This window comes from Neisseria sp. P0021.S007, from assembly GCF_051956855.1.
The window spans coordinates 1-112,346 of the sequence record NZ_JBQCXA010000003.1 but is presented as its reverse complement, the minus strand read 5'-3'; the positions used below and the strand labels follow the sequence as shown (position 1 = coordinate 112,346).

The following is a 112,346-nucleotide window of genomic DNA, read 5'->3' as shown; positions in this document are numbered from 1 at the left end:
CAGCGTAATCACATTGACCACGCCGTTTTTATCGGTTTTGCCGGAGAAGCCTTGAGGCTCGCGGTGGTCATGGGTTGATTCCAAGTCCATTTCCGCCAAAGTGTCCGAGCTGGCGGTAACGGTGGCTTTAACCAAAGGCTCGCCTTTGTACAGGACTTTGACCGGCAAAATACCGCCGGCTTTGACTTCGTTCGGATTTTTCAGCGGAACCAGTTCCAGCTCTTGGCCGATAGGGCGGGTCAATACAGCTTCATCAACTGCGCCGTTGCCCACTTGGACAAAGCTCTTGCCGAACATTTGCGATTGTTCGCAATAGGTGGCACCGGCCAGCTGTTTCAAGGTTTGCTGTTTCCAGCCGTCTTGGTTTTTCGACCAGAAAGTCGGTTGGTAGGTCGCGCTGACCCAGTAGGAGCCTGCGGGCAGGGCGGCTTTGGAAACGTATTGATAGTTTTCGCCCTTATTCACCAAATCAACGGTTTTCTTTGAGCTGTCGGTCAATTGCAGCGGTTTGAAAATATGCACGCGGTCGTCGGCGATTTTTTCGACATTGGGGAAGTCATGGCTGTAACCCAAATCCGCATGCAGGATTTGGCCGGCAGGCTGATGTGTCGGTGCGGCCACCCAAACATCGTGTGCCTGTGCCACTGCGCCCAATCCCAGCAATCCTAAAAGCATCCATTGTTTCATAGTTTCTACACTCCATCTTTCGATTATTGAATAAAACGCCTAATGATTCGGCGAATACGAACGGTACTCTTTTTTATTAACTTTGTAAATAATATGGTTTAGATTTTATAGTTATAAATAATTATTTTTTGATTTCAGACGGCCTCGGTTTATATAACCAAAACTGATAAACCCAAAAGCAAACATTATTTCCCGTTTGCCTCCGATCCCGATAAAGTATCGCCATACTTTTAATAGGAGCCGACCATGAATATCCGTACCCTTTCTTTTGCCGCATTGACCGCCGCGCTGGCGTTGAGTGCCTGCTCTCCCAAAAACGAACAATCTGCCGACAATGCCGCTTCCGCAGGCAAGGGCGGTAATGTGAAGCTGTTGAACGTCTCTTATGATGTCGCACGAGATTTTTATAAAGAATACAATCCTTTGTTTGTTAAAGAATATGCTGCGAAAAACGGCGGTGCAACGGTTGAAGTCCAACAGTCGCACGGCGGCTCCAGCAAGCAGGCTTTGGCTGTCGCCAATGGTTTGGCTGCCGATGTGGTGACCATGAACCAGACTTCCGATATCGAGCTTTTGGTGAAAAAAGGTTTGGTCAAAGCCGATTGGAACACCCGTCTGCCGGACAATGCCGTGCCTTATACCAGTAACGTCGTTTTCTTGGTACGCAAAGGCAATCCAAAACACATCCAAGACTGGGGCGATTTGGCCAAAGACGGCGTGCAAATCGTTTTGGCGAACCCGAAAACCACCGGCAACGGCCGCTACGCCTTTTTGGGTGCGTACGGTTATGGTTTGAAAGTGAATAACGGCGATGAAGGCAAAACCAAAGATTTTGTGGCCGCATTGCTGAAAAACACGCCTGTATTTGAAAACGGCGGTCGCGCGGCAACGACGACCTTCAGTCAACGCAATATCGGCGATGTCTTGGTTACCTTTGAAAATGAGGCCAACTACGTCAGCAAAAAGCTGACCCAAGACCAGTTTGAAATCGTTTATCCGAGCTACACCATTCTTTCCGAAGCACCGGTTGCCGTCGTGGACAGCGTAGTCGACAAAAAAGGCACACGCTCCGCTGCCGAAGCCTATCTGCAAAACCTCTGGAGCGAACCGGCTCAAGAGTTGGCCGCCAATCTTTATCTGCGTCCGCGCAATGCCGAAGTATTGGCGAAACACAAAGCCGATTTCCCTGAGATTGAGACGTTTAATCCGAATGAGAAATTTGGCCCGTGGGAAGAAATCATGAAAAAATTCTTTGCCGACGGCGGATTGTTTGACCAGCTTTCCAGTAAAAAATAAGGCTTAAACATAGAGGCCGTCTGAAACTTCAGACGGCCTTTTGTTACAATAAGCCTTTTTCTTATCCACCTTTTCCCATGTCCCAACGCAAAATCATCCATATCGATATGGACGCATTCTACGCTTCGGTAGAACTACACGAGCAGCCGCACCTGAAAGGGCTGCCTGTCGTTGTGGCGTGGGACGGTACGCGGTCGGTCATTTGTGCCGCTTCTTATGAGGCGCGCAAATTCGGTTTGCACTCAGCCATGTCGGTGGCAACGGCGAAAAGGCTGTGTCCGCAGGCGGTGTTTGTGCAGCCTCATTTCGATTTGTACCGTCAAGTGTCGGCGCAGATTCATGCCGTGTTTCGGCGTTATACCGATTTGATCGAGCCTTTGTCTTTGGACGAAGCCTATTTGGATGTTACCCAAAATTTTGAAAATATCCCGTACGCCAGCGAAGTGGCCAAACGTATTCGTGCTGAAATTTTTGAAGAAACCGGTTTGACAGCCTCCGCGGGTATCGCGCCCAATAAGTTTTTGGCCAAAATCGCTTCTGACTGGCGCAAACCGAACGGGCAGTTTGTGCTGCCGCCGCAAAAAATCATGGCGTTTTTGGAGAGCCTGCCGTTGGGTAAGATTCCCGGTGTCGGCAAAGTTACACTGAAAAAGATGAATGCCCTCGGTATGCAAACCGCCGGCGATTTGCGCCGTTTTGAGCGCGGCGAACTTTTAAACCATTTCGGCCGCTACGGCTACCGCCTTTACGATTTGGCACGCGGTATCGACGAGCGGCCGGTCAAAGCCGAACGCGAACGCCTGCAAATCTCAACCGAAATCACCTTACCCGAAGATTTGTCTTTGGCGCAGGCTTCAAGCCATTTGCCGCACCTCGCCGAAGACCTCTGGCGGCAAATCGAACGCAAAAACGTCGAAGCCAAAGGCGTTACCCTCAAACTCAAAACCCACGATTTCCGCATTATCACGCGTTCGCTGACGTATTCTTCCGTCCTTCCCGATAGCGCCTCGCTGCTTCAGGCAGCGCATACTTTGCTGCAACGCATACCTCCGCAACGTGAAGACGCCTTCCGCCTGATCGGTATCGGCGTGAGCCATTTGCTGCCGAAAAACCAGCAGCAGACGCTTTGGTTATAAAGAAATAGAAAAGCATTCTTTCCGTTTGAAGATAGGGCGCTGGACAATATTGTTCCATAACCATATCGGCAGCCGTTTCAACAGGCCGTCTGAAAATTATTAGGAACAACCAGCCATGTCTTTATTCCGCCCACAACTCTGGAAAATCCCCGAAATCAGCGATGCCGAACGCCGCCAACTGCCTGAGTTGGCAGCCGCTTTGGAGCACCGTTTGCAAGACATTGCCGCACGCTATCCGCAAGCCGTCTTCGCATCCAGCCTTGCGGTTGAGGATATGGTCATTACCGATGCCGTGTGCCGTCTGAAACTGCCCATCCGCATCATCACGCTAAATACGGGCAAACTCAATCCCGAAACCGCCTCGCTGATTGCCGAAACCAATGCGCGTTATCAAACCGAATTGGAAGTGTTTTATCCCAATCGACAAACCGCCGCCGAATTTGAAGCGGAGTTTGGTACGACCGCGATGTACGACAGTGTCGAGTTGCGCCGCCGTTGCTGCCATATCCGCAAAATTGAACCGCTCAACCGCGCTTTGCACAACGCGCCTGCATGGCTGACCGGACAACGCCGCAGCCAGTCCGAAACGCGCAGCGAATTGAATTTTGAAGAGCTGGATACAGGCCGCAACATCGCCAAATTCAATCCTATTTTCGATTGGGAAGAGCAGGATGTTTGGGCATATGCGCACGAGCACCAAGTTCCGCTTAATGCGCTGTATCATCAAGGCTATCCCAGCATTGGGTGCGAACCCTGCACGCGTCCAGTCAAGCTGGGCGAAAATATCCGCGCCGGGCGATGGTGGTGGGAAAGCAAAGACAGTAAGGAATGCGGTTTGCACAAATAATCAAAGGCCGTCTGAAAACGTTTCAGACGGCCTTTTTGACGGTTTAACAAGATGATTTATCAAGTATTTGCTTTTCGTTCAACAAAAGTGGAAAGCAGGGCGGTATCGATGTCCCATTTCCAGATGCCTTGATCCGAGCCGTCCATGCCGCGCAGGAAGAGGTAGCGGATGGCGATTTGGGGCAAGGGCTTGCCGCGCAGGGCATAGTAGCGCGCGATGGCAACGGCGTAGATCAGGGCTTGCAGGTAGTAGTGATGATGCGCCACAGCTTCGTTCATCGCCTGTTGCGTGTAGGCGCTTGCATCGTTGCCCAAATGGTTGGATTTGTAGTCGATTAAAACGACATTGCTGTCTGAATCTTGGCAAACCATATCAATAAAGCCGTTTAAATAGCCTTGCAAATCATGGAAATCAAGCAGTTGCGCGGCTTGGACGCATTCGGGCGGCAGGTTTGCTTCGCTTGAGGCAAACCAACGGCGCAAGTCGTCCAGTTTGAAATCGTCCATGTACAGGGTGAACCCCATTTCGGGCAGGCGTCGGGTCGTCGGAATCTGTGACAGGCTCTCGTTGATTAAAGGCGTAAGGCGGCAGGTATCGAGCATGGTGATTACCGTCGGCAGCCATTTGTCTTCAAAGCTATGGCGTTGCAAAACTTCGGCAATCATTTCGGATTGGCTCTCGGCAGAGGCGGCGAAATCGAGTTTTTCCAGCATTTCATGCAAACATACGCCGGCATTGGTGCCGCGGGGGAAATGGTGGATATCGAGGCCGTCTGAAAGTGGGGGCGGCAGGTTTTCAGACGGCATGGCACGGTCTGCGCTTTCTGCCGGATCGATGGCAGGTTGCAAAGGCTCGTGTTGTTCGTCGGTTGACTTGGTGTGCCGGCTCAAACCGGTAAAGCTGGTGTGGCGGATAAAGTCAAAATCGCGGCGTTTAATGCTATGTGCGCTAAAAGCTTGGTCTTGCTGGCGGCTGTATTGATAGACGGTTTCCGGCGGGGCTTCTTCCGTGAAGGCAAACTCCGTATTTTCAGGCGCGTTTTTGATAAAGCGTTGCCAGTTGGTTTTAAGCATTTCTACAACGTCTGTCGCGCTTTTATAGCTTTGGCTGACGCTCTCGCGGCCGGCATCCGACAAACCTTCGAGCAGATAGGCAAAAGGATTGTTTGGCGTACAGTTTTTGTTGGCGGCGGCGTAGATATTGAGCTGTTCTTCGGCGCGGGTAAGGGCGACATAAAGTAGGCGTAAATCTTCTGCCGTCTTTTCGTCGGCAAGATGGCTTAGTTCTGCTTCCGAGGTTTGCGATTTTGCCAGTAGCTCGGTTTCGTGGCTTTCAGTATGCAGGATTTTCCAGTTTTCTTTGGAATTGTCTTTGGTATCCCACGCGAAGGGGCAGTACACCAAAGGATATTGCAAACCTTTCGACGCGTGCATGGTAACGATTTTGACCAGTTTTTCGTCGCTTTCAAGACGGATGGTTTGCGCGTCTGATGGGAAATGGCCGCTGCGTGCACGGCTGATTTGTTCGTTCAGCCATTTATGCAGGGCGGCAGGGTTGCGGCTTTGACTGTCTTCTTCGGCCAAAAGCTCCAGAATTTGGTAGTAGTTGGTCAGGCTGCGCTCGTTGCCGCCTTTGAGCAGGCGTGTTTCGATGTCATGTAGGGCGGCAAACTGCTGCACGGCGGCAAAAATGCCGCCTTTCCGCCATTTTTCCATGGCTTGGGCAGATGACTCTAGCCATTTCAGCAGCTGGTGTTCGTTATGGTTGAGTTCGTAAATCTCTTTGGCGGTATAGCCGAATAAAACGCCGGTCAAGACAAAGCGCAGCCAGTCGGTTTGCCTTGGGTTGAGCCAAAAGCCGATCAGCGCGGACAGCGAATCTGCCTCGGCGGAATCGAAAACGGACTGGCGCGACAGCAACACGCTTTGGATACGGCGCTGTTTCAGTTTACCGGCAATCATCGCCGCTTCGTTGTTGGTGCGCACCAAAACCGCAATATCGCCGGACTCCAGCGCGCGGCCTTTGAAGTTCAGACGGCCTTCGGCTGCTTCATTGAGCGCAAAGGCAATTTCATCGGCGCAATATTCGGCGGCACGGCCACGCAAAATCTCTTTGTTGGTCTGATCGTCCGTGTTGAGCCAGCGTACTTGGATGGCGGGACGGTGTGGCGACAGCCGGCTTTCGGCGCGGCTGGCGGAGACATCGCTGTAATCGATATTTTCCAAGACGAAGGGGTGTTTTTTTTGTTTGAACAAGGCGCTGATGCCGTTAATCAGCTTGGCATGGCTGCGGTAGTTGACGGCGAGGGTGTAATGCCTGTCCGCATCTTGCGCAGCTTGCAGATAGGCGTAAATGTCCGCACCGCGAAAGCTGTAAATCGCCTGCTTGGGGTCGCCAACGAGAAACAGCGGGCAGCCTTGTTCGATAAAAATTTGGCGGAAAATTTCGTATTGCAGCGGGTCGGTATCTTGGAATTCGTCAATCAGCGCGATTTCCCAGTTTGCCGCCGCCGCTTTTGCCAACGCGTTGCCGTGTTCATTGGTGGTCAATGCCTGATGGACGTCCAGCAGCAAATCGTCAAACACGCGCTCGCGGCGTGATTTTTTTTGTTCGGCAATGGACTGATTGATGTGGGAAAGGAGGTCGAGTTGCAGGCGGATGAAGACCGCTTCTTCCGCGCTTTCCATTGCCTGCAAATCACGACCGAGATTGGCCAAGGCTTGCAGCTGAATAATTTCCGGCATATCGGCATCGGTTTTATATTCTTTTTTCAGTTTGCTGTTGAGCGTGTCGATACTGAAGAGGCTTAATTTTTCTAGCGTTTGTTTGCTCAGGCGGGGCAGACGGTTGGATTCGGCGTTTGTTTTTAAATCGGTAAAAACATTTTCAAAGGTTTTTCTTTTGTAGGTTTGGCCGTTAAGTTTGGGAAAAATTGCCCAAAATGCTTTTTCCAAGTCTTCCAACTGAGCGCAAACTTTTTGCCATGTTTCTTGAAGGTTGGCTTGGGCTTCTTTCAAATCGCCTTCAGACCGTCTGAATTTCAGATAGGGGCGGCCGGTATAGCTTTTGATTTCGGCAAGCATTTCTTCGGGCGTGCATTTCCGGTCAAAAACCAATTGTGCCAATGTGGCATCGGTTGCCACTTTCTGCCGCCAAAAGTCTTGTGCAGGAATCAGCAGCCTCTCGCGCGAGTCGTCCGACAGCTCGACATCCAAAGGTGCGCCGCACAAAAACGCGTAATCGCGCAAGACGCGCTGACAGAAGCCGTGGATGGTGTAAATAGAGGAGTTGTCAAACTGGCTCAGCGCGGCTTTGAGGCGGAGAATCAGGCGATGGCAGCTTTCTTGTCCGTCTTGCTCGCCTAAAGCCAAAGGAATCAAGCGATTGAGAAAGTCATCGGGGGATTTTTTCTCTTTTTCGTAATATTTGTTCAGGCCGTCTGAAATATGTTCCGGCTCGCCGCCCAAAGTTTGGATTTCGTTCAAAACCTGCAACACTTCGTCCAAACGTGCGCGCAAACGGGTTTTCAGTTCTGCCGTCGCCGCTTTGGTAAAGGTAACGACCAGAATTTTCTCGATGTCTTTTTTTTCTAAAACAATCAGTCGGGTAAAGAGCGCGGCAATGCCGTAGGTTTTACCCGTACCGGCAGAAGCTTCGATAAGGTTGGTGCCGTCGATGGAAAGTGTGAGCGCGTCAAAAGGAAGGGCGGAAGACATGGTAGGAACGGAATAATATTAGCGAGGCATTATCATAACAGAGATAGTGTGTTGTTTTGCATTGATGATAAAAATGCCGTCTGAAAACTTTCTGTTTTCAGACGGCATGTCTTAATGGCTATTAAATGACTTCAATAGCGCATCTTAGTAGCGCAAACGGCGTTTGGCGTAGCTTGGTTGGCGAGGACGATAGGTATAACGGTTCGCCGCAGGAGCTTTACTGTCGTCATAGTAGTACGCAACATTATTACCGTTGATGGTCGTATTGTTGACGCTCAAACCGGTTGGAGAGCCGGTAGTAATAACAACATTGTCGCTTTGGATGGTGTTTGCCGTATTGGTTACGTTGGCTTCGTTTTTACCTTTGGCGTTGATGCCGCCGTTTGGTTTGCCTGAAGCGTAGCTGCCGTTGACATTGATGGTCAGATTTTTTTCGTTAACGCTGCTGATCGCGCCGGAAGTATTGACTTTGTTGCCTTCTACTTCAACGGAGTTGTTGGATACCAAGTTGGTACCGTGCAGGTTGACGTCGCCGTTGTTGGCATTGATTTTAATCTCATTGCCGGCCGCTACATTCGCGCCTGCGGCGGTAGAAGAAGCGTTATCGGTTTTGTTGACGCCGACAGAGCCGTTGACGTGAGGAACGGCAACACCGGTTTCAACATTGATTGTCGCGCCAGCGCCGATACCGACATTAACAGCTGTACCTTGGTTGGAGGCAGTATTGGCTGACTCGGTGAAGGTTACGCCGTTGCCTGCGGTAATGTTGACGTTGTTGTTGGCGGTAATGTTGGATGCGATTTCAGCAGAGTCTTTGGCGTTGATGACAACATTGGTCGCATTCATATCGCCTTTGACGGCGGTAGATTCTTTTTTGTTTTCATCAGCGTAGTTGACGTTCAGGTTGGCATTCACATCAACGTTTGAACCATCTTTGGTGTATGCGCCGACAGTCAAAGAAGCGCCGCCTTGTTTACTGCTGCTGTTGCTGGTGTTGTGGGCGGCAGTGTTGTGGTATGAACCTGCATCAATGTTAATCGCACCGGTCACATCGTATTTTGTACCTTCATCAGACACTTTGTCATTTGCCAAAACGATGGCATTGCCTGCGTTGATGGTGGTTACGGTTGCAGTGGATTCATTGTGGGTCGAGGAGTTGCCTTGACCTTGTGCAGTGATTTCACCGCCGATGCCTTTGTTGGTACTGATGCCGGCAGAAACGACCAAACCGCCGCCGTTTTGTTTCACATCGGATTTTGCACCGCTGTGTGCCGCTGCATGGGTAACGTTTTTGGCAGCTTCAACCACATTGCCGGTCGCATTAATCACTGTACCTTCTTGATTAATATTGCCGTTTGCAGTGATGGTGGCGTTGCCGCCGGTGTTGATGTTGGATACATGAGATGTATTCGTTACGGTAGTTGCATCTGTTTTGGTGCTGGTAATGCCGACAGATACGCCGACGCCTGCAACGTTATTTTTTTCGTATGCAGTAGCAGATACGCCCAAATCAGTTACGCGTCCGGATTCGGTCACAGTGTTGCTGCCTTTGGATGCAACAACATTGACGTCATTGGCTGCGGAAATGTTGACAGATTCTTCGCCGTTGACTTGGCTACCGCTGACGGTAACGTTTGAGTTGGAAGACAACTGGGTGTTTTTACCGGTCAAAATGCTGCCGTTCAGGCCGACAGAGTGGGTGTCGGTGTGGGTATCGGTGAATTTAATACCGGCTTTGGCAGTCACGCTGCCGTTTTCTTTATTGGTTTCGGTGCCAGAGTAGCCTTTGATGGAATACTCGTTGACCTGTTTGTTTTCTACCGCTTTGGCAGCATCAATGGTCAAATCGCCTGCGGAAGAAAGTTGCAGTTTTTGTGCCGCAAACAATGCAGAACCGATCACATTGATGTCTTTGTTGGAAACAACGGTCAGGTCGGCATTGGAAACCAAGGTAGAACCGGTTACTTTTTCAATGCTGCTGTTGCTGCTGGTTTTAGAGGTAGTGATATTGAAAATCGTACCTTTACGCGCGCTTTGTGCGGAAGTATCGGTGCTGGTGGCGTTTTTAATATCGACATTGCCTGCTTTGGAGCTGACGAATGTACCGGCTTGGCCTTCAACGGTACTGCCGTAAACGTTGACGCCGTTTTTTGCACCCAAAACTATGTTTGAGTTGGCAGTAATGCTGCTGCCGTGCAGGTTTTCGGTACGGTTGTTTTGAACTTGGCTTTCACCGCCGAACAGGCCGCCCCAGTATTTTTTCTGGTCGTCGAGGCTGTTGGTGTTGATGGTGGTTTGAGTACCCAAGTTGATGTTGTTGACATCGGTAACGACATTGCCGTTTGCCGCAATGCTTGCGCCGTAAGTGCTCAAATCGCCTTCGGAAATCAAACCGATATCACCGGCTGCGGAGATTTTGGTTTGATGGGCGGTAGAGTTTTTGGAAGATTTTGTAGCGATACCGGTTTTCAGGGCAGCAGTTTCATTTTTGAAGCTGACATAAGTCGAGCTGCTGTCGGTTTCGCTGTTGCTGCTTAATACGATTCCTTGTTGGGCGGCAATGCGTGCATCAGCAGCCGAGTTCAGTTCGGTCGCATCCAATTGAACTTTGCCGGTGGTGGCAATATTGACAGAACCGGCATTGATTTTGGTTTGATGCAGGCTTTCGTCAGCAGAGGAGCTCAGGTTGTTGTTGTACCAAAGGCCTTTGCTTTGAGTGTGGTCGGATTCTGTACGGTTGGTGGTTTTTACCGCGTTAGAATTGATATTGCCTGTGGCAGAAGCAGTCAGCGCGCCGGCATTGATGTTGGCTGCGCTCAGGTTGAGGCTGCCGCTATTGTTCAAAGTCAATGACTCGGATGCATTGATATTGCTGGCGGTAAAGGTTTCCGTTTTGTTGCGGTCCGAACGGAAGTGCTGAACATTTTGCGCCTCTTTGCCGCTGGAAGATTTGTTGGCAGAATGGCTGGTAACCGTGCCTTTGATGTCGGTATCGCGGGCAAACAATTCCATTTGTGCGCCGGTCAGATTGGCGGACTGGATGCTCAGGTTGCCTTTGCTGTCGATATTCAGGTAGCGGGTACCGGTAATGGCGGCATTTTGAATGTTTTGTTTGGCGCGTTTGTCGGTCGCGTGGATGCGGATGGTACCGGCGCGCATACTGCCGAAAATATGACCGTCAAGCACCGGCGCATTTGAAGCAGCGTCCAATGCTTCGATTTGTGCGGTTTTGTAGTCGAAGTTGCTTTTGCCTGAAGAAACATTGATGGCGTCGGCGGCATTAACGTTGGCTGATTTGCCGACAACCACTTGCGGCGCGAGCAGGTCAACCACGCGGTTGCCGCTCAAATTGCCGTTTACTTGCAGTTGTTTGCCATTGTCGCTGATATTGAAAGATTTCAACGCGCCGTCTGAAACGGTTGGCGTACCGACAACCAAGGATGCGCGGTTGGCATTCAGGATACTGCCGCCGTTGTGGGTAATGCCGTTAGGGTTTGCCAAAACATAGTCTGCGGCAATACCGAAGATCTCTTGCTGACCCAAGATCAGGGAAGGGTTTTTGCTGACCACTTCATTCAAGATCACAGATGCGGCCTGACCTTGGAAGTTTTTGTTGGCAGACAGGTTTCCGGCCAGTTGGGATTTACCGGCAGACAGGGCGTTATTCAAAACGGCACCGTGTTGGGAAACGTTGTACTTGTTATATTGGTTGTGAGAAAGACCTTGAGCCGTCGGTGCGGCAATGTTGACGATGTCAACATTGTGTTGCTGCTGTACCGAAGTTTGGCCGATGGCTTCGATATTGGCGGCTACCGCTGCATTTCCCAGGAATGCAAAGCACACGGCGACAGTTACTTTGCCGGAAGCTGAGAGCTTAGGCTGATATAAAGTGTCGATTTTCATGGATTTTAATCCTTATTTATCGTGATGGAGATTGAATCAGAAATCCCATATCGGGTATTGGATTTCTGTTGAGGAAATTTTTGAATGTATTAACATTGTTATGAATTTTTTTACAATCATACCACCAGTATGGCCTTGTGTGCACTATTTCAAATGCAAATAAAAACCGCCCATCTCATTGATATTAATGGAAAATTAATAACGGTAAGATAGGCGGTTTATATATTGGATAAAAGGATATATATTTACATAACTTTAAAATGGAATGCGTAAAGAAACAGTCACATGATCCTGTTTTTCGCTGTTTGATTGGTTGGGCATGCGCGCAAAACCTTTGCCGTAGTCGGCAGAAAGCTGCCATTTGTCCGCCTTGCCCAAATTCAAACCTGCCACTAAGCCCATGGCACGTTGCGAACCTTCGTTATTGTTTTTGGCAACGCCGATGTCTGCGCCCAGATAAGGCTCGATATAGATGCCGTGGGGCGTATTGCGGCGGAAATAAACGGTATTGCTCAACAAGACTGCGCTGTTTGCGCTCAAAGAAGTTGAACGGAAACCGCGTACATTTTGATAACCGACGATGTCCATTTCTTTGGCGGCAAACAAATCATGCGGGCTATATTGGGCGTCTATTTGGTGATGGTTGCGCACGATCCATTTACCCAATGGACGGTTTTGAATCAAATTGCTCTGCAAGGATACAGAGGTATAACGCTTGTCGAATGGCGTGTGTTCGGTATTTTTCGCAAATCCTTGTTCCACGCCGATATTGTTGAGCCAAATGCCGTTTGGCAGGATGGCTGTATGCGATAGGCCGACTTGTGTCGAATAGACTTCCGGGCTTTGCAATTCCAGTTTGCTGTCGGCAAATTTTGCAGTCTGTTTCACATAATCGATGCCGATATAGGCGGAGGTAATATGTTTTTGACTGCGTGAGAATACGCGGTCTGCTTTGATTCCTGCCGCTTTGGATTGGGAGCGGTAGGCATAACGTGTTACGCTGGGCGTTAAGATGCTTTGCGATTGCGACGCGGCGGCGTAAGTGCTGAATGTCCATGCACCATAAGGAACTTGATAGAACATACTGCCGCCGCGACTGTAATGGCTGTCGTGGTTGTTTAGATTGGTATAGCCGTTTAGATAAAGGGAGTCGCTCAATCCCAACGGGCTGCCGACATTCAGGCTGCCGCGCAGTGTCGTGGTATTGGGTTTGTTGCCTTTATTGTCAATGGTGACGCTGCCGCCCCAATGTTTTTCGGCATCGTTGTTGAGTTGGATTGAGGCGGTGCCGTCATCATGCGGATAAACATCGATGCTGACGTTGTTGCCAGCAACATGGTTTGCCTGTTCGATACCTTGGTCGAGGTATTGAATGTTCAGCGGTTTGCCTTGATGATTGGGGAAGAGGGTGTCGACGTTGACTGTACGGGAGCCGCCGGTAATCTCACGGATTTTGCCTTCGATGACTGCTAATTTCAAAACACGCTCAGGCGTGGTTTCAAATTTGATTTGCGTGTGCGGATAGCCTTGAGCGATATATTCGGCAACGATATCCCGGTTCAGTTGGTTGATGTTGTTTTGATTGATGCATTTGGGGAGCTTGGCTTCAATCTTTTTGGAATCGATGAGCGTAATGCCGGAAAGTTCGATACCGGTGTAATCCAAACATTCGGTATTGTTTTCAGACGGCACCTCTTGTGCAACCGTGTCGTTATCTTGTTTTTTCTGTAAATCCCATGCCGACTGCTCGCGTTTTTGGATTTCGACCGAATGAATCTGATCGAGATTGTCGCGGAAGTCTTTGTCGAATTGGTTGGGTACGTTTTTATCGATTTGATTAAGCGGATTCGGTGTATTGGCCGCATAGGCGTTTAGCGCGGAGAGAATCAATACGGGCAGGGGAAGAAGGCGGGATTTGTACATGGTGTCGTAATTTTATAGGGATAATAATTGGGTTTATTTTATCGAAAATAGCTGCTTGGGGCGTATCGGTTTTTATCCTTGTCTGCAATCAGGGTTTATTAAGCAACAATGGGATAAATTTTTATGATAATACCATAAAAATATTAAGGGAATTTAAATAACAAAAACCTGCCTTTGAAAAAGCAGGTTTTTTCAGACGGCCTGTGAGCCGTTAAAGATTTTGCAAACGCTCGACAGAAGGCGCGTAGTAGTAAGCACCTGATACGGCTTTAGACAAATATTTCAGCAGTAAGTCGGTTTTGCCGTCTGCATCGCCGAACATATTGAGCAGCTGAACTTCAATATTGTGCAGCGTGTTGCAATAGGAAGTGAACATCAAACCATGTTCGCCGCTGATTTTGCCGAAGGGCAGGCTGCGGCGGACAATTTTCAAGTCAACGCCGTTTTCTTTGACATTGACGCGGCCGAGATGGGAGTCGGGCAGGCGCACGTCTTCGTTGAATTCATCATTGGTTTCTTTGCTGCGGCCTACGCTGGCTTCTTGTTCGGCAGTAGGGACGGCATCCCATTTTTTTAAATCGTGCAGGTATTTTTGCAGCAAAACATAGCTGCCGCCGGTATCGGGCTTGCCTTCGGGAATAATGGCGACATTGCGCACATTGTCATCGCCCTGCGGATTTTCCGTACCATCGACAAAACCGTCCAAGCCGCGGTCTTCATACAGGCGCAGGCCGTGTTCTTCAGTGGATACGCGGATGCTGTCGCCGAATGCGCCTAAAACAGATTGAGCTAAGGCATAGGCGGCTTTTTGCTCGGTGGCTTGAATGTGGATATAGAGATCGTGTTGGGTGGAGGGGGCGAGGCCGTTGCCCAATTCAGGAAAAGGTTTGATTTCGCTGCCTTCGTCAGTATGGCCGAACGATTGCCATGCGCGGCTGCCAAAGGCAATGGTCAAACCCAAAATATCATTTGGAAAACGGGTTTTCAGTTTGGCCAAGGATTCCAAAGAAAGGCGGCAGGCAGATTTGATGTCTTCGTTGCGGCCGTCTGAAATGTCTGCTTCGATAAAAATACCGGCTTGTGCGTGATCAGGAATAATAGCTGATTGAGGGTGGCTCATGATGATTCCTTTCAAAATATTATGGGTTTTTACGCGGGAGATTATACACTGAAAGTTTCAGACGGCCTAAAATCTGCCTTTTGATTTTTTTAGGGTCGGAAAGTCATGTTTGGTAAGATGTTTTTTGTGAGCGTCATTCTGTTGCAAGTGTTTACATTCGGGCTTGGGCGTTCACTGCAATGGCTGTTTGCGCCTTGGATTGGCAAAGTTGGCAGACGTTGGCTAATGGGTATTTCCTATTTCATTACAAACGGCTTGTTGATCGGCTTGCTGCTGGAGTTGGGGCATATGATGTTCCGCGTGGTGGCGTTTTGGATGGTAATCTTGCTGTTTGTGATGTATGCCGCGTTGGTGACATTTATCCTGTATCTTTTGCTGCGCCGTTTTGTGGCACGCCAACCGCTTTCTCGAAGCCTGCGGCTGTTTGCGCCTTTGTTTGTGGCCGGTTTGCTCGGTTTGGGGATGTATAACGCCTATACGCCCGTGGTCCGCCATCAGACTGTATTCATCAATAAGAAAATGGATAAGCCGCTGCGTATCGGCGTGGCCAGCGATTTGCACTTGGGGATTTTGTTTGGCGCGCGTCAATTGGACAAGTTGACGGACATCATGAAGCGGGAAAAAGTCGACATAGTGTTGCTGCCGGGCGATTTGATGGACGATACCGTCGATGCCTACCTTAAAGAAAACATGAAACCACATTTGCAGAAGCTGACTGCGCCGATGGGCGTTTATGCCACTTTGGGCAATCATGACTGGTTCCGCGATCAGAAGCGTATCAAACATGAATTGGAAGCTGCAGGCTTGACGGTTTTGGCCAATCAGGTTTTGGAAGTGAATGGTGTGTTGCTGGTAGGGCGGAGCGATGATTTGGATCGCAAGCGTCCTAGTGCGGAGCAGCTTTTAGAAGGTCAAAATACCCGATTACCGGTTTTATTGATGGACCACCGTCCTACTTCAATCGAAACCCATGCCCGGCTGCCGATTGATGTGCAGGTCTCCGGCCATGTCCACAACGGCCAAGTTGCACCTGCCAACCTTATCGTCCGTACGCTTTATCGTCTTGCTTACGGTTATGAGGCGATCGGCAACGGCCATTTCTTCACCACTTCGGGCTACGGCTTCTGGGGCATTCCCTTGCGTTTGGGTTCGCAATCAGAAGTGTGGGTTATTGACATCAAGTCAAAGCATTGAAATAGAAATATAAACTTCAGGCCGTCTGAATTTCAGACGGCCTTTTTTATGAAAATTGGGAAAAAATATTGAAATTGGATTATAATCGATGTTAATAAAATCAGCCACCGATATGAGTGGCATCATAACTAGGGAACTCACTATGGGCATTATTAGTCTTGCACTTATCTTCGTATCAATCGCCGCCGTCTTATTGTATTTCAAACAACAGTTGAAAGACCGCAAAAAAGACTGTCGCGAATCCTTTGTCTCTTTGCGCATTGCGCTCGACTGCCGACATCAGGCCGTCCGTCATGTATTGGATGCATACAGCAAACATCTGCAAGAGCAGGGCATTGCATCGGATCGAAACGTTCAGCAGATGTGTGCCGAAGTCGAAACTGCATTGGCGCAAACTGCCAAAACATTTTCCGAGTCCAAAATCAAACATCTGTGTGAAGCCGAAACAGCATTGAATCATGCGTTGAAAAAATTGCAAACTGCCGTCAACGGTCTTTTGAAACAGTATCCTGATGAGCAATTGGCGGGTTTGATGGAAATGCTGGATGCAGCAGAAGCGGAAGTTGCATCAGCACGCCGTACTTACAACCGCAGAGCCGGAAGTTACAACCATCATTTAAACAAGCTGCCCAACCGCCTTGTCGCCAAGCCATTAGGCTTTGACAAGCAGGCAGGATTGGTTCGTTTCACGGAAAATCAAACGCAACGCATGAGCAGCAATATGTTAGCTTAAAAATTAAGCAGTTTGCTGAATAAGTGATACACAAAAGGCCGTCTGAAATATTAATTTCAGACGGCCTTTTGTTTACTGTTAATGAAAAATACTTAGGCTTTGGCCAATTTATTGGGCAAAGCGGATCAGGCTGTCGGCAAGCTTATCGGCTGCAGTTTCGTAACCTTGTGCAGAGAAGTGAACGCCGTCTTTGGCTGCCAAGCCTTGAGCCATCCAGCTTTTCATGCTGCATGCGCCCCCCATTGCATCTTGCCAAGACCAGAACATGATTTTTTCGTCACGGGCAACGCGTTGCTGCATTTGTTGTACTTCGCTGAGCAAGACCGGACGGTTGCCGCAGCTGCCGTAGGCGGTTTTCAAAGATTCCGGAGCGCCGAGGATCAGGATACCTGCGTTGGGCAGGGTGTTTTTGATTTGACGGATGTAATTGCGCCATGTCCGTTCGGTAGAGGAAATATCGAGATTGCCGGAAAAGGCTTCATTGGTACCGTAGGCAAGGATGATTAAATCGGCTTTGGTTTGTGCCAAATCTTCCCACATACCCGGCCGCCATTTTGACCATTGGGATAACTGCGCGCCGTTGATGCCCATGGCGGAAACGGTTACGCCGCGTCCGGGGCGTTCGATATTAATGAAACCGATTTGCCAAGGCATGCTGCTGCTGAGGGTCATCGGCAGGGAAGCGTTGGTATGCAACAGTTGCCAGCCGTTTTGTGTGGCAGGGATTTCGCGGCCGTTGACGGTCAGGGTTTGCTCTGACCAAACCGGTTTGCCGAAAATGGAGATTTGTTGCATATCCATGCTGCCGTCGGCTGCGCTTAAGGTAACGCTGCCGCCATCGGCGCGTGCTTCAATACCGCCGAAAGAAAAATCGCTGTATGATTTGCGGCTGCTGATGGTGTTCCAACCGCTGCCGTTGTAACGGACGGTTGCCATGCGCTGGCCTTTGACGGTGTTGGGATAAACCCAACCGATGCCGCCGTTGCCCCATTGTTGTTGTAAACGGCGGCGCAGGCGGTCGGTGAAATAGTCGCCGGCGGTGTGGGAGTCGCCGACTTGGATAATGCGGAATTTGCCGTCTGAAGTATGGTTGAGCTGTTGCAGTTTGTTCAGCCAGGCAGGGTGGTTGGAGCCGTAGTTGCTTAACAGGCCGTCATTGGTTGCGCAGGCGGTAATAGGGAGTGCGAGAAGCGTGAGGAGTAAGGTTTTATTAAATTTCATGGTTGTGTATCGTGTGTAAAATTAATTTTTTCCATAATTTTTCCGGCCAATAGTTTTTGGCCTTCTGCGGAAAAGTGAATGCCGTCCTTGCTGCGGTAACGGATGATTTTTCCATCTACTTTGACAGAGTCGGCATATTCTTCTGCGCCATTGCTCAACAGTTTGTCGGTAGGCAACCAAATGGCTTGAGGCGACACCGTACCCGACAGGATTTTGTCGAGGTAGCGCATCTGTTCATTGAGCTTGGCTTTTTTCATGTAAGGAATGCCCAGCCAAATGACTTGGACATCATGTGCGGAGGCTGCATCAAGAATACGGCGGACGCGGTTGAGGTATTCTGCCTCCCATTCGGGGGAGGCGAATTTCAGGTATTTTTTACCCATCGGGAAATCCCAAGGGTCGTTTGGGCCTAAGAATACAACCAAAACGCGGATATCGGGTTCTTTTTGCAAAGTTTGTTCGATGGTTTTCGGCCAGTCGAAGAAATTGGGGTAGGACAAACCGGTACTTTGTTTACTGAGGTTGACCGATTGTACGCCATATTCTTGCTTGAGGTGTTTTTGTACGAAAGGTGCAACGCCCTGCATCAGCGAGTCGCCGGCAAAGAAAACTTTGTTGCCTTTTTTCAATACAACCTGCGTTGCCGACTGATCAGCCTGATTGCTTGGCTCGCTGGCTGTGGTATCTGTATTGTTAGTCGCATCGGAAGCAGCAGAGTCTTTTTGATTGTCGGATACTTCAATGTTTTCCGTATTTTCAGACGGCCTTGTTGCTTCAATGCCAGAGTCTTCCGAAGCCAAAGCGTCTTCCGTTTCCAGTGAAGCTTTCAGGCCGTCTGAAAATTCGTAGGCTTTTTGTTGCCAATCCGCACCGATACGCCACCAAGCGTATTCGGATAAAGGCTCAAGCGGACTGTTCTCATGATAGGTCTGCTGCCAATAGGCATTGATGGAGTTTTGGGCAAACCACGTCAGCGCAACCGCACTGAGCAGAATAGAAACAAACAGGGAGATAAAGCGTTTCATGTTCTGCTCCTTAGAAGTTGGCGTAAATAAAGCCGGGAATGCCGGACGGGGCGAAGATGATAATTAGGGCGAGGATAAGCGTGATGGGAATAAACCACAGCCATGCAGGCAGTTTGTCCAAGCCTTTTACCGATGCTTCAAATAAGCGAAGCAAATACGGGTACAGCGAAAGCATCATCGCAAATGTACCCAGCAACATGAGGTCGGTCGGCAGAGGCGCGTTCCAACCTTTGTCATTGGCAAATAATGCGCTGAACAGCATTTCCGTATCGGCAAGCGTTGCGCTGTTGAACACGACAAAAGCGAAACAAACGAAATGGAAGGTAAACAGCCAGGCGAGCGGTTTGCCGATTTTCAGACGGCCTAAGGCATTGCGGCCGACGATTTTGTCGCCGCAGTTAAGGAATACCAAAGCCGCACCGTGCAGCGCGCCCCAAATCAAAAAGCTCCAGCCGTAGCCATGCCAAATGCCGGAAAGCAACATGGCAATCATCAGATTGAGTTGGGTACGTCCGAAGCCTTTTTTGCTGCCGCCCAAAGGAATATAGATATAGTCGCGAATCCAAGTGGACAGGCTGATGTGCCATCTGTCCCAGAAGTCGCGGATGTTGATGGCGCGAAGCGGCGCGGCAAAGTTTTTCGGCAGCTGGAAGCCGAGCAGCATGGCCAAGCCGATGACTAAATCCGAGTAGCCGGAAAAGTCGAAAAAGAGTTGGAAGGTGTAGCCATAAATCGCAGACAACACGCCCCAGCCGTCGAACTGGGCCGGATTTTCAAAAACAGGCGATACCCAGCCTTCTGCCAATACGCCGGCAAGCCACCACTTTTTGGCAATGCCCAATACAATCAGGCCGACCGCCAAAGCCGGATAAATCAGCTGGCGTGCTTGTTTGGTGCGGATTTGCGCCAATGCGCCCGCTTGTTCGCCGTCTATGCTTTTAAAAGCGGCCGCACGGATAATCGGGCCGGATGTGATGGTGGGGAAGAAGCTCAGATGCAGTAGGAGCTCGTGCCATTCAAAACGGTCTCCTTTAGGCTTGCGGTAGCAATACACTAAGTAAGCCAGCGATTGGAAAGTGTAATAAGACAAGCCCAAGGGCAAAAGGATATCGATGACGGCGCTTTGCCCCGTATATTGCTGAATAATCGGGCGGAAAAAGTCGAAATATTTGAAGAAACACAAAACAGTCAATGCCGCCGAAATACCGCAACCCAGCCAAAATTTGCGGATATTCTCGTTTTCAGAAAACATCAGTACGCTGACCAGGTAAACCACAGACGAGTAAACCAAAATCAGCGCGGCAAAAATAGGGTCGATACGGTAAAGCCAGCCTAGCCCGGCAACCAAAAGTAAAACGTTTTGAACTTGCGGCAAACGCGCAAATGCCCAGTACAAGGGCAAAAATACGATAAAGAATACCGCAAACTCAATAGACAGCAACGGCATGACAATTCCTTGATGTGTTTAAACTTTCAAACTTTTCGATTGATTGTTATTTTTTGGCGTTAAGTTTGGCACGGATGACTTCGACTACCGCAGGTAAAATCGAAATCACGATGATTGCCGCCATGACTAAGCCCAGATTGTTTTTGACGACGGGGATATTGGCGAAGAAGTAGCCTGCATAGGAAAACGACAATACCCACAACACCGCGCCGATAATGTTGTAACGGATAAACGTCGCGTAGTGCATATCGCCCATACCGGCGACAAATGGCGCAAACGTCCGCACAATTGGCACAAAGCGGGCAATGATGATGGTTTTGCCGCCGTGTTTTTCATAGAACGCATGGGTTTTTTCCAAATACGAACGGCGGAAAATTTTGGAATCAGGATTGGCAAACAGTTTTTGTCCAAAATATTTGCCAATCATAAAGTTGGCCGCATCGCCTAGAATGGCGGCCGCTAAGAGCAGCAATACCATGACGTGGATGTTCATGCCGCCGATGGCCGCAATACCGCCGGCAGCAAACAGCAGCGAGTCGCCGGGCAAAAATGGCGTTACGACCAAACCGGTTTCGCAGAAAATCACAACAAACAAAATCGCGTAAATCCACGGGCCGTATTGGGAGGAAAGGTGGACAAGGTGTTGGTCGATATGGAGGATGAAATCAATAAGGGTAGAAATCACTAGGGTTCCCCAAATAAAAAGGCCGTCTGAAAAAGAACAGACAAATGTTTCGGCGAGAAGTTCGACATTGTAAAACCAAAGCGGAATAAAACCAATGCCGTAAGCGCGTCAAGATATGTTTAGAAGTGCAGATATGTTGCAGGTATAGGCTTCAGACGGCCTTTATCCTTGATGGTGGACGGCAAAACAACGTAAAATAAAGCCGATTTCAACCTAACCGGTGCGCCTTTGTGAACCAGCTCATCTTCGATTTTGCCAGCCATGATTATCCCGGCTTCGACAAATTTTTGGGAACAGAAAATGCCGAGCTGGTGTATGTGTTGCAGCACAAACATGGGCAATGTATCTATGTTTGGGGCGAAGAGGGCGCAGGTAAAAGCCATCTCTTGCAGGCATGGGTCGCACAGGCGCTCGATGCCGGACGAAATGCCCTCTATATTGATGCCGCCGCCACGCCGCTGACAGAAGCCGCATTGGATGCGGAATATCTTGCCATTGACCAAATCGAAAAGCTTAATAATGAAGAACAGGCTTTACTGTTTGCCATATTCAACCGCTTCCGCAACAGCGGCAAAGGCTTTTTGCTTTTGAGTTCCGAATATACGCCGCAGCAACTCGTTATCCGCGAAGACCTGCGCACACGCATGGCGTATTGCTTGGTTTACGAAGTCAAACCGCTGACCGACCGGGAAAAAATCGATGCGCTCGTCAGCATGGCTGCCGCCCGTCAGGTAACCATCGATCCGGAAATCTTCGAATACCTGCTGAACCATTGGCGGCGCGATATGGACAGCCTGATGCAAATGCTCGATACCCTCGACAACTACGCCGTTATGATGGGCAAGCGCATTACTTTGCCGCTTTTGCGCCAGCTTTTAAAACAACAGGAAACCCAATGAAAAACCTTGCCATTTTCGACCTCGACAATACCTTGATCAATACCGATTCGGATCACTCCTGGCCGCAATACCTGATTAAAAAAGGTATAGTCGATGCGGCTGAAACCGAGGCGCAAAATGAAAAGTTTTACCAAGACTATCAAAACGGTTGTCTTGATATCGATGCCTTCCTCAAATTCCATCTCGCGCCTTTAGCCCGTTTCAGCAAGGAGGAATTGGCTGAGTTTCATCGCGAGTTTATGGCCGAATATATTGTCCCGTATATTTCTCCGATGCAGCGTATGTTGGTGCAAAGCCATCAAATGGCGGGTGACGAAATGTTGGTTATTTCTTCGACCAACGAATTTATCATTACTCCAATCTGTCATCTTTTCGGCATTCACAACATTATCGGTACACAGCTTGAAATCGGCGAAGACGGCCGATATACCGGCAACTATGTCGGTACGCCCAGCCTGAAAGAAGGCAAAATTACCCGATTGAACCAATGGCTTGCCGAGCGTGGCGAGACATTTGAAAGCTACGGTAAAGTTTATTTTTACAGCGACTCCAAAAACGACTTGCCTTTGTTGCGTATTGTGGACGAACCTGTCGCCGTCAATCCGGATGCCGAGCTGGAAAAAGAAGCCAAAGCAAAAGGTTGGCCGATTTTGAATTTCAAATAACGACGAATCAGGCCGTCTGAAATATTTAACCTAATCACAACCCTAATAAGGACTAAAACATGAAAACGACTAAACTCCTCGCCTCAGCCCTGTTGTTTGCCGCTGTATTCGGTACTGCTCAAGCAGCCGATACCGAAACTCTGGAAGCCATGAAAGCGCAAAACGGCAGCGTTAAAACCGTTTTGATGGATGTCTTCACAACACCTGCCGGCGATGTTGACCGCGTAAATATCATTCAATCCAGCGGCAATCCTGAAATGGACGAACGCGCAGTGAAAAGCGTTTCCAAATATCCTTATCCGAAACGCAAAACCGCATCTAAATACCAACACACTGTTACTTTTGAAACCAATGTTGAAGTAATCAACAACTGATTCGGACGCAAGGCCGTCTGAAAAACAGAAGGCGTTTTGATTGGGAAATTCTCTGTCAAAACGCCGTTTTATTTTTTAAACAAGTATAACCAAAATTGCCGTAAAACCACACGCTCCGGTGCTATACTAAAACAAATAAACCGCTTCATCACACATCATGTCTCCCCGTCCAGTTACCATTACTTCCTACAATATGCACAAAGGCATGTCTGCGCTCAACCGCAAAGTGCAAGTCAACCGCATGGCTGACGCGCTGGGTGCATTGGGTTCGGATGTTTTGTTTTTACAAGAAGTCCAAGGACAACATCTCAACAGAAGCCGCCGTACCGACTTTCCCGATGCACCGCATTACGACATCATCGGCGACAGCCTCGATTATCATCGCAGCTACGGCAAAAATGCCGTCTATCCCAAACGACACCACGGCAACGCCATTCTCAGCCGCCTGCCGCTGAAAACGGAAAACAACCTCAACATCAGCGTTAATAAACTCGAACAACGCGGCCTGTTGCATTGTGAGGTCGTACCCGAAGGTTGGGAAGATCCGCTGGTGTGTCTGTGCGTCCACCTCAATCTGCGCGAGCCAGACCGCCTCAAACAATACCGAGCCATCAGCGACTACGTTGGCCGGTACATTCGTCCGGAAAGCCCTTTGATTATTGCCGGCGATTTTAATGACTGGCGGCAGAAATCAGCGCGTGAGCTGGGCAGTGCATTAGATTTGAACGAAGTATTTGTCGATAATACAGGCAAACGCCCCAAAACCTTCCCTTCGCGCCTGCCCATCCTCAGCCTCGACCGCATTTATACGCGCAATCTTGATGTCATCGATTCTGAAATTCACAACAGTAAAGACTGGCAACATTTGTCAGATCATCTGCCATTGAGTGTAACGGTTAGGCCGCATCGTAAAATGAATATGAAATCAGATAGAAAAATGTAAGGCTGAAATTTTTTAAAGCAAAGTACTATTGGCAATGTATCGAAAGAAAAAGTTTTTTCACTCAGATATTTGAGACAAAAACAGGCCGTCTTAAAAGTTTCAGACGGCCTGTTTAAGTTTATAAAAAAGCGCAAACCTTTTTAAATCAAAAATTTGCGCTTCAAATCTGGTGGAGGCGGGGGGAATCGAACCCCCGTCCGAAAGTCCTCTACAGAGCGTTCTACATACTTAGTTGTGTCTATTTAGAATCTCGTCCTCATCATGCCGACCAACAGGCCTTCAGAGAACCAGTTACCTTAAATCTCGTTTCCTGCCAAGTAACCCGACAGAAAACCAGTCAATGTAGAATGACGTTGCGGTAGCTTGCGCTACACAGCCCATTGACCAACTGCTGCAACGGCAGGCCTTAAGCGGCCAGTGCGTAAGTTTCGTCGTTTGCGACTATTTAAATTCAGTGTTTAACGGGAAATCTGAGACCCCGGTATGCCCGCATCTGCTTTGCAACCCCCGTCGAAACCAAGATCGCCCCCAGATAGGTAAGGTCGATTATACGCATGTCAGCAGGCTTTGCCAAGTTGCTGTTTGATTAAAAAGGCCGTTTGAACAGCGGTTTGCTTTTTCAGACGGCCTCTTTGTTTAGGTTTATTGATGGTAGTTTTGCAAGAAGCGTTTGAGTTTGTCCATGGCTTCTTCGATTTGATGAACGGGCGGCAGGGTAACGATACGGAAGTGGTCGGGGCGTATCCAGTTGAAGCCTGTGCCTTGGACGAACAAGACTTTTTCACGTACGAGTAAGTCGTAGATGAATTTCATGTCGTCATGGATGCTGTACATTTCGGTATCGATTTTGGGGAACATATACAATGCGCCCATGGGTTTGACGCAGGATATGCCCGGAATCTGGTTGACCAGTTCCCATGCTTTGTTGCGTTGCTCGAGCAGGCGGCCGCCGGGGAGGAGGAATTCGTTGATGCTTTGGTATCCGCCCAAGGCCGTCTGAATGGCGTGCTGCATGGGTGTGGTGGCACAAAGGCGCATAGACGAGAGCATGTCCAAGCCTTCGATATAGCCTTTTGCATGATGTTTCGGGCCGTTGAGTATCATCCAGCCTTGACGGAATCCGGCAACGCGGTAGGCTTTCGAGAGACCGTTGAATGTAACGGTCAGGAGGTCGGGGGCAAGTGCGGCGATATGGTGGTGTACGGCGTCGTCGTAGAGGATTTTGTCGTAAATTTCGTCGGCAAAAATAATCAGGCCGTGTTTACGCGCCAGTTCGGCGATTTCCAGCAGGATTTCTTTGCTGTACACCGCGCCGGTAGGGTTGTTGGGGTTGATGATGACTATGGCTTTGGTTTTCGGTGTAATTTTGGCTTCCATATCGGCCAGGTTGGGGAACCAGTTGTTTTCTTCGTCGCATAGATAATGGCGGACGGTACCGCCTGCCAGTGTTGCGGCGGCGGTCCACAAAGGATAGTCCGGTGCGGGAATCAGGATTTCATCGCCGTCGTTGAGCAATGCCTGCATGGACATGGTGATCAGCTCGGACACGCCGTTGCCGATGTAAACATCGTTGACGGTAACGTCGAGCAGTCCTTTGGTTTGGTAGTAGTGGACGATGGCTTTGCGTGCGGAGTAAAGGCCTTTGGAGTCGCAATAGCCTTGCGAAGTCGGCAGGTTGCGGATGACGTCAACCAAAATTTCGTCAGGCGCTTCAAAGCCAAACGGAGCCGGATTGCCGATATTGAGCTTGAGGATTTTGTTGCCTTCTTCTTCCAGTTGCAGGGCTTTTTTGTGAACTGGGCCGCGAATATCGTAGCAAACGTGATCCAGTTTGGATGATTTAGGGAATTTCTCCATGATGTGTGTTCCGTAAAATTGTTAACAATGGGATAAATGTACTCTTTTTGTGGGTAAATTAAAAGAGCTTCAGACGTCCAAAGCTTACTTATTGCGCGCTTCAGCACGGCGAACCGTCACGCTTTTACCGCCTATGCCCCAGTTGTCCATATTGATTTCGTCGATGACGACGACGGTCGTCTCGGGATTTTTGTTGAGAACGCGTGAGAGTAATTCGGTGACGCCGCGAATTAATTCGGCTTTTTGTTCCGCACTCGGGGCTTCGTTGCCGCCGGTTACTTTGATGTTGACGTAGGGCATGGCTTTTTCCTTTTAAAATAGTGTTCACATGTTATCTTATTTTTATCAGGCCGTCTGAAATTTGATTGCAGGATTTTTCATTGCTCATGACTGCTTTTACAAAGAATTAAGTTTTTTGGAATAGATTGTTTTTAAAATGCGGTTTTATTTTGGATGGATATCGTCATGAACCGTTTTCTTCAGACTTTGATTGTGGCCGCGCCGATGGTGATTGCCGCGCCCTATGTGGCGGCGGAAACGCATCCTGCGCAAAAGCAGATGCAGCAGAATATTGATGCTGTGCTGAAAATTGCACGCAATACTTCTTTGACAGAAGCGCAACGTGTGAAACAGGTTGAGCAGTATGCCAACCGTTATTTGGATTATGAACGTATTTCGGCTTTGGCTGTCGGCGCGCCATGGCGTGAATTTTCTGCCAAACAGAAAACTGATTTTATCCGTGCATTCAAAGACATGGTGATTGCGATGTACTCGCATTCTGCACTGATTGGTGCGGCGGATGCGAATGTACGCCTGTTGCCGAAGATGACGGCAAACGGCAATAAGTTTGACGTTTTCTCGGAAATTCAGACCAAAAAAGGCACCAAGTATGAAGTGGCCTACCAGCTTTACCAAAGTGGCGGTGCGTATAAGATTTACAATATCCGCGTGGACGGTACCAGCTTGGTAACGGTATACCGCAACCAATTTGGCGAGCTGATTAAGAGCAAAGGCATTGACGGTACGATTGCGACTGTTGCAGCCAAGGGCTTGAAGAAACAATAAGGTAGATTGATAAAAAGGCCGTCTGAATATTCAGACGGCCTTTTTGTGTTACGGGCTGATTAAGCACGTTTGCGGAATTCGCCGGTACGGGTATCGATTTCGATTTTGTCACCGTTTTCGATATAAGACATCACTTGGATTTCAGTGCCGCCGACCAGACGCGCGGTTTTCATCACTTTACCGGAGGTATCGCCTTTAACGGCAGGCTCGGTGTATTCAACTTCGCGAACGATGATGGTAGGCAATTCTACGGAGATTGGGTTGCCTTCGTAGAAAGTAACTTCGCATTGGTCTTCCATACCGTCAACGATGAATTTCAACGCGTCGCCGATGTTGTCGGCTTCGATTTCGTATTGGTTGAATTCTTCGTCCATGAAGACGTACATAGGATCGGCAAAGTAGCTGTAAGTACAGTTTTTGCGGGACAGGATAACGACGTCGAATTTGTCGTCGGCTTTGTAAATGGTTTCAGAAGCGGCACCGGTCAGCAGGTTTTTCAGTTTCATGCTGACTTTGGCGGAAGAGCGGCCGCCTTTGATGTATTCGGTTTTTTGAACGACCATAGGATCGTTGCCGACCATGAATACGTTGCCGGCGCGCAGTTCTTGTGCTGTTTTCATTGTAGTTTTCCAATCAAATCGGTTGTAATAAAACGCGCTATTTTAGCGTATTTTTTTGTGCTTTGAAATAAAGGCGGCAAGTTTTTCAACGGCACTTTTTTGAGCAAAAAGTCCATCCCGCCATTTTGCCGCGCTTTGCCGCCATTCATTTTGGTGTGCAGTCAGGGTTTGCCATGCCTGCAGGCGCTGGCTGTCGCTGAGTGCATCACCGTTGTTGAGTTCGTCGGAAAGGCGGTGGTGTGCCGTGGCGACAACATCCGGATAAACCTGATGCGCTTTGTCCCAAAAAGCGTGCAGTTTGTCGAGATGGATATTTTCTTCTTGCGGATAGATGTGCCAAAAGAAAGGCTTTCCGGCAAGCTGGGCGCGAACAAAGCTGTCTTCGCCGCGTATGATAGCGCCGTCGGCAAGGTTGAGCAGTTTGTCGAAATCCTGTTGGGGGACAAAAGGGATTTTGATCAGGGTAATGTGTTCGCTCTGATACACATCGCCGTCTTCAAGCAGGGCATTTTGCGGTACTAGGTCGCTGTTTTTCAGACTGGCGATGATTTGTGTACCTGCAAGCAGCAGGGTAATGGGTTGGCCGGCCTGTTGCCACATAGTCAGCCATTTTGCCCAAATATCGCTTTGATAGCCGAAAAGCAGCCACTCGGACGCGTTTTTTGCGGGAAGTTTGAGTTGTCGGCGTAAGGCTTCCGTATCAAATCCGGCCGATTCGGCGTAATCGCGTTCGCGCAGCAGGCCGCCGCTTTTTTCGCTGAAACCCATAAACCAAAAGTATTTCTGTATGCCGCCGGCCTGGGGCGAGGGCATTAAGTGCAGCCTCTCGTTGCTGTCTTCCGCGCTGAGGTATTCCCAGTTGAGCCAAAGCGGTTGGTGTTGGCGGATGATGGTTTGAACGTTGTCGGGCAGTTCGCAGGCGAAGGTTTCGATGACAATGTCGGGGGTAGGGGCTGTATCGGTATCTTCGGCGTAGTCGGCTTGCCAAGCGTGAATGCCGATGCCTTGATGGATATTGGGAATCGAGGCCAAGTCAGGGCAGAGTGCCTGAAGGGACGGAAAGTCGTCTGTCCACAAATGCACTTGCCAGCCGAGTTCGCGTTGCAAAACACGCGCCAGCCGCCATGAAACGCCGATGTCGCCGAAGTTGTCGATGACGTTGCAGAAAATCCAGCAGGTATAAGGTGGGGTGGTGTTCATGGAAAAATATGCCCAAGGCCGTCTGAAAACATCAGAATGCGCCGAAATAGTGGAATAAATAAACAATCAGCAAAATAATCGGGATAAACATCCAAATGCTTTGCCGTTTCAATTCGGGCTCTTGTTTGAGGTGGTGTTTGATGACGTCAAAAAGGACGAACTTGAATAGGAACGTGGCTTCGCAGGCAAGGATGATGCCGTTGATGAGGTGTTGCGTTTTGTCTTCGGGCGGGTTGAGGGCAAACCACAAAAGGGTGGCGAGCGGAATCAGGCAGACGACGAGCCAGCGCAGAAGGATGGGTTTGGACATGGTGTGTGTGCAAGAAATAAAAAGGGTATTATACCCTGTCGTCTTTCAGACAAGTGCAAATCAGGCTATCATTCGTTTTATTTGAAGCGAACATTTATCCCTATGCAAACCCAAGCCATCATCCGCCATATTGTTCAATGGCTCAAAGATTACGCCGAGCAGGCGCTTGCCAAAGGTTTTGTCGTCGGCATATCCGGCGGCATCGATTCTGCCGTGGTTTCCACCCTTGCCGCGCAAACCGGTTTGTCGGTTTTGTTGTTGGAAATGCCGATTCGTCAGAAATCTGACCAAGTCAACCGCGCTCAAGAACACATGGGCCGTCTGAAAAAGCGTTATCCTAACGTAAAAGCGCAAAGTGTTGATTTGACTCCGGCGTTCGATACGTTTGCCGATACCGTTGATGTCAGCGAAACCGAATTTCCCAACAAACAGCTGGCACTTGCCAATGCACGCAGCCGCCTTCGCATGACGACGCTTTATTATTACGGCCAGCTGCATGGTTTGCTGGTGGCGGGAACGGGCAACAAAATTGAAGATTTCGGCGTCGGTTTCTTCACCAAATACGGCGACGGCGGCGTGGACATCAGCCCGATTGCCGATTTAACCAAAACTCAGGTGTACGCTTTGGCAGCCGAGCTAGACGTATCGGAAGACATTCAAAAAGCCGTGCCGACAGACGGCCTTTGGGATATCGAGCGTACCGATGAAGAGCAAATGGGCGCATCTTATCCCGAACTCGAATGGGCGATGAGCGTGTACAACAGCCACAAGCCTGAAGATTTTGAAGGCAGACAGCGCGAAGTTTTGACAATCTATACCCGATTGCACAAAGCCATGCAGCACAAAGTCAACCCGATTCCGGTTTGCAAGATTCCGGAAGAGCTGTTTTAAATTTGGACATCAAAAGGCCGTCTGAAAACGTTGGATTAAGGTTTTCAGACGGCCTTTTATATTTTATTTCAATAAGAATTAGGAATATGCTTGAAAAACAGCATCATCAGATACCAAAACAGCGTAGCGGCCGCCGCGCCCAGCAATACCCATGCGCTGATTTTGGCGATTTCACGAATGGTGCGCTTTTGTTTACGGCTGAACAAACGGTTCACAATCAATGCCGCTATGGCGCAAAAGAAAAAAAATCGCAAAAGCCTGCCTATCATTCCACATTCTCCCAAAAATATTGCCTTTAATCAGGGCAGGCCGTCTGAAGCCTCATGCACAAAACAAAGACGAAACGTTATAATACCCCTTTTGCCGCTTCACTTGGAAATTACAAATGACAACAAATGCCTCAGTGGGCATTGTAACGCCCCAGAAAATCCCGTTTGACACACCGCTTGCTCTGGAAAACGGCAAAACCTTACCTCGTTTCGACCTGATGATTGAAACCTACGGCACGCTCAACGCAGACAAAAGCAACGCCGTTCTTATCTGCCACGCCCTGTCAGGCAATCATCACGTTGCCGGCAAGCACAGCGTGGAGGATAAATACGCCGGTTGGTGGGACAATATGGTCGGCCCCGGCAAACCTATCGATACCGAACGCTTTTTCGTTGTCGGTTTGAACAACTTGGGCGGCTGCGACGGCAGTACCGGCCCTTTATCCGAAAATCCTGAAACCGGTCGCGAATATGGCGCGGATTTCCCCGTTGTAACCGTCAAAGACTGGGTGAAGTCCCAATCCATGCTTGCCGATTATCTCGGCATTCAAAAATGGGCGGCCATTGTCGGCGGCAGCTTAGGCGGCATGCAGGCATTGCAATGGACGATTTCTTTGCCTGAACGCGTTGCTCATGCGCTCGTCATCGCTTCTGCGCCTAAACTTTCCACTCAAAACATCGCGTTTAACGATGTTGCCCGCCAGGCGATTTTGACCGATCCCGATTTCCACGAAGGCAATTACCGCAGCCATCATACCGTTCCTTCACGCGGTTTGCGTATCGCGCGCATGATGGGACACATCACTTATCTTGCCGAAGACGGCTTGGGTAAAAAATTCGGCCGCGATTTAAAATCAGACGGTTATCAGTATGGTTACGGCGTTGAGTTTGAAGTGGAATCTTATCTTCGCTATCAAGGCGACAAGTTTGTCGGCCGCTTTGATGCCAACACTTATCTGCTGATGACCAAGGCGCTTGACTACTTCGACCCGGCCGCCGATTACGGCCACAACCTCACGCGCGCTGTGGAGAATGTGCAGGCCAAGTTTTTTGTTGCCAGCTTCAGCACCGACTGGCGCTTTTCGCCGCAACGTTCGCATGAATTGGTCAAGGCATTAATCGCCGCGCAAAAATCCGTGCAGTACATTGAAGTCAAATCCAATCACGGCCACGATGCGTTCTTGATGGAAGACGAAGCCTATATCCGCGCGGTTGCCGCTTATATGAACAACGTTTACAAGGACTGCCAAAAATGAATCTGCGCGACGATTTGCAACTCATTTACGATTGGATACCCGAAGGCAGCCGCGTACTCGATTTAGGCTGCGGCGACGGCGAGCTGTTGGCTGCGTTGGTGGAACATAAAAATTGCACCGGCTACGGTGTTGAAATCGATACCGACAGCGTGATTGCCGCCATATCCCGCGGTGTGAACGTCATTCAAGCCGATTTGGAAGAAGGTTTGGTGGCTTTTGGCGATCAAAGCTTTGATGTGATTGTCTTGAGCCAAACCATTCAGGCGATGCAGAACACGGAAAAAATCCTGCGCTGCCTGATGCGCGTGGCCAAGCAGGCTATTGTCAGCTTCCCTAACTTCGGCTACTGGCGCAACCGCTTTCAAATCGCCATTGGCGGCCATATGCCGGTTTCCGAGCGGATGCCGTATCATTGGTACGATACGCCCAATATCCATTGGTGTACCCTCAAAGACTTTGATTTGCTGTGTGCCAAAAACAAAATCCGCGTGCTTGAGCGTGCGGTCATGACGGGCAACCGACAGGTTAAACATCTGCCGAATTTATTGGGCAGCCTGGCGTTTTATCGTGTAGGTTGATTGCAGTAATCAATAGGGCCGTCTGAACAGGTAATCACGAAAGCATGGCTTTTGCAAATACCTGTTCAGACGGCCTTTTATTATTAAAGTCGGTTTAAGCCTGTTTCAGTTTTTCCAACAAGGCAAAACTGCCGGCATCGACCAGACGGTAGGTTTCGTCAAAGTCGCCCGTGTACCACGGATCAGGAACGTGGTTGTAACCTGAATCGGGGATAAGGTCGGTCAGTTTGAAGATTTTGCCGGGGTGGAAGCCGAGCTGCTTTTCGGTTTCTCTGAGGTTGTTGTCGTCCATCACGATGATGTAGTCGAAATGTTCGGCATCGCTGGGTTTGATTTTGCTGCTGGTAAAGCCTGACGGGTCGATGCCGTGTTGTTTGAGTACACGGCGCGTGCCTTCGTGCATGTTTTCCCCGTCGTGCCAACCTGACGTGCCTGCGCTGGCTGTAATGACGGCATTGCCCATGCCTGCTTTGCGGGCGCGGTGGCGCAGGACGTATTCGGCCATAGGGGAGCGGCAGATGTTGCCGAGGCAGACGAAAAGGATTTTGTGGGTTTTCATATGCGTGAAAATGAGCGGTAAGGTTTGAAAATCAATGCAACACGCTAAACCGTTTTCAGACGGCCTTGGCGTGTTGCATTTTCAATTTAGTTTACATTGCTGAAGAAAGGATTATGGCCTTCTAGTTTCAACGCTTGGGCATAAGTAGGGATGTTCTCGTTTTCGCCCAATGGGTTGTGCAGCAGGTAGAGGTGCTCGATTCGGCATTCGGCCATCAGGTCGAGGAAGTTTTGCTGAACGATGGCGATATTGTCGGTTGATGCAAGCTCCCAAGTGAAGGTCTGCGGAACGATTTCAAACGCGCTGTCTGTCGCGTTGAAGCTGAACTGGAGCTTGCCGTCCGCTTTCGCTGCGGCAACAACGCCGACGCGCGGGCTTTGCATACGGATGGCGCGGATGGCGTTGGTGGCAAAAACGTCCATGGCCATGCGTTGGCGGGTGTGGCTGCCGTCGGTAAGCGCGTCAAGCGGCGTATTGGGCGAGAGCGGGTTGGTAAAGAGGGTAACGCCGTCGAGGGCGAGATGCTCTTGCCAAACCTGCATCAATGGCAGGCCTGCCTGTTGCAGGTTAAGGCCCAAGGCAGTCTGAATGTCTTTATTGCCGTAGCCCAGCGCGTAAACAACATGGACGGATTGACCTTCGGGCAGCGTCAATGGTTTGTATTCGAATTTTTGCAGGAATGCGCCTGCCGCTTCATCGTTTTGCTTGGCTTGGAACCACTCGCCCGGGGTAACGCTGCTCAAGTCGGTAGATTGGACGAGGTAAGGCAGCCATTGCGTGTTTTGCGTGAGGGTACGCAGGTTGGGGTAGTTTTGCAGGCAGGCGAAGAGTGCTTCGGTAGGCAGCGTAAGCGGCAGGGTTTGTTCTTTTTTGCAACCGGCGACCAAAACGACAGGCAGGGCAAACCATTGGGCTTCGTTATCGTTTTCTGCCTTCAGGACTTCGCCTACGCTTTGAATCAGGCTGGTGTAAGTGCCGACATCGGGCGCCATGGTCATTGCCAATGAAAGGTTGATGTAATGGTTTTGGCTGAGCATGGTGCGGATTTCGGTTTGCAGTTGGCCGGCCGAAAGCTTGCGCGATGCGGAGGAGGAGTTGTGCGCCAGCTGATAGGCATTGAGCAGAAGGTAGTTTTTGATAGGGCTCTGCGGATAAGGGCGGGTATCTGGAAGAACAAAGGTTTTCATGACGGTTTGAAGTGTTGTGTTGTAAGTGTGGCGATTATAGCAATTTAGTCAGTCGGTGTGCTTGTTAATAAATTAAATTCAACTGGCGATAGGGATACGCTTCATTTTCACAAGGTTTAAGTATCAGCATTTTCTAAGTTGGGGAGGGTAAATGCCCGATGTGTTATAATCCATGACCAAACATAATTCAGAAAGGAACAAAATCATGCGCTTGCTTCATACTATGCTGCGTGTCGGCAATCTCGAACGCTCTTTGGATTTCTATCAAAACGTATTGAACATGCAACTGCTGCGCCGCCGCGATTATCCCGAAGGCCGTTTTACTTTGGCTTTTGTCGGTTATGGCGATGAAGCGGACCATACTGTTTTGGAACTGACCCACAACTGGGATACCGAGTCTTACGATTTGGGCGATGCTTATGGCCATATCGCGATTGAAGTCGATGATGCTTACGCGGCGTGCGAGCGTGTCAAAGAAATGGGAGGTAAAGTGGTACGCGAAGCCGGCCCGATGAAACACGGCACGACTGTGATTGCGTTTGTTGAAGATCCAGATGGCTACAAAATTGAATTTATTCAAAAGAAAAGCGGTAGCGATTCGGTTCAATATTCATCTTAAGGCATAAGATAATGGAAAAGGCCGTCTGAACATTCAGACGGCCTTTTTTTGATCAACCCAACTGTTTTTGCTTTTCGCTCAACAGGGCGTGTACTTGAAGCGCAGTAGCGTAGCGGTCTTCTCCTGCTTCAATCGGATCGAGGAAATGCAGTTCGACCGTGTTGGAAGGCTGGCTGATGACCATGCAGATAGATTGCCAGAGGCTGATGTCGCCGTAGTAGGCAGTGTGCGGATTGGGGCTGCTGCCGTCTGGATTCGGATAGCGGCAGAGTGCCGGAATAATCGGTACGCCTGCATCATAGGCCGTCTGAAAAAAGCTCGGTTTGAACGGCAGGATTTCACGGCCTTCGGTACTGGTGCCTTCGGGAAAAATGGTGACGGTATCGCCGTTTTTCAGCGCTTCGGTTACGCCGGCGATTTTGGCAGAATTGCCTTTGATGCCGCGGTTGCGCGAGACGTAAACCGTTTGAGCCTGTGTGGCAAGATAACCGACCACAGGCCATTTGGCCACATCGTCTTTAGCCACAAAACGGCCGGGGAAAGCACCGTTGACCGCCATAATGTCCAACCATGAAATATGGTTGCTGATAATCAGCTGACCGCGATCTTCTTGCGGCGGCGTGCCGAAAGTTTGCAGTTTCATGCCGCAGGAAGCGAGCACGCGCAGCGACCATAATTGGATCGCGCGCAGTTTGCGTTTGCTGCTGTAAAAGGGAAACAGAAAAAACATTTCGGCCATGCCGTATAAAAGGCAGCCGGCAATGCAGAGAAGACGGAAGATAAAACGGATTTTGGCGGTCATTGTGTGTGTTTTTATAAAGATTAGGCAGGCCGTCTGAAGTTTCAGACGGCCTTTTATTATGAATCGGCTTTAGGGGCAAAACGCTGCAAGTAGCGGTCGGAAAGGTGGTTGATGTCCATCATGATCAGCACATCCGCGCAGTTGAACGCTTCATCGACGCAAGGCTCGCCGCAGAACCACGCGCCTGCTTTGAGATAGCCTTTGATCAGGGCAGGTACAGGCGGATTTTCAGACGGCGTGATGCTGTCCCATTTGAGCGGGTTGAGCGGTTTGACACACCATTGTGCCGGAGCGAGGTATTTGTCTTTCAAAGCATGATACAGGCCGGCCGCATCGTTGCCGCCGTCACGCATTTCGATACTGCCGCAACCAATCATAAAGCGCAGGTTTTCGTCTTTCATGAATTTGACCAAACCGGTCCACAACAGCATGACCAAGCCGCCGTTGCGGTAGTCCGGGTGGGTACAGGCGCGGCCGAGTTCGACGGTTTGCGGCAGGATGTCTTTCAAAGGCTCAAGATCAAATTCATGCTCGCTGTACCAGCCACCGACTTTTTTTGCGGTTTCTTCGGTAATCAGGCGGTAGCAGCCGATTACCTCGCCGGTTGCATCGTCAAAGGCGAGCAGGTGGTGGCAATGTTCATCATAAGGATCGACATCGCGGCCGTCATCGCTTTCGATTTCCGCACCTAACTCTTGGGCAAAAACCTGATAGCGCAATCTTTGGGCGGCTTCGATTTCAGCTTGGGTTTCTGCAAGGCGTACGCTCAGGCCGATTTTGGGGCCCGTTTGATTGAAACGGCTGGGGGACATGATGTTTCCTGTTTGAAGAAAATGGCTGATTATAGCGGATATACGGACAGATTTATATTGATTTGCTTTGCGGTAGGGCAAATTATGTCGGGTTGTTGGAAAAAGGCTTCAGGCCGTCTGAATTTGGCATGCCAAGCGGTAGAAGCGTAAAATCAACGTTTTTGCCGCTTTTTTTGTTATGGAAACCTCTTTTCTGCTTGCCGGAAAAATTACCGAGCTGACGCTGATTGTTTTGATGGGCGTGGCCTTAGTGAAGGCAGGGCTGTTGAAATCGGAAAACAGCTATACGCTCTCGGTCATCGCGCTTTACTTGATCAGCCCGTCTGTCATGATTCATGCCTTTCAGATGGACAATACGCCGCAGATTATCGAAGGGCTGAAGCTTTCCGTCATGTTGGCGGTGTTTTTCCATGTGGTATTGATTGTTTTAGGCAGGTTGTTTAAACACTTGTTCAAACTCGATGCGCTCGAACACGCGGCGACGGTGTACAGCAATTCGGGCAACCTGATTATCCCTTTGGTAATGTCGGTCTTTGGGCCGGAATGGGTGATTTACACCACTGGTTTTATCTTGGTGCAGACGTTTTTGTTTTGGACGCATCTGCGCCTGTTGATTTGCGGTCGAGGCAATGTGGCTTGGAAAACCATTTTTACCAATATCAACATCTTATCCATGTTGGTCGGGCTGCTGATGTTTGCCTTTCAAATCAAGCTGCCGCACATTGTCGATAATACTTTGGCGACGGTGGGCAGTATGATTGGCCCGGTTGCCATGTTGGTGGCGGGCATGCTGCTGGCCTCTTTGCCGTTGCGTTCGATTGTGTGGACACCGAGGCTTTATCTCGTTGCTTTTTTAAGGCTGATTTTGATTCCGGTATTATTGCTTTTCGCCGTCAAAGCCTGCGGTTTTGCCCATCATGATGCGCATGCGGATACGGTTGTGTTAATCAGCTTTTTGGCAACGACTTCGCCTGCCGCTTCGACAGTTACCCAAATGGCGGTTGTTTACGGCAAAAATGCCCAAAAAGCCAGTGCGATTTATGGGTTGACGACCTTGCTTTGCGTGGTAACCATGCCGGTAATGATTGCCTTATATCGTTGGATTATTTAAGAAAAGGGCAGGCCGTCTGAAACTTTGACTTTATGTTTCAGACGGCCTGTTTGGTATTTTAATTTGAAAATAACTTTTATTATCAATTAATTAAGCAATTAAAAAACTATACAAAGCCGTTTGCAGCGTGTATCCTTATGTCTAACATTCATCCAATATCAATCTTTAAAGGAACACAGCCATGACCGACTTTACCGTTTGGGAAACCGCACCTTTCAATTCCACCATTGACCATATTTTGCAGCGTTACCACAATGTCCACCGCGCCCAGTTTGAAGAGTTGGTTCCGCTGGCGCAAAAAGTGGCGCAGGTTCATGCTGATACTTTCCCTGCCGAAGTTCCTGATTTGTTGGCCTATATGCAAAACGAGCTGTTGATGCACATGATGAAAGAGGAGCGCATGTTGTTCCCAATGATTAATCAGGGCGTGGGTCGCGGCGCGGCAATGCCCATCAGCGTAATGATGCACGAGCATGAAGAACACGATCAAGCCATCGCGCGTCTGGAAGAATTGACCTACAATTTTGAGCTTCCCGAAGGCGCTTGCGGCAGCTGGACCCGTTTGTACACTTTGGCCAAAGAGATGGTGGATGATTTGAAAGACCATATCCATTTGGAAAATGAGATTTTGTTCTCCCGCGTTTTGGCTTCTTAAAAATTTGAGCTTAATCAAGGCCGTCTGAATGTTCAGACGGCCTGTTGTTTAATCCCTTGCTAATTTAGTGCAATGGTTCTAAAATTTTAACAAAGAAACAAAAATAAGCAGTAAAGGCACACATCCGTTCTTTTGTTTACTTGAGAAGGAGTTTATGAATGAAACATTCTAAAGTTTTACTATCGGGTATTCTGTTTGTTGCTCTGACTGCGTGCGCCCAAACGACGGACGGCAGCTGGAGCGCCTTGCAGGATACGAAAACAGGCGTGCAGTCGCGGCCTTATTATGAATTTGGCAATGTGGTTCAGAAGATTTCTTTTAAGAAAACCGGCAATCCGGAAAATGGTCTGAAAAAGCCTGTCTTGACTGTGTATCGTCAGGGCAAGCTGTTGGGCGAAGCATATAATTTGGAAGCCTCTCATGGCAGCCCCTTGTTGCCAACCCTGTTTTTGGTAAACGGCAAGTCATTAAATATCAATGACGGCAACGATAAAAAACAATTGGCTTCTGCGAAGAGAATCGATTTTTACGATTTCGGCCACGGCCGTATCGGCCATGCAGTCTTTACCGCGCCTAACGGCATCTGTCAGGATATGAAACACGGCAAAGGCGTTTCCTACAAGCTGGTTACCAACTATGTTAATTTCCCGGATTATCCTTCACCTGAAAATATCTTGATTATTACTGCGCAAGGCAAATATGAGCAAGACGGGTTTATATTGGATGCCACTGAGTCAAGAGTGACCAGTGCCAATAAAGAGTTTGCCAAAAAATATGGCGAAGCCCTGAAATCCAAGAATGGCCCTGAGACCAGGCATGTGAATATGGCCAATGCAGCCAGTGCGGAAAAAGGCAGACTGTTGGCTGATTATATCTGTCAGTAATCATATTAAAGGCCGTCTGAAATTCAGACGGCCTTTTAAAATCATGAATGCATCTCTTGTTCAAACGACAGCAGAATCTGTTTTACTTCGTCCGCTTCTTTGACGGCGCGGATACGGTCAAACAATATCTGCGCCTGTTCAAACTCTTTTTTCATCATGCCCAGCCATTGTTTCAAACGGGCAACCGGATATTTGTTGTTGGCCTCTTTGGCAAGGCATAAGTCGAAGAACTGGACTATCCATGAGGAGACTTCGGCAAAGTCGGTGTCTTTGACTGTTTCGCCGTTTTCATATTGCTTGATTTGCCGCGCCAAGTCGGGACGGATAACCGCGCCGCGCCCGAGCATCACGCTGTCGCAGCCGCTGACGGTTTTAATGTCGAGATAGTCTTGAAGGCTGAACACATCGCCGTTGGCGGTAACGGGAATACTGACTGCATCACGGATTTTGCGCACCCATTCCCAATGTGCCGGCGGTTCGTAGCCTTCGACTTTGGTGCGCGCATGGACGGTTAACGCGCATGCGCCGCCGTTTTCAATCGCGGAGGCGCATTCCAATGCCAGACTTTTGTCTTCATAACCAAGCCGCATCTTGGCAGTCAGCGGAATGTGTTGCGGCAGGCGTTGGCGCAGGGTGTGGACGATGTGGTAAATCAAGTCTGGCTCTTTGAGCAAGACTGCACCGCCTTTGTGTTTGTTGACCGTCGGCGCGGGGCAGCCGAAGTTGAGGTCGATTTTGTTCGCACCGAAACGCACGGCTTCCAAAGCATTGACGGCCATGTTTTCCGCATCGCTGCCCAAAAGTTGGACAGTGCAGGGCGTGCCGGCCGGCGTGCGGTTGGCATGGGCGATTTCGGGAACATATTTAAGCCAAGTGGCGCGTGAGTGGACCGTGTGCGTAATGCGGACAAATTCGCTGACGCATTCGTCAAATCCGCCAATACGCGTCAACAGGTCGCGCATCACATCATCCACCAGCCCCTGCATGGGGGCAAGAATAAGCTGCATGGGTCAGGCCGTCTGAAAAAAGGAGGACATATTGTAGCGGTATATCGGTTAAAATACAGCTTCCTTTTTCAGACGGCCTTTTTATGATGCACACAATTCCGGCAACCGCCGCCATGTTGGTAAAAAATTCAGAACGTTATCTTTCAGAAGTTTTGAGTGCGCTGAAAGACTTTGACGAAGTCCTGCTGTTGGACAACGGCTCGACCGACCGTACTTTTGAAATTGCCAAGGGTTTTTCAAATGTCAGCTATTACAAGCATGACTTTATCGGGTTTGGTCCGATGAAAAATCTGGCGGCCAGACTGGCGCAAAACGATTGGATTTTCAGCATAGACAGCGATGAAGTGGCGGATGAGGCTTTAATCGAATCCATTCGTGCGGCCGTTTTGGAAAATGAGAAGGAGCATATTTTTTCACTTTCCCGTCTGAACCATTACCACGGCAGACTGATTAAAGGCTGCGGCTGGTATCCGGATATTATTCCACGCCTTTATCATCGCAGATTTAGCCGTTTTTCCGACCGTCAGGTGCATGAGTCTTTGGTGTTGCCGCAGGAAGCCAAGGTTAAACAACTCGATGGCCATCTGAAACATTATTCTTTTGAAAACGCCGAAGGGCTGATTCAAAAAATGCAGCAGTATAGCTCGCTGTATGCGGAAGAAAATCGTTTTAAGAAAGACAGTTCGCCGTTTAAGGCTTTGCTGCATGGCGGCGTATCGTTTGTGAAGAATTACCTGCTCAAGCGCGGTTTTGCTTATGGTGCGGACGGCCTGACGATTTCAGTTTCCAACGCACAAGGTTCGTATTACAAATATGTCAAACTCTACGAGCGCAACCGCACGATAACCGTCTCCCTCATCATCACCACTTACAATCGCCCCGATGCTTTGGAGCTGGTGTTGAAATCGGCTTTATCGCAAACCCGTCTGCCGGATGAGATTATTGTCGCGGATGACGGCTCAAGGCAGGAAACCGCCGAAGTGGTTGATTTTATCCGCCGCAGGACAAGTATTCCCGTTAAGCATTCATGGCAGCCGGATAGAGGCTTTCGTGCTGCCGAATCGCGCAACCGTGCGTTGGCGCAGGCGAAAAGCGATTATATTGTGTTGATTGACGGCGATATGGTTTTGGATCCGTCTTTTATCGCCGATCATTTGAAGATTGCCCGCAGAGGCCGTTTGATACAGGGTTCCCGCGTGATTTTGACTGAGGATAAAACGCAGGATATTTTGGATGAAGGCGATTTGCCTGCTTTGTCTATGTTCAGCTCAGGGATAGAAAAACGGCTTTCCGCCCTGCGCTGCCGTTGTTTGGCCAAATTGGCAGGCCGAAAAGGCAACCGCAAACATAAAGGCATCAAAACCTGCAATATGGGCTTTTTCCGCAGCGATGCGCTTGCCGTCAATGGGTTTGACAATAGCTTTGTCGGTTGGGGCAGGGAAGACAGCGAATTTGTCGCCCGTTGCTATCATAACGGGATGAAACGCCATAATTTGAAATTTGCCGGCATTGCGTACCACCTCTGGCACAATGAGGCAGAACGCGATTCATTGCCGCAAAACGATGCCTTGTTGGAGGCAACCTTGTCGGAACGCAAAATCCGCTGTGTGCATGGCGTATCGGATTTTATAAAAGATGAAGAAGTAACCGGGAAATAGCCTTATCATCTTTTTAAACCATAGAGGCCGTCTGAAAATCTTCAGACGGCCTTTTTTGTGTTTTTAAAAACCTAGAGGTTAAATGAGAATATTATTTATTTGATATAGATCAGTATGTATAATTAGGTAAAGTATGGTTAGGGAAGAGGGTTTACTCTATAATCCAACCGTTTGTAATTTTATTTCGGCTAAGGCCGGATTTTGGGAATTGTTATGTCAACTATGTTTTTTATCCAGTTTGCCGTTGTGCTACTGTGTATCCTGATTGGTGCGCAGGTTGGCGGTATTGGTTTGGGCGTGCTCGGCGGTATCGGCTTGGCTGTATTGTCTTTTGGTTTCCATCTTCAGCCGACCAGCCCTCCGATTGATGTGATGCTGATGATTATGGCGGTAGTGTCTGCCGCCGCGGCCATGCAGGCCAGCGGCGGTTTGGACTATATGATTAAGATTGCCACGCGCGTGTTGCACCGCAATCCGAAATACATCACCTTTATCGCGCCGGCGGTAACTTACACCTTTACCGTATTGGCAGGTACGGGCCATGTGGCTTACTCGGTCTTGCCCGTGATTGCCGAAGTCAGCCGTCGCAATGGCATCCGTCCTTCCCGTCCGCTGACGATGGCGGTTATCGCTTCCCAATTTGCGATTGTCGCCAGCCCGATTGCCGCAGCCGTTGTTGCCTGCGTCACCATGCTTGAGCCGCAACACATCACGATGGCGGATGTGTTGAAAGTTACCGTTCCATCCACGATTTTGGGTATCGGTTTGGCTTGCGTGTTCGTAAACAAACTGGGCAAAGAATTGAAAGACGATCCGTATTATCAGGCTTTACTGAAAGACCCGAACTATGTGAAAGAATACATCGATGTGGAGGAACAACAAACCGATGTCGCCATTTCGCCGAAAGCCAAATTGTCGGTCGGTATTTTCTTGACTGCGGCATTGCTGGTGGTCGTGATGGGTGCGCTGCCAGAGCTGCGTCCGGCTTTTGAACACGATGGCGCGATCAAGCCTATGGGCATGGCGCATACGATTGAAATCGTGATGTTGTCTGCTTCTGCACTGATTATCTTGGCGTGTAAACCCAATGGCGATGCGATTACCCGAGGTTCGGTATTCCATGCCGGTATGCGTGCCGTGATTGCAGTATTTGGCGTGGCTTGGTTGGGCGATACCTTGATGAACGGCCACTTAACAGAAGTGGAATCGACCGTCAGCCATTTGGTTGAATCTGCACCATGGACCTTTGCCTTTGCCCTGTTTGTCTTGTCGGTATTGGTCAATAGTCAAGGCGCGACAGTGGCAACGCTATTTCCAATCGCCATCAAACTGGGTATTCCTGCGCCCATCATTATCGGCACATTTGTTGCGGTAAACGGCTATTTCTTCATTCCGAACTACGGTCCGATTATTGCCGCTATCGACTTTGATACAACCGGCTCGACCAAAATCGGCAAATTTATCTTCAACCACAGCTTCATGATTCCGGGCCTGTTGAGCATGGCATTTAGTCTGGCTTTCGGTTTGTTGTTGGTTCAACTGTATTATTGATAGGCTGAAAAATGAAGGCCGTCTGAAATTAAATTTCAGACGGCCTTTTTGATATTGTTATTCGAGAGCTTAATTGCAGTATTTATTGACGTCGTTTTGGTATTGTTTAATCAGGCTGTCGCGATTGGCCAAGCGTGCGCTTTCGGCGACTTGGCGGTTGATTTTGGCGATTTTGCAGTTTTCCAGCTTGTTTTGGCGGTTTTGCTCTTCGATTTTTTTGTTGCGCTCTTCGATTTGTTTGTTTTGTTCCGCAACCTGTTCGTTGGGCTGCTCGGCAACCGGCTCAGATGCCGCCGCAGCAGGTGCAACGGCAGGTTTGACATTGTGCGTACGGATGTTGACCACGCCGGAACGCTTCGGTTGCAGGCGGTTTGGCGTATCGGAATAGTTGTTGCCCGATGTGCCTTTCCAAGTGTACACCTCGGCCGCACCGGTCAGAGCGGCGGAAGAGAGAAGGGCTGCTATCAGACAGGTTTTGAGTACGGAAGATTTCATGGGTTTCCCTTATGTAAATGATGTTCTCATGCGGCTTATTTTACTTGAAACTGCAATGCGTTGGCATATTTTTGTACGCCAAATCAAATCATGTAAAAAAATAACGTTAAAACGTGTATTGCCAATGTTAGCATCAAGCCGGTGTGATATAATGCCGTGCATCTTGCACAAACTGAAAGACCGAGCATCATGCGTATTGTAGAAAAAGCCTATACTTTCGACGACGTTTTGTTGGTTCCAGCGCACTCAAACGTGCTGCCTCGAGATGTCAAACTTCAAACCAAACTCACCCGCGATATCACGCTCAACCTCCCTCTACTTTCTGCTGCAATGGATACCGTTACCGAAGCGCGTCTGGCCATCTCTATGGCTCAAGAAGGCGGCATCGGCATTATCCATAAAAACATGACGCCGGAGTTGCAAGCGCGTGCCGTTTCCAAAGTGAAGCGCCATGAGAGCGGCGTGGTGAAAGATCCCGTTACCGTTGCACCGACCGCATTGATCCGCGAAGTTTTGGAAATGCGTGCACAACGCAAACGCAAAATGTCCGGTCTGCCTGTTGTTGAAAACGGCAAAGTGGTCGGTATTGTAACCAACCGCGACCTGCGTTTTGAAAACCGTGTCGATCTGCCGGTTTCTGCTATCATGACCCCCCGCGACCGTTTGGTTACCGTTCCTGAAGGTACCAGCATCGATGAAGCCCGCGAAATCATGCATGCGCACAAGGTGGAGCGCGTTTTGGTGTTGAATGACCAAGACGAACTCAAAGGTCTGATTACAGTTAAAGATATTCTGAAAACAACCGAGTTCCCTAATGCCAACAAAGATGCCGAAGGCCGTCTGCGCGTCGGTGCCGCGGTGGGTACCGGCGGCGATACCGAAGAGCGTGTCAAAGCATTGGTGGAAGCAGGCGTGGACGTGATTGTGGTCGATACTGCCCACGGCCATAGCCAAGGCGTTATCGATCGCGTGCGCTGGGTCAAAGAAACTTATCCGCACATTCAAGTCATCGGCGGCAACATCGCGACTGCCCAAGCCGCTTTGGATTTGGTGGCCGCCGGTGCGGATGCCGTTAAAGTCGGTATCGGCCCGGGCTCGATTTGTACGACCCGTATCGTGGCCGGCGTGGGCGTGCCTCAGCTGACTGCGATTCACAATGTTTCCGAAGCCTTGAAAGGTACAGGCGTTCCCCTGATTGCCGACGGCGGTATCCGCTTCTCCGGCGATATTGCCAAAGCTCTGGCAGCAGGTGCATACAGCGTCATGCTCGGCGGTATGTTTGCCGGTACGGAAGAAGCACCGGGCGAAATCGAACTTTACCAAGGCCGCTCTTACAAGTCTTACCGCGGCATGGGTTCATTGGGTGCGATGAGCCAAGGCTCTGCCGACCGCTACTTCCAAGACAAAACCGACAGCACAGACAAATATGTTCCTGAAGGCATTGAAGGTCGTGTACCTTACAAAGGCCCGATTGTGAACATCATCCACCAACTGACCGGCGGTCTGCGCTCCAGCATGGGTTACTTGGGTTGCGCCAATATTGCTGAAATGCACGAGAAAGCAGAATTTGTGGAAATCACTTCTGCCGGCATGAGCGAATCCCACGTTCACGACGTACAAATCACTAAAGAAGCGCCTAACTACCATCGTTAAATCACTATAAAAAGGTCGTCTGAAAATATTTCAGACGGCCTTTCTGTTTTTATAAGGTTTTAAAAATGAAGAGAATATTGCTTGCCGCCGTTTGGCCTCGTGTTTCAGGTTGGGTATTTGCAGAATTTACCGAATAATTGGGAAGACGAACGCTTCATGTGCTGAAATGACATGTATCAACTAGTACGTTCTGATCAGGGCGATTAAACCAAGTTTCAGACGGCCTTTTAAAAATCGTATTACAATAAGCCAAAATTAAAAACACATTCCATTATGTCCAAAAAAATCCTGATTATTACCCCAAGCTGGATTGGCGACTGCGTCATGACCCAACCGCTTTATCGTCGTTTGCATGAGCTGTATCCTGGCTGCACCATTGATGCTTTTGCCCCCAAATGGTCGATGGCCGTATTTGAGCGTATGCCTGAAATCAACCGTGTGATGGAAAATCCGTTTGGACATGGTGCGTTGGAATTGAAAAAACGCTGGCGTATCGGGCGTGAATTGGGAAAAGAAGGCTATGATCAAGTGATTGTTTTGCCCGGTTCGCTCAAATCCGCCATCATTGCCTTGGCTACGGGTATTAAACAGCGTACGGGCTACGTCGGCGAATCACGCTATTTTTTGTTGAACGATATCCGTAAGTTGGATAAGGCCGCGTTGCCTCTGATGGTTGACCGCTATACTGCGCTGGCGCATCCGACCCAAGCGGATTTTAACGGGCATTCCGATAATCCGTGTTTCACGATTGATCCTGAAAGCCGTCAAGCCGCTTTGTCAAAACATGGTTTGGCGACGGATAAACCGATTTTGGCATTTTGTCCCAGTGCGGAATATGGCCCGGCCAAGCGTTGGCCTGAGCGTCATTTTGCCGAACTTGGCCGCCGCTATTTGGCTGAAGGTTGGCAGGTTTGGCTGTTTGGTTCGCAAAAAGATTTCGATATTGCAGATGAAATCAACCGACTTTCAGACGGCCTGTGTACCAATCTTTGCGGCAAAACCAATCTTCCTGAAGCCATTGATCTGTTGTCTTGCGCCGATACGGTCGTGTGCAACGACAGCGGTCTGATGCATCTTGCGGCCGCGCTTGATCGGAAATTGGTTGCGGTTTACGGCTCATCCAGCCCTGACCATACGCCGCCTCTAAGCCAAAAGGCAAAAATCGTCAGCTTGAATTTGGATTGTTCGCCATGTTTTAAACGCGAATGTCCGTTAGGGCATACGGATTGTTTGAACAAGCTGACGCCGGATATGGTGCAAAAAGCAGCGGAAGAGCTGGCTCGTTCGGCGTAATCCAATAAAGCTTAGATGGAAAGTAGTAAAGGGCAGATTTGAGTCTGCCTTTTGATTTTTCATTTCTTTGATTTCTTAACGAAAGGCCGTCTGAAAATTATATTTCAGACGGCCTTTTTTGGTTTCAATATATCCGATTATTTTTGATGCAGATTGTAAACGTATTCGACTTCTTCGCGGCTGCCCATGAATACGGCAACACGTTGGTGCAGGCCGGTAGGTTGGATGTCGAGCATGGCTTCGATGGCGTTGTTTGATGCGCCGCCGGCTTGTTCCATAAGCAGGCTCATCGGGTTGGCTTCGTACATCAGGCGCAGTTTGCCCGGTTTGGATGGGTCGCGTTTGTCTTGCGGATACATGAATACGCCGCCGCGCATCAGGATGCGGTGGATTTCGGCAACCATGCTGGCTACCCAGCGCATATTGTAGTTTTTGCCGCGTACGCCGGTTTCGCCTGCCAGCAATTCGTCAATGTATTGTTGAACAGGGGCGAACCAATGTCTTTGGTTGGACATATTGATGGCGAATTCTTTAGTAGACTCGGGAACGCGCGGATTTTCTTTGGTCAGCAGGAATTGGTTGGCATCGTCCAGAGTGAAGACGAACACGCCGTGACCGACAGTCAGTACCAGTTGTGTTTGCGGACCGTATAAAACATAACCTGCGGCCACTTGGTCGCGGCCTTTTTGCAGGAAGGACTCGGTAGTTAATGCGCCTTCTGGTTTCGCCAAGATGGAGAAGATGGTGCCGACGGAGATGTTGACGTCGATATTGGAAGAGCCGTCCAACGGGTCAAACAATACCAAATAGCCGCCGTTTTCGTGTGTGGCGACATAGGTGTCTTCTTCTTCGCTGGCAAGGCCTGCGATGTTGGCATTGGCTTTTAAAACATCAATCATGATGTTGTTGGCAATGACGTCAAGTTTCTTTTGGTCTTCGCCTTGGATGTTGCCGGTACCTGCCATGCCCAAAACGCCGGAAAGCGCGCCGAGGCGGACTTTGGCGTTGATGTCCAAACAGGCGGCGGCTACGGATTCCAGTACGCTGGCCAGCTCTTGCGGCAGTTTGTGTTCGGGCAGGTGTTGGGCTAAGAATTGGTTCAGTGTCTTCATGGTTTCACTCTTTTCCTAAGTTTGAATCGAATATTTTTCAATTTCAGGCCGTCTGAAAACGGCGTGTTCATTTGGTTTTGCTCTCGGCCATGCCTAAAACTTCTTTAGTGCAGGCGATGCTGGTGTCTTTGATGCGTTTTTTCAGCTCGTCGCTGATGGAGTCGCTGCCGCCCAAAAGCGATGTCGCTTCTTCAGGATTGATTTGGTCGACTGTTTTTTCGCCGATGCAGCGGCAGATTTTTTCAGTGGTCGCGGAATCAAACGGGCTTTTTCCGGAGGCTTTTTCTACGCAGGCTTCGGTTGCCGAGCGGACAAATTCGGTGCGGAAACTTTGGGTAAATTCTTCTTTAAATTCGTTTTTTGCTGATTCGCTGCACGCGCAGAGCAGGAGTGTGCAGGCTAGGGGTGTGCGTATATTCATGAGTGGACGGCCGTTAATTGTTATGTTGTGAATTGTAGTGGAAAAAGGCTTAAGTATAAAGGGTTAAGGCCGTCTGAACAGGTATGGCGGCAAAATCAAAGCGTTTGGGTATACGTTCAGACGGCAGTGTTTATTTCGTTTTGCTTTCCAATACATAATGCGCGCCGACATCTTGCGCCAAAATTTTGGCAAGTTCGGGCAGATTGTTTTGCAACTGTTCGGCAAGCATATAGGGCGGGTTGATGACGAACATGCCGCTGCCGTGCATACCGAAGCCGTCGCTGCGCGGCGTATGGACATGAAGCTCGGCGTGCAGATAATTGTCGGGAGCGATTTTTTTGAGTTCGTCCGGAAGTTTGCGGCTTTCTTCGCGGCTCAAGCAGGGATACCAAACCATGTAGCAGCCGGTTTCAAAGCGTTTTAAAGCATCTTTCAAGACTTGGACGACACGGCGGTAGTCTTGTTTTTCTTCGTAGGGCGGATCAATCAAGACGGCGGCGCGGCGCGGCGGAGGAGGCAGAAGTGAAATCAAACCTTGATAACCGTCCGCTTGGCTGACCTGCACTTTACGCGCAGGGCGAACTTCGCGCATATTGTTTTGTAAATGGACAAAATCGGCAGGGTGCAGCTCAAAGAGGCGCATTTTGTCGCTGTCGCGCGTGAGCGCCTGTGCTAGCCAAGGCGAGCCGCAGTAAAGGTTGTCTTGCGGCAGTATTTGTTTCAGACGGCCCACAAATTCGGCCAATTCGGCAGGCAGCTTGTCAGCTTGTTCCAAGAGCACAAAGCCTTGTTTGTATTCGCCGACTTTTTGCGCTTCATCGCCGCTCAAATCATACAAACCGGCACCGCTGTGCGTATCGATATACCAATAGGGCTTGTCTTTGCGGTTGAAATATTCGAGGACGAGGAAGAGGGTAAAGTGCTTGAGCATATCGGCATGGTTGCCGGCATGGAAGGCGTGGCGGTAGCTGAGCATGATCGGGCTGCGGAAATAAAAATTCGATTATACCCCAAACCATCGCCATCACCGCTTTCAGACGGCCTTTGTGCCTGGAAAATGCTACAATATCCGCCTTATCGTACCATCGGAAAGAAGACATCATGTTTACAGGCATCGTACAAGGTATGGGCAAAATTACAGACATCGCCCAACCTTCGCCCGACTTTCGTACCCACACAGTTGAGCTGCCCCCCGAAATCGCCGACAATCTGCAAACCGGCGCCTCTGTCGCCAACAATGGTTGCTGCCTGACCATTACCCGAATCGACGGCAACAAAGTCAGCTTTGATTTGATGGACGAGACCTTACGTAAAACCAATCTCGGCAGCTTGAAAGTCGGCGACAGTGTCAATTTGGAACGCGCGGCGCGGTTTGGCGATGAAATCGGCGGCCATGTAATGAGCGGCCATGTGATGGCGGTTACCCGAATTTCCCGAATTGAATCAAGCGAGTTCAACCGTACAGTTTGGTTTGAGCTGCCGGAAAACCTCAAGCCCTACATCCTGACCAAAGGCTTTGTCGGTTTGGACGGTTGCAGCCTGACCATAGGTGAAATCAGCGACAGCGAATTTTGCGTACACCTGATTCCGGAGACTTTGGAGCGCACCCTGTTTGGCAGCCGCAAAGAAGGCGACCTCATTAATATTGAAATCGATCCGCAAACCCAAGCCGTTGTCGATACCGTGATGCGAGTATTGGCGCAAAAGGCCGTCTGAAAAAAAGAAAGCCGAAATGAAATTATCCAATTTTTTGAAAAAAGCGAATTCCGTTTTAAACCGTCTGGATTTAATCCTGCCTGACGAAGCCGGTAAAACCGACTGGCGCGCTTTGGCCTACCGTTGGCACAGCGTGGGCAAAAAAGGCATTTTGGAAAGCCTGCCACGTCCGCATACGTTTCCTTTGAGCAGATTGGCGGCAGTCGGTTCGCAAACCGACAGGCTGAAACGCAATACCGAGCAATTTTTGGCAGGCCGTCCGGCAAATAATGTCTTGATGACCGGCGCACGCGGTACGGGCAAATCTTCCTTGGTTAAAGCGTTGTTACACGAATACGCCGAGCGCGGCCTGCGACTGATTGAGGTGGATAAAAGCGATTTGATCAGCTTACCGGCTTTGTTGACGCTGTTGTCTGAGCGTCCCGAGAAATTTATCGTTTTCTGCGATGATTTGTCGTTTGAAACCGGTGATGAGACCTATAAAGCCTTGAAAACTGCTTTAGACGGCGGACTGTCGCAACGTTGCACCAATGTTTTGGTTTATGCCACTTCCAACCGCCGTCATTTAATTCCTGAATACATGGATGAAAACGGCGGTACTACGGGCACTCGCGGCGAAATTCATCAGAAAGAGGCCGTCGAGGAGAAAATCTCCCTTTCCGACCGCTTCGGTTTGTGGCTGAGTTTTTATCCTTTCGATCAAAACGATTATTTGACCGCCGTAGCCAACTGGTTGGAAGATTTCAATGTTCCTTTTGATGACACGGCACGCCAAGCCGCGTTGCAATGGGCGCAAATGCGCGGCAGCCGTTCAGGCCGTTCGGCATGGCAGTTTGCCTGCGACTGGGCAGGTCGGTTGCCGGAAGAAAGAGTGCTGGATTAAGGCGAAAAAAGCAAAGGCCGTCTGAATATGGTTTCAGACGGCCTTTTTGTATTTTTATTTATCCATCAGCGCAAGCATGAAGACAACCATTGCTGGCGTTGGCGCGGATTGAGCAGATGGTAGAGGCGGTATTGGATTTCCATTTCATCTACCGCATAGTCCATGCTGGAGAGGTAGCGGTTTTCAACATAATCGCGGGCGGCGTTTGAGTCGAATGAGTCGCCGGAGAGGATTTTGATGATGGTTTGACGGCGGTTGCGGTCGGAGCGTACAGTTTTACGGTAGGCTTTATCGTTGATTTGTTTGAAATCGGTACGCAGGCGGCGCAGGGCGGCGTGTTGGTCGGCGGATAAATTGAGCTGTCGGATGTCGCAATTCGGGTGAAAGTCGTCCAAAGTGGCCAGAAACGGACCGGCATGTGCAGGCAGACTGGAACAGAGTAGGGCAAGTGCTAAGAAAATAAAAGTCGGATAGCGGGAAAGTGCAACAGACACGGTGTTTTCCTAATGTTTCATCAGGTTTGGAAATATAACCGATAAGCGTGTGAAAGGCAGTATCAATGCAGTTAACTTTTGTTAATGATGTTAGATTTTTTTGAATGTGTATGTAATCTAATAATTTATTTTCAAAGCCTTACTATGTGATTATAAGTTTCATTAATGTATATGAAATGTAAATTCACAAAAATGACGGCAGAGACGTTGTCGGCGGCATACAACATAGGGTTAAAAATGCGATAATGACAAAGGAACACACTTTAGGAGAATAAACATGACCGACTACCGTATTGCCCCCAGTATTTTGTCTGCCGATTTTGCCCGTTTGGGCGAAGAGGTTGCCGAAGTTATCCGCGCGGGTGCGGATTTGATTCATTTTGACGTGATGGACAATCATTATGTGCCGAATCTGACTTTCGGCCCTATGGTTTGTGCGGCTTTGAAACCGTATGCAACCGTGCCGGTCGATGTGCATTTGATGGTTGAGCCGGTGGACGATTTGATTCATGCGTTTGCCAAATCCGGTGCCAATATCATTACCTTTCATCCCGAAGCCAGCCGCCATGTCGACCGCAGCTTGGGTTTGATTAAAGAATACGGCTGTCAGGCAGGCTTGGTATTGAATCCTGCTACGCCGGTTAATATTCTGGAAAACGTTTTGGACAAACTGGATATGGTGTTGCTGATGTCGGTCAACCCGGGCTTTGGCGGGCAAAGCTTTATCCCGAATACGCTGGTGAAAATCCGCAAAGTGCGCGAGATGTTGGACGAGTATGAACGGCAAAGCGGCCGCCATATCGCATTGGAAGTCGATGGCGGCGTGAAGACAGACAATATTGCTGAAATTGCGGCTGCAGGTGCGGATACGTTTGTGGCCGGTTCGGCGATTTTTGGCAAACCGGATTACAAAGCCGTTATCGATGAAATGCGTCAACAGTTGGCGCAAGTCGGATAACTAAGCCGGGATATTCTTGGTTTTTCAAACTTTGGAATAACAATATTGAATATTAAAGGCCGTCTGAAATGATTTTCAGACGGCCTTTTGCTTTAGCCTAAACCCTTACAGCGGCCATTTCAATGCAGGATTGCTTTCAATGACTGCTTTGAATTGGTTTTGGATACGTTCAATCGCTTCTTGCGTATCCGCTTCAAAACGCAATACCAAAATCGGCGTGGTATTGGAAGCACGCATTAGGCCGAAGCCGTCAGGGAATTCAACGCGCAAGCCGTCGATGGTAATGATTTCGGTCGCACCTTCAAACTTGGCATTGGCAGCCAGTTCTTCAATCACTTTGTGGCCGTTGCTGCCTTCCGGCAGGTCAATGTTGAGTTCCGGAGTGGAAATGCTTTGCGGCAGCTTGTTCAACACTTCGGACGGATTGTCGAAGGCAGACAGGATTTCTAAGAGGCGTGCGCCGGCATACATACCGTCGTCGAAGCCGTACCAGCGTTCTTTAAAGAAGATGTGTCCGCTCATTTCGCCGGCAACCAGTGCGCCGGTTTTTTTCATGGTGGACTTGATGAAGCTGTGGCCGGTTTTTTCCATCACAGGATCACCGCCGTGTTCTTTAATCCAAGGTGCGAGCAGGCGGGTGGATTTGACGTCGAAAATCACTTTGGCTTTAGGATTGCGGCTCAACACGTCTTGCGCGAAAAGCATCAGTTGGCGGTCTGGATAGATGATGTTGCCGTCTTTGGTCACCACGCCCAAGCGGTCGGCATCGCCGTCAAATGCCAAGCCGATTTCGGCATCGCCGTTTTTGAGCTCGACGATGAGGTCTTGCAGGTTTTTCGGTTTGGAAGGGTCGGGGTGGTGATTAGGGAAGTTGCCGTCCACTTCGCAGAAAAGTTCGGTTACTTCGTTGCCCAAGCCTTTGTAGAGTTTGCCCGCGAATGCGCCCCCGACACCGTTGCCCGCGTCGATGGCGATTTTCATCGGGCGTTTGAGCTTGATGTGGCCGACGATGTTGTTGTGGTATTCGCCAGAGATGTCTTTTTCGGTTACGCTGCCTTGTTTGTCGGCGGCAACAAAACCGTCTTTTTCAACAATGGCTAAAAGTTCTTGAATGGCTTCGCCTGCGAGCGTGTCGCCGCCGAGCATCATTTTGAAACCGTTGTAATCAGGCGGATTGTGGCTGCCGGTAATCATCACACCGCTGCCGCCACATTCGTTGATGGCCGCGAAGTAGAGCATAGGGGTGGCAACCATGCCGACATTGAGGACGTCGATGCCGCTGTCTGTGAAACCGCGTTGAATCTGCGCCATCAGGCCGGGGCCGCTCAAGCGTCCGTCGCGGCCGAGTGCGATGCGGGTAATGCCTTTTTCGGAGGCTTTGGTGGCAATGGCTTTGCCGATTAAGTAGGCAGCTTCGTCAGTCAGAGTTTTACCGACGATGCCCCGGATGTCGTAGGCTTTGAAAATGTCGCGGGCGATATTTGCCATGTGGATTTCCTTTGAATTTAAGGGAAAATAATAGGCGTTATTCTAACACGGCTAAAAGGCCGTCTGAAGAATTCAGACGGCCTTTTGTCGTTACATCAAAGAACAGTGTTGCTTGGACGAATCAATTGTTGAAAGTGTTGCACTGGTTGATGTCGCCGCTTTCCAAACCGCGCTTGAGCCAAGTCATGCGTTCTTCGGACGAGCCATGAGTAAAGCTGTCGGGAACGACATAGCCCTGAGCCTGTTTCTGCAAGCGGTCATCACCGACGGATTCGGCAGCAAGCATGGCTTTTTGAATGTCTTCGGCTTTGAAGATGTTGTTGTTGACGGCGTAGTGTCCCCAAATACCGGCGAAACAGTCGGCCTGCAATTCGAGTTTGACGGAAAGGGCATTGGCCTCTTTCTTGCCGACTTGCTGTTGCATTTTGTGGACTTTAGGCAGAATGCCGAGCAGGTTTTGAACGTGATGGCCGACTTCATGGGCAATAACGTAGGCAAACGCAGCATCGCTGGCAGATTTGAGTTTGGTGCGCATGTCTTCGTAGAAACTCAAATCCAAATAAACTTTTTGGTCGCCCGGGCAGTAAAACGGACCCATGGCAGATTGGCCCGTACCGCAGGCGGTGGACGTGCCGCCTTCATACAACACCATGGTTGCCGGTGTATAGCGTTGGCCGTGTTGTTGGAAATATTTGCTCCATGCTTTTTCCGTATCGGCAAGGACGACGCGGGACAGTTCGTTCAACTCGGCTTCTTGTTGGCTGTCGAGTCGGGAAGCTTGCTGGGTAGGAATGCCCATCGAAGATGAGCCGCCAACCAAACCGCTCAAATCCACGCCGTAATATGCGCCGACCAAAACCACGATAATGCCGAGTATGCCCGGTGTTTTGCCGCCACCGCCGCCACTGCTTCCGCGGCGATCTTCGACGTTTTGGCTTTGTTCACGACCTTTCCAATCCATAATGCGAATCCTGTGTAGTTTTCATGCGGCGGATTATACTATGGAATGTCAAATGTGTTTGATCGAATTGTGAATATTGCTTGAGGCCGTCTGAAAATGCGACATCGGGAAAGTGAAAACGGCAGTATCTTTCAGATGGCCTTGGTGTTTGTTAGAATGAGCCAACCTACTATTGGGAGATGTAAGATGAAAGTCAGCAGTAAAGCTATTGTTAACGGCGAATTTGAAGACAAATACGGCAAGCGCGGCAGCCAGTTCAGCCCGAGCGGTATGCCTTCTTATTCGATTCCTTTTGAGATCAAAGATGCACCTGAAGGAACAAAATCGTTTGCTGTGGTGTTGGAAGACAAAGATGCCATTTCAGCATCGGGTTTCGTATGGACGCATTGGTTGATTTCGGATTTGAAACGCACTTCCGTGGCAGAAAATGAAAGTATTTCTGCAACAGATTTCACACAGGGCGCGAACACTTGGGCGAGCGCGTTGGGTAAATTTGAAATCGAAGAGGCCTCATTTTACGGCGGTATGGCACCACCGAACAACCGTCATCGTTATGAACTGATTGTGTACGCGCTGGATACCGTTTTGGATTTGCCGCGCGGTTTCCGCTTTAATGAGCTGCATTTTGCCATGCAAGGCCATGTTTTGGATTCGGCATGCGTGGTCGGTACTTATGATGTGTGACGGTATGTGTCATTATTGAAAAACAGCCTGTCCGTTTGCAATTCGGACAGGCTGTTTTTATGGGAAATCAAATCGATTAAACCACTTCGGCTTTAGTGATGATGACAGGTTCGCTCGGTACGTCGTCGTGGTAGCCGTGACGTTTGGTAGAAACGCCTTCGATGGCATCGACAACGTCAAAACCGTCAACGACTTTACCGAATACGGCATAGCCCCAGTCTTGGACGACAGTTTTGCCGTACAACTCTTTAGAACGGAAGTTCAGGAAAGCGTTGTCGGCAGTGTTGATGAAGAATTGCGCGCTGGCAGAGTGCGGATCGGAAGTACGCGCCATGGCGATGGTGTATTTTTCGTTAGGTAAACCGTTGGACGCTTCGTTTTGAATCGGATCGCGGGTTTCTTTTTCGTTCATGTTTTCATCCATGCCGCCGCCTTGAATCATAAAGCCTTTGATGACGCGGTGGAAGATTACGCCGTCGTAGAAGCCATCTTTAACGTATTGCTCGAAGTTTTTAGCAGTAACGGGGGCTTTGTCGAAATCGAGTTCGATTTTGATGTCGCCTTTGTTGGTGTGCAGGATAATCATGGGTTTCCTTTCGTTAGAATCCGGTTTTAATCATTCGTTAAATTGTGTCTGAATGACAAACTTCAAGGCCGTCTGAAAAATATTCTTTCAGACGGCCTTGTTGTTTAGGTCGATGGTTTACATCAGTACAGCATAAGCCCACAGAGCAACCAATACCACGCAGAGGATGTTCAGCAATAAGCCGACATTCATCATTTCGCGTTGTTTGATTAAGCCTGTACCGAACACAATCGCGTTAGGCGGTGTGGCAACCGGCAACATGAAGGCACAAGATGCGCCGACACCGATGACGAATACCAAGACTTGTTCCGGCAGACCCATTTGCGCGGCAATGCTGGCGAAAATAGGCACAAGCAGGGCGGCGGAAGCCGTGTTACTGGTGAACTCGGTAAGGAAGATGATGAAAGTGGCAACCACGAAAATCACCAGCAATGCAGGAGAGTGGGAGAACGTGGAAGCAACTTGCTGACCCAATGCTTCAGATGCGCCGGAAGATTGCAGCAACGCGCTCAAGCTGATACCGCCACCGAAGAGCATCAATACACCCCAGTCGGTATTGCGGGCAACTTCTTTCCATTGCGCCACGCCGAATACGACGACGGCAACGGCGGCAATCAGGGCAATAACGGTATCAGGGTTGGAAATACCGAATGCGGCTTTGATTTTGGAGCTGAATACCCAAGCGATGGCTGCGGCCAAGAAAATCAACAGCGCGATAACGCGGTGCAAAGTCCAAGGGATAGATTCAGCTTTAACTTCCACGCGCTCATTCAAATTAGGTTTGAGGATGACGTACATGGAGAACAGCATCAGCGGCAGAATCAACAGCATCATCGGCAGGCCGAGTTTCATCCAGCCGACGAAGTCCAAGTTCAGCGCTTTGGCGGCAATCATGTTCGGCGGAGAACCGACCACGGTACCCAAGCCGCCGATACTGGCGCAGTAGGCGATACCGAGCAGGACGAAAACATAGGTTTTGCGTTCTTTTTCTTGGTCGAGGTGGCTCATCATACCCATTGCCAAAGGCAGCATCATCGCGGCAGTCGCAGTGTTACTGATCCACATAGACAGGAAGGCGGTAACGGCAAACAGCATCAACACGGCAACTTTCATATTGCCGCGGGACAGGCGCAACAGGCTGACGGCGATTTTACGGTCGAGACGCTGCATGTGCAGGGCGGTTGCAAGCGCGAAGCCGCCGAAGAAGATGTAAATCGTCGGGTCGGAGAAACCGGCCATCGCTTTTTTGATGTCCATATCCGGGAAGCCGAGTACAACGGCAAGGATAGGGATCATCAACGCGGTAACGGTAATGTGTACGGCTTCGGTAAACCAAAGTGCCGCAACAAAAATCAACAGCGCGATACCTTTGTTGGCATCGGGGCTGTAGGGAAGGATGTAATAAATGCCGAAGCAGACAACAGCAGAGATAATGGTCGTCAGCAGTCCTTTAAAGTCGGTAATCGGCTTCTGCGCACTGAGAAGCTCGACGTTCTCAGGATGCTGAGTCTTATCCTTGGCGTTTAAGTCCATGATGTATTCCTCTGAAACATGATTGGTTTTTCTTTTCAGCCGAACGTTCAGACGGCCTAATAGGCGACAGTATATTTGTAATTTGATGTAGTGTAAACAAATTGTAAATTATTTTTTAAAAATGAAATGAAAACCGGATAAGCAGCAAGAAAACTGCTTATCCGGCGGAATGAAGACCCATCGTGGGTTAATAAGCATCAGGACAAATCGGTAAAACTGCCAAAATTACGGCCGGGTCAGTAATACCATCCTGATTTATATGGATTTAAACGTTTTGCGTCAGATTGTCTTGTTCCTTAAACAACAAACCGCAAACGGCAAAACCTGTCGCAGCTAAGAGCGCGCCTGCAATGCCGATATTGGAAAGACCGAACCAAGTGGTCACGTAATGCCCCAAAAGCGCACCGCCGCCGATACCGACATTGTACAAACCTGAATAAATCGAGTTGGCTACATCTGTCGCATCGGAAGCAAACGTCAATACTTTGGAGACCATGCCCAAGCTGACGATGACGATGGCCACGCCCCAAATAAACACCAGCGCATATACCGCATACGGGAAAGAGGCAAGCGGCAGAAGCAGCAGGGCGGAGAGCAGGATGACCGCCACTGCGCCGAGCATAAACAAACGTTGCGCTTTGGCAAACCATTTGCCGAACAGATAAGATGCGGCAAATCCTGCCAAACCGTACAGGCTCAAAACGATGGTAACTTGTTCTGCCTTAAATCCGCCAACTTGCAACACAAAAGGCTCGATATAGCTGTATGCCGTGAAATGGGCTGTAATAATCAACACCGTCATTGCATAGAGTAGCATCAGGTTGCGGCGTTTGAACAAACTCGGCAGGCTGCTTAAAGAGCCGGTATTTTGGCTGGGTAAAGCAGGCAGATTTTTGGCCAACACCAGCATTACGCCGGCAGCGCAGACCCCGATCAGCAGGAAGCTGAGCTGCCAGCCGAAGTATTGCCCGACCACGCGCCCCAGCGGAATACCCAAAACCATCGCCAAAACCGAACCCGTACTGAGCAAGCCCAGAGCCTGATTGGTTTTGCCGGCGGGGGCAAGCCGTACCGCCAAAGAAGCCGTAATCGACCAAAAGATCGCGTGTGTCAGCGCAATCCCGACACGGCTGACCAAGAGGATGGTGAAGTTCCAAGAAAAGAACGACAGCGCGTGAAACAGCGCGAACAGTGCAAACAGCATCAGCAATAATTTGCGCCGTTCGATGTTTTTCGTCATCAGCATCAGCGGTAGCGATAGGAGCGCAACAATCCACGCATACACCGTGATCATCATGCCCACTTCCGTTGCCGGTTTGCCAAAGCTTTGACCGATGTCGCTCAAAAGCGCAATCGGAATGAATTCGGTGGTATTGAAAATAAACGCTCCCACCGCCAGCGCGCATACACTAACCCATTGTTTGAATGTTGAAGTCATTATTATGTCCGTTTGATGAAGCAAAAGGCGTTATTGTACACCTATCTGCATTTTTTCAGACGGCCTTAATGAAGAATTTGCAAGCTGTTTGTGTAAGGAGTAAAGTGTTCGGCAACCATATTTGATTTGTGTGAATGAAAGGAAATACAAATGCAAACTGTTACCCTCAACATCGATGGCATGACCTGTGGCGGCTGTGTTAAAAGCGTAACCCGTCTTTTGGAAGGCGTAGAAGGCGTGGAAAAAGCAGAAGTCAGCTTGGAAAACAAAAATGCAGTGATTACTTTTGATGAAAGCAAGACAGATACCGACGCGCTGATTGATGCCGTAGAAGACGGCGGCTACGATGTGGCTTTGTAACCGATAAGCGTATTTTGAAAAGGCCGTCTGAAACGCTTCAGACGGCCTTTGTCTCTTGATAACTTACTTTTTGCCATTATTTGGATTACACCGCCACACGGGTAAACAAAAGTTTTCGCGCATATCTGAAGCAAAGCGGCGGCAAGTGGCTGCCGTATTACAACGAGGCCTGTACCAAACCGTTAGCGGCCGACTAAGGCTACCTGAAACTTTTCAGGTAGACTGTTTCTATTCTGCCCAAGCCGCCTAACGCTCCTCCAGCCCGGCCAAAATCGCACAATCCGGGCAGTCGTCTCCCGCGCAGGCATCGTGCCAACGTTGCAGCTCGGCCACCATGCCCTGCAAGTGTTCGATTTTGGCTTCCAGCTCGGCGATGTGCCGCGCGGTGAGCGTTTTCACTTCGCGGCTGGTACGCTGCGGGTTGTGTTGCAGGCTCAAAAGCTGCCCGATCTGCGGCAGCGAAAAGCCCACTTCCCGCGCATGGCGGATAAAGCACAGCCGGACAAGGTCGGCCTGTCCGTAGCGGCGGTAGCCCGCTTCGCTGCGCGCGGCCGGGGCGATTAGGCCGTGCTTTTCGTAGTCGCGGATTTGTTTGGCGGAAAGGCCGCTCTCGGCCGCGGCCTGGCTGATGTTCATCATGATGCTTGACCTTTACTTCGGGTAAAGCTTTATAGTGGCGGCACTTAGCGGGAAAGCAAGAGCAGACCCATCATTTCAGGTTACCTGAAAGCTTTGGCTGCAACGGGCTTTAAAACCTCAGCCTCATTCCAACAGAAAGGAAACCCTATGCAAACCATCACATTAAACATCGAAGGCATGACCTGCGGCGGCTGCGTGAAAAGCGTTACCAGCATCCTCGAAGGCGTAAACGGCGTGGACAAGGCCGAAGTGAGCCTGGAAAACAAGAATGCCGTCGTGGAATTCGACCCCGCCCAAACCAACCCCGCCGCGCTGATAGAAGCGGTGGAAGACGGCGGCTTTGATGCGGCTTTGTAAATCGAATCGCAACAAATCGACTGCAACACCCCAAAGGCTACCTGAAAACCCTGCTCCGCTTTTTTCAGGTAGCCCAACCACATTCAGAAGGAAGAAACCATGCAACAAAAAGTCCGTTTTCAAATCGAAGGCATGACCTGTCAGGCCTGCGCTTCGCGTATTGAAAAAGTGTTGAACAAAAAAGATTTTGTCGAATCGGCAGGGGTGAACTTTGCCAGCGAGGAAGCGCAGGTTACGTTTGACGACAGCAAAACCTCCGCAGCCGACATCGCCAAAATCATTGAGAAAACCGGTTACGGCGCAAAGGAAAAAACGGAAGACGCGCTGCCGCAGCCCGAAGAAGCAGCGCATGTAAGCTGGAGGCTGTGGCTTTTGTTGGCCATCAATATTCCGTTCCTTATCGGCATGGCAGGGATGATGATCGGGCGGCACGATTGGATGATTCCGCCTGTATGGCAATTTGTGCTGGCAAGCGTGGTGCAGCTTTGGCTGGCGGTGCCGTTTTACAAAAGCGCGTGGGCAAGCATTAAGGGCGGGTTGGCGAATATGGACGTGCTGGTTACCATCGGCACGGTATCGATTTACCTGTATTCCGTTTATATGCTGTTTTTCAGCCCGCACGCGGCGCACGGCATGGCACACGTGTATTTTGAAGTAGGCGTGATGGTGATCGGTTTTGTGTCGCTGGGCAAATTTTTGGAACACCGCACCAAAAAATCTAGCCTCAACAGCTTGGGCTTGCTGCTCAAACTCACGCCGACCCAAGTCAACGTGCAACGCGATGGCGAATGGAAACAACTGCCCATCGACCAAGTGCAAATCGGCGACCTTATCCGCGCCAACCACGGCGAACGCATTGCCGCCGACGGCATCATCGAGAGCGGCAGCGGTTGGGCGGACGAGAGCCATCTTACCGGCGAATCCAACCCCGAAGAGAAAAAGGTGGGCGGCAAAGTGTTGGCAGGTGCGCTGATGACCGAAGGCAGCGTGGTATACCGCGCTACGCAGCTCGGCAGCCAAACCCTGCTCGGCGACATGATGAACGCGCTGTCCGAAGCGCAAGGCAGCAAGGCACCGATTGCACGCGTGGCAGACAAGGCGGCGGCGGTGTTCGTGCCTGCCGTCGTGGGCATCGCGCTTCTGACTTTTATCGCCACTTGGCTGGTGAAAGGCGATTGGACGGTGGCGCTGATGCACGCCGTTGCCGTTTTGGTGATTGCCTGCCCGTGCGCGCTCGGTCTGGCGACGCCCGCCGCGATTATGGTCGGCATGGGCAAGGCGGTGAAACACGGTATTTGGTTCAAAGACGCGGCGGCGATGGAAGAAGCTGCTCACGTCGATGCTGTCGTGTTGGACAAAACCGGCACGCTGACCGAAGGCAGGCCGCAGGTTGCCGCCGTTTATTGCGTTCCCGACAGCGGCTTTGACGAAGATGCTTTGTACCGAATCGCCGCCACCGTCGAACAAAACGCCGCTCATCCGCTCGCCCGAGCCATCGTTTCCGCCGCCCAAGCGCGCGGTTTGGAAATCCCCGCAGCACAAAACGCCCAAACCGTTGTTGGCGCAGGCATTACCGCCGAAGTGGAAGGCGTGGGTTTGGTGAAAGCAGGCAAAGCAGAATTTGCCGAACTGACCTTGCCGAAGTTTTCAGACGGCGTTTGGGACATTGCAAGCATTGTTGCAGTCTCGGTCGATAACAAACCCATCGGCGCATTCGCACTTGCAGACGCGTTGAAAGCCGATACCGCCGAAGCCATAGGCCGTCTGAAAAAACACAATATCGATGTCTATATTATGAGCGGCGACAACCAAGGCACGGTCGAATATGTCGCCAAACAACTGGGCATCGCACACGCCTTTGGTAATATGAGTCCGCGCGATAAAGCCGCCGAAGTGCAGAAACTCAAAGCCGCCGGCAAAACCGTGGCGATGGTCGGCGACGGCATCAACGACGCACCCGCGCTCGCCGCCGCCAACGTCAGCTTCGCCATGAAAGGCGGTGCGGACGTTGCCGAACACACCGCATCCGCCACACTGATGCAGCATTCGGTCAACCAGCTCGCCGATGCCCTGCTGGTGTCGCAGGCAACTTTGAAAAACATCAAGCAAAACCTGTTTTTCGCCTTCTTCTACAATATTTTGGGCATTCCGCTCGCCGCGCTCGGCTTTTTAAACCCCGTTATCGCAGGCGCGGCAATGGCGGCAAGCTCGGTTTCCGTGTTGAGCAATGCCTTGCGCCTGAAACGGGTGAACATTGAGTGATAATATAAAGGCCGTCTGAAGATTGTTTTTTCAGACGGCCTGTCATCAAATATTTTTGGAGAAATAATCAGATGAAAACACTTCGTTTATTGTTTGGTTTAGCATTGGTTGCCACTGCATTTAGCGTGCAGGCTGAGGATTACAGCGAGAAGCAGCACGATAAGCTGATACGGGAATGCAATCGGAACAATCTGGAGAGTTGCGTCACTGCGGCCATTTGGATGCGCGATTATCTTGAAGCGCCTGCTCATGCGTATCCGTTTCTGAAAAAAGCCTGCGATGGCGGTAATATGCGCGGCTGCAATGTTTTGGGTAATCTGTATCTTAATCCGTCCAGCGGTTTGGGCATGGATTATGCCGCAGCGGTCAAGCTCTACGAACGGGCTTGTAAAGGCGGTTATGAAAATGCCTGTACCAATCTTGAAGAAACTAAAACGGAGATGGCGCAAGGCACTACATCAGACCGCGACAGCCGTTTAAACCAACTGAGCGAATCTTGTGCTTTGGAAAACGAAGCTGCTTGTCAGGCGTTAATGATGGAAATGCAACGTTGAGCGTCACGCCGAGGCCGTTTGAAGACTGTTTTTTCAGACGGCCTTTAATCCATATTTTCTGATTTTGAGGCCCAAGCGGGAGTATGTTGTATGGACATGATGTTGTTTACCAATATTGTATTGATTGTTTTATGTATTTTTACCATGTTGCTGGTGTGGTCGCGCAACTGGAAACGCAAGCAGGCGTATTTTGAGAAAATCAAAAGCAATCCGGAAAACCTCAAATGGGTTGGGCAGAATCTGACTGGTCAGGAATGGAAGGATTTGAAAGCCGTGAGCGACCGTTTTGGGCTGCCCATGTTGCAGGCCAAGCAATTAATTGATTTTTATAAAAACAGTCAGCTCTAATTGATGATTTAACGATAGAACTTGACTGAAGTTAAGGCCGTCTGAAATAGCACTCTTATAATAATATAAGTGATATTTCAGACGGCCTTGCTGTTGATTCAAATAAAGGGAGGAGAACAAAAATGACCGTTTACTTAATCGGCGACTCCGTTCGGCTTGCTTCGGAGCCTTACACGCGCGCCGCTTTGCCTGAGGTGGATATTGTTTCTCCATCGGAAAACTGCCGTTCGTCGCATGATGTGTTAGAGCATATCAGGCAATGGACAGAGGGTGCGACTGTGGGAGACATTATCCACATCAATTGCGGTTTGCACGACATCCGCCATAATCAAGGCTGTAATGAGCCGGTGGCCGATATAAAAACCTATCGCAGCAACCTGATTCAAATTTTCGATTATCTGAAACAGACAGGGGCAAAAATTATTTGGGCGAGCAGTACGCCGTTTTTGGAAAGCGTACACAATATCGTCAAACCCTCGCGCCGCTATCTGGCCGACTTGAAGGCCTATAACCGTGTGGCGGAGGATTTGGCAAGGCAATATGGTTTTACCGTCAATGATTTATACAGTCTGATGTTTGAGCAGGATTTGACCGATGTGATGCTGTGCGATGGACTTCATTTCAATGAGTTCGGCAGCAAGATGATAGGCGAGGCAGTAGCCGAAGCGATATTGAAACAGTTGTGCTAACTTGACGTAATCCATTTTTATTATGTTTTTAATATTGAGACAGACTTTAAGTTGCAACCCAATATCTATTGGGGTATAGTGATTACTCTTATCAACATGAAACTAAGAAGGAATAAATGATGACTGGCAAATTAGATCAAATCAGCGGTGAAGTAAAAGAGAAAGCCGGCGAAGTTCTTGACGATTCCAAACTCAAAGCTGAAGGCGTAGTTCAACAAGGCGTCGGTAAGACAAAAGAAGTTGCTGCGGATGCTAAAGAAAAAGCAGAAAACTTTGCAGGTGAAGCCAAAGAAAAAGCGGCGCACTTCGCAGGCGAGGCTAAAGAAAAAGTAGAAAACTTTGCAGGTGAAGCTAAAGAAAAAGCAGCTCATTTAGCCGGTGAAGCCAAAGAGAAAGTAGCACACTTGGCTGAAGAAGCCAAAGAAAAAGCTGAAGGCTTGATTAATGATATTAAAAGCAAATTTTAATATTTAAAGAATAAAAGGCCGTCTGAAAGATTTTTCAGACGGCCTTTGTTTATGGTTTTAAAGTTTAGGCAAACTGTTTGCCAAATTCGATAAACTCGTCTTTTTTGGCTTTGGCTTTGCCGGAGTCGATGGCTTCTTGCGCGGCTTTGACACCGTCCGCCAGCGATGCGACCACATTTCCTGCGTAGAGCGCGGCGGCTGCATTGAGGACGACGATGTCGCGTGCGGCACCGACTTTGCCATCCAGCACTTCGTTCATTTTTTGCAGGGATTCTTGCGCGTTTTCGACTTTGATTTCGTCCAAATTGCGGCGGATTTCCATGCCGAAATCGGCCGGGCTGATATCGTATTCGGTGATTTTGCCGTCTTTCAGTTCGGCAACGCGGGTTTTGCCGGTCAGCGTGATTTCATCCAAACCGCCTTCGCCGCACACAACCAAAACATGCTTGGAACCAAGCTGTTGCAATACGCGGGAAAGAATGCCGCACAAGTCGATGTGGAACACGCCCAAGAGTTGGTTTGCCGCGCCGGCAGGATTGGTCAGCGGGCCCAAGATATTGAAGATGCTGCGGAAGCCGAGCGAACGGCGGACTGGGGCAACATAGCGCATAGCGCTGTGGTGGTTGGGCGCGAACATAAAGCCGATGCCGGTTTGCTGAATGCTTTGGGCAACCTGTTCGGGGTTGAGGTTGAGGTTGGCGCCCATTTGTTCCATGACATCGGCAGCGCCGCTGGATGAAGAAACGGAGCGGCCGCCGTGTTTGGCGACTTTCGCGCCTGCCGCAGCCGCGACAAACATGGAAGTCGTGGAAATATTGAAGGTTTTGGCACCGTCGCCGCCTGTGCCGACAATATCGACCAAGTCATCGGCGTTTTCTAGCGGCACTTTGGTGGCAAATTCGCGCATCACGCTGGCTGCAGCGGTAATCTCGGAAACGGTTTCAACTTTAATCCGCAGGCCGGTCAGGATAGCGGCGATTTGCTCGGGCGGAACTTGGCCGCTCATGATTTGGCGCATGAGGTCGGTCATTTCATCGTAGAAAAGTTCGTTGTTGCTGATGAGGCGTTCAATCGCTTGTTGAGGGGTAATCATGATTTTCCTTTGTTCGTGTCCGGTGTGATTCAGGCCGTCTGAAAATGCGGTTTGAACACTGTCAAACACCTTTCAGACGGCCTTTCATTAAGATTTTTGCGGGCGATAGTTTTTGAATTCTTCCAAGAAGTTTTTCAGCATATCGTGGCCGTGTTCGGTCAGCAGGGCTTCGGGGTGGAACTGTACGCCTTCGACGGCATATTCTTTATGGCGTACGCCCATGATTTCGCCGTCTTCCGTCCATGCGGTAATTTCGAGGCAGTCGGGCAGGGTGGCGCGGTCGATGGCGAGGCTGTGGTAGCGCGTGCAGTTGACCGGATTGGGCAGGTCTTTAAACATGCCTGTGCCGTGATGGAAAACAGGGGAGACTTTGCCGTGCATCATTGTTTGCGCGCGCACGACATTGCCGCCGAACGCTTCGCCCATGGTTTGATGGCCGAGGCACACGCCCATGACGGGCAGCCTGCCGGCAAAGTGCTGCATGGCCGCAACAGAAATGCCTGCTTCTTTCGGGGAACAAGGGCCGGGGCCGATGACCAGATATTGAGGTTTCACGGCTTCGATTTCTTCGATGGTGATTTCATCGTTGCAGCGAACCAAAACTTCCTGCCCCAATTCGGCAAAGTATTGGACGATGTTGTAGGTGAAGCTGTCGTAATTGTCGATAAATAAAAGCATTTGCAAACCTTTAATGACATCTTGGCAGACAGGGTAAGGCCTGCCAAAAGTGTAAAAACCGTTTATGTTTGCATAATATCACAATCTTTACCTAAAGGCCGTCTGAAACGGCGGATAAGACAAAACAGCTAAAAAATGCTATGCTTTACGCTTTGAACCTAATCTGTTTGAAGTGATGAAAAAGTATCTTATCCCGACTGCCGCCGTTGTTGTCGCCGCTGCGCTCGGCACGCCTTATTATCTTGGTGTCAAAGCGGAAGAAAGCCTGACCGAGCAGCAAAAGCTGTTGCAGGAATCCGGTTTCCTGACCGTTGAGTCCCACCAATACGATCGCGGCTGGTTCAGTTCAACCGAGACGACCGTCATCCGCCTCAAGCCGACCCTGCTTCAAAATACGCAAAAATATCTGCCGGACAATTTGAAAACCGTCCTGCAAGAGCCGATTACGGTCATCAACCACGTGACCCACGGCCCGTTTGCCGGCGGCTTCGGTACGCGTGCGCACGTGGAAACCGAGTTCCAATACCATCCGGAAACCAAAAAAGTTTTGGATCGCTTCTTCGGCCAGCAAACGCCGTTGACCATGACCAATACGGTTTATCTTTCCGGCGACGGCAAACTCAGCCTCAATATCCCCGCCTTCGACTATGAAGAGCTCTCCGGTATCAAGCTCAACTGGAAAGGCTTTGGCGGCAATACCGATTACAGCCAAGGCTTCAAAAGCTATCGCCACGATTACCTCGCGCCGTCTTTACAAGTCAAATTGGCCGACAAAGGCGATGTATCTTTGGAAAACCTGCGCTTCCAATCCGAAACGGAAGACGGCCTGACCAAGCTTGCTTTGGGCAAGAGCAGCATTACGCTGGATAAATTCCTGCTGCAATGGAAAGAAAACATCGATTACAACGTTAAGTTGAATGAGTTGGTCAACCTTGTGACCAACCTGCAAATCGGTGCATTCATCAATCCGACCGGCACGATTGCTCCGTCTAAAATCGAAGTCAGCAAACTGCGTTTCGATACGCAGACCGGCGAAGTCGATAAATTCATCAACAGTGAAGGCCGCTTCCAATTTGAAAGTCTGACTTATGGCGAAGACAAATACGGCCCTCTGGACATCAATGTCGCTGCCGAGCATTTGGATGCGGCATCACTTTTGGCATTGAAAAACAAAATTGCCGAAGTGTCCGTGAAGAAAATGAGCGAAGAAGAAATTCAGGCTTCCTTGATTCAGACGGCCAAAAACGAGGCTTCGGGCCTGTTTACCAACAATCCAGTTTTAAACGTCAAAACCTTCAAATTCACCATGCCTCATGGTGATGTCGATGTCAGCGGCAAACTCGCGTTTAAAGGTTTGGCAGCTAAAGACCTCAACAATTTGGGCGATATGCTGAAGAAAACCGAAGCCGACTTCAACATGAGCGTACCGCAAAAATTGTTGGAGCAGCTCGCCGTCAACCAAGCAAGCAGCCTGTTTAGCGTCAATGCCGAAGATGAAGCCGCAGGCCGCGCCAGCATCGATGATATCAACGAGACCTTGCGCCTGATGGTAGACAGCACCATCAAAAGTATGGCAAGAGAAAAATATTTGACCTTAGAAGACGATAATGTCAAAACCCATCTGACTCTGCAAAACAGCGAGTTGAAATTAAACGGAAAAGTTCTTCAAAGCGACCCGGAACCTGAGTTCGACGAATCAGACTTTCCCAATAACTAATCCTCAATCACACAAACAGCGGTTTTAACTTCTCTGAAGTTAAAACCGCAAATCAACCCACAATCAAAAAGGAAACCCATGTTCCGTACCATGCTCGGCGGCAAAATCCACCGTGCCACCGTTACCGAAGCCGACCTCAACTACGTCGGCAGCATTACCGTTGACCAAGACCTGCTGGATGCGGCAGGTATTTGCGTGAACGAAAAAGTCGCCATCGTCAACAATAACAACGGCGAACGTCTTGAAACCTACACCATTCCCGGCGAACGCGGTAGCGGCGTCGTTTGCTTGAATGGCGCGGCCGCGCGTTTGGTTCAAAAAGGCGACATCGTAATTATCATGTCTTACGTCATGTTGTCCGAACCCGAAATTGCAGCGCATGAGCCGAAAGTCGTCCTCGTCGATGAGAACAATAAAATCCGCGACGTGATTTCTTATGAGCCGCCGCACACCGTGTTGTAATATTCAAACAAAGGCCGTCTGAAACGTTTCAGACGGCCTGTTTCCCAAATTCAACTTATCTGAAAGGCTTCGCCGTGAATATCCAAATCAACAACATCACTGTCAGCAACGATGCGCCCTTTACCCTTTTCGGCGGCATCAATGTCCTTGAAGACCTCGACTCTACGCTGAAAGCCTGTGAGCAATACGTTAAAGTAACCGATAAACTCGGCATCCCTTACGTTTTTAAAGCCTCTTTCGACAAGGCAAACCGCTCTTCCATCCACTCTTTCCGCGGTGTAGGTCTGGACGAAGGCATGAAGATTTTTCAAGCGGTGAAGCGCGAGTTTAACGTTCCCGTGATTACCGATGTTCACGAGCCTTACCAATGCCAGCCGGTTGCCGAAGTCTGCGATGTCATCCAGTTGCCTGCCTTCTTGGCACGCCAAACCGATTTGGTGGTGGCAATGGCGAAAACCGGCAATGTCATTAACATCAAAAAGCCGCAATTCCTCAGCCCTTCTCAAATGAAAAACATTGTGGAGAAATTCCAAGAAGCAGGCAACGATCAAATCATTTTGTGCGAACGCGGCGCAAACTTCGGCTACGACAATTTGGTGGTCGATATGCTCGGCTTTGGCGTGATGAAAAAAACGTGTAACAACCTGCCCGTTATTTTTGACGTAACCCATTCCCTGCAAACACGCGAATCCGGTGCCGCAGCATCAGGCGGCCGTCGCACCCAAGTATTGGACTTGGCGCTTGCCGGTATGGCAACCCACTTGGCCGGTTTGTTCCTTGAATCCCATGCCAATCCCGACCAAGCCAAATGTGATGGCCCAAGCGCATTGCCGCTTGCGCAATTGGAAGATTTCCTGACCCGTGTTAAAGCAATCGATGAAACCGTGAAATCGTTTGCGCCTATGGATATTCGTTAAAGGCAAATAAGTTAAAAGGCCGTCTGAACATTTTTTCAGACGGCCTTTTGTATTTTTTATTGCATTTATTCAAAACTCACAAGTAAAGCGATAGAGTTTTTCAGCAATTAAATTGTTTTTTATTTCAAACCATTGCAGTTCTTCGGAAGATAGGACTCCATATGCACTCAATTGATCCTTACTGTCAAAAAATGCAAAGTCTTCATATGCCATTTTTTGATTTTCACAGTCAATTTGGAGTTTAAAACGAGCTTTAATATAGTCCTTTCCTATCATATTCTTTTGACTATTTATTGAGTTATTTTTAGGCAGTGGCTTAGCTTTCTTATGACGTATCTCCATCAATAAACTTTGGGGTGAAAGCGATCGGATAAGAGTATTACCGTAGATCGATTTACTTTTATCGGGATAAGAATGGATTAATTGCCAATATTCAGGTTTGTCATATCTTATTTTTTCTGCATAAACAGGTTGTATCAATAAGGTGATCAGTATGAAAAATAGGGTTTTATTCATAGACGAGATTTTGCAAATAAGCTATCTAAAAACACATATTGATGTTTTCAGGGAGCTTTAAAGCTTTTGACTGCTCTTTATTACTGTATTACTGTCCGCGTAAAAACAACGCATCCAATTCTTTTAAAGTCAGTTTGACCCATGTCGGACGGCCGTGATTGCACTGGTTGCTACGCGGTGTGTTTTCCATATCGCGCAGGAGTGCGTTCATTTCGGGCAAAGTCAGTTGGCGGCCGGCGCGGACTGAGCCGTGGCAGGACATGGTGGCGAGGATGTGGTTTTCGTGTTCCTCGATGGTTTGGCTGCTGCCGACTTGGGCGAGTTCGCCCAATACATCTTTGGCCAGTGAAACGACGTCGGCTTTGCCGAGCATGGCGGGAACTGCGCGGACGGCAAGGGTATTGCCGCCCATGTCGGACAATTCCAGGCCAAAGCCTGCCAGCGTTTCGGCGTGATCGGCAAGGGAGGCGCATTCTTCGTGGGACGCGGCGAAGGTAACGGGGATGAGCAAGCGTTGGCTTTGCAGGTTGCCGTTTTCCTGACGTTGGAGTTTCATTTTCTCGTAGTTGACGCGTTCGGCGGCAGCGTGCATATCGATGAGCAACAGGCTGTCTTCGGCTTGGGCAAGGATGTAGATGCCTAAGAGTTGGGCGATGGCGAAGCCTAGTGGCGGCAGTTCGGATTGGGAGGGAAGGCCGTCTGAAAGCGGCGTATCTGTTTGGGGAGTAGGCGTTTCAGACGGCATATTACCGAAACATGCCTGCTCGAATTGGCTCAACTCAAGGTCGATGTCGTCGGTTTTTTTGTAGAGCTCGGCGTAAGTATTCATGGCCGCGCGGCTTTCGCGCAGAGACAGGCTGCGTTGTTGCGGCGCACGCGAGGCTTGGTAGGGCATGGGCGCGGTTTTGCCTGATGGACCAAAGGCATTGCGTGTATCGGGTTTGTTGCCTGTTGGGTAGTTGGATGCGCTATCAAACAGATTTTCGCTGTTGTTTTCAGACGGCATTGGTGCAGGAGTAACGCCGGTAATGTCATGCAACACTTCGCCTGCATTGCTGACGCTTTCGGTCAGGTCGGCGCGTGTATCGGCAAGGGCTTTGTTGAGCGTGTGGAACACGAGTTGGTGCACCTGCTGGCTGTCGTGGAAGCGGATCTCTGTTTTGGTCGGGTGGACGTTGACATCCACGGCTTCGGGCGGCAGGTCGAGGAAGAGGACGAAAGCAGGCGTCAGCGCGTTGTGCAATACGTCGCGGTATGCCTGCTTGACGGCATGGAGCATGACTTTGTCGCGGACAAAACGATGGTTGACGAAGCAGTATTGTTTGTCGGTTTTGCCTTTGGCAAAGGTCGGCTTGGCAATCGCGCCATAAAGCCGCAGCGCGCCATTGCCGCTGTCAATTTCCAATGAGGCCGTCTGAAAATCATCGCCGACAATGGCGGCAATCCGTTCATGCAGGCTTTGTGCAGGAAGTTTGAATACTTGTTTGCTGTCGCGTTTGAGTGAGAAGGCAATGTGCGGATGCGCCAGAGCGAGGCGTTCGAGCATGGTGGCGCAGTGGGCGTATTCGGTGTTTTCAGATTTGAGGAACTTGCGCCGCGCGGGGGTATTGAAGAAGAGTTCGGCAGCTTCGATGGTGGTGCCGACGGGGTGGGCGGCTACCGTAGGGCTGCTGAGTTTGCCGTCTTCTGCTTTGACTTGGGTCGCGTGCGAACTGTCTTCTTGGCGGCTGGTCAGGGTCAGGCGGCTGACGGAGGCGATGCTTGCCAAGCCTTCGCCGCGAAAGCCCATGCTGGCAACGTGTTCCAAATCGTTTAAGGTTTTGATTTTGCTGGTGGCATGGCGGTGGAGCGCAAGCTCGATGTCGTCCGGATGGATACCGCTGCCGTTGTCGCTGACGCGAATCAGGCGGATGCCGCCGCCTGCCAGCTCGACATCAATCACTGTCGCGCCTGCATCGATACTGTTTTCAACGATTTCTTTCAAGGCGTTGGCAGGGCGTTCGACCACTTCTCCGGCGGCGATTTGGTTGACGAGATGGTCGGGCAGGGCGGCAATTCGGGACATCGGTTTCTTTCAAAAAAGCAACGGCAGAAGAGAAAATTACAGGTATTTGCGCATCAATTCGCATTCGACGCGGACGGTTTTGTTCAGCTGCAACACGGCAGTACCGAGCGATTCGTAGCGGTTAAGTCGATAAAAAGGTACGGAATTGAGCGAGGCATACAGTTTGAGAAAGCTGAGGCCTGCATTTCGTGCCATTTCTTCGGCACGGCTGAGCAGGGCCGTACCCAAGCCGAGATTGTGGAAGAGCGGATGGACGTATAAGGCGTCCAATTGCGCTTCTTTGAAATCGACTTGGAAGAAGCCTTGAATCAGCCCTTTGTATTCGACCACCCACAATGCTTTGTTTTTATCGGAGATGGTTTCCAAATAGCTGTTGATGTCGAGCAGACTTTCCCATGCGTGCATAATGGTTTCATCGTAACTGCGGATGCAGGCGTATTGAACGGCATGCAGATGGGCGTTGTGTATGGCTTGGCAGTCTTTTTCGGTTGCCGGACGGAGGATGGTCAGAAGGCTCATGGCGGATGGTCGGAAAAATTGATTTCAGACGGCCTTTGGCAATCAAAGGCCGTCTGAAAAAAGTGGGTAAGGTTACAGGCTTTGATGTAAGGTTTGTGCAGTTTGGAACGCGTTGTCCGCATCGTTGGCCAAGACGGTAAAGTGGCCCATTTTTCGGCCTTTGCGCGCGGCTTTTTTACCGTAAAGATGCAGATGTGCGTTCGGGTTGCTTTGCAGCGGCAGCCATTCGGGTTCGCCGCCGTCTTCCTTCCAAACGTCACCCAAAATATTCGCCATACAGCAAGAACTCAGTAATTTAGTGTCAGCCGGAGGCAGGTTGCACATCAGGCGGACCTGTTGCTGGAATTGGTCTGTCGCGCAGGCGTCGATGGTATGGTGGCCGGAATTGTGCGGACGCGGGGCGATTTCGTTGACGACCAATTCATGCGTGTCGCCGACAACAAACATTTCTACTGCCAATACGCCGACGTAGTTCAATTCATCGGCCAAACGCTGCGCCATTTGTCGCGCCTGTTGCTGCACGTCGGCACTCAGTCGTGCAGGGACGATAGAGTAGGCGAGGATACCGTTTTCGTGAATATTTTCGGCAGGGTCGAAAGTTAGCACTTTGTCATTGTTCAGACGGCATACGATAACGGAAATCTCGCCGCGCAAGTCCACCATTTTTTCTAAAACGCAATCCACGCCGCCGTGTTCGGCAAATGCGGCTTTGAGTTCATCCAATGTTTTTACGCGGATTTGGCCTTTGCCGTCATAGCCCAAAGTGGCAGTTTTCAGGATGCCGGGCAAAAATTGCACGCTTTCTTCAGTGATGTCTTCGGCTTTGCAAACTGCTTGATACGGCGCGGTTTGCAGGCCTGCTTTGCGTATCCATGCCTTTTCCTGAATGCGGTTTTGCGCGATGGCAACGCAGTCGCCACTAGGGGAAACATTGGTGTGTTTGGCGAGAAAACGCATCGCGTCGGCATTGACGTTTTCAAACTCGGTCGTAACAGCCGCGCATTTTGCCAATTCTTCCAAAGCGGTCGGGTCATCAAACGGCGCACACAAATGGCGGTCGGCAAATTCCGCTGCCGGCGCATTCGGGTCGGGATCGAGTACGGTTACTTTGTAGCCCATGGTTTTGGCAGCAACAGTAAACATTCTGCCTAATTGTCCGCCGCCAAGAATGCCGAGCATAGCAGGAGGGAGGATGGGGGATGTGTTCATGGATAATCGCTTTATGAAGAAATTGTGTAGGGTGTTTGCAGGCCGTCTGAAAATGGTTTTACGGCTTTAGACGGCCTGGTGTTTTAAAGTTTGCCGATAAATTGCGGCGGAACGTTTTCAGTTAACCATACGCCGTTGTCCGCCAAATAAAATTGATGCCCTGCCGCAAGCATGGCGACAGTGTCGATGGCCAATCCAACCGGCTTGCCGTGGCGGGAGCCGACTTTAACGGCTGTTGCGGCATCGGCAGATAGATGAACAAAATGGCGCGAGGCAGAATGCAGGCCTTGCTCCAAAATAGACGGAACAGAGCGTTCAGCCGTACCGTGATACAAAATCTGAGGAGGTGTTGCCACTTTGTGTTCGACCTGAACTTGTGCCGTCGAATGACCTTGCGCAGCGCGGATGCGATTGCCGTCTTCGGAAATCGTAAATCGTTTTTTATCGTTGTTTTCGACCACTTCCAACAATACTTCGTAGGTCAGCGGATTGCCCGTAAAGCCGCGCTCGGGATGGTTTACCTGCGTCAGTAAGGTATCAATATCCACCCAGCCGTCTTTATCCAAAGTAATGCCGATTTGCTCGGGATGATGGCGCAAGATAAAGCTGAGGAATTTGCTGATGGATTTTAGTTGTTTTTCGTTTAGTATCATAATCTTGTTGTTTAGTCATTTCAGAGCGCAGGCCGTCTGAAAATTATTTATCCAGCCCTTCTTGCACCATTTGCGCTGCACGGATTATTGCACGGGCTTTGTTTTGGGTTTCCTGCCATTCGGATGTTGGGTCTGAGTCGGCAACTACGCCTGCGCCGCTTTGGACGAAGAGTGTATTGTTTTTAATCACGGCAGTACGAATGGCAATGGCCAAGTCCATGTCGTTGTTGAAACTCCATACGCCGACTGCGCCGCCGTAGATGCCGCGTTTGCTCGGCTCGACTTCTTCGATGATTTCCATGGCGCGGACTTTGGGGGCTCCGGAAAGTGTGCCTGCGGGGAAGGTGGCGGCGAGGATGTCCATGTTGGTCATACCGTCTTTCAGACGGCCTTCGACGTTGGAGACGATGTGCATCACATGGGAGTATTTTTCAATCACCATTTTGTCGGTAACTTTGACTTCGCCGGTTTTACTGATGCGGCCGACGTCGTTGCGTCCTAAGTCAATCAACATGACGTGTTCGGCAATCTCTTTGGCATCGCTCAGCAGATCTTGCTCGTTGGCGAGGTCTTCGGCTGGTGTTTTGCCGCGCAGGCGTGTACCGGCGATAGGACGGACGATGACATCGTCGCGTTCGCGGCGGACGAGGATTTCGGGCGAAGAGCCGACAATATGGAAATCGCCGAAATCGTAGTAGAACATATACGGCGATGGGTTCAGCGTACGCAGGGCGCGGTAGAGGGCAAGCGGATTGTCGGTAAATTCCATGCTCATGCGTTGGCTGGGGACAACCTGCATGCAGTCGCCTGCAAAGATGTAGTCTTTGATTTTATTGACGCAGGCTTTGAAAGGTTCTTCTCCAAATTCGCTGACTGCTTGCGTCTGCTTGCTGCCGAGGGAAAGCGGGATGGCACAACTTTGGCGTAACTGGGTACGGATGTCTTCAAGACGTTCGCGTGCGCGTTCGTAGCCGTTGGCTTGAGACGGATCGGCATAAACAATCAGGTAGATTTTGCCGCTTAGGTTATCCACTACGGCAAGCTCTTGCGAGAGCATCAGGAGGATGTCGGGCGTACCGAGTGGATCGGCTTTGGCCGTATGTTTCAGGCGGTGCGCAAAATGTTCGAAATTGTAGATGGTTTCATAACCAAAGTAGCCGACCAGGCCGCCGGTAAAGCGCGGCAGGCTTGGGATTTCGGGCGTTTTGAAGCGGTTGTGGAAAGCTTCGATAAAGGGCAGGGGATTGCCGTCATGTTGTTCGATGATTTCGCCGTTTTGATATACATCGACATGTTTGCCGCTGGTTTTGAGATAGTGGCTGCAAGGCAGGCCGATGAAGGAATAGCGGCCAAAGCGTTCGCCACCGACAACGGATTCGAGCAGGTAGGTGAAAGGCTTGTTGGCAAGTTTGAGATAGATTGAGAGCGGTGTATCCAAATCGGCAAGCAGCTCTTGAACGAGTGGAATGCGGTTGTAACCTTGTGCGGCTTGGGCTTGGTATTCTTGTTTGCTGATCATCTTGATAAGTCTTTCAGACGGCCTGTTTTAGGGTGTTAAATCGTGTGAAGAGTATAGCATTTTATTAGGATTGTTGACAGTCTGAGCGCTATGTCAGATATGGAAAACGCCGTCTGAAAAAGACGGCGTAAGGTATCAGGCGAGGGTATCGGAAATTTTGTTTTTCCGGCTTCGTTTCCACTTGAAGACATAAGCGGCTACAACGGGAATCAGGGAGATAATGGATTTGAATGTCCAGCCTGAATACCATGTGCCTTCGGGAACGTCGCTTGCAAGCCAAGTGAAGTACGGCCACCAGCAGGCAACCAGGCTGCCGAGGAACAGCGGCCAAATATGACGGCTTAGGTTGCGTTGCCACAAGAGGAAGCATGCAATCGCCCAAATAAAGGTCAATACGGTAATCAGGAGGATGGTGTAGGCATCTGAAATCAGGATGGCGGCGAAGTAGTAGCTGAGTGCGACCCATAATAGGGCAAGTACCAAGACGATGATTTCTTCCGGGCGTTTAAACATATTTTCTCTCTTTTGTAAGACTGGCAATACGTTAATACTATACCCTAAACAAGAAGCGATGATAAGAGTCTTTCAGACGGTCTTGTAATCGGGTTTGCTATAATGTGCGCAATCAATTTTTTGGAAAGGACAAACCATGACGGCAAACTTTCAAGAAACGCTGAAGGCTTTGGGCAAACAGGTGAAAAAGGAAGCCGCGGAGCGGGAAGCCGAAGCGAAGGCTAAAAAGCTGGTAGAGGATGTAGATTTCAGCAAGGCGGTTGGCAAGGTTACGCCGTTGAAAAATGCCGGCAACTATTATGAACAGCCTCGTGATAAATCACCTATCAAGCCGCGACCTAAAGAAATGGCGACTTTGGAGCAGGAAGATTATTTTTATGTAGGCAGCGGCGGCTGGGAAGAACCGCCGGCTTCGTTCAGTAAAAACGGGCAGGGTAAAAATGATTTGATGCGTTTGCGAAACGGCCATTATCCCGTGGTGGCGGATGTAGATTTGCACGGCTATACGCAGGAAGAAGCGCAGCAGGTATTGAACGAATTTATTGAGTTTACGAAAAAACGCGGTGTTTGCGGCGAGATTGTCCACGGCAGCGGCTTGGGTTCTGCAGGCTATAAACCGGTTTTGAAAAATATGACGCGTCGCTGGTTGATGCAGCATCCTGATGTATTGGCTTATGTCGAGCCTCGACAAGGCAATGATGGCGCAGTCAGGATCTTGTTGAAACGCCAACGCCGAGACGATGATTGGAAACAGTAAAATATAAAAAGCAGTGTCGATAAAATGACACTGCTTTTTTATGGTTGTCAGACTAAGAAGATTTCTTTTTGGAAACCGATTCGCAACCTTTTCCATTGGTCATTGTGGTTTTGAAATCTTTGGCAGAATCCATATCAGTGCATTTGTAAGCATTGCCCAAACTATCCATCCAAACGGAAAGGGTGTAGCCAGTTTTTGTGGGAATGGCTTTCAAACGATAGGCTCGGCTTTTATTGGTATCAATCATTTCGGCAGAGTATTGGTATTTGTCTGCCAAATCTTTATGGCCTTTATATGAGGAAATAAAGTCATCCAACTTGGTTTTAATCTCATCAGTTTTCCACTTTGGATTTTTAACCATCTGGGTTTTAAAAGCAGAATTGATGGCAACTAACTCGGCATGCGCTTGTGATTGGTAGCCGCGTTCAATGTAGCGGTTGTAAGAGGGAATGGCAATGATGCTCAGAATGGCTAAGATGGCGACGGCAATCATCATCTCAACCAGCGTAAAGCCTAGTTGTTGGGTAGAGGTAGTATTCATTTTATTATTCGCTGGCAACGTAAGACTGAAGGACGACTTGGGTATTGGCATTCTTACCCCATGCTTTGGCAGTAACGCGGTAGGTAATTCGACCCTCGGTAGTTTTGCCTAAATATTCGATGATGTAGCGTGGATTGTTTGCGATGCCGCTTTTTTTATCTAAAGGATATTCCGTACCATTGGTGTCAATACACAGGCTTTTGTCGCATTTACGCTTCCAAGCATCTACGGTTGGGCTACCTTCTTCAGTAAAATCGCCATTGGATTTGACATTTGGTGTGGAACATAAACCTTTTTCACATTTTGCGGTAAAAGTAGTCTTTTTCCCTTCAATATCAAAAATTTGATTTTCACCTTCACGCAATGCCGCTTCGGCCAAAGTGGTTGTCAGTTTGCGGTCGGCATCGTTGGCGCTGATACGCTGTTCAGTATTGTAGGACTGGGTAGCTGTGACCACGAGCAGGGCGATGACGACCATCATCATTAAAACGATAAACAAAGCATAGCCCTGCTGCCGGTCAGGTTTGATTAGAGTGATCGGTCGGCGCATACGTTTCCTCCGCGGATAGTGGCATTAATATTATAGATATCGACTTTATTGTCTTGTTCTTTTGATGGGTCAATACTGCCGTTATTCAGTACGATTTGGATAGAAGCCGGAGACTTAGCCTCAGCTGAGATATCCAATGCGTTTTTGTAATCAAATGATTCTGTATTTACTCCGCTGGCAGATGCATTTTCAGAATTAGGACATTCTGCATAGATATAGTGGATATCCATGGTTGTAATGCCTTTAATCAACAGCTGCGGATTACTCCATGAGCCATCATTTGATAATTGGAAACGGAACAAACCGCTCTCTTCGCCAAGTTTGCCGACAGCGTAGGCAATTATTTCATGTTTCATGATGGCGATACTGCCGTCTTGATCAGAGTTGGTAATTTTTAAAGCCGATTTTGCCGCAGCCAAATCTTTAATTTCTGTGTGAGGTTTGGCAATACCGTAGCAGCTGCTGGCAATGGCAGTTTTTTCAGTTGAGTCTGCTTTGTCGATACCGTATTGGAACAGCAGGGCTTTGCCGGTTTGAGCAAAGCCGGTATAGCTTAATTTATTGATTTCTTTAACAGGTAACAGCTTATTAACACCGGCTGTTTTCAAGGCATATTCATCTGAGCTTTTGTCTTCTATTACTGCAGAGGCGGGAGAATTCGACATATTGAAGCAACCGAAATTGCCTGCCATACGCGCATCGCGGACGATCATATTGGCGGTGTTGCGCAAATCTTGCTGGATACCGATGCGGGAGTTGGCAGATTTGTTTAATCCGCGTGCAGTGAAGTAGGTGGAGCTGACAGCCATTAAGACGATCATACTGAGCAGACTGGCAACCAGAAATTCAAGGATGCTGAAACCGCGCATCGCGGTTTTATTGGGAATATGGTTGAGTAAGCGTTTATTGTTCATTGTTAGTCTCTTACGCGTGATTGGTAGGTATAGACAACGTGATGCCCCGATTTATTGAGATTTTTTGCGCTATTTTCTTCTTCGACATCTTGCAACCATAAAACTTTCACGATGGTCGTGTCGCCTTTGCCATCGCATTTTGCGTTAAACCCATTTTCGTAAGTCGGCTCTGCACCGGAAGAATCTTTACAGATGGTCGAGAAGACTTGGGCTTCGGGAAGGGCTTTGGCTAAGTCGGCCTTAAACTGGGCAATTTGCGCCTGCGCAAGTTGCGCTTTGGTCATTTTGGCTTCAAATTTTGCAGTTTGTTTAGAGTCTGATTTGAGGTAGGCATCGTAGGATTTTTTATAACGAGTAGTTTTTTCGCCTGCAGTATCGGTTTCTTCAGAGAGCGTCGGATTAATGAGCATGCCTTCAATCAAATTTTGCGTAATTTGGGCGACTGTGGTTTGATTTTCAGACTCACGCACGTTGGATACGGTACGTAATTGAACAGCCAGAAGGGCCAGTACGCCGATAGCAAGGACAAACATGGCAATCAAAACTTCAATCAGGGTCATGCCTGATTGAAGTTTTGGGGTAAAGCTTGATGAGCTCGTTTTCAGACGGCCTTTAAATGATCTGAGATGAGTAGGATTAGTAATGTTCATAAGATACCGTTGTTATTCTTTGGAAGTGTATTCACACATTTTGCGCTCATCGTTTTTAGCACAGATTTCGACATGCCCATTGCCATTGATTAAAAGTACGGTAGCACGGGCTTTCTTGGTTTCAGCATCGGTGGCGGATTTATCCGTCAGGCTGATTTTGATGTGGCCGTCTGAAAATTGATAATTCTTTCCATCGATTGAATGGCCAAATGTACCATTGGGAAGAAATCTCCACCAGACTTCTTTTGGAGCTGAAGCAGAGAGGGCAGAACGGTCATTGCCGATAGGGATATAGTTAAAGCTGTATTCCACTTTGTCAGTATCTCCATTAAGGATAATGGAGCGGATGGATAAATCGACAGTATCGTTTTGATAGCGTAAGTCTTCGTTTTTATCGGCGTAGGCCAACATACCATTACCGGCATATTTGGAATCGCAACCATTATTGGGCGAGCCATCGGATTTGATTTTGACCGGGCAGATGTAAACGGGAAGATTGAGACGGACGGCCTCATTTCGCGCGAAGCGCAGCAGATTGGCAATTTGCTCTGCTTGCGATGCTGCACGTCTGGAGGCAATCCATTGATTCATATTGGGAAGTGCGATGACGGCCATTACTGCTGCAATAGTAATGACGATCAGCAACTCAATTAGGGTGAAGCCTTTTTGTGTCTGATACATGAGTGATTTTTGGTAGTAATGTGTTGGGTAACTGACGTTTTCTCTTTTGCATTTGCCTGTGGCAATGCTTTTGCTTTTATTAGATTTATTTTAAACGATTTTGTAATGCGTGACTAATGAAATATGAAATTCGGTTAGTTTTTCAGACAATCTGTCTCAATCTTCCATCAACATGGATTCTGGAACATAGGCGGCATTATCAAATTTGGTAAATTGACCCATCCAAGTGAGGAATACTTTCCCGACGGGACCGTTACGGTGTTTACCGATAATACATTCCGCCAAGCCTTTTGCGGGTGATTCTGAGTTGTAGTATTCATCACGATACATAAACATAATCAAGTCGGCATCTTGTTCGATTGCGCCGGATTCACGCAAGTCGGACATCATCGGGCGTTTGTCGGTACGCTGCTCAACGGTACGGCTTAACTGCGACAGTGCAATGACGGGAACTTGCAATTCTTTGGCTAATGCTTTGAGTGAGCGGGAAATTTCGCCAAGCTCGGAAGCGCGGTTGTCAGAACGGCCGGAGCCTGACATTAATTGCAGGTAGTCGATGACGATCAAGCCCAATTTACCGTTGAACTGGCGGGCAAGACGACGGGCGCGGGCGCGCAGTTCGAGTGCAGTCAAACCCGGCGTTTCATCGATATACATGGGTGCATCGGAGAGTTTAACGACCGCCTCGTTCAGACGGCCCCAGTGTTCGTCTTGTAATCTGCCGGTTTTTAAAACGCTTTGATCCAAACGTCCGACAGAACCCAGCATACGCATAACCAGCTGCGCACCGCCCATTTCCATCGAGAATACGGCAACAGGCAGCTTGCCCTCTACGGCAACGTGTTCTGCGATGTTGATCGAAAAGGCGGTTTTACCCATGGAAGGACGGCCTGCGACGATGATCAAATCGCCCGGTTGGAGGCCTGATGTTTTTTTATCGAGGTCGATAAAGCCTGTCGATATACCGGTTACTTCATCAGGATTGTCGCGCGAATAAAGCATATCGATGCGCTCGACCACTTCTTTCAAAAGGTCGGGCATCTCAAGGAAGCCTTGTTTGGATTTGGCGGTACTTTCGGCAATTTGGAATACTTTGTTTTCCGCCTCGTCCAAAAGCTGACCTGCATCGCGCCCTTGTGGATTGTATGCGCTACGCGCAATTTCCGTGCCGACTTCGGCAAGCTGGCGCATGATGGAACGTTCTCGCACGATTTCGGCGTAGCGGCGGATATTGGCAGCGGATGGCGTGTTTTGCGCCAGTGTAATCAGATAGTTGAATCCGCCTGCTGCTTCCAATTCTTCATTGCGTTCCAAACTTTCTTGAACGGTAATGACGTCGGCAGGGCGGCTTTCGTTAATCAGGTTGGCAATGGCACGAAAAATCAGGCGGTGTTCGTGGCGGTAGAAATCCTCGCCGGAAACGACATCGGCAATACGGTCCCAAGCAGAATTTTCCAGCATCAGGCCGCCCAATACGGATTGCTCCGCTTCTGTGGAATGTGGCGGCAGTGATAATGCGCTGATTTCACGGTCTTCAGACGGCATATCGGAATAATTGCTCATGACGGGCATCTCTGGCTGGAAAATTGTAATCCGCTATTATAACGCAGTGTAAGTTCAATTGGTTTGTTTAGGCTAAAGCAGGTAAAATAGCTATGTTGTCAATATGACGACGTACACTACCAAAATATAAATATCAATAATTAGGAGCATAAAAATGGAACACAAGCTGCCACAATTGCCTTATGAACTGGATGCGTTATCTCCCCATCTGACCAAAGAAACTTTGGAGTTTCACTACGGCAAACACCATCAAACTTACATCACCAATTTGAACAATCAAATCAAAGGCACTGAGTTTGAAGAAATGCCTTTGGAAGAAATCGTGAAAAAATCTTCCGGCGGTATGTTCAACAACGCTGCCCAAACTTGGAACCACACTTTCTACTGGCTGGGCTTTACCCCTAAAGGCCAAGGCAAACCTGCCGGCGAATTGGCTGCAGCCATCGACGCCAAATGGGGCAGCTTCGAGAAATTTCAAGAAGCGTTCAATGCTTGCGCGGCCGGTACTTTCGGCTCCGGTTGGGCATGGTTGGTGAAAACACCTGCCGGTGAATTGGATCTGGTTTCTACTTCCAATGCAGGTACTCCGCTGACTACTGAAAACACTCCGCTGTTGACTTGCGACGTATGGGAACACGCCTACTACATCGACTACCGCAACAGCCGTCCTAACTACCTGAAAGGTTTCTGGGAAATTGTTAACTGGGATGAAGTTGCCAAACGCTTCGCCGCATAAAACGATATGAGTGAAAAGGCCGTCTGAAAATTTTTCAGACGGCCTGAAACCTTTGAACAATTAGCAGTACGTGCAATGGCCGCCCTTTACGATACATCAATCGGGCGCTAATATTTTAGTGGTATCGCATGGTCATACCCTGCGGCTTTTATTGTCCTTACTAGGCGGAGCGACTTGGGAAAACCATCGTGATGAGGGTAAATCCGTGTCATTGTTGCATACTTCAATCAGTATTGTGAAATATGATAGTGAAAGCGGTTTTCATATTGAGCAGCTTAACGATGTGGCTCATTTACAATGATCACACCCATTCATCAATAATAAAAAAGTGGGCATTTTACCCACCTTTTTTGCCATTAGCCGAATACTTTTTCTAAGTGTGCTTGGTAGTCTGCTAAGTATTGTTCCACTTGTGGATTTTTAATCACATCGTTACATAAGAATGTCGGCAGACGGGTCAAACCGATGAACTCATTGAGTTTGTGGAAGTGCATATACAACGCATCCACGCCTTTGCCTTCGAAAAAATCGCCTTCTCGGGTGAAGGCCTCAATCGGCGCATTCCAAGTAAGCGAGAGCATGTTTTTTTGCCTTGCAACAAACCACCTGTGCCGTAGCCTTCTATCGGATTGACACGATGGCGGCCATCACTGTGGTAAAGCTTGCCGTGTCCGGCAGTTAATACTTCGTCTATGTATTTTTTCACTGTCCAAGGTTCGTGCATCCACCAGCCTGGCATTTGCCAAATCACGGCATCCATCCACAAGAATTTTTCGATTTCTGCTTCAACATCATAGCCCGCATTAATCACGGTTTCTTGTACATTGTGTCCAAGTGCGGTCAAAACTTCTTTCGCTTTTTTGTGAAGCGTATGGTTCAACTCACCATGCGAATGACCAAACTCTTTTCTACCGTCTAGTAATAAAATATTCATCTTTTTGCCCCTAAAATAAATAATTATAAAAATGGGGCTATCATTATGCCTTTTTACTGCATCTTTATCACTGTAAGTTTAGATTCTTTAAAAGGTTATGTAGGAACTGGACAGCAGGTGGGAAAAACTGAAATTGGGCTTCCTGGTTTTAAAGAAAGGGTGAACTTCAATAAAAATATCGGTATTTATATCGATCCTGTTACAGGAAATCAAACCCCAACAACTATGGGGATTATTCATTATAGTAAAAATGGATATCATGTAGTTCCGGCTAAACCAAAGGAATAATAGTCTATGAATAATGACATTATAAGATTAAGAATTGTTACCCAAAATGCCTTGATAGGTAAAATTACCAAAGAGGTTAGAGGTGTTTATGTAAGAATCAATGAAAATTGTATAAGTATTTATATCGTTATTGATGGAGATATCTCTACCTATTGGAATGAAGAGATTTATAAAATTGGTACAGATATTATTTCTAATTTTGGTGAGGATTATACTATTGATGAGAATTTAGTTAGGATTGATTACCCTAAATATTTATCTTTTGATAATTATATATGTGTATATAAGCGCCATGAAAAATATGAATAAGATTGGAACTATTTATTTATGACAAGGATTTAAAAAGAATTAAGGATTAATAATGTTTGGTATTTTCTTTAAAGATAAAGGTACATCTTTTGATAATGGATATGGGATGCATATTTTGGCTTCAATCTCTTTAGGTGAATATGTAGAAGAATTACATATTCCAATAGACTATTGGGGTATTGAAGAATATAAAAATAGCTGGGCTACATCTATAGCTGATGGGATAGAAAAAAAGTAACATTCAGTACTTATTACATCTATGCATGAGCCAGAATCTTTAAATTTTATTTCTACATGGATTATTTATTATGATGGGGAAATTTCTTATAAAAGTGCATTCACCTACCAATAGACGCAAGTCATTTTGTAGTAATTTTGGTGCGCCACCCAAATATCCTTTCCCCGAACTGCGATTATTTGCCGAATTTTATGCATACTGTTCAACAACTCCCTGAAAATGCCCTTACTACGCGTTTGAATTTTTTCCGCCAATACGGTCAACTTGAGACTTTTGCAAAGGTCTCGGCCTTTTTGTCGATATTGGCGTGAAGAAATGGTTTAGATGAATGTTTTTTCTGTCTGATGCGCAAAATTATCATGGAGCAGAAAAAAGGATAAACGGGAGATTATGCTAAAATATTGTCAACAATTTTCTGATTCCGCATGATATGGAATCAGCGTTTGACACACATAGACAAGAGGATTTTATGAAATTTCTAGACCGTGAGGCGACCATTGCCAAACCCGGCTTTAATCGTTGGCTGGTACCGCCTGCCGCTTTGGCCGTGCATCTTGCCATCGGGCAGATATACGCTTATTCCGTGTTTAATGCGCCGCTGACCAAGCTTATCGGTATTACTGAGTCGGCTGCAGGAGATTGGAAGCTGACCACGGTCGGTTGGATTTTCAGTATTGCCTTGGCGATGTTGGGCGCGTCTGCGGCCATGTTCGGTACATGGATGGAGCGCGTTGGGCCGCGTAAGGCGATGTTTGTTGCCGCCTGCTGTTTTAGTTTGGGCTTTTTTGTGTCGGCTATTGGCGTTCATACGCACAATCTGTTTTTGCTTTATTTGGGTAACGGTGTGATTGGTGGGGTTGGTTTGGGCTTGGGCTATATCGGGCCTGTATCGACTTTGATGAAATGGTTTCCCGATAAACCGGGTATGGCGACAGGCTTGGCGATTATGGGTTTTGGTGGTGGCGCGATGCTGGCCTCGCCTTTATCCGTGTCGCTGATGAATTTTTTCTCCAGTGAAACTTCAGTTGGCGTAGCGCAGGCTTTTGTCGTTTTAGGATTGTTTTATTTGGTGTTGATGATGTTCGGCGCGTTTACGATCCGTGTACCTGCCGATGGCTGGAAACCTAAAGGTTATGTTGCGCCGAAAAACAAAAGCAAATTGGTCAGCAGTAATCATGTCAATGTCTCACAAGCCATGAAAACGCCGCAATTCTGGCTCTTGTTTTGGGTGTTGTGCTTGAACGTGACAGCGGGTATCGGCGTTCTAGGTCAGGCTTCCGTCATGATTCAGGAGCTTTTTTCCGAGGCATCTGTAGGAAAACAAGCGGCAATTGGTGCGGGTGCGGCGGCAGGTTTTGTGAGTCTGTTGAGTCTGTTTAATATGGGCGGCCGCTTTTTGTGGTCCAGCGTGTCCGACAAAATTGGCCGTAAAAATACTTATACTATTTTCTTTGTGCTCGGCTCGCTGTTGTATTTTGCCATTCCGTCGATTGGCGAGAGCGGTAACAAGGCTTTGTTTGTCATTGGTTTCTGCGTCATCATTTCCATGTATGGCGGCGGTTTTGCAGCCATTCCGGCGTATTTGAAGGATTTGTTCGGCACTTATCAAGTCGGGGCAATACACGGCAGGATTTTGCTGGCATGGTCAACTGCGGCTGTTATTGGCCCGGTGTTGGTCAACTATATCCGCCAAAGCCAAATTGAAAGTGGCGTTCCGGCTGCTGAAGCTTATAGCATTACCATGTACATCATGGCAGGTTTGTTGATTGTTGGTTTGTTGTGTAATTTGAGTGTCCGTTCTGTTCATGAAAAGCATCACGAGAAAGACATTAAGGTCGCGGCACATAGTGGCAATCCCGATGATGAAACCGCTGTATCCGATGCTTATCTGATCAGCAAGAAAGTATCAGCGGGCGGTATCGGCGTATGGTGGCGTTGGGCTTTGGTCTGCATTCCTTTGGGCTATGGCGTCATTATGGTGTTTGTTAAAGCCTTAAGTTTGTTTAATTGATTGTTGAAAATTAGAGGCCGTCTGAAAGTTTCAGACGGCCTTTTAAAATATTAAGCAACTAATCTTTTGATACGCTGATGGTATGTTTGATGTGTTTTAAATTCGCAACGATGGTAAAAGTCATCATCACCAGTAAAGCCCATGAACTCCATTTGCTGATGTGTACCGATGCCCACGCGCCGATTTGGTTGGGATAGCGCCAAACGCCGAATAGGGTTCCCAAATTTTCCGCCAGCCAAATAAAAAATCCGATCAGGACGAAAGCGAGCAGGAGCGGCATTTTGCGAGTGGTGTCATAGGGCGTGTATAAGACCGTTGTCCGGGCATATAGGCCGAGAGCGAAAGCAGCAAGATACCAGCGATAGTCGCCGATATAGTGATGGGTGAAGAAATTGATATAAATCGCCAGTGCGCACAAAGTACCCAACCAATACGGCGGATGGCTTTTGATTTTTAAGTCAAACAGCCGCCATGCTTGAATGATATAGCTGCCGACTGCGGCATACATAAAGCCTGCAAACAGCGGTACGCCGCCGATTTTGGTATAAGCCTCATCCGGATAGCTCCATGATTGGATATCGCCTGATGTCTTGAACCACTCTAAAGCAAAGCCCACCAAGTGAAACAGCGTAATCGATTTCACTTCATCCCAAGTTTCTAGCTTGAAATACAGCATGGCTGCTTGTATGGAGATGGCAAAAATCAGCAGCAGGTCGTAGCGCGAAATTCCCAACAAGCCTGTTTTCGGAACGAGGAACATGGCAATGAAAAACAAGCCTGCAAATAAGCAGGCTCGTGCTTCTTTCAAACCGAAAAACCAAAATTCAACGATAAAGCGTCGCCAACCATGCAAATCCTTGCGTTTGGGATGTTCAGTCAGCCAAGTATCCAGTTTGCCCAACATATTTTCAGACGGCCTCTTTATCTTGAAAATGTTTTAGGCAGATTGAATCGGAATAACGCGGTTTTGCTTACGTTTTGCGCCACCTTCGCAATAGTTGGTTTTGACATAATCTTCAACGATTTGTAAAAACTCGGCAGCGATATTGTCGCCTTTGAGGGTAACTTTCCGTTCGCCGTCTACATAAACCGGCGCAACCGGTGTTTCGCCTGTACCTGGCAGGCTGATACCGATATCGGCAAGTTTGCTTTCGCCCGGGCCATTGACTACGCAACCCATTACGGCAACGTTCAATGATTCAACGCCTGGATACTCAGTGCGCCAAATAGTCATTTTTTGACGTAAATAGTTTTGTACGTCTTGCGCCAATTCTTGGAATACGGTACTGGTGGTACGGCCGCAACCCGGGCAGGCTGTAACCATTGGCGTAAAGGAGCGTAAGCCCATGGTTTGCAGGATTTCCTGACCGACAATGACTTCTTGTGTACGTGGGGAGCCAGGTTCGGGCGTAAGGGAAATTCGAATGGTGTCGCCGATACCTTCTTGCAACAATACGGACAAAGCTGCGGTGGAAGCCACAATGCCTTTGCTACCCATGCCCGCCTCGGTCAGGCCGAGATGGAGCGGGTAACGGCAACGGCTGCCTAATTCGCGGTAAACCTGAATCAAGTCTTGTACGGCGCTGACCTTGCACGACAAAATGATTTTGTCTTCAGGCAAGCCCAAAGCCACGGCTTTTTCTGCCGATTCCAGCGCCGAAACAATCAAAGCCTCTTTCATGATTTCTTCAGGCGGCTTCGGTGTGGCAGAAGCTAGGTTGGCATCCATCATACGTTTGGCAAGGCTTTGATCAAGCGAACCCCAGTTCACACCGATGCGTACGGCTTTATTGTTTTCTGCCGCTGTACGAATCATAAAGGCAAATTTCTCATCGCCTTTTGCGCCTTTACCGACATTGCCTGGGTTGATGCGGTATTTAGACAGGGCCTTGCCGCACTCAGGAAATTCGGCCAATAAGCGTTCGCCATTGAAATGGAAGTCGCCGATCAGGGGCGTGGTGTAGCCCATATCGTCTAAGCGGCTGCGGATTTCGGCTACTTTGGAAGCCGCTTCAGGAGTATTAACCGTGATACGGACCATTTCTGAGCCGGCATCGCTCAACTCTTTGACCTGTCGGGCTGTTGCTTCTGCATCTGCGGTGTCGGTATTGGTCATAGATTGCACAACAACGGGCGCATCGGAGCCGATGATGAGATGGTCAATTTTGACTTGATGTGTCTGACGGCGTTTAGGTGTGGTCATTTTAGTTTTTTCCTGCAACAAAAGAGGCGGATTTTTCACCGGCAACACGGTATTTCAAAGGTTCGATAGGTGTGCCGCCGTAATTGGCTTCCGAGCCGGCTGCAATACCGATCCAAACATTGTAAGGTGCGCCGCCTCTCAGACGTTGTTCGCTTCCGGCTGGAACGATACGGCTGAATACAACTTTTCCATCTTTGTCTGCAATAATCAGATTGCTTCGGTATTGGACTTTAATCCAAAGTTCGTCTTTCTCAACTTTGACAGCAGGTTTCTCTTCTTGTACGGCGGCGGAAGCTGCTGAGGCTGCTTGATCATTGGCCACTTCAGGCTTATTGGTGATTTCTTTTTTGCCGTCTTCCGTCATTTCGCTAACGGCAACATTATCCGTTTTTAAGGCAGGCGTTTTCATCGTATCAGCAACATCTTTGCTGTTTTGAATATTTGCCTGTTCGTTTTCAAAACTGGATTTGCTTTGCCAAAAGTAAACGCCGCCTACAGCCAAAGCCAATGCGGCTATCCCCAATATCCATTTTGGGAAGCCCTGCTTTTCAGTATCTGTGAAGCTTAAGCCGGAGTTGGTGCTGCGTGTTACCGCGTATACATGGTCTTCAAGTTGCGGAGTAATGGAGCGCAAATGTTTGGCGATGATTTGTTCGTCGATTTTCAGAAATCGTGCATATGAACGCAGATAACCTGAAACAAAGACTAAACCGGGAAAGCCGGAATATTCCCCTTTTTCCAAAGCATCAATTTGTTCGGTAGACAGTTTCAAACGTGAAGCAACATCTTGAATATCGATTTTGGCATCAGTTCTGTGTTTGCGTAATTCATCCCCCAATGTTTTGGCGGCTTGTGTGTCGTAGTTGATTTTATCGTTATTTTCCATTTATTGGCCTGTTGTGACGGTTTGTAGTTCGTCTGAATAAGGGAAGTTTGCCCTAAGTTGGGCTTCGTATTCGTATGCGGCGTGTTTATTACCCAAGGCGGTAGCCAAACGCCAGCCTAAAAGCAAATCGTCAGCCTGCAGGACATCAACTTTGCTTTGGTATTGGCGGAAATAATAGTCGGCATCGTTCAGATTGCCTGCCATCATTTTGGTTCGGGCAAGTTCTTTGAAAGCAGGGAAGAATTGCGGATTTGCTGCTAAAGACCTTTCCAAATAGGCTTGGGCTAAAGAGTATTGACCTAACCTTGCGCTGCAAATGCCTTTATTCATATTGGCAATAAAGGGGCTTGGGTAGGTTGGGTCGGCCAGTGCTTTGTCAAAATAAGCCAAAGATTCGGCCGGTGCATTCATTTGATTGCACAAGAACCAACCGTAGTTGTTGTTGACTTCCGCACTATCAGGTTTTAAAGACAATGCTTTAAGAAAGCTTTCTTGAGCTTTGTCTTTGACTTTCAAATACTGATAAATCTCGGCGCGTACCAACCAAGCAAGGTCATTTTTGGAATTGGACTTAAGCGCCTCTTCGATACTTTCAGTAGCTTGGCGGTAGTTTTGGCCGCGCATATATTCCACAGCCAGTTGGGTTTTGATATTAGAAACTTGAATGGCACGTTCTTTAGGGCTTGGGCCGGAAGAGGAAGCGCAGGCAGAAAGAGTCAGTGCGGTAAGTAAAGCGAATCCGAACTTGATTTTCATAATTAACCTTATTGTTCGACCAAAATCTGTTGCCATTTTTGTTGGCGGCGTGTTTTATCTTGTACTTGTCCGGCCAATTGTCCGCAAGCGGCATCGATATCGTCGCCGCGGGTTTTGCGGACAGTAACGACAAAGCCGGCTTGTTGCAGAATATCGCGGAAGACACGGATATTTTCATTGGTAGAACGTTCGTAGCCGGAATTTGGGAAAGGATTGAACGGAATCAGATTGAATTTGCATGGTACGTCTTTAACCAATTCAATCAATTCGCGCGCATGTTGTGCTTTATCATTGATACCGTCGAGCATAACGTATTCAAAGGTAATAAAGTCACGGGGGGCTTTGACCAGATAACGTTGACAGGCCGCCATCAATTCTTTGAGCGGGTATTTTTTGTTGAGAGGAACAATCTGATCGCGCACTTCATCGTTGGATGCGTGTAAAGATACAGCCAAAGCAACAGGCATTGCATCACGCAGTCTGTCCATTTGTGGAACCATGCCCGAAGTGGAAACGGTCACGCGACGGCGGCTCAAGCCGTAGCCATGATCATCCAACATAATACTCAAGGCAGTAACAACATTGTCAAAGTTTGCCATAGGCTCGCCCATACCCATCATCACCACGTTGGAGATAACGCGTTCGTTTTTAGGGGTAACACCCATGGCTTTATTGGCCCACCAAAGCTGACCGATAATTTCAGCGGCAGTCAGGTTGCGGTTGAAACCCTGTCGTCCGGTAGAGCAGAAAGTGCATTCCAATGCGCAACCTACTTGGGAAGAGATGCACAAAGTACCGCGTTCGGCTTCGGGAATAAAGACGGTTTCTACACCGTTGCCCGTGCCGACATCCAGCAACCATTTGCGTGTGCCATCAGTAGATTCTTGTGCCATCATTAATTTAGGCACTTCGATTGTGGCTTGTTCATTCAACTTGGCACGCAATGATTTGGCCAAGTCAGTCATTTCTTCAAAGTTTTGTGCACCGGCTTGATGCATCCAACGCATGACTTGTTTGGCGCGGAAAGGTTTCTCACCCATTTCGGCAAAGTGTTGCGTCAGTCCATTTAAATCGTAATTCAGTAGATTGGTTTTCATGTATTTTTATGTTTCTCAATAAAGCTTTTAAAGTAAAGAGGCTTATCGGTCAGCTTTGCTTTAAAAGCCTTTAGGGTTTCAGACGGCCTGTCATTTGCAGGGCATACAAAGCACTTTTGCCGTCCGATATGGAATCGGACGGCCGTAAAGCGGCTACAGGCTTTTTGCTTTTATCGTGGGCAGATTTCGCTTTGGCTGAAAAAGTAGGCGATTTCAATCGCAGCATTTTCCACGCTGTCAGAACCGTGTACAGCATTAACACTGACAGATTCTGCAAAGTCGGCACGGATTGTGCCCGGAGCTGCATCGGCTGGATTGGTTGCGCCCATCAATTCGCGATTTTTGGCAACGGCGTTTTCACCTTCCAATACTTGAATCATAACAGGATTGCGAGTCATGAATTTAACCAAGTCTTCATAAAAAGGGCGGTCTTTGTGTACAGCATAAAACTCTTTTGCTTCGCGCTCAGACAGATGTTTCATTTTCGCCGCAATAATGCGCAAGCCGTTTTCTTCAAAGCGGCTGTAAATCTTGCCGATGACGTTTTTTTCTACTGCATCGGGTTTGATGATGGAAATCGTACGTTCGATGGCCATGTTATGTCCTTGTTTTTATTAATAGGTGAGTTGCCGTAGCCAAGAGGCGAGGGAAGTGTATTCTACCAAATTTCGCCCCTTTTTGGGAAAGGCATTATTTGCTTAAAGTCAGGTGTGGTTGTTCCAAATAGACTTCGGATTGCATTTCGATCATACGGCTGGCTGTACGGGTAAATTCCTCGGCGAAATCGCCTTCGACATAAATATCGTTTACGCCAACTGCACTGGTGGCGCACAATTTCACACGGAAATCATATAAAACGTCAATTAACCATGTCAGACGGCGTGCTTCTGCTTTTTCTTGCGGGGTTAGACGTTCTAATCCTGAAAGGAAAACCATCTCATAATGTTCGGCTAAATACAGATAGTCAGCTTGTGAACGCGGGCCAAAACATAATGCGCGGAAATCAAACCAGATGGCGCGTTCCGACTGGGCTTTATGAGGAATTTCCCGTCCATGAATAATGCTGATTCCTGGATTCAATTCAGAGATTCCGCTCATTTCTTTAAATAAAGTAGCCAGTTTTTGCTCGTTTTCTTCATTATTGGGCACAAAGAAAATTTCGGCAGGGCGCAATGTGCGCAATCGGTAATCTTCTCCGCCATCTACATTTAAAACGGTCAGGTTAGATTCGATAAGGGCGATGGTTGGCAGAAAGCTGCTGCGGTTTTGGCCTTGAGGATAGAGTTCGGATGGGGCGTAGTTGGAAGTGGCCACCAAAACAACACCTTCGCTCAGCAGGTTTTCCAACAAACGGCCTAAAATCATTGCATCGGCAATGTCGCTGACGTGAAATTCATCAAAGCATAATACGCGTGTTTCTTTGGCAATTTCTGCTGCAACGGCTTTTAAAGGATTCGCTTCACTCTTTAAAGCTTTCAGCCGTTGATGAATTTCGGCCATAAAGGCATGGAAATGCACGCGGCGCTTACGGCGATAAGGGAGGCAGCCAAAAAAAGCGTCCATCAGGAAACTTTTACCGCGTCCTACGCCGCCATAAAAATAGAGTCCTTTAGGTACTTGAGGGGAACGCAGGCTGCGGCCGAGAAAACGGTTGCGTTTGCGTTTGAACATCATCAGCTCGGTCCATAAGCGATCCAAATATTCAATGGCTCGTGCTTGTGCTTCGTCACGGATGAAGTTGGGTTGTTCGGCGGCGGCCTGATACCAAGTCAACGGGCTGTGGTTTTCAAATGGCGGTGGCGTAAATAGTTGGTCTCTATTGCTCATGTATAACCTTTATTATGTTTTGCTGGCGATAGTCGAAACATCATCCGCAATAATTTGGACAGTAGTCGGAATGATGTTCTCATTATGGAATAGTCGGTCTATTATAAATGATTTCAGACGGCCTGCGTTTTTTGCAAAGGCTTTGTTGTCAATATAGTTGGAAAAGTGTGCGATTAAGGTGCAAGCAAAAAGGTTGGCTTTAGTATTTTTTGAAAAAACAAAAAAACGCCGCATTTCTGCGGCGTTTTGCTACTAAGTATTAATGAGCACTTTCTTGCAATGCCAAGTCTACACGCTCACGCAACTCTTTACCCGGTTTGAAGTGGGGAACATGTTTTTCAGGCACTTCCACACGTTCGCCGGTTTTAGGGTTGCGCCCGATACGGGCAGGGCGGTGGTTCAAGTCGAAGCTGCCGAAGCCGCGGATTTCGATACGTTGTCCACGAGCCAGTGAGCGGGTCATGGTATCAACCAAGACTTTTACACTGTATTCGACATCTTTAGCCAGCAGTTGGTTGCCATTTTTTTCGGCAAACACTTCTGCGAGGCGAACCATCAATTCAGACTTCGTCATGTCTGCAACCTTATTCTTGGTCGCCGGACAGTTTGGCTTTCAGCAAGTCGCCCAGGCTGGTAGTACCGGCATTGGCAGTTGCAGCGGCGTTAACTGAATTCAGCGCTTCGCGGTTTTCTTTAGCGTCTTTCGCTTTAACAGACAGACGGATGCTGCGGTTTTTGCGGTCAACGGTAACGATAACGGCTTCAACTTCGTCGCCTTCTTTCAGTTTGGTAGTCAGGTCTTCAACGCGGTCAGCGGCGAATTCAGAAGCAGGCAGGTAGCCTTCAACTTCTTCAGACAGAGCGACTACGGCACCTTTGGCGTCAACAGATTTCACAGAACCTTTAACCAAAGAACCTTTGTCGTTTACGCTGATGAAGTTACCGAACGGATCGCCTTCAAGTTGTTTGATACCCAAAGAGATACGTTCTTTTTCAACGTCGATGGCCAATACAACGGCTTCAACTTCTTCGCCTTTTTTGTATTTGCGTACAGCTTCTTCGCCGGCTTCAGTCCAAGACAGGTCAGACAAGTGAACCAGACCGTCGATACCGCCAGGCAGACCTACGAATACGCCGAAGTCAGTGATAGATTTAACTGCGCCGGAGATTTTGTCGCCTTTGTTGTGGTTGGCGGCAAACTCTTCCCAAGGGTTAGCTTGACATTGTTTCATGCCCAAAGAGATACGGCGGCGGTCTTCGTCGATTTCCAGGATCATGACTTCAACTTCGTCACCCAGTTGAACAACTTTGCTTGGGTGTACGTTTTTGTTGGTCCAATCCATTTCGGAAACGTGTACCAAACCTTCGATGCCTTGTTCGATTTCAACGAATGCACCGTAGTCGGTCAGGTTGGATACTTTACCGAACAGGCGGGTACCTTGTGGGTAACGACGGGTCAGACCGCTCCAAGGATCTTCGCCCAGTTGTTTCATGCCCAGGGAAACGCGTTGTTTGTCTTGGTCGAATTTCAGGACTTTGGCTTCTACTTCTTGACCAACTTCCAAAACTTCGCTTGGGTGTTTCACACGGCGCCATGCCAAGTCGGTGATGTGCAACAGACCGTCGATGCCGCCCAAGTCAACGAATGCACCGTAATCGGTGATGTTTTTAACGATACCTTTGATAACTGAACCTTCTTGCAGGTTTTCCAGCAAGGCTTTGCGTTCTTCGCCCAAAGTAGCTTCCAGAACAGCGCGGCGGGACACAACGACGTTGTTGCGTTTTTTGTCCAGTTTGATCACTTTGAATTCAATTTCTTTGCCTTCGAAGTGAGAAGTGTCTTTTACGGGACGTACGTCAACCAAAGAACCCGGCAGGAATGCGCGGATGCTGTTGATCATAACAGTCAGACCGCCTTTGACTTTGCCATTGATAACGCCGGACAGGATGTCGCCGTTTTCCATAGCTTCTTCCAAAGCGATCCAGTCGGCAGCGCGTTTGGCTTTTTCGCGGGACAGTTTGGTTTCGCCGAAGCCGTTTTCAACAGATTCGATGGTAACGGTAACGAAATCGCCAACTTTAACTTCAATCTCGCCCTGAGCGTTTTTGAATTCAGCAACATCAATCAGAGATTCTGATTTCAGACCTGCGTTAACGGTAACGAAGTTTTGATCGATGCCGACTACTTCGGCAGTAATCACTTCACCTGGGTTCATCTCTTGCAGGGTAAAGCTTTCTTCCAGCAGCTGGGCAAAATTTTCCATAGTCATATATACTCTTTTCGGTACACCGCCAAGGGGTGCGGGTTAGGTTTGAAATGACCTGCCGTCCTTGGCGCGGCAGGTTGGGAAATGTTTTCAGACGGCCTTGTTATAGGGTTAACAGGCCGTCTGAAATGAAAACTTCGCGATTATACTCCAAATTTTAAACTTTATGATACCAATCAAGCACTTTTTTTACAGCTTCTTCGATAGAAAGGTTGTCAGTGTCTAAAAGCAGGGCGTCGGGCAGCTGTTTCAATGGGGCAACAGGGCGGCGGCGGTCTGCTTCGTCGCGCGCTTCAATGTCCGACAAGATACGCTCGAATGCCACGCCTTCGCATGGGATACCGAGTTGTTTGGCACGACGTTGGGCACGAACATTGGCACTTGCAGTCAGGAAGATTTTTAATGCGGCATCAGGGAAAATAACCGAGCCGATATCGCGGCCGTCGGCGACCAAACCTTTTTCGGTCAGGAAATCGCGTTGGCGCTGCAAAAGGGCGGTACGCACTTTAGGCAACTGCGCGACGGCAGATGCACCCATGCCGATGGCTTCGGTACGGATTTGCTCGGATACATCTTCGCCGTTTAATAACACGACGCTGCCTTCAAATTGTGCGGGCAAAGTTTCTGCCAGTGTGCTGACGGCGTCTTCATCTGTCCAGGCAACATTTTGTTTTTGTGCGTAAAGCGCGGTCAGGCGGTAAAGCGCACCGGAATCGAGGTAAAGAAAACCCAAGGCTTCGGCTACGCGTGAGGCAACCGTCCCTTTGCCGGATGCGCTGGGGCCGTCGATGGCGATGACTTTTTGCTTGAGGCTCATGTGTTCTCCTGAATGCGATAGGTATTTGAATTAACCGTTTATTATACGTTGCTTTGGCCGTCTGAAAACGAAAATTTTTGTGTGATTTAAATTTGAAGGAAAAGTGGCTCGGCCTTATCGGGTATAATGGCCAAAATCATAATTTAACCGCTTTATCTGATTGTTCGGGCCATCTGAAATAACGGGTCGGGAATGGTCTTAGAATTTAGAAACATTATGTTACAAACCGATAATCTTACTTCTGCACAACCTCAGCGCATTATCACTGCTCAAAATATTTCCGCTCAGGAAGAATTGCTTGAACGCGCTTTACGTCCGAAAACTTTAGACGACTATATCGGACAGGATAAAGCAAAAGAGCAGTTGGCTATTTTTATTCAGGCAGCGAAAAAACGTGGCGAAGCGCTTGACCACACTTTGCTGTTTGGTCCTCCGGGTTTGGGCAAAACTACTTTGGCACACATTATCGCCAAAGAGTTAGGCGTTAATTTGCGCCAAACCAGCGGCCCGGTTTTGGAACGTGCCGGCGACCTTGCAGCCTTGTTGACCAACCTCGAGCCGCATGATGTGCTGTTTATTGATGAAATCCACCGCTTAAGCCCTGTGGTTGAAGAAATCCTTTATCCTGCGCTTGAAGATTATCAGTTGGACATCATGATAGGCGAGGGGCCGGCCGCGCGTTCGGTCAAAATCGATTTGCCGCCGTTTACATTGGTAGGCGCGACGACCCGTGCCGGTATGCTGACCAATCCTTTGCGCGACCGTTTCGGTATCGTGTCCCGATTAGAGTTTTATCAGAATAAAGATTTGGCGACTATTGTTGCTCGTTCTGCCCAGTTGTTGCAGTTGGATATGGGCGACGAGGGTGCGATGGAAGTGGCCAAGCGCAGCCGCGGTACGCCGCGTATTGCCAACCGCCTTTTGCGACGTGTACGCGATTATGCCGATGTGAAAAACAACGGCGTCATTGATGCGGAAATTGCCGATGCTGCCTTGAGTATGCTGGATGTGGACGGTCAGGGTTTGGATGTGATGGACAGGAAATTCCTTGAGGCGATTCTGCACAAGTTCAGCGGCGGTCCTGTCGGTTTGGAAAACGTGGCTGCTGCGATTGGCGAATCAACCGATACCATCGAAGATGTGATTGAACCATATCTGATTCAGCAGGGCTTTTTGCAGCGTACACCGCGCGGACGCGTAGCAACCGAACGAGCCTATCTGCATTTCGGTTTGAAGGTTCAAGAATAATAATGAAGGCCGTCTGAAAACTGCTTTCAGACGGCCTGATACTTTCAATTTCATATGATTGTCGGCAAATATCTGCCGATAATCGGTTAAAATGTCCCTCTTTTCTTTTTTGAAGTTTCCCCATGAATATCTTATCCGTAGAAAATGCTTCTTTTGCCGTCGGCCATGTCGCCTTGCTCGACAAAACTTCTTTTCAACTCGACAGCGGCGAGAAAATCGGTTTAATCGGCCGCAACGGTGCGGGTAAGTCTTCGTTTTTAAAAATTCTCGCCGGTGTGCAAAAGCTCGACGATGGGCAGATTATTGTTCAAAACAACCTCAAAATCGTTTATGTACCGCAGGAATCCTTTTTTGATAAGGACGCAACCGTATTTGATACCGTTGCCGAAGGATTGGGAGAAATTCGCAATTTATTGCGCCGTTATCATCATGTCAGCCATGAGTTGGAAAATGGTTCGAGTGAGGCTTTATTGAAAGAACTCAACGAATTACAACTCGAAATTGAAGCGAAGGACGGCTGGAAGCTGGATGCGGCAGTCAAGCAGACTTTGGGGGAACTCGGTTTGCCGGAAAACGAAAAAATCGGCAACCTATCCGGCGGTCAGAAAAAGCGTGTCGCTTTGGCGCAGGCTTGGGTGCAAAAGCCCGACGTATTGCTGCTGGACGAGCCGACCAACCATTTGGATATTGACGCAATTATTTGGCTGGAAAATCTGCTTAAAGCGTTTGAAGGCAGCTTGGTCGTGATTACCCACGACCGCCGTTTTCTGGACAACATCGCCACGCGCATCGTCGAACTAGACCGCGGCATTCTGCGCTCCTATCCTGGCTCGTTCTCCAAATACAGCGAGAAAAAAGCGCAAGAGTTGGCGGTTGAAGCAGAACACAACCGCCTCTTCGACAAATTTCATGCTCAGGAAGAAGCGTGGATACGTAAAGGCATCGAAGCGCGCCGTACCCGTAATGAAGGCCGCGTGCGCCGTTTGGAAGAACTGCGCCGCCAGCGCGCCGAACGCCGCAACGTACAAGGGCAGGTTAACTTTAAGCTCGACAGCGGCGAAAAAAGCGGCAAAATCATCGCCGAGCTGGAACACGCTTCGTTTGCCTATGGTGACAAAGTCATCATGGACAAATTCTCCGCCATCTTGCAGCGCGGCGACAAAATCGGCTTAATCGGTCCAAACGGCATCGGCAAAACCACCTTCCTCAAGCTGATTTTGGGCGAATTGCAGCCGACCTACGGCAGAATCCGTATCGGCAGTAAACAGGAAGTTGCTTATTTCGACCAGTTCCGCAGCGCGTTGAATGAAAACGACACTGTGTTTTACACGCTCGGACAGGGCAACGATTACGTTGAAGTCGGTGGTAAGAAAAAGCATGTGATGAGCTATTTGGAAGATTTCCTGTTCCATCCAGCTCGCGCACAAAGTCCCGTCTCATCGCTTTCCGGCGGTGAACGCAACCGCCTCCTGCTGGCAAAACTCTTCACCCGCCCCGCCAATATCCTGGTCTTGGACGAACCGACCAACGACTTGGACATTGATACCCAAGAGCTGCTTGAAGACCTACTGCGCGATTATCAAGGCACGGTATTCCTTGTCTCGCATGACCGTATGTTCTTGGATAATGTGATTACCCAAAGCATTGTTTTCGAAGGACAAGGCCGTCTGAAAGAATACATCGGCGGCTATCAGGACTATATCGACGCAAAATCGCGGGAAGAGAAAATTCAGACGGCCTCTGCGCCTAAAGCGGCTGCCGAGCCTGAAAAAATCAAACCTAAAGCCAACCGCACGGTCAAACTTTCCTACAAAGAACAGCGTGAACTCGATGCCCTGCCTGATGAAATCGCCGCTTTGGAAACCGAGCAGGCTGAAATCAATACCCAGCTTTCCGATCCTGAAATTTTCAAAGATTACGAAAAAGCAGGTGCATTGCAAAGCAGGGCTGAAGAAATCGAGATGTCGCTTTTGGAAAAGCTGGAACGCTGGGAATGGCTGGAAGCGAAACAAAATGGAGAAGCGGTTTAAATTGGGAGTTTTGTCCCAAAGTAGGGCAGATATTTTTCTAAATCATGCCGTCTGAACCCCGAATATTCAAAAACAAGGTCTACAACCAACATGAAAAAAGTCGAGAAAAACGTATTGGTGCTGCATAGCGCTAAGGAAATGTTTGAGCTGGTGGACAAAGTTGAGGACTATCCAAAATTTTTGCCGTGGTACAGCAAGACCGAAGTCATCGAACGTAAAGGCAATGAGCTAAAAGCGCGCCTGTTTATGGACTATATGCGCGTCAAGCAGTCATTTGCGACGCACAACCACAATATCCCGGGGCAGGAAATCCGCATGGATTTGCTCGAAGGGCCGTTTAAAACCCTGCGCGGCACTTGGAAATTTATCGACTTGGGCGATGATATGTGCAAAGTCGAATTCAGATTAGAATACGATTTCTCCAATGCCGTACTCTCTGCCATGATTTCCCCGGTATTCGGCCATCTCGCCGGCACGCTGGTGGATGCTTTTATTAAAGAGGCCGACCGCCGCTATGCTTGAGATTGAAATTGTTTACGGACTGGCCGATAGGCAAGTGTTGAAGGGTATGACCGTTGCCGAAGGAACAACCGTACGCGAAGCTGCCCGACAAAGCGGTTTGGAGATAGAGTTTCCGGAATTGGATTTACAGCAAGCGCCTTTGGGTATTTTCGGCAAGGCTGTGAAAGACGAAACAGCGTTGCGCGATGGCGATCGGATTGAGGTTTATCGCCCATTGTTGATTGATCCGAAAGAAGCGCGACGTAAACGCGCTGGGCAAGAATAAATCAAAGGCCGTCTGAAACTTTTTCAGACGGCCTGTCAAACTGAAAGAACAGTAATGAGCTTGAAAATTAAATTAATTGTCGGTTTGGGCAATCCAGGCCAAGAATACGAACAAACGCGCCACAATGTCGGCTTTTGGCTGTTGGACGAACTGGCATGGAAATGGAAAGTCAATTTTAAAGACGAAAAGAAATTTTACGGCGAAGTAGCGCGCGCCACTACGCCTGATGGTGATGTTTGGCTGCTCAAACCCATGACCTTTATGAACCGCTCCGGTCAGGCAGTAGCCGCTTTGGCTCAGTTTTACAAAATCAAGCCGGAGGAAATCTTGGTGGTTCATGACGAGCTGGATATTCCATGCGGCCGTATCAAATTCAAACTTGGCGGCGGCAACGGCGGACACAACGGCCTCAAAGACATTCAGGCTCGCTTGGGTACGCCTAATTTCTACCGCCTGCGCTTGGGTATTGATCATCCGGGCGACCGTAATCTGGTTGTCGGTTATGTGTTGAATAAACCGTCGGCGGAACACAGACAGCAAATTGATGATTCCATCGCCAAATCCCTGCAAGGATTGCCGGCCGTGTTGAATGGCGAATGGGAAGAAGCAACACGTTTTTTACACAGTAAGTAGCGTACCCAAACCAAACCAAACGGGCAGCCTTGCACATCATGTTCAGACGGCCTGAAAACAGGCAGTGTGATCTGACTAGTGATAAACGAATCAAAGAAACAGTAAATATGAACGAACTGACCAGTCTTATGCAGACCGAAGCCCCAGGCATTGTTGGCGAAACATTAGACTTCTGCCTTTACGAATGCAGTATTGAAGATGCCCCGGATGCAGAAGAAGTGGCACAATGGCGTGATATTTTGAAGGCGCGGGGTGGGAAATTTGTCCGCTTGGCAGATATCTGCCAAACATGGTTGGATGAAGAGGCCGATAAATGAAAGCCTTGCCGTTAAACAAATTTACTGTCGCTGCCTTGATTTGGTTTGCCGCCGCCATTTATGCCTTACTTTTCAAAGAGGGCGGCAATAGCGCTCCACCATTCCCTCATTTTGATAAAGTCGGCCATTTCGGGCTGTTCTTCGGTCAGGCATGGTTGTGTGCAAAAATATTTATTCAAGACAATAGGACTATTCCCTATAAAGGCATTCTGTTTGCCGCTTTATTGTTTGCCATAGGAAGCGAGCTGGCTCAGGCATTTCTGACTGCTACGCGCCAAGGTTCGATCGCGGACGGCATTGCCGATATGGCAGGTACGGCTGCGGCACTGTGGTTTGCAGAAAAAATAAAAGCAGCAAAAAGTTAGACATATTTAAAAAACTTAAAGGCCGTCTGAAATCCTGAGAAATAGGTTTCAAACGGCCTTTTGTTACTTGATGTATGAAGCGATCGTTGCTTTATACCAAATATTTAAAAATTAGAATTTTACGCGTACACCGGCAGATACTTCGTGGGATTGAATTTTGGTCTCTTCAAAATTGCCCCAATAGTTGTAGCGATAGCCAGCATCTAAAGCAACATTAGGCGTTACTTCGTAGCTTACACCAGCCAATGCACCAATACCCATTTTGGTTTTTCGTGAATGTTCTGTATAGTGAAAACCAGGGTCGGCTTCATCAGAATTTAATGAAACGCGATTAATACCTAAACGAGCACCAACGTAGGGCTTAACAGGTGTATTAGTATTGAAGTCATAGATTGCTGAAACGCCAATACTTTGAAATTTCAGTTTGTAATATAAGTGACTGTCATCCTCGTATTCACCTCTTTCAATAGATTTATGATGTGTATAGTCTGCTGCAACACGGAAGTCACCAAAATCATAACCAGCAGATAGACGAGGGCTAAAGCCTTTTGCTTTATCAGAGAATTCCTCTTCACCAGAGTTGTCTTTAATCTTAACAGTAGAATAACCAGCATCAGCTTGAACATAAAAACCTTTGGTTGCATCAGCCAATGCAAATGTAGGCAGGGAAAGAGCAATCAGTGTTACCAGAACTTTTTTCATTGTTTTGTCCTTAATGTAGGATTAGGAGTAGTGGATAATCGCCGGGGTTGGTCGTTCCCAACAATTATTCAGATTGTATTTTCTTGTCGTAAATTAAGCAAATCTAAAAATGTTTTAACTGTTGTAAAAAAGCACTTATAAAAAACACTGTAACAAGTCGTTTAAGAACAAACGGCCTTGCTCGGTCGGGCGGAACACGGTCGGATCTGATTCAAGCAGGCCTTTTTGTCTGGCGGTTTCGATTTGAGCCATGATTTTTGCAGTGGGGACGCCGGTACGTTCCTGCAACATTGCAGCAGGTACGCCATCGGTCAGGCGCAGGGCGTTCATCATGAACTCGAATGGAAGGTCTTCGGAAGCAACGGTTTTGTGCTCAACTGCTTCATGCGGATTGCCCTGCATAGCGGCAAGATAGTCGTTGGGATGGCGACGGCGGACAGTTCGCTCGATACGGTCGGGATAGGAAATTTTGCCGTGTGCGCCTGCACCTATGCCTAAGTAATCGCCAAACTGCCAGTAGTTCAAATTATGGCGGCACTGCATACCAGGTTTTGCAAAAGCCGATGTTTCGTAGTGGATAAAGCCTGCGCTTTCTAATGCACCGTGTACAGCATCTTCAATATCCAACGCCGCTTCATCTTGCGGTAATCCTTTTGGCGGCGTATGACCGAAAGGCGTGTTCGGTTCCATTGTCAGATGATATGCGCTGATATGCGATACGCCTGTTGCAATAGCGGTTTGCACATCGTTTAGGGCCGTCTGAACCGTTTGGTTTGGCAGGGCATACATCAAATCAATATTGACTTTATCAAATAATTTCAATGCAGTATCAATGGCTGTCAGTGCTTCTTTGCCGTTGTGAACGCGTCCCAATCGAGCAAGCATATCGTCGTTAAAACTTTGTACGCCGATAGATAGGCGCGTAATACCTGCGTCTTTAAATCCTTGAAACTTCTCAATTTCAAATGTGCCGGGGTTCGCTTCTAAAGTAATTTCCGCTTCGGGTTGCAAGCGCAACAGCGAACGCACGCCACTTAACAAACGGTCAATTGATTCCGCTTGAAACAGGCTGGGTGTGCCGCCGCCGAAGAATATCGTTTCTATCGGTCTGCCCCAAATATTGGGTAACTCAAGCTGCAAGTCGGTTAATAGGGCATCGATATAGGCTTCTTCCGGCAGGCCGTTTTTCAGGCTGTGGGAATTGAAGTCGCAATATGGACATTTTTTGATGCACCAAGGAATATGGATATAGAGTGATAAAGGAGGCAGGGCGGTTAGCTGGCCGGGGCGTTGGAAAGTGATTTGGGTCATGGTATGTGTTGAGGCTCAAGGCCGTCTGAAATTTTTAGGCCGTTATTTTAACTGAAATGTCGGCCGGGAAAGTAATCAGTAGGAAATTTGCGCAGTCTAAGCGCTCAAAAAAGCTTCAATTTCTTCTTCTGATAATTTGGAATTGCAGACAAATTTTATTTTGCCTTGTGAGATGTTGAGTAATGCGGGAACAGTTTTGATGCCGTGTTGTTCACGAAAAGTCTTTAAAGCTGCTTTGTTGCTGCTGTCTGTAAAGCGGATAGTAAGCTGCTTGTTTAAGGAAACGGTAAATAGTTTTGCAACAAAACGGCGACAGTATGAACAGCTTGGTTTGCCTAAAAAGACGATAGCAGTTTCTTGACTATCAATGAGTTGCAGAAGTTCGTCAGGTGTGGTTGGGATGAAGGCAGCGACGTGTTTTGCAAAGGCTGCCAATTCTTCAGGCGAGGGTTTGGGCATGGGAATGAATGTGAGGTAGGCCGTCTGAAGGTTTCAGACGGCCTGTTATTGATTTATAAGGATTCGATTTTTCTTAACAATTCACGCAAAGCTTGGGCGCGGTGGCTTTCGGCATTTTTGATTTCAGGATCAAGCTCGGCAGCGGTGCAACCGTGTTCGGCCAGATAGAAATGCGGGTCGTAGCCGAAGCCGTTTGTGCCGGCTGCTTCTGCCTGCCATTGTCCGCGCCAGATGCCTTCGGCGATAATGGGTTGCGGGTCGTTTTCGTGGCGGACGAGGACGAGTACGCAGACGTAGTAGCAGCTTTTATCGTCTTTATCGGCAAGATCGGCAGAGAGTTTGGCGTTGTTTGCGGCATCGGATTTAGGGTTTTCGCCTGCATAACGTGCGGAGAAAATGCCGGGTGCGCCGTTTAAGGCGTTGGTGCAGATGCCGGAGTCGTCGGCAAGTGCCGGTAAGCCGCTGTATTTGGCGGCATGACGTGCTTTAGCCAGGGCATTTTCAACAAAGGTATGGTACGGTTCGGGACATTCGGGCGTATTGAACTGCGATTGCGGCAGGACTTCGATGTTTAAGTCGGCAAAGAGGCGGGAAAATTCTTTGAGTTTGCCTGCGTTGCCACTGGCAAGGACGATTTTTTCAAACATGGTTTTTCCTTAATGGTTTTCGGTTTGCTGCATACGAGCAATTTGTGCGCGTGCTTTGTGGCGGATGTAAAGGGCAAGGCTGCCGATTTGGGCAAAAACGGCGGCAAAGGCAAACAGAAAGGTGGCAACGGCAAATTGTTTGCTGTGAATGCTTAGAAGATAAGCGCCCAACAGAATCAGTACGATAAACATCAGGGTAAACAGGGCGGTCAGGAGCAGATAGGCTTTTTGTCGGGTCATGGCAGCTTGGGTAAGGGGGAAAAATGTTCTGATTATAACGTCAGATTGGGAATTTGAAACCATGCCGGATTCGTTAAAAAGGCCGTCTGAATATTTCAGACGGCCTTAATTTGAATAACTGATTAACGCAATTCTGTGTGCAGGCGGCTCAACAATGTGGAGGCATCGCTGCCTTTGTATGGGCTGCCGTCTTTGTTCAACAGATGGAGGCGTGCGCCATTGTTGATAGGCTCAACATACACGATGATTTCAGGGTACGTTTTTGGCGCTTCTGCTTTGCCTTTGCCAAATACGCGTTTGAACAGGCCCGGTTTTTTATTGGCAACTGCTTCGCCTTCGGTTGGCGCTTGTTGAACCAAGAAGGCGCGGCGTTCGGCATTTTGACCGATAACAGTCAGGCCGATGCGGTCAAGCGCAAGGGCGGTACGGCGCCAGTTGCGGCCGTAATCGCCTGCCAGCAACAGAGTGCCATTGTCCACACGCGCCAATTCAGAAGCATTGCTGCGGGCGGCAACGCTTTGGGTCAGAGCTTGTTCGGCTTGCTGACCGTCAACGCCCAAATATTGCATAAAGCGGGCGAGGAATGCGGCTTCGAGGTTAGGGTCGCTCTCGCTTGGCTGCCACATCGTAGTGTCTTTTTTACGGTCGGCATAAACTTCTTTCATGCCTTTGTGGGCGAAGAAGATGTCGGTCGAACCGTTTTTACCTTGTTCGATGCGGATGATGAACTTGTCGCGTTCGCTGGTAGAGTAGATGCCGCCCAAGCCGACTTTATCCAGCAGACGGCGCAGGCTGTCTTGAGGGATTTTGGCTCGGTTTTCAGCCCACTCGGTTTCCATTTGGCCGATGGCCGGTTCTTCAGATTTGATGTCGAAACCGTTTTCTTGCCAGAACACTTTCAGCAAAGGCCAAATTTCGCGAGGCGATTTGCCTTCGACAACCAACCAGCGTTGGTTGCCGTCACGCTCAAGGCGTACGCCTTTAACGGATTTCAAGACTTCTGCATTTGCAGGCTGCTGTACGGCTTGGGTGCGGCGTTTGTTGAAATCGCTGGCGCGGACGGCGCCGCTGCCTGCCGGTAATTGATAGAGGTTGCCTTGGTCTGGGTTGTTCAAATCAGGTGGTACTTCCAGTTTGACTAGGCGGTGAGATTGACTTTGATAGTCGAGTTTGGGTTGTTCTTTTTTGCTGCCGGAACAGGCAGTCATGCTAATCAGGGCGAGGGCTACTACGATGGGTTTAATATAGGTCATCTTGTTTTCCTGTGGATGGAGTTCTTAACAGGGAGGCCGTCTGAAAAAGGGTGTTTGGGATTCAGACGGCCTTATTTCCGGATCAGATTTGTCCTGATTTTTCCAGAGCGGCTCGGACTTTGGCTTGACCGGCTTCGGTCAGTGCTACCAAAGGCAGGCGAACATGGGGTTCGCATTTGCCCAATAAGCTCAGGCCCCATTTGGGCGCGGCCGGGCTGGGCTCGCAGAACATGGTGTTATAAATTGGGATAAGTTGCTCGTTTAGACGACGGGCGGTCGCAATATCGCCCTCAAGGGCGGCTCGGCACATATCGGCAAAGAGTTTCGGTGCAACGTTGGCTGCAACGGTTACCACGCCATGACCGCCACACAGCATGAAAGGCAGGCCGGTAGGGTCATCGCCGGAGAATACTGCAAAACCTTCAGGAACGCTGTTGATCAATTCGATGTTGTTACCGATATTGCCGCTGGCTTCTTTCACGCCGACGATATTCGGAATCTCGGCCAAACGCAAAATAGTGTCGTTGCTCATGCTGACGACGGTACGGCCGGGAACATTATAGATAACCATCGGAATCGAAGTGGCTTCGGCGATGGCTTTGAAATGTTGGTAAATGCCTTCTTGCGAAGGTTTGTTGTAGTAGGGAACAACAGATAAGGTGTAGTCCGCACCGGCTTGCTCGGCGGCTTTGGAAAGGGCGATGGCTTCGACAGTATTGTTGGCGCCTGTACCGGCGATAACGGGAACGCGCTTGTTGACGTGTTTGACAGTGGCTTCAATAACGGCCAAATGTTCTTCGACAGGCAGGGTGGCTGACTCGCCGGTGGTGCCGACTGCGACGATACCGTCGGTGCCGTTTTCAATGTGCCAGTCGATTAAGTCGTGAAGTTGTTCGTAGTTGATGCTGCCGTCTTGATTCATCGGAGTAATCAGGGCAACCAGACTGCCTTTTAACATACGGAAACCTTTAATTTTATGGTGTGGGTGAATTATGCAGTGGATTGTAGCTTACTTTGTTGTTTGTGTGAAACATATCCGCTATGAGGCTTTGCTGTTTAATGGTGACTTGTCATTATCTTAATGAATAATACATTTTTAAATCATTGGTTTGTTTGTTTTTAGGTAGAAAAATGATGTCAAGAATTAAAATGTGTTAAGGCGGTTTGAGGCCGTCTGAAAACGGCTGGGCGGAACTTTCAGACGGCCTGATGGTTTTGAATTTGCTGATACATTTCAAATTGGTTAAAATACGCATCTTAATATTTTTTAACGATTCTTGAGAGAAGGTTCAACATGGCCGGAATGACTGAAAAACAGGCGGAATCGCTTGATTTGGTTTATGGTTTGGAAGACAAGCCGCCGTTTGGGAATGCGTTGTTGAGTGCGGTTACGCACCTTCTGGCGATTTTTGTCCCGATGATTACTCCGGCATTGATTGTCGGCGGGGCGTTGGAGCTGCCGGTTGAAATGACGGCTTATTTGGTGTCGATGGCGATGGTGGCTTCAGGTGTCGGCACTTATTTGCAGGTTAACCGTTTCGGGCCGGTCGGTTCGGGTATGTTGTCGATTCAGTCGGTCAACTTCTCTTTTGTTACCGTGATGATTGCGCTCGGTACCGGTATGAAAGAGGGCGGCTTGACTAAAGATGTGATGATTTCAACGCTCTTGGGCGTGTCCTTTGTTGGCGCGTTTTTGGTGTGCTTCTCCGCTTGGCTTTTGCCTTATCTGAAAAAAGTGATTACGCCGACTGTAAGCGGCGTGGTCGTCATGTTGATCGGCTTGAGCTTGGTGCATGTCGGCATTACTGACTTTGGCGGCGGCTTCGGTGCGAAAGCAGACGGTACGTTCGGTTCGATGGAAAACTTAGGTCTGGCATCGCTGGTGTTGCTGATTGTATTGGTTTTCAACTGCTTGAAAAACCCATTGCTGCGTATGAGCGGCATCGCGGTGGGTTTGATTGTCGGTTATATTGTTGCGCTGTTTTTGGGCAAAGTAGATTTTTCCGCCCTGCAAAACCTGCCGCTGATTACCCTGCCTGTTCCGTTTAAATATGGTTTCGCATTTGATTGGCACGCGTTTATCGTTGCCGGTGCGATTTTCCTGTTGAGCGTATTTGAAGCAGTGGGCGATTTGACGGCGACTGCGATGGTCTCCGAGCAGCCGATTGAGGGTGAGGAATACACCAAACGTCTGCGCGGTGGCGTATTGGCAGATGGTTTGGTTTCTGTAATTGCGACTGCGTTGGGCTCTTTGCCTTTAACCACGTTTGCGCAAAATAACGGCGTGATTCAAATGACCGGCGTGGCTTCGCGTCATGTGGGCAAATATATTGCGGCGATTTTGGTATTGTTGGGTTTGTTCCCCGTCATCGGCCGCGCGTTTACTACGATTCCGAGTCCTGTTTTGGGTGGCGCGATGGTGTTGATGTTTGGCCTGATTGCGATTGCCGGCGTGCGGATTTTGGTCAGCCACGGTATTCGCCGTCGTGAAGCAGTTATCGCGGCGACTTCTGTCGGTTTGGGTTTGGGCGTGGCATTTGAGCCGGAAGTGTTCAAAAACCTGCCGGTATTGTTCCAAAACTCAATTTCCGCAGGCGGTATTATGGCAGTATTGTTGAACTTGGTTTTGCCGGAGGATAAAACCGATAAAGCGGTTAAGGTGGAAACCGATAGTTTGGAGCACTAAGCAAGCTTTATTCAAAGGCCGTCTGAAGTTTCAGACGGCCTTTTGGTTTTCGGCTATAATATTGTTTTTATTTGTTATCCGAGTGGTTCGGATAGCCCTACCCGGAAAGGTTTTATATGACGGTTTATTCACTTTTTATCACTTGTCCTCGCGGTTTGGAAGCGCCTTTGACGCAAGAACTCGAAAGCATGGCATGTCAGGATATACGTGCTGTTGACGGCGGTGTGGCATGTAAAGGCACGATGGAGCAGGTGTATTGCATCAACCTGCATTCGCGCGTTGCCAGCCGTGTTTTACTGCGTTTGACTAAAGGCGGTTATCGCAACGAACACGATATCTACAAACTCGCACGAAATCTGCATTGGACGGGTTGGTTTAAGCTGGAGCAGACCTTTAAAGTCAAAGTCGAAGGCAAGCGCGCCAATGTGAAAAGCTTGGATTTTGTCGGTTTGAAAATCAAAGATGCCGTCTGCGATGCATTCCGCGATATTTATGATGCGCGTCCGAGCGTGGGTAAAATCAACCCCGATATCCGCATTCATGCCTTTATCGATGAGCGCAACGTGGAAATCTTTATCGATACTTCCGGCGAAGCACTCTTCAAACGCGGCTATCGTCAGGATACCGGCGAAGCGCCATTGAGAGAGAACTTGGCGGCAGGTTTGCTGCTTTTGGCAGGCTATGACGGTACGCAGCCTTTCCAAGACCCGTTTTGCGGCAGTGGCACGATTGCCATTGAGGCAGCATGGATTGCGACACACCGTGCGCCGGGCTTGATGCGTCGTTTCGGTTTTGAAAAACTGCAAAACTTCGACAAAGAAAAATGGCAAGCCCTGCGCCGTGAGGCTGAAAAACAAATCAAACCGGCCGCCGCGCCAATTTCCGGCAGCGACAACGACCGTTATATGATTCGTGCCGCATTGGCCAATGCCCAAGCCGCCGAAGTGGATAATTTCATCCGCTTTGACGTGCAAGATGCGCAGGCTGCGCGACCGAACGGCGAACACGGCATTATGATTTCCAATCCACCTTATGGCGTGCGCCTTGCAGAAATTCAGGCTTTACAGGCGCTTTATCCGCAACTGGGCACATGGTTGAAACAGCATTACGCAGGCTGGCTTGCCGGAATGTTTACCGGCGATCGAGATATGCCGAAATTTATGCGCCTTTCTCCGAAGCGTAAGATTCCGCTGTTTAACGGTAATTTGGATTGCCGATTGTTTTTGATGGATATGGTTAAAGGCTCGAATCGGGGCTAAAACCTGAAATAGAGGCCGTCTGAAAGATGATTTCAGACGGCCTTTTTTTATTTGTTAAAACCGTCTTTGTTATAACGGAGTTTGCTTTTCTTTTTTTATATTAATATACTGAAATTGTTTTCAGACGGCCTTTATCAATGGAGCCATGTAGATGTAATTATTGAAATTTACAATCTATCAAATTATAAAAAGCTATTACAAAATAAAGATGGATTGTTAAATAAAATACCATATCTAGTAGTATTGTGTTTTAATGCACACCATATATTGTGTTTTATGGCATTGCAATGAGCGGTTTGAAATTTACAATCGAGCAAATTGTATGGCAGGAAGTGCCGGGCGAAGTGTCGCTGGCGTTTCTGTTTTCCGGTTGTCCGCTGCGTTGTAAAGGCTGTCATAGTGCCGATACGTGGAAAGAGGGCATCGGCACGGAATTGACCGAGGATTATTTAAAAGGCCGTCTGAAACGCTATCACGGATTGATCACATGCGTGTTGTTTATGGGCGGAGAATGGCAGCCGGAAGCCTTGCAGAAAATGTTGGGCATCGTGACACAGGCGGGTTTGAAAGCCTGTTTGTACACAGGCCTGGAGCGTGAGGAGCTGGAGGCGGTTTCAGACGGCATCCTGCCTTATCTGACGTATCTGAAAACCGGCCGCTGGCAGATGGAACTGGGCGGCTTGGACAGCCCGACCACCAACCAGAAGTTTATCGATTTGCGTACGGGCGAAGTGTTGAACCGATTGTTTATCAAAGACAAACCTGCGCCTAAAGTTTTTCCAGTGGCTTCAATTTAGCTCAATGCTGTATTGCACTGATTTAAATTGAATTTATTGTATTCGCTGACAGCGATGTTTCAGACGGCCCAACCGTCATTGTTTAATAAATCATCCAAACCATACAGGAGAATTAACATGATTCGGCTGCATCCCGAACAGTTAAACGGAAAACTACAATTCATGCGCGACTACATCAGCGCGCAAAACGCGGCGGACGGCTCGAAAATAGACGCCAATGCCAACGTTACCCAGAAAAACATCGCCACGATGGAAGCGGAAATCATGAAAGACTTTTTCGTGCAGATTAACCGCGCCCAAGTATCGCGCAAAATCGCCGAAATTTTCGACCAATCCGTCGCCGACGAATACATCCGCCAGATTGAGGCGCATGAGATTTATGTGCACGACGAAACCAGCCTCAAGCCTTATTGTGTGTCGGTTACGCTGTATCCTTTCCTGCTCGACGGCTTAAGCAAACTCGGCGGCGAATCCAAAGCGCCACAACATTTGGCATCATTTTGCGGCTCGTTTATCAATCTTGTGTTTGCCATTAGCGCGCAATTTGCCGGCGCGGTGGCGACGGTGGAATTTCTGACCTATTTTGACTACTTTGCCCGCAAAGACTACGGCGACGATTATTTGGAAACCCATGGCAAAGAAATTGCCAACCATATGCAGCAGGTGGTGTACAGCATCAACCAGCCCGCCGCCGCACGCGGCTATCAGAGCGTATTTTGGAACATTTCCGTTTACGATCAATACTATTTTGACGCGATGTTCGGCGATTTCGTCTTTCCCGATTTCAGCAAACCGGTATGGGCGAGCGTGGCGAAGCTGCAAAACTTCTTCCTCAAATGGTTTAATCAAGAGCGCAGCAAAGCCGTTTTGACTTTTCCCGTCGTGACCGCTGCGATGCTGACCGACAGCGGCAAATGCAAAGACACCGTGTTCGCTGACGAAATGGCGAAAGAGTTGGCGGAAGGCAATTCCTTCTTCGTCTATCTTTCCGACAACCCCGACTCGTTGGCTTCCTGCTGCCGTCTGCGTAACGCCATCGAAGACCGCACTTTCAGCTATACCCTCGGCGCAGGCGGCGTGGCGACCGGTTCCATCAACGTCATCACCATCAATATGAACCGATTGGAGCAAGACGGGCGCGACCTTGCCGCCGAAGTGGCCAAAATCCACAAATACCAATACGCCTACCGCAAACTGATGGAAGAATACCAAGCCGCCGGCATGTTGCCCGTTTACGATGCAGGCTTCATCACGCTGGACAAACAGTTCCTCACCATCGGCATCAACGGCATGGCGGAAGCCGCCGAATCGCAAGGCATTAAAGTCGGCTACAACGATGACTACATCAACTTTGTCCAAGGCCGTCTGAAAACCATATTTGAAGCCAATCAAGCCGCCAGCAAACACTACGGCGTGAAGTTCAACACTGAGTTCGTCCCCGCCGAAAACCTCGGCGTGAAAAACGCCAAATGGGACAAAGCCGACGGCTATAAAGTCAGCCGTGAATGCTACAACTCCTATTTCTACGTCGTCGAAGACGAAGAAATCAACGCGCTCGACAAATTCCTGCTGCACGGCAAAGAACTGGTGGACTGGCTCGACGGCGGCTCCGCGCTGCACCTGAACCTTG

The 112,346-nt window shown here is 48.9% G+C and carries 116 protein-coding genes, 1 other RNA gene and 1 pseudogene (1 of these 118 running past the window's edge); 53 read left to right on the top strand and 65 right to left on the bottom strand.

Annotated features, from left to right (window positions below):
- Positions 1–687, bottom strand: partial view of a DUF4198 domain-containing protein gene (locus ACTHUR_RS05885; protein ID WP_049343971.1) — the 5' portion only. It extends 147 nt beyond the left edge of the window; 687 of the gene's 834 nt are visible here — the first part of the coding sequence; it begins with the start codon at positions 685–687; the stop codon falls past the left edge of the window.
- Between the two features lie 252 nt (positions 688–939).
- On the opposite strand from ACTHUR_RS05885, the gene ACTHUR_RS05880 reads away from it, so the two are divergent.
- The 3 genes from ACTHUR_RS05880 to ACTHUR_RS05870 all read left to right on the top strand — a co-directional run bounded on the left by ACTHUR_RS05880 (position 940) and on the right by ACTHUR_RS05870 (position 3,966).
- Complete coding sequence (locus ACTHUR_RS05880; protein WP_191620581.1) at positions 940–1,983, top strand: sulfate ABC transporter substrate-binding protein; 1,044 nt, start codon at positions 940–942, stop codon at positions 1,981–1,983.
- Between the two features lie 77 nt (positions 1,984–2,060).
- Positions 2,061–3,119 carry a DNA polymerase IV gene (gene dinB / locus ACTHUR_RS05875; RefSeq protein ID WP_004521080.1) on the top strand — a complete coding sequence of 353 codons (1,059 nt, stop codon included), beginning with the start codon at positions 2,061–2,063 and terminating at the stop codon, positions 3,117–3,119.
- A gap of 115 nt (positions 3,120–3,234) precedes the next feature.
- A complete protein-coding gene (locus tag ACTHUR_RS05870) occupies positions 3,235–3,966 on the top strand; it encodes a phosphoadenylyl-sulfate reductase (RefSeq protein ID WP_004521081.1) in 732 nt (243 codons plus the stop codon).
- Between the two features lie 59 nt (positions 3,967–4,025).
- On the opposite strand, the gene recB is transcribed toward ACTHUR_RS05870, so the two are convergent.
- The 4 genes from recB to ACTHUR_RS05850 all read right to left on the bottom strand — a co-directional run bounded on the left by recB (position 4,026) and on the right by ACTHUR_RS05850 (position 14,628).
- Positions 4,026–7,682, bottom strand: a complete 3,657-nt coding sequence (gene recB, locus ACTHUR_RS05865) for an exodeoxyribonuclease V subunit beta (RefSeq protein ID WP_070625424.1) — start codon at positions 7,680–7,682, stop codon at positions 4,026–4,028.
- Positions 7,683–7,826: 144 nt separating this feature from the next.
- Entirely contained in the window at positions 7,827–11,585 is a 3,759-nt protein-coding gene (locus ACTHUR_RS05860) for a hemagglutinin repeat-containing protein (protein WP_070625422.1), read from the bottom strand.
- A gap of 255 nt (positions 11,586–11,840) precedes the next feature.
- The gene (locus tag ACTHUR_RS05855; protein ID WP_049343965.1) at positions 11,841–13,508 is read right to left on the bottom strand and encodes a ShlB/FhaC/HecB family hemolysin secretion/activation protein; all 1,668 of its coding nucleotides are present in this window, start codon (positions 13,506–13,508) and stop codon (positions 11,841–11,843) included.
- A gap of 211 nt (positions 13,509–13,719) precedes the next feature.
- Entirely contained in the window at positions 13,720–14,628 is a 909-nt protein-coding gene (locus ACTHUR_RS05850) for a Dyp-type peroxidase (RefSeq protein WP_049343964.1), read from the bottom strand.
- A 105-nt stretch (positions 14,629–14,733) separates the two neighbouring features.
- On the opposite strand from ACTHUR_RS05850, the gene ACTHUR_RS05845 reads away from it, so the two are divergent.
- Positions 14,734–15,822, top strand: coding sequence for a metallophosphoesterase (locus ACTHUR_RS05845; RefSeq protein WP_070504789.1), 1,089 nt, complete (start codon positions 14,734–14,736; stop codon positions 15,820–15,822).
- Between the two features lie 142 nt (positions 15,823–15,964).
- Positions 15,965–16,555: a LemA family protein gene (locus tag ACTHUR_RS05840; RefSeq protein ID WP_039862166.1), complete on the top strand. Its 591-nt coding sequence runs from the start codon at positions 15,965–15,967 to the stop codon at positions 16,553–16,555.
- 108 nt (positions 16,556–16,663) lie between these two features.
- Here the strand turns inward: ACTHUR_RS05840 and ACTHUR_RS05835 are convergent, their stop codons facing one another.
- The 4 genes from ACTHUR_RS05835 to ACTHUR_RS05820 are packed head-to-tail and all read right to left on the bottom strand — an operon-like array spanning position 16,664 to position 20,933.
- The gene (locus tag ACTHUR_RS05835) at positions 16,664–17,776 is read right to left on the bottom strand and encodes an SGNH/GDSL hydrolase family protein (protein WP_004519876.1); all 1,113 of its coding nucleotides are present in this window, start codon (positions 17,774–17,776) and stop codon (positions 16,664–16,666) included.
- The gene (gene patB / locus ACTHUR_RS05830) at positions 17,773–18,801 is read right to left on the bottom strand and encodes a peptidoglycan O-acetyltransferase PatB (RefSeq protein ID WP_004519875.1); all 1,029 of its coding nucleotides are present in this window, start codon (positions 18,799–18,801) and stop codon (positions 17,773–17,775) included. The genes ACTHUR_RS05835 and patB overlap by 4 nt, the downstream gene beginning before the upstream one ends.
- A 10-nt stretch (positions 18,802–18,811) precedes the next feature.
- Entirely contained in the window at positions 18,812–20,248 is a 1,437-nt protein-coding gene (locus tag ACTHUR_RS05825) for an MBOAT family O-acyltransferase (protein WP_049336334.1), read from the bottom strand.
- 46 nt (positions 20,249–20,294) lie between these two features.
- Positions 20,295–20,933, bottom strand: a complete 639-nt coding sequence (locus tag ACTHUR_RS05820) for a DedA family protein (RefSeq protein WP_004519872.1) — start codon at positions 20,931–20,933, stop codon at positions 20,295–20,297.
- Between the two features lie 230 nt (positions 20,934–21,163).
- Here ACTHUR_RS05820 and hda point away from each other — a divergent pair, with 230 nt between their 5' ends.
- The 4 genes from hda (at position 21,164) to ACTHUR_RS05800 (ending at position 23,814) form a co-directional block, all read left to right on the top strand.
- The gene (gene hda, locus ACTHUR_RS05815; protein WP_004519871.1) at positions 21,164–21,832 is read left to right on the top strand and encodes a DnaA regulatory inactivator Hda; all 669 of its coding nucleotides are present in this window, start codon (positions 21,164–21,166) and stop codon (positions 21,830–21,832) included.
- Positions 21,829–22,497: an HAD family hydrolase gene (locus ACTHUR_RS05810; protein WP_004519869.1), complete on the top strand. Its 669-nt coding sequence runs from the start codon at positions 21,829–21,831 to the stop codon at positions 22,495–22,497. The genes hda and ACTHUR_RS05810 overlap by 4 nt, the downstream gene beginning before the upstream one ends.
- A 59-nt stretch (positions 22,498–22,556) precedes the next feature.
- Positions 22,557–22,871: a TonB family protein gene (locus ACTHUR_RS05805; RefSeq protein WP_004519868.1), complete on the top strand. Its 315-nt coding sequence runs from the start codon at positions 22,557–22,559 to the stop codon at positions 22,869–22,871.
- Positions 22,872–23,028: 157 nt separating this feature from the next.
- Positions 23,029–23,814 (top strand): endonuclease/exonuclease/phosphatase family protein, encoded by a 786-nt coding sequence (locus ACTHUR_RS05800; RefSeq protein ID WP_039862165.1) that lies wholly within the window; start codon positions 23,029–23,031, stop codon positions 23,812–23,814.
- Positions 23,815–23,981: 167 nt separating this feature from the next.
- Here ACTHUR_RS05800 and ssrA read toward each other — a convergent pair.
- From ssrA to ACTHUR_RS05785, 3 genes are all read right to left on the bottom strand, one after another.
- Positions 23,982–24,344: a transfer-messenger RNA gene (gene ssrA / locus ACTHUR_RS05795) on the bottom strand.
- A 112-nt stretch (positions 24,345–24,456) separates the two neighbouring features.
- The gene (locus tag ACTHUR_RS05790) at positions 24,457–25,671 is read right to left on the bottom strand and encodes a pyridoxal phosphate-dependent aminotransferase (protein WP_004519866.1); all 1,215 of its coding nucleotides are present in this window, start codon (positions 25,669–25,671) and stop codon (positions 24,457–24,459) included.
- Between the two features lie 84 nt (positions 25,672–25,755).
- Complete coding sequence (locus ACTHUR_RS05785; RefSeq protein ID WP_004519865.1) at positions 25,756–25,971, bottom strand: tautomerase family protein; 216 nt, start codon at positions 25,969–25,971, stop codon at positions 25,756–25,758.
- A 165-nt stretch (positions 25,972–26,136) separates the two neighbouring features.
- On the opposite strand from ACTHUR_RS05785, the gene ACTHUR_RS05780 reads away from it, so the two are divergent.
- Positions 26,137–26,736: an MlaC/ttg2D family ABC transporter substrate-binding protein gene (locus ACTHUR_RS05780; protein ID WP_039862173.1), complete on the top strand. Its 600-nt coding sequence runs from the start codon at positions 26,137–26,139 to the stop codon at positions 26,734–26,736.
- Positions 26,737–26,795: 59 nt separating this feature from the next.
- Here the strand turns inward: ACTHUR_RS05780 and efp are convergent, their stop codons facing one another.
- The 3 genes from efp to ACTHUR_RS05765 are packed head-to-tail and all read right to left on the bottom strand — an operon-like array spanning position 26,796 to position 28,866.
- Complete coding sequence (efp, locus tag ACTHUR_RS05775) at positions 26,796–27,356, bottom strand: elongation factor P (RefSeq protein ID WP_002213793.1); 561 nt, start codon at positions 27,354–27,356, stop codon at positions 26,796–26,798.
- Between the two features lie 42 nt (positions 27,357–27,398).
- Entirely contained in the window at positions 27,399–28,556 is a 1,158-nt protein-coding gene (earP, locus tag ACTHUR_RS05770; RefSeq protein WP_049336336.1) for an elongation factor P maturation arginine rhamnosyltransferase EarP, read from the bottom strand.
- Between the two features lie 31 nt (positions 28,557–28,587).
- Positions 28,588–28,866, bottom strand: coding sequence for a hypothetical protein (locus tag ACTHUR_RS05765; protein ID WP_004519862.1), 279 nt, complete (start codon positions 28,864–28,866; stop codon positions 28,588–28,590).
- A gap of 102 nt (positions 28,867–28,968) precedes the next feature.
- On the opposite strand from ACTHUR_RS05765, the gene nadE reads away from it, so the two are divergent.
- The gene (gene nadE, locus ACTHUR_RS05760; RefSeq protein WP_049336338.1) at positions 28,969–29,757 is read left to right on the top strand and encodes an NAD(+) synthase; all 789 of its coding nucleotides are present in this window, start codon (positions 28,969–28,971) and stop codon (positions 29,755–29,757) included.
- Positions 29,758–29,825: 68 nt separating this feature from the next.
- Here nadE and ACTHUR_RS05755 read toward each other — a convergent pair whose 3' ends face one another.
- The gene (locus tag ACTHUR_RS05755) at positions 29,826–30,026 is read right to left on the bottom strand and encodes a protein MIGRI (protein ID WP_003682450.1); all 201 of its coding nucleotides are present in this window, start codon (positions 30,024–30,026) and stop codon (positions 29,826–29,828) included.
- A gap of 116 nt (positions 30,027–30,142) precedes the next feature.
- Between ACTHUR_RS05755 and metX the strand changes: the two genes are divergently transcribed.
- Positions 30,143–31,282 carry a homoserine O-succinyltransferase MetX gene (gene metX / locus ACTHUR_RS05750; protein ID WP_049336341.1) on the top strand — a complete coding sequence of 380 codons (1,140 nt, stop codon included), beginning with the start codon at positions 30,143–30,145 and terminating at the stop codon, positions 31,280–31,282.
- The gene (metW, locus tag ACTHUR_RS05745; RefSeq protein WP_049329691.1) at positions 31,279–31,860 is read left to right on the top strand and encodes a methionine biosynthesis protein MetW; all 582 of its coding nucleotides are present in this window, start codon (positions 31,279–31,281) and stop codon (positions 31,858–31,860) included. Before metX ends, metW begins: the two co-directional genes overlap by 4 nt.
- 94 nt (positions 31,861–31,954) lie before the next feature.
- Here metW and ACTHUR_RS05740 read toward each other — a convergent pair whose 3' ends face one another.
- Entirely contained in the window at positions 31,955–32,419 is a 465-nt protein-coding gene (locus tag ACTHUR_RS05740; RefSeq protein ID WP_049344703.1) for a low molecular weight protein-tyrosine-phosphatase, read from the bottom strand.
- A gap of 86 nt (positions 32,420–32,505) precedes the next feature.
- A complete protein-coding gene (locus ACTHUR_RS05735; RefSeq protein WP_003685151.1) occupies positions 32,506–33,606 on the bottom strand; it encodes a hypothetical protein in 1,101 nt (366 codons plus the stop codon).
- 205 nt (positions 33,607–33,811) lie between these two features.
- On the opposite strand from ACTHUR_RS05735, the gene gloA reads away from it, so the two are divergent.
- Complete coding sequence (gene gloA / locus ACTHUR_RS05730) at positions 33,812–34,225, top strand: lactoylglutathione lyase (RefSeq protein ID WP_003685011.1); 414 nt, start codon at positions 33,812–33,814, stop codon at positions 34,223–34,225.
- A 52-nt stretch (positions 34,226–34,277) separates the two neighbouring features.
- Here the strand turns inward: gloA and ACTHUR_RS05725 are convergent, their stop codons facing one another.
- Complete coding sequence (locus ACTHUR_RS05725) at positions 34,278–35,027, bottom strand: lysophospholipid acyltransferase family protein (RefSeq protein WP_004519853.1); 750 nt, start codon at positions 35,025–35,027, stop codon at positions 34,278–34,280.
- A 56-nt stretch (positions 35,028–35,083) separates the two neighbouring features.
- Positions 35,084–35,839 (bottom strand): GNAT family N-acetyltransferase, encoded by a 756-nt coding sequence (locus tag ACTHUR_RS05720; protein ID WP_004519852.1) that lies wholly within the window; start codon positions 35,837–35,839, stop codon positions 35,084–35,086.
- A gap of 178 nt (positions 35,840–36,017) precedes the next feature.
- On the opposite strand from ACTHUR_RS05720, the gene ACTHUR_RS05715 reads away from it, so the two are divergent.
- The 3 genes from ACTHUR_RS05715 to ACTHUR_RS05705 all read left to right on the top strand — a co-directional run bounded on the left by ACTHUR_RS05715 (position 36,018) and on the right by ACTHUR_RS05705 (position 38,489).
- On the top strand, positions 36,018–36,950 hold the full coding sequence (locus tag ACTHUR_RS05715) for an AEC family transporter (protein WP_049336531.1): 933 nt from the start codon (positions 36,018–36,020) through the stop codon (positions 36,948–36,950).
- A 181-nt stretch (positions 36,951–37,131) separates the two neighbouring features.
- A complete protein-coding gene (gene dnrN, locus ACTHUR_RS05710; RefSeq protein WP_049336533.1) occupies positions 37,132–37,605 on the top strand; it encodes an iron-sulfur cluster repair protein DnrN in 474 nt (157 codons plus the stop codon).
- Positions 37,606–37,763: 158 nt separating this feature from the next.
- Positions 37,764–38,489, top strand: coding sequence for a hypothetical protein (locus ACTHUR_RS05705; RefSeq protein ID WP_049336534.1), 726 nt, complete (start codon positions 37,764–37,766; stop codon positions 38,487–38,489).
- A gap of 41 nt (positions 38,490–38,530) precedes the next feature.
- On the opposite strand, the gene ACTHUR_RS05700 is transcribed toward ACTHUR_RS05705, so the two are convergent.
- Positions 38,531–39,496 carry a tRNA dihydrouridine synthase gene (locus tag ACTHUR_RS05700; RefSeq protein ID WP_070695517.1) on the bottom strand — a complete coding sequence of 322 codons (966 nt, stop codon included), beginning with the start codon at positions 39,494–39,496 and terminating at the stop codon, positions 38,531–38,533.
- An 83-nt stretch (positions 39,497–39,579) separates the two neighbouring features.
- Here ACTHUR_RS05700 and ACTHUR_RS05695 point away from each other — a divergent pair, with 83 nt between their 5' ends.
- On the top strand, positions 39,580–41,154 hold the full coding sequence (locus tag ACTHUR_RS05695) for a glycosyltransferase family 2 protein (RefSeq protein WP_070695518.1): 1,575 nt from the start codon (positions 39,580–39,582) through the stop codon (positions 41,152–41,154).
- 222 nt (positions 41,155–41,376) lie between these two features.
- On the top strand, positions 41,377–42,705 hold the full coding sequence (locus ACTHUR_RS05690; RefSeq protein ID WP_070695519.1) for an anaerobic C4-dicarboxylate transporter family protein: 1,329 nt from the start codon (positions 41,377–41,379) through the stop codon (positions 42,703–42,705).
- 69 nt (positions 42,706–42,774) lie between these two features.
- Here the strand turns inward: ACTHUR_RS05690 and ACTHUR_RS05685 are convergent, their stop codons facing one another.
- The gene (locus ACTHUR_RS05685) at positions 42,775–43,200 is read right to left on the bottom strand and encodes a DUF4124 domain-containing protein (RefSeq protein WP_440361181.1); all 426 of its coding nucleotides are present in this window, start codon (positions 43,198–43,200) and stop codon (positions 42,775–42,777) included.
- 189 nt (positions 43,201–43,389) lie between these two features.
- Here ACTHUR_RS05685 and guaB point away from each other — a divergent pair, with 189 nt between their 5' ends.
- Both guaB and waaF read left to right on the top strand, forming a co-directional pair.
- On the top strand, positions 43,390–44,853 hold the full coding sequence (gene guaB, locus ACTHUR_RS05680; RefSeq protein ID WP_049344697.1) for an IMP dehydrogenase: 1,464 nt from the start codon (positions 43,390–43,392) through the stop codon (positions 44,851–44,853).
- A 273-nt stretch (positions 44,854–45,126) separates the two neighbouring features.
- Positions 45,127–46,146 carry a lipopolysaccharide heptosyltransferase II gene (gene waaF, locus ACTHUR_RS05675; protein WP_440361180.1) on the top strand — a complete coding sequence of 340 codons (1,020 nt, stop codon included), beginning with the start codon at positions 45,127–45,129 and terminating at the stop codon, positions 46,144–46,146.
- A 137-nt stretch (positions 46,147–46,283) separates the two neighbouring features.
- Here waaF and ACTHUR_RS05670 read toward each other — a convergent pair whose 3' ends face one another.
- The 3 genes from ACTHUR_RS05670 to ACTHUR_RS05660 all read right to left on the bottom strand — a co-directional run bounded on the left by ACTHUR_RS05670 (position 46,284) and on the right by ACTHUR_RS05660 (position 48,655).
- The gene (locus ACTHUR_RS05670) at positions 46,284–47,258 is read right to left on the bottom strand and encodes a class 1 fructose-bisphosphatase (protein WP_049344695.1); all 975 of its coding nucleotides are present in this window, start codon (positions 47,256–47,258) and stop codon (positions 46,284–46,286) included.
- 67 nt (positions 47,259–47,325) lie between these two features.
- A complete protein-coding gene (locus ACTHUR_RS05665) occupies positions 47,326–47,679 on the bottom strand; it encodes a hypothetical protein (protein ID WP_049344694.1) in 354 nt (117 codons plus the stop codon).
- A gap of 130 nt (positions 47,680–47,809) precedes the next feature.
- Positions 47,810–48,655 (bottom strand): 23S rRNA (adenine(2030)-N(6))-methyltransferase RlmJ, encoded by an 846-nt coding sequence (locus ACTHUR_RS05660; RefSeq protein WP_049344693.1) that lies wholly within the window; start codon positions 48,653–48,655, stop codon positions 47,810–47,812.
- Positions 48,656–48,780: 125 nt separating this feature from the next.
- Here ACTHUR_RS05660 and ACTHUR_RS05655 point away from each other — a divergent pair, with 125 nt between their 5' ends.
- A complete protein-coding gene (locus ACTHUR_RS05655; RefSeq protein WP_049344692.1) occupies positions 48,781–49,395 on the top strand; it encodes a riboflavin synthase subunit alpha in 615 nt (204 codons plus the stop codon).
- A 16-nt stretch (positions 49,396–49,411) separates the two neighbouring features.
- The gene (locus tag ACTHUR_RS05650; RefSeq protein ID WP_049336551.1) at positions 49,412–50,278 is read left to right on the top strand and encodes an ATP-binding protein; all 867 of its coding nucleotides are present in this window, start codon (positions 49,412–49,414) and stop codon (positions 50,276–50,278) included.
- A gap of 65 nt (positions 50,279–50,343) precedes the next feature.
- Here the strand turns inward: ACTHUR_RS05650 and ACTHUR_RS05645 are convergent, their stop codons facing one another.
- Positions 50,344–50,772 (bottom strand): Spy/CpxP family protein refolding chaperone, encoded by a 429-nt coding sequence (locus tag ACTHUR_RS05645; protein WP_049336552.1) that lies wholly within the window; start codon positions 50,770–50,772, stop codon positions 50,344–50,346.
- 277 nt (positions 50,773–51,049) lie between these two features.
- On the opposite strand from ACTHUR_RS05645, the gene rpe reads away from it, so the two are divergent.
- On the top strand, positions 51,050–51,730 hold the full coding sequence (rpe, locus tag ACTHUR_RS05640) for a ribulose-phosphate 3-epimerase (RefSeq protein WP_070625401.1): 681 nt from the start codon (positions 51,050–51,052) through the stop codon (positions 51,728–51,730).
- A gap of 105 nt (positions 51,731–51,835) precedes the next feature.
- Here rpe and ACTHUR_RS05635 read toward each other — a convergent pair whose 3' ends face one another.
- Together ACTHUR_RS05635 and ypfJ are read right to left on the bottom strand one after the other, a co-directional pair.
- A complete protein-coding gene (locus tag ACTHUR_RS05635) occupies positions 51,836–53,218 on the bottom strand; it encodes a phosphomannomutase/phosphoglucomutase (protein WP_440361179.1) in 1,383 nt (460 codons plus the stop codon).
- A 121-nt stretch (positions 53,219–53,339) separates the two neighbouring features.
- Positions 53,340–54,179, bottom strand: a complete 840-nt coding sequence (ypfJ, locus tag ACTHUR_RS05630; protein WP_004519832.1) for a KPN_02809 family neutral zinc metallopeptidase — start codon at positions 54,177–54,179, stop codon at positions 53,340–53,342.
- A gap of 186 nt (positions 54,180–54,365) precedes the next feature.
- Here ypfJ and ACTHUR_RS05625 point away from each other — a divergent pair, with 186 nt between their 5' ends.
- Entirely contained in the window at positions 54,366–54,863 is a 498-nt protein-coding gene (locus ACTHUR_RS05625) for a YbhB/YbcL family Raf kinase inhibitor-like protein (RefSeq protein WP_039862157.1), read from the top strand.
- A 76-nt stretch (positions 54,864–54,939) separates the two neighbouring features.
- Here the strand turns inward: ACTHUR_RS05625 and ACTHUR_RS05620 are convergent, their stop codons facing one another.
- From ACTHUR_RS05620 to ACTHUR_RS05610, 3 genes are all read right to left on the bottom strand, one after another.
- The gene (locus ACTHUR_RS05620) at positions 54,940–55,449 is read right to left on the bottom strand and encodes a peptidylprolyl isomerase (protein ID WP_004519830.1); all 510 of its coding nucleotides are present in this window, start codon (positions 55,447–55,449) and stop codon (positions 54,940–54,942) included.
- A gap of 117 nt (positions 55,450–55,566) precedes the next feature.
- Positions 55,567–56,982 carry an SLC13 family permease gene (locus ACTHUR_RS05615; protein WP_049336559.1) on the bottom strand — a complete coding sequence of 472 codons (1,416 nt, stop codon included), beginning with the start codon at positions 56,980–56,982 and terminating at the stop codon, positions 55,567–55,569.
- Between the two features lie 265 nt (positions 56,983–57,247).
- Positions 57,248–58,420, bottom strand: coding sequence for a sugar transporter (locus tag ACTHUR_RS05610; protein WP_440361178.1), 1,173 nt, complete (start codon positions 58,418–58,420; stop codon positions 57,248–57,250).
- Between the two features lie 150 nt (positions 58,421–58,570).
- Here ACTHUR_RS05610 and ACTHUR_RS05605 point away from each other — a divergent pair, with 150 nt between their 5' ends.
- A complete protein-coding gene (locus ACTHUR_RS05605) occupies positions 58,571–58,780 on the top strand; it encodes a heavy-metal-associated domain-containing protein (protein ID WP_004519826.1) in 210 nt (69 codons plus the stop codon).
- A 246-nt stretch (positions 58,781–59,026) separates the two neighbouring features.
- Here the strand turns inward: ACTHUR_RS05605 and cueR are convergent, their stop codons facing one another.
- On the bottom strand, positions 59,027–59,419 hold the full coding sequence (gene cueR, locus ACTHUR_RS05600) for a Cu(I)-responsive transcriptional regulator (protein WP_440361177.1): 393 nt from the start codon (positions 59,417–59,419) through the stop codon (positions 59,027–59,029).
- A 147-nt stretch (positions 59,420–59,566) separates the two neighbouring features.
- Between cueR and ACTHUR_RS05595 the strand changes: the two genes are divergently transcribed.
- The 6 genes from ACTHUR_RS05595 (at position 59,567) to ACTHUR_RS05570 (ending at position 64,096) form a co-directional block, all read left to right on the top strand.
- On the top strand, positions 59,567–59,776 hold the full coding sequence (locus ACTHUR_RS05595; protein WP_003674677.1) for a heavy-metal-associated domain-containing protein: 210 nt from the start codon (positions 59,567–59,569) through the stop codon (positions 59,774–59,776).
- 99 nt (positions 59,777–59,875) lie between these two features.
- A complete protein-coding gene (locus tag ACTHUR_RS05590; protein ID WP_440361176.1) occupies positions 59,876–62,038 on the top strand; it encodes a heavy metal translocating P-type ATPase in 2,163 nt (720 codons plus the stop codon).
- Between the two features lie 71 nt (positions 62,039–62,109).
- On the top strand, positions 62,110–62,592 hold the full coding sequence (locus ACTHUR_RS05585) for a sel1 repeat family protein (RefSeq protein WP_150540449.1): 483 nt from the start codon (positions 62,110–62,112) through the stop codon (positions 62,590–62,592).
- A 90-nt stretch (positions 62,593–62,682) separates the two neighbouring features.
- The gene (locus tag ACTHUR_RS05580; RefSeq protein WP_049333330.1) at positions 62,683–62,940 is read left to right on the top strand and encodes a hypothetical protein; all 258 of its coding nucleotides are present in this window, start codon (positions 62,683–62,685) and stop codon (positions 62,938–62,940) included.
- Positions 62,941–63,062: 122 nt separating this feature from the next.
- Positions 63,063–63,629, top strand: a complete 567-nt coding sequence (locus ACTHUR_RS05575) for an SGNH/GDSL hydrolase family protein (RefSeq protein WP_070460885.1) — start codon at positions 63,063–63,065, stop codon at positions 63,627–63,629.
- 119 nt (positions 63,630–63,748) lie between these two features.
- Entirely contained in the window at positions 63,749–64,096 is a 348-nt protein-coding gene (locus tag ACTHUR_RS05570) for a CsbD family protein (protein WP_036490595.1), read from the top strand.
- Between the two features lie 64 nt (positions 64,097–64,160).
- Here the strand turns inward: ACTHUR_RS05570 and trpD are convergent, their stop codons facing one another.
- Positions 64,161–65,189 (bottom strand): anthranilate phosphoribosyltransferase, encoded by a 1,029-nt coding sequence (trpD, locus tag ACTHUR_RS05565; protein WP_003747072.1) that lies wholly within the window; start codon positions 65,187–65,189, stop codon positions 64,161–64,163.
- An 87-nt stretch (positions 65,190–65,276) separates the two neighbouring features.
- Entirely contained in the window at positions 65,277–65,867 is a 591-nt protein-coding gene (locus ACTHUR_RS05560) for an aminodeoxychorismate/anthranilate synthase component II (protein ID WP_188211616.1), read from the bottom strand.
- Between the two features lie 175 nt (positions 65,868–66,042).
- On the opposite strand from ACTHUR_RS05560, the gene ACTHUR_RS05555 reads away from it, so the two are divergent.
- From ACTHUR_RS05555 to kdsA, 3 genes are all read left to right on the top strand, one after another.
- A complete protein-coding gene (locus tag ACTHUR_RS05555; RefSeq protein ID WP_440361175.1) occupies positions 66,043–67,584 on the top strand; it encodes a YdgA family protein in 1,542 nt (513 codons plus the stop codon).
- A gap of 78 nt (positions 67,585–67,662) precedes the next feature.
- Positions 67,663–68,046, top strand: coding sequence for an aspartate 1-decarboxylase (gene panD / locus ACTHUR_RS05550; RefSeq protein ID WP_003678944.1), 384 nt, complete (start codon positions 67,663–67,665; stop codon positions 68,044–68,046).
- A gap of 74 nt (positions 68,047–68,120) precedes the next feature.
- A complete protein-coding gene (gene kdsA / locus ACTHUR_RS05545) occupies positions 68,121–68,963 on the top strand; it encodes a 3-deoxy-8-phosphooctulonate synthase (protein ID WP_004519813.1) in 843 nt (280 codons plus the stop codon).
- A 69-nt stretch (positions 68,964–69,032) separates the two neighbouring features.
- On the opposite strand, the gene ACTHUR_RS05540 is transcribed toward kdsA, so the two are convergent.
- The 7 genes from ACTHUR_RS05540 to ACTHUR_RS05510 form a co-directional block, all read right to left on the bottom strand.
- A complete protein-coding gene (locus ACTHUR_RS05540) occupies positions 69,033–69,479 on the bottom strand; it encodes a hypothetical protein (RefSeq protein ID WP_004519812.1) in 447 nt (148 codons plus the stop codon).
- A gap of 88 nt (positions 69,480–69,567) precedes the next feature.
- On the bottom strand, positions 69,568–71,544 hold the full coding sequence (mutL, locus tag ACTHUR_RS05535) for a DNA mismatch repair endonuclease MutL (RefSeq protein WP_070695549.1): 1,977 nt from the start codon (positions 71,542–71,544) through the stop codon (positions 69,568–69,570).
- A gap of 36 nt (positions 71,545–71,580) precedes the next feature.
- A complete protein-coding gene (locus ACTHUR_RS05530) occupies positions 71,581–72,063 on the bottom strand; it encodes a GNAT family N-acetyltransferase (RefSeq protein WP_003747064.1) in 483 nt (160 codons plus the stop codon).
- Between the two features lie 72 nt (positions 72,064–72,135).
- Entirely contained in the window at positions 72,136–73,272 is a 1,137-nt protein-coding gene (locus ACTHUR_RS05525; RefSeq protein ID WP_070695551.1) for a 5-(carboxyamino)imidazole ribonucleotide synthase, read from the bottom strand.
- Between the two features lie 83 nt (positions 73,273–73,355).
- A complete protein-coding gene (locus ACTHUR_RS05520; RefSeq protein WP_070695553.1) occupies positions 73,356–73,925 on the bottom strand; it encodes an RNA 2'-phosphotransferase in 570 nt (189 codons plus the stop codon).
- 43 nt (positions 73,926–73,968) lie between these two features.
- A complete protein-coding gene (gene trpE, locus ACTHUR_RS05515) occupies positions 73,969–75,444 on the bottom strand; it encodes an anthranilate synthase component I (RefSeq protein ID WP_070695555.1) in 1,476 nt (491 codons plus the stop codon).
- A gap of 135 nt (positions 75,445–75,579) precedes the next feature.
- The gene (locus ACTHUR_RS05510) at positions 75,580–75,957 is read right to left on the bottom strand and encodes a hypothetical protein (protein WP_070695557.1); all 378 of its coding nucleotides are present in this window, start codon (positions 75,955–75,957) and stop codon (positions 75,580–75,582) included.
- A gap of 136 nt (positions 75,958–76,093) precedes the next feature.
- On the opposite strand from ACTHUR_RS05510, the gene ACTHUR_RS05505 reads away from it, so the two are divergent.
- Complete coding sequence (locus tag ACTHUR_RS05505; protein ID WP_070460868.1) at positions 76,094–76,714, top strand: Smr/MutS family protein; 621 nt, start codon at positions 76,094–76,096, stop codon at positions 76,712–76,714.
- Between the two features lie 52 nt (positions 76,715–76,766).
- Here the strand turns inward: ACTHUR_RS05505 and ACTHUR_RS05500 are convergent, their stop codons facing one another.
- The 6 genes from ACTHUR_RS05500 to dnaB all read right to left on the bottom strand — a co-directional run bounded on the left by ACTHUR_RS05500 (position 76,767) and on the right by dnaB (position 81,613).
- Positions 76,767–77,255 carry a PilX family type IV pilin gene (locus tag ACTHUR_RS05500; protein ID WP_070460866.1) on the bottom strand — a complete coding sequence of 163 codons (489 nt, stop codon included), beginning with the start codon at positions 77,253–77,255 and terminating at the stop codon, positions 76,767–76,769.
- A 4-nt stretch (positions 77,256–77,259) separates the two neighbouring features.
- Positions 77,260–77,805, bottom strand: coding sequence for a pilus assembly PilX family protein (locus ACTHUR_RS05495; RefSeq protein WP_440361174.1), 546 nt, complete (start codon positions 77,803–77,805; stop codon positions 77,260–77,262).
- Positions 77,784–78,719, bottom strand: a complete 936-nt coding sequence (locus tag ACTHUR_RS05490) for a PilW family protein (protein ID WP_070695559.1) — start codon at positions 78,717–78,719, stop codon at positions 77,784–77,786. Before ACTHUR_RS05490 ends, ACTHUR_RS05495 begins: the two co-directional genes overlap by 22 nt.
- Positions 78,720–78,721: 2 nt before the next feature.
- Complete coding sequence (gene pilV / locus ACTHUR_RS05485; RefSeq protein WP_191620578.1) at positions 78,722–79,369, bottom strand: type IV pilus modification protein PilV; 648 nt, start codon at positions 79,367–79,369, stop codon at positions 78,722–78,724.
- Positions 79,370–79,381: 12 nt separating this feature from the next.
- Positions 79,382–80,050, bottom strand: a complete 669-nt coding sequence (locus tag ACTHUR_RS05480; RefSeq protein ID WP_070695561.1) for a pilus assembly FimT family protein — start codon at positions 80,048–80,050, stop codon at positions 79,382–79,384.
- Positions 80,051–80,206: 156 nt separating this feature from the next.
- Positions 80,207–81,613, bottom strand: a complete 1,407-nt coding sequence (gene dnaB, locus ACTHUR_RS05475; protein WP_036490624.1) for a replicative DNA helicase — start codon at positions 81,611–81,613, stop codon at positions 80,207–80,209.
- 154 nt (positions 81,614–81,767) lie between these two features.
- Here dnaB and ACTHUR_RS05470 point away from each other — a divergent pair, with 154 nt between their 5' ends.
- A complete protein-coding gene (locus ACTHUR_RS05470) occupies positions 81,768–82,349 on the top strand; it encodes a superoxide dismutase (protein ID WP_003683473.1) in 582 nt (193 codons plus the stop codon).
- A 70-nt stretch (positions 82,350–82,419) separates the two neighbouring features.
- Positions 82,420–82,650: a histidine phosphatase family protein gene (locus ACTHUR_RS05465; RefSeq protein WP_198400583.1), complete on the top strand. Its 231-nt coding sequence runs from the start codon at positions 82,420–82,422 to the stop codon at positions 82,648–82,650.
- Positions 82,651–82,705: 55 nt separating this feature from the next.
- Here ACTHUR_RS05465 and ACTHUR_RS05460 read toward each other — a convergent pair.
- Positions 82,706–83,283 (bottom strand): annotated as a pseudogene (locus ACTHUR_RS05460) (NAD(P)H-dependent oxidoreductase).
- 45 nt (positions 83,284–83,328) lie between these two features.
- Between ACTHUR_RS05460 and ACTHUR_RS05455 the strand changes: the two are divergent.
- The 4 genes from ACTHUR_RS05455 to ACTHUR_RS05440 all read left to right on the top strand — a co-directional run bounded on the left by ACTHUR_RS05455 (position 83,329) and on the right by ACTHUR_RS05440 (position 86,129).
- On the top strand, positions 83,329–83,571 hold the full coding sequence (locus ACTHUR_RS05455) for a polymorphic toxin type 50 domain-containing protein (protein WP_079453701.1): 243 nt from the start codon (positions 83,329–83,331) through the stop codon (positions 83,569–83,571).
- Between the two features lie 6 nt (positions 83,572–83,577).
- On the top strand, positions 83,578–83,880 hold the full coding sequence (locus tag ACTHUR_RS05450) for a hypothetical protein (RefSeq protein WP_004519792.1): 303 nt from the start codon (positions 83,578–83,580) through the stop codon (positions 83,878–83,880).
- Positions 83,881–83,932: 52 nt separating this feature from the next.
- Positions 83,933–84,118 carry a hypothetical protein gene (locus ACTHUR_RS05445; RefSeq protein ID WP_049336588.1) on the top strand — a complete coding sequence of 62 codons (186 nt, stop codon included), beginning with the start codon at positions 83,933–83,935 and terminating at the stop codon, positions 84,116–84,118.
- A 469-nt stretch (positions 84,119–84,587) separates the two neighbouring features.
- A complete protein-coding gene (locus tag ACTHUR_RS05440; protein ID WP_039862148.1) occupies positions 84,588–86,129 on the top strand; it encodes an L-lactate MFS transporter in 1,542 nt (513 codons plus the stop codon).
- A gap of 58 nt (positions 86,130–86,187) precedes the next feature.
- Here ACTHUR_RS05440 and ACTHUR_RS05435 read toward each other — a convergent pair whose 3' ends face one another.
- The 10 genes from ACTHUR_RS05435 to cmk all read right to left on the bottom strand — a co-directional run bounded on the left by ACTHUR_RS05435 (position 86,188) and on the right by cmk (position 95,982).
- Complete coding sequence (locus tag ACTHUR_RS05435; protein ID WP_004519788.1) at positions 86,188–87,033, bottom strand: DUF817 domain-containing protein; 846 nt, start codon at positions 87,031–87,033, stop codon at positions 86,188–86,190.
- Positions 87,034–87,066: 33 nt separating this feature from the next.
- Positions 87,067–88,332, bottom strand: coding sequence for a flavodoxin-dependent (E)-4-hydroxy-3-methylbut-2-enyl-diphosphate synthase (gene ispG, locus ACTHUR_RS05430; protein ID WP_039862169.1), 1,266 nt, complete (start codon positions 88,330–88,332; stop codon positions 87,067–87,069).
- A gap of 1 nt (position 88,333) precedes the next feature.
- Positions 88,334–89,218, bottom strand: a complete 885-nt coding sequence (locus ACTHUR_RS05425) for a helix-turn-helix domain-containing protein (protein ID WP_049336589.1) — start codon at positions 89,216–89,218, stop codon at positions 88,334–88,336.
- A complete protein-coding gene (gene pilW, locus ACTHUR_RS05420; RefSeq protein ID WP_004519786.1) occupies positions 89,219–89,974 on the bottom strand; it encodes a type IV pilus biogenesis/stability protein PilW in 756 nt (251 codons plus the stop codon).
- A gap of 8 nt (positions 89,975–89,982) precedes the next feature.
- Positions 89,983–91,071 carry a 23S rRNA (adenine(2503)-C(2))-methyltransferase RlmN gene (gene rlmN / locus ACTHUR_RS05415; protein WP_003683577.1) on the bottom strand — a complete coding sequence of 363 codons (1,089 nt, stop codon included), beginning with the start codon at positions 91,069–91,071 and terminating at the stop codon, positions 89,983–89,985.
- A 170-nt stretch (positions 91,072–91,241) separates the two neighbouring features.
- Complete coding sequence (gene ndk, locus ACTHUR_RS05410; protein ID WP_004519785.1) at positions 91,242–91,667, bottom strand: nucleoside-diphosphate kinase; 426 nt, start codon at positions 91,665–91,667, stop codon at positions 91,242–91,244.
- Between the two features lie 94 nt (positions 91,668–91,761).
- Positions 91,762–92,898: a cell division protein ZapE gene (zapE, locus tag ACTHUR_RS05405; protein WP_049336592.1), complete on the bottom strand. Its 1,137-nt coding sequence runs from the start codon at positions 92,896–92,898 to the stop codon at positions 91,762–91,764.
- Between the two features lie 259 nt (positions 92,899–93,157).
- A complete protein-coding gene (locus tag ACTHUR_RS05400; RefSeq protein WP_003678992.1) occupies positions 93,158–93,472 on the bottom strand; it encodes an integration host factor subunit beta in 315 nt (104 codons plus the stop codon).
- 10 nt (positions 93,473–93,482) lie between these two features.
- A complete protein-coding gene (gene rpsA, locus ACTHUR_RS05395; protein ID WP_003678994.1) occupies positions 93,483–95,168 on the bottom strand; it encodes a 30S ribosomal protein S1 in 1,686 nt (561 codons plus the stop codon).
- Between the two features lie 154 nt (positions 95,169–95,322).
- A complete protein-coding gene (cmk, locus tag ACTHUR_RS05390; protein WP_036490635.1) occupies positions 95,323–95,982 on the bottom strand; it encodes a (d)CMP kinase in 660 nt (219 codons plus the stop codon).
- 216 nt (positions 95,983–96,198) lie between these two features.
- On the opposite strand from cmk, the gene ruvB reads away from it, so the two are divergent.
- The 7 genes from ruvB (at position 96,199) to ACTHUR_RS05355 (ending at position 101,362) form a co-directional block, all read left to right on the top strand.
- The gene (gene ruvB, locus ACTHUR_RS05385) at positions 96,199–97,230 is read left to right on the top strand and encodes a Holliday junction branch migration DNA helicase RuvB (protein ID WP_039862144.1); all 1,032 of its coding nucleotides are present in this window, start codon (positions 96,199–96,201) and stop codon (positions 97,228–97,230) included.
- Positions 97,231–97,352: 122 nt separating this feature from the next.
- Complete coding sequence (locus ACTHUR_RS05380; RefSeq protein WP_049336595.1) at positions 97,353–99,260, top strand: ATP-binding cassette domain-containing protein; 1,908 nt, start codon at positions 97,353–97,355, stop codon at positions 99,258–99,260.
- Positions 99,261–99,350: 90 nt separating this feature from the next.
- Positions 99,351–99,782, top strand: coding sequence for a type II toxin-antitoxin system RatA family toxin (locus tag ACTHUR_RS05375; protein WP_003683270.1), 432 nt, complete (start codon positions 99,351–99,353; stop codon positions 99,780–99,782).
- Positions 99,775–100,047 (top strand): RnfH family protein, encoded by a 273-nt coding sequence (locus ACTHUR_RS05370; protein ID WP_004519778.1) that lies wholly within the window; start codon positions 99,775–99,777, stop codon positions 100,045–100,047. Before ACTHUR_RS05375 ends, ACTHUR_RS05370 begins: the two co-directional genes overlap by 8 nt.
- A gap of 54 nt (positions 100,048–100,101) precedes the next feature.
- The gene (pth, locus tag ACTHUR_RS05365) at positions 100,102–100,680 is read left to right on the top strand and encodes an aminoacyl-tRNA hydrolase (RefSeq protein WP_003683307.1); all 579 of its coding nucleotides are present in this window, start codon (positions 100,102–100,104) and stop codon (positions 100,678–100,680) included.
- Between the two features lie 107 nt (positions 100,681–100,787).
- Positions 100,788–100,997 (top strand): hypothetical protein, encoded by a 210-nt coding sequence (locus ACTHUR_RS05360; protein ID WP_039862142.1) that lies wholly within the window; start codon positions 100,788–100,790, stop codon positions 100,995–100,997.
- On the top strand, positions 100,994–101,362 hold the full coding sequence (locus tag ACTHUR_RS05355) for a VanZ family protein (RefSeq protein ID WP_004519776.1): 369 nt from the start codon (positions 100,994–100,996) through the stop codon (positions 101,360–101,362). Before ACTHUR_RS05360 ends, ACTHUR_RS05355 begins: the two co-directional genes overlap by 4 nt.
- A 111-nt stretch (positions 101,363–101,473) precedes the next feature.
- On the opposite strand, the gene ACTHUR_RS05350 is transcribed toward ACTHUR_RS05355, so the two are convergent.
- The 7 genes from ACTHUR_RS05350 to dapA form a co-directional block, all read right to left on the bottom strand.
- Positions 101,474–102,064: an opacity family porin gene (locus tag ACTHUR_RS05350; protein ID WP_049336597.1), complete on the bottom strand. Its 591-nt coding sequence runs from the start codon at positions 102,062–102,064 to the stop codon at positions 101,474–101,476.
- Between the two features lie 135 nt (positions 102,065–102,199).
- Positions 102,200–103,375 carry a radical SAM family heme chaperone HemW gene (gene hemW, locus ACTHUR_RS05345; RefSeq protein WP_004519774.1) on the bottom strand — a complete coding sequence of 392 codons (1,176 nt, stop codon included), beginning with the start codon at positions 103,373–103,375 and terminating at the stop codon, positions 102,200–102,202.
- 96 nt (positions 103,376–103,471) lie between these two features.
- On the bottom strand, positions 103,472–103,834 hold the full coding sequence (locus ACTHUR_RS05340; RefSeq protein ID WP_004519773.1) for a hypothetical protein: 363 nt from the start codon (positions 103,832–103,834) through the stop codon (positions 103,472–103,474).
- Positions 103,835–103,887: 53 nt separating this feature from the next.
- A complete protein-coding gene (gene rdgB, locus ACTHUR_RS05335) occupies positions 103,888–104,481 on the bottom strand; it encodes an RdgB/HAM1 family non-canonical purine NTP pyrophosphatase (protein WP_004519772.1) in 594 nt (197 codons plus the stop codon).
- A gap of 9 nt (positions 104,482–104,490) precedes the next feature.
- A complete protein-coding gene (locus ACTHUR_RS05330; protein WP_039862168.1) occupies positions 104,491–104,721 on the bottom strand; it encodes an NGO_0222 family membrane protein in 231 nt (76 codons plus the stop codon).
- A gap of 122 nt (positions 104,722–104,843) precedes the next feature.
- Positions 104,844–105,929, bottom strand: a complete 1,086-nt coding sequence (bamC, locus tag ACTHUR_RS05325) for an outer membrane protein assembly factor BamC (protein WP_371444233.1) — start codon at positions 105,927–105,929, stop codon at positions 104,844–104,846.
- Positions 105,930–106,056: 127 nt separating this feature from the next.
- A complete protein-coding gene (gene dapA / locus ACTHUR_RS05320; RefSeq protein ID WP_004519769.1) occupies positions 106,057–106,932 on the bottom strand; it encodes a 4-hydroxy-tetrahydrodipicolinate synthase in 876 nt (291 codons plus the stop codon).
- A gap of 336 nt (positions 106,933–107,268) precedes the next feature.
- On the opposite strand from dapA, the gene ACTHUR_RS05315 reads away from it, so the two are divergent.
- The 4 genes from ACTHUR_RS05315 to nrdD all read left to right on the top strand — a co-directional run.
- Positions 107,269–108,660: a nucleobase:cation symporter-2 family protein gene (locus ACTHUR_RS05315; RefSeq protein WP_004519768.1), complete on the top strand. Its 1,392-nt coding sequence runs from the start codon at positions 107,269–107,271 to the stop codon at positions 108,658–108,660.
- A gap of 116 nt (positions 108,661–108,776) precedes the next feature.
- The gene (locus tag ACTHUR_RS05310; protein WP_440361173.1) at positions 108,777–109,919 is read left to right on the top strand and encodes a THUMP domain-containing class I SAM-dependent RNA methyltransferase; all 1,143 of its coding nucleotides are present in this window, start codon (positions 108,777–108,779) and stop codon (positions 109,917–109,919) included.
- 287 nt (positions 109,920–110,206) lie between these two features.
- Positions 110,207–110,716, top strand: coding sequence for an anaerobic ribonucleoside-triphosphate reductase activating protein (nrdG, locus tag ACTHUR_RS05305; RefSeq protein ID WP_440361172.1), 510 nt, complete (start codon positions 110,207–110,209; stop codon positions 110,714–110,716).
- Between the two features lie 117 nt (positions 110,717–110,833).
- Positions 110,834–112,346, top strand: a 1,513-nt coding sequence (nrdD, locus tag ACTHUR_RS05300; protein WP_440398541.1) for an anaerobic ribonucleoside-triphosphate reductase, incomplete at its 3' end; no start/stop codon positions are given.

Bases quoted from the DNA above. Each gene is read 5' to 3' on its own strand.
- dinB (WP_004521080.1), top strand. From the start codon at position 2,061: ATGTCCCAACGCAAAATCATCCATATCGATATGGACGCATTCTACGCT.
- ACTHUR_RS05870 (WP_004521081.1), top strand. From the start codon at position 3,235: ATGTCTTTATTCCGCCCACAACTCTGGAAAATCCCCGAAATCAGCGAT.
- recB (WP_070625424.1), bottom strand. From the start codon at position 7,682: ATGTCTTCCGCCCTTCCTTTTGACGCGCTCACACTTTCCATCGACGGC.
- ACTHUR_RS05860 (WP_070625422.1), bottom strand. From the start codon at position 11,585: ATGAAAATCGACACTTTATATCAGCCTAAGCTCTCAGCTTCCGGCAAA.
- ACTHUR_RS05855 (WP_049343965.1), bottom strand. From the start codon at position 13,508: ATGTACAAATCCCGCCTTCTTCCCCTGCCCGTATTGATTCTCTCCGCG.
- ACTHUR_RS05850 (WP_049343964.1), bottom strand. From the start codon at position 14,628: ATGAGCCACCCTCAATCAGCTATTATTCCTGATCACGCACAAGCCGGT.
- ACTHUR_RS05845 (WP_070504789.1), top strand. From the start codon at position 14,734: ATGTTTGGTAAGATGTTTTTTGTGAGCGTCATTCTGTTGCAAGTGTTT.
- ACTHUR_RS05840 (WP_039862166.1), top strand. From the start codon at position 15,965: ATGGGCATTATTAGTCTTGCACTTATCTTCGTATCAATCGCCGCCGTC.
- ACTHUR_RS05835 (WP_004519876.1), bottom strand. From the start codon at position 17,776: ATGAAATTTAATAAAACCTTACTCCTCACGCTTCTCGCACTCCCTATT.
- patB (WP_004519875.1), bottom strand. From the start codon at position 18,801: ATGAAACGCTTTATCTCCCTGTTTGTTTCTATTCTGCTCAGTGCGGTT.
- ACTHUR_RS05825 (WP_049336334.1), bottom strand. From the start codon at position 20,248: ATGCCGTTGCTGTCTATTGAGTTTGCGGTATTCTTTATCGTATTTTTG.
- ACTHUR_RS05810 (WP_004519869.1), top strand. From the start codon at position 21,829: ATGAAAAACCTTGCCATTTTCGACCTCGACAATACCTTGATCAATACC.
- ACTHUR_RS05805 (WP_004519868.1), top strand. From the start codon at position 22,557: ATGAAAACGACTAAACTCCTCGCCTCAGCCCTGTTGTTTGCCGCTGTA.
- ACTHUR_RS05800 (WP_039862165.1), top strand. From the start codon at position 23,029: ATGTCTCCCCGTCCAGTTACCATTACTTCCTACAATATGCACAAAGGC.
- ACTHUR_RS05790 (WP_004519866.1), bottom strand. From the start codon at position 25,671: ATGGAGAAATTCCCTAAATCATCCAAACTGGATCACGTTTGCTACGAT.
- ACTHUR_RS05785 (WP_004519865.1), bottom strand. From the start codon at position 25,971: ATGCCCTACGTCAACATCAAAGTAACCGGCGGCAACGAAGCCCCGAGT.
- ACTHUR_RS05780 (WP_039862173.1), top strand. From the start codon at position 26,137: ATGAACCGTTTTCTTCAGACTTTGATTGTGGCCGCGCCGATGGTGATT.
- efp (WP_002213793.1), bottom strand. From the start codon at position 27,356: ATGAAAACAGCACAAGAACTGCGCGCCGGCAACGTATTCATGGTCGGC.
- earP (WP_049336336.1), bottom strand. From the start codon at position 28,556: ATGAACACCACCCCACCTTATACCTGCTGGATTTTCTGCAACGTCATC.
- ACTHUR_RS05765 (WP_004519862.1), bottom strand. From the start codon at position 28,866: ATGTCCAAACCCATCCTTCTGCGCTGGCTCGTCGTCTGCCTGATTCCG.
- nadE (WP_049336338.1), top strand. From the start codon at position 28,969: ATGCAAACCCAAGCCATCATCCGCCATATTGTTCAATGGCTCAAAGAT.
- ACTHUR_RS05755 (WP_003682450.1), bottom strand. From the start codon at position 30,026: ATGATAGGCAGGCTTTTGCGATTTTTTTTCTTTTGCGCCATAGCGGCA.
- metX (WP_049336341.1), top strand. From the start codon at position 30,143: ATGACAACAAATGCCTCAGTGGGCATTGTAACGCCCCAGAAAATCCCG.
- metW (WP_049329691.1), top strand. From the start codon at position 31,279: ATGAATCTGCGCGACGATTTGCAACTCATTTACGATTGGATACCCGAA.
- ACTHUR_RS05740 (WP_049344703.1), bottom strand. From the start codon at position 32,419: ATGAAAACCCACAAAATCCTTTTCGTCTGCCTCGGCAACATCTGCCGC.
- ACTHUR_RS05735 (WP_003685151.1), bottom strand. From the start codon at position 33,606: ATGAAAACCTTTGTTCTTCCAGATACCCGCCCTTATCCGCAGAGCCCT.
- gloA (WP_003685011.1), top strand. From the start codon at position 33,812: ATGCGCTTGCTTCATACTATGCTGCGTGTCGGCAATCTCGAACGCTCT.
- ACTHUR_RS05725 (WP_004519853.1), bottom strand. From the start codon at position 35,027: ATGACCGCCAAAATCCGTTTTATCTTCCGTCTTCTCTGCATTGCCGGC.
- ACTHUR_RS05720 (WP_004519852.1), bottom strand. From the start codon at position 35,839: ATGTCCCCCAGCCGTTTCAATCAAACGGGCCCCAAAATCGGCCTGAGC.
- ACTHUR_RS05715 (WP_049336531.1), top strand. From the start codon at position 36,018: ATGGAAACCTCTTTTCTGCTTGCCGGAAAAATTACCGAGCTGACGCTG.
- dnrN (WP_049336533.1), top strand. From the start codon at position 37,132: ATGACCGACTTTACCGTTTGGGAAACCGCACCTTTCAATTCCACCATT.
- ACTHUR_RS05705 (WP_049336534.1), top strand. From the start codon at position 37,764: ATGAAACATTCTAAAGTTTTACTATCGGGTATTCTGTTTGTTGCTCTG.
- ACTHUR_RS05700 (WP_070695517.1), bottom strand. From the start codon at position 39,496: ATGCAGCTTATTCTTGCCCCCATGCAGGGGCTGGTGGATGATGTGATG.
- ACTHUR_RS05695 (WP_070695518.1), top strand. From the start codon at position 39,580: ATGATGCACACAATTCCGGCAACCGCCGCCATGTTGGTAAAAAATTCA.
- ACTHUR_RS05690 (WP_070695519.1), top strand. From the start codon at position 41,377: ATGTTTTTTATCCAGTTTGCCGTTGTGCTACTGTGTATCCTGATTGGT.
- ACTHUR_RS05685 (WP_440361181.1), bottom strand. From the start codon at position 43,200: ATGAAATCTTCCGTACTCAAAACCTGTCTGATAGCAGCCCTTCTCTCT.
- guaB (WP_049344697.1), top strand. From the start codon at position 43,390: ATGCGTATTGTAGAAAAAGCCTATACTTTCGACGACGTTTTGTTGGTT.
- waaF (WP_440361180.1), top strand. From the start codon at position 45,127: ATGTCCAAAAAAATCCTGATTATTACCCCAAGCTGGATTGGCGACTGC.
- ACTHUR_RS05670 (WP_049344695.1), bottom strand. From the start codon at position 47,258: ATGAAGACACTGAACCAATTCTTAGCCCAACACCTGCCCGAACACAAA.
- ACTHUR_RS05665 (WP_049344694.1), bottom strand. From the start codon at position 47,679: ATGAATATACGCACACCCCTAGCCTGCACACTCCTGCTCTGCGCGTGC.
- ACTHUR_RS05660 (WP_049344693.1), bottom strand. From the start codon at position 48,655: ATGCTCAGCTACCGCCACGCCTTCCATGCCGGCAACCATGCCGATATG.
- ACTHUR_RS05655 (WP_049344692.1), top strand. From the start codon at position 48,781: ATGTTTACAGGCATCGTACAAGGTATGGGCAAAATTACAGACATCGCC.
- ACTHUR_RS05650 (WP_049336551.1), top strand. From the start codon at position 49,412: ATGAAATTATCCAATTTTTTGAAAAAAGCGAATTCCGTTTTAAACCGT.
- rpe (WP_070625401.1), top strand. From the start codon at position 51,050: ATGACCGACTACCGTATTGCCCCCAGTATTTTGTCTGCCGATTTTGCC.
- ACTHUR_RS05635 (WP_440361179.1), bottom strand. From the start codon at position 53,218: ATGGCAAATATCGCCCGCGACATTTTCAAAGCCTACGACATCCGGGGC.
- ypfJ (WP_004519832.1), bottom strand. From the start codon at position 54,179: ATGGATTGGAAAGGTCGTGAACAAAGCCAAAACGTCGAAGATCGCCGC.
- ACTHUR_RS05625 (WP_039862157.1), top strand. From the start codon at position 54,366: ATGAAAGTCAGCAGTAAAGCTATTGTTAACGGCGAATTTGAAGACAAA.
- ACTHUR_RS05620 (WP_004519830.1), bottom strand. From the start codon at position 55,449: ATGATTATCCTGCACACCAACAAAGGCGACATCAAAATCGAACTCGAT.
- ACTHUR_RS05615 (WP_049336559.1), bottom strand. From the start codon at position 56,982: ATGGACTTAAACGCCAAGGATAAGACTCAGCATCCTGAGAACGTCGAG.
- ACTHUR_RS05610 (WP_440361178.1), bottom strand. From the start codon at position 58,420: ATGACTTCAACATTCAAACAATGGGTTAGTGTATGCGCGCTGGCGGTG.
- ACTHUR_RS05605 (WP_004519826.1), top strand. From the start codon at position 58,571: ATGCAAACTGTTACCCTCAACATCGATGGCATGACCTGTGGCGGCTGT.
- cueR (WP_440361177.1), bottom strand. From the start codon at position 59,419: ATGATGAACATCAGCCAGGCCGCGGCCGAGAGCGGCCTTTCCGCCAAA.
- ACTHUR_RS05595 (WP_003674677.1), top strand. From the start codon at position 59,567: ATGCAAACCATCACATTAAACATCGAAGGCATGACCTGCGGCGGCTGC.
- ACTHUR_RS05590 (WP_440361176.1), top strand. From the start codon at position 59,876: ATGCAACAAAAAGTCCGTTTTCAAATCGAAGGCATGACCTGTCAGGCC.
- ACTHUR_RS05585 (WP_150540449.1), top strand. From the start codon at position 62,110: ATGAAAACACTTCGTTTATTGTTTGGTTTAGCATTGGTTGCCACTGCA.
- ACTHUR_RS05580 (WP_049333330.1), top strand. From the start codon at position 62,683: ATGGACATGATGTTGTTTACCAATATTGTATTGATTGTTTTATGTATT.
- ACTHUR_RS05575 (WP_070460885.1), top strand. From the start codon at position 63,063: ATGACCGTTTACTTAATCGGCGACTCCGTTCGGCTTGCTTCGGAGCCT.
- ACTHUR_RS05570 (WP_036490595.1), top strand. From the start codon at position 63,749: ATGACTGGCAAATTAGATCAAATCAGCGGTGAAGTAAAAGAGAAAGCC.
- trpD (WP_003747072.1), bottom strand. From the start codon at position 65,189: ATGATTACCCCTCAACAAGCGATTGAACGCCTCATCAGCAACAACGAA.
- ACTHUR_RS05560 (WP_188211616.1), bottom strand. From the start codon at position 65,867: ATGCTTTTATTTATCGACAATTACGACAGCTTCACCTACAACATCGTC.
- ACTHUR_RS05555 (WP_440361175.1), top strand. From the start codon at position 66,043: ATGAAAAAGTATCTTATCCCGACTGCCGCCGTTGTTGTCGCCGCTGCG.
- panD (WP_003678944.1), top strand. From the start codon at position 67,663: ATGTTCCGTACCATGCTCGGCGGCAAAATCCACCGTGCCACCGTTACC.
- ACTHUR_RS05540 (WP_004519812.1), bottom strand. From the start codon at position 69,479: ATGAATAAAACCCTATTTTTCATACTGATCACCTTATTGATACAACCT.
- mutL (WP_070695549.1), bottom strand. From the start codon at position 71,544: ATGTCCCGAATTGCCGCCCTGCCCGACCATCTCGTCAACCAAATCGCC.
- ACTHUR_RS05530 (WP_003747064.1), bottom strand. From the start codon at position 72,063: ATGAGCCTTCTGACCATCCTCCGTCCGGCAACCGAAAAAGACTGCCAA.
- ACTHUR_RS05525 (WP_070695551.1), bottom strand. From the start codon at position 73,272: ATGAACACATCCCCCATCCTCCCTCCTGCTATGCTCGGCATTCTTGGC.
- ACTHUR_RS05520 (WP_070695553.1), bottom strand. From the start codon at position 73,925: ATGATACTAAACGAAAAACAACTAAAATCCATCAGCAAATTCCTCAGC.
- trpE (WP_070695555.1), bottom strand. From the start codon at position 75,444: ATGATCAGCAAACAAGAATACCAAGCCCAAGCCGCACAAGGTTACAAC.
- ACTHUR_RS05510 (WP_070695557.1), bottom strand. From the start codon at position 75,957: ATGTTTAAACGCCCGGAAGAAATCATCGTCTTGGTACTTGCCCTATTA.
- ACTHUR_RS05505 (WP_070460868.1), top strand. From the start codon at position 76,094: ATGACGGCAAACTTTCAAGAAACGCTGAAGGCTTTGGGCAAACAGGTG.
- ACTHUR_RS05500 (WP_070460866.1), bottom strand. From the start codon at position 77,255: ATGAATACTACCTCTACCCAACAACTAGGCTTTACGCTGGTTGAGATG.
- ACTHUR_RS05495 (WP_440361174.1), bottom strand. From the start codon at position 77,805: ATGCGCCGACCGATCACTCTAATCAAACCTGACCGGCAGCAGGGCTAT.
- ACTHUR_RS05490 (WP_070695559.1), bottom strand. From the start codon at position 78,719: ATGAACAATAAACGCTTACTCAACCATATTCCCAATAAAACCGCGATG.
- pilV (WP_191620578.1), bottom strand. From the start codon at position 79,369: ATGAACATTACTAATCCTACTCATCTCAGATCATTTAAAGGCCGTCTG.
- ACTHUR_RS05480 (WP_070695561.1), bottom strand. From the start codon at position 80,050: ATGTATCAGACACAAAAAGGCTTCACCCTAATTGAGTTGCTGATCGTC.
- dnaB (WP_036490624.1), bottom strand. From the start codon at position 81,613: ATGAGCAATTATTCCGATATGCCGTCTGAAGACCGTGAAATCAGCGCA.
- ACTHUR_RS05470 (WP_003683473.1), top strand. From the start codon at position 81,768: ATGGAACACAAGCTGCCACAATTGCCTTATGAACTGGATGCGTTATCT.
- ACTHUR_RS05455 (WP_079453701.1), top strand. From the start codon at position 83,329: ATGCCTTTTTACTGCATCTTTATCACTGTAAGTTTAGATTCTTTAAAA.
- ACTHUR_RS05450 (WP_004519792.1), top strand. From the start codon at position 83,578: ATGAATAATGACATTATAAGATTAAGAATTGTTACCCAAAATGCCTTG.
- ACTHUR_RS05445 (WP_049336588.1), top strand. From the start codon at position 83,933: ATGTTTGGTATTTTCTTTAAAGATAAAGGTACATCTTTTGATAATGGA.
- ACTHUR_RS05440 (WP_039862148.1), top strand. From the start codon at position 84,588: ATGAAATTTCTAGACCGTGAGGCGACCATTGCCAAACCCGGCTTTAAT.
- ACTHUR_RS05435 (WP_004519788.1), bottom strand. From the start codon at position 87,033: ATGTTGGGCAAACTGGATACTTGGCTGACTGAACATCCCAAACGCAAG.
- ispG (WP_039862169.1), bottom strand. From the start codon at position 88,332: ATGACCACACCTAAACGCCGTCAGACACATCAAGTCAAAATTGACCAT.
- ACTHUR_RS05425 (WP_049336589.1), bottom strand. From the start codon at position 89,218: ATGGAAAATAACGATAAAATCAACTACGACACACAAGCCGCCAAAACA.
- pilW (WP_004519786.1), bottom strand. From the start codon at position 89,974: ATGAAAATCAAGTTCGGATTCGCTTTACTTACCGCACTGACTCTTTCT.
- rlmN (WP_003683577.1), bottom strand. From the start codon at position 91,071: ATGAAAACCAATCTACTGAATTACGATTTAAATGGACTGACGCAACAC.
- ndk (WP_004519785.1), bottom strand. From the start codon at position 91,667: ATGGCCATCGAACGTACGATTTCCATCATCAAACCCGATGCAGTAGAA.
- zapE (WP_049336592.1), bottom strand. From the start codon at position 92,898: ATGAGCAATAGAGACCAACTATTTACGCCACCGCCATTTGAAAACCAC.
- ACTHUR_RS05400 (WP_003678992.1), bottom strand. From the start codon at position 93,472: ATGACGAAGTCTGAATTGATGGTTCGCCTCGCAGAAGTGTTTGCCGAA.
- rpsA (WP_003678994.1), bottom strand. From the start codon at position 95,168: ATGACTATGGAAAATTTTGCCCAGCTGCTGGAAGAAAGCTTTACCCTG.
- cmk (WP_036490635.1), bottom strand. From the start codon at position 95,982: ATGAGCCTCAAGCAAAAAGTCATCGCCATCGACGGCCCCAGCGCATCC.
- ruvB (WP_039862144.1), top strand. From the start codon at position 96,199: ATGTTACAAACCGATAATCTTACTTCTGCACAACCTCAGCGCATTATC.
- ACTHUR_RS05380 (WP_049336595.1), top strand. From the start codon at position 97,353: ATGAATATCTTATCCGTAGAAAATGCTTCTTTTGCCGTCGGCCATGTC.
- ACTHUR_RS05375 (WP_003683270.1), top strand. From the start codon at position 99,351: ATGAAAAAAGTCGAGAAAAACGTATTGGTGCTGCATAGCGCTAAGGAA.
- ACTHUR_RS05370 (WP_004519778.1), top strand. From the start codon at position 99,775: ATGCTTGAGATTGAAATTGTTTACGGACTGGCCGATAGGCAAGTGTTG.
- pth (WP_003683307.1), top strand. From the start codon at position 100,102: ATGAGCTTGAAAATTAAATTAATTGTCGGTTTGGGCAATCCAGGCCAA.
- ACTHUR_RS05360 (WP_039862142.1), top strand. From the start codon at position 100,788: ATGAACGAACTGACCAGTCTTATGCAGACCGAAGCCCCAGGCATTGTT.
- ACTHUR_RS05355 (WP_004519776.1), top strand. From the start codon at position 100,994: ATGAAAGCCTTGCCGTTAAACAAATTTACTGTCGCTGCCTTGATTTGG.
- ACTHUR_RS05350 (WP_049336597.1), bottom strand. From the start codon at position 102,064: ATGAAAAAAGTTCTGGTAACACTGATTGCTCTTTCCCTGCCTACATTT.
- hemW (WP_004519774.1), bottom strand. From the start codon at position 103,375: ATGACCCAAATCACTTTCCAACGCCCCGGCCAGCTAACCGCCCTGCCT.
- ACTHUR_RS05340 (WP_004519773.1), bottom strand. From the start codon at position 103,834: ATGCCCAAACCCTCGCCTGAAGAATTGGCAGCCTTTGCAAAACACGTC.
- rdgB (WP_004519772.1), bottom strand. From the start codon at position 104,481: ATGTTTGAAAAAATCGTCCTTGCCAGTGGCAACGCAGGCAAACTCAAA.
- ACTHUR_RS05330 (WP_039862168.1), bottom strand. From the start codon at position 104,721: ATGACCCGACAAAAAGCCTATCTGCTCCTGACCGCCCTGTTTACCCTG.
- bamC (WP_371444233.1), bottom strand. From the start codon at position 105,929: ATGACTGCCTGTTCCGGCAGCAAAAAAGAACAACCCAAACTCGACTAT.
- dapA (WP_004519769.1), bottom strand. From the start codon at position 106,932: ATGTTAAAAGGCAGTCTGGTTGCCCTGATTACTCCGATGAATCAAGAC.
- ACTHUR_RS05315 (WP_004519768.1), top strand. From the start codon at position 107,269: ATGGCCGGAATGACTGAAAAACAGGCGGAATCGCTTGATTTGGTTTAT.
- ACTHUR_RS05310 (WP_440361173.1), top strand. From the start codon at position 108,777: ATGACGGTTTATTCACTTTTTATCACTTGTCCTCGCGGTTTGGAAGCG.
- nrdG (WP_440361172.1), top strand. From the start codon at position 110,207: ATGAGCGGTTTGAAATTTACAATCGAGCAAATTGTATGGCAGGAAGTG.